Source organism: Brevibacterium sp. CFH 10365 (assembly GCF_009299785.1).
GTDB lineage: Bacteria > Actinomycetota > Actinomycetes > Actinomycetales > Brevibacteriaceae > Brevibacterium > Brevibacterium limosum.
In genome coordinates this window covers 339,597-433,114 of the sequence record NZ_VIGO01000005.1, presented here as the reverse complement: position 1 = coordinate 433,114, position 93,518 = coordinate 339,597, and the positions used below count along the sequence as shown (strand labels likewise).

Below are 93,518 nucleotides of genomic sequence, written 5' to 3'. Positions count from 1 at the left end.
CACTAATCATGAAATCCCGAGGCTAGGGCGTCGTTGAAGAAGATCATCACCATGCTGCGGCCGTTGCGGGCGTTCACTGGTCGTGTGGGTGGTCAGGAGGTCGCGTTCGATCCCGAGGTCACTGGGTCAGCGAGAGAGATCGCGAACGCGTTAATTCCCGGCCTGTTTGCGGGACACTAAAGTTGTGGAACTCAGGAGTTCTTGGCCCTGATGCTGGCTCCAGCACCGGGCGTAGCCGATGTGCATATCAGTCCTATTTCTCGTATGCGGGGCCGCGAGCGGGCTGATCTCTATACGTGTTTTACGAACAAGATTGGAAGGAGCAGTGTCGGCTGTACGGGTCTATTTGGTCTGCGTTCGTCCTACGAACCCATGGATAACGGGCGGCTCCTCGGACGCCTGGCCATATCCGATAGAGTTTTGACACAAGGTGCTGGATGCTTTCAAGGGGAACACGTGGGTCAGCTTCGAGCCAGAACAAGGCCGGATATTCTGCGGCACTACCGATGTGCTTCTGTGCCTTTGAGAACCAGTGGACGCCGTATGTCTATTGAGATCTCGTATAGGCCCGGCTCGCTATCCCTGAGCCAAGGCGGCGGGGTCACTTCACACCGACTAGAGCACAGAAAATCAGCAGGATACCCAAGTAGTCTCAACGCCACGAATGAGTGGGCTGTCGGCTGCAGACAACATGCTAGTACCGATTGCAGCTAACATCATCGCGAGATTGCACCCCGAGAGAGGTATCGCCGGTAGCAGTCTTAAAAACTGCTTCCCAAATTTCATTATGATCTTATTTATCGTAGATCTCGACCTGGACCACGGTGCGTTGGAAATGGCGGGCATTGAGGACGAATTTCGGTCTGTGAGGTCCGTTGTGAGAGGTCGTCCAAGGCGGAGTAGTCAGGGTCGTAGACTTGTCTACCCCATTCACTTGGGTCGACGTCAGTATCGACCGTAGGTCCTATCTGTTGATGATTAATCCCTACAGTCGTGGCAGTGATGAGTGTTTGCAATCGATTCCAATACGGGCGGAGGTAGTCATCCTTCGGCGGTTCTGCTCCCAGTGGTGTCTCGGAGTCGGTCTGCTCAGAGACTCCGCGCCACACGATCACCGCGTCGATCACATCGTCGTGACGAGGGTGATGAGCGTATTGCTCGCGGAGGGTCGAAAACCATCCGGGAGGATCCTTCGTCAGCACTGCTCGACGTGCGGCAACTTGGTCTCGGAGGTCGACCATCGATTGCGCCCATACACGCGCCTGTTCGTCGGTGGCCGTCGTGGCGTCGGCGATCATGTCACCGGACCCGGTGACCGGAGAGTCGGTGGGCTTGTGACAGCGGTCAATGATCGTTTCGACGGTGTCATTTGGTAGAAGCTCACCTCGCATGTTCTGAGCGGGGTCGACGCTGATGAGGCGTTGCCAGTCGCTATCGGTGCGGATCTGTTCGGCAAGCGTCGGGTCAGCGTGTGCGTCGAGCCATTCTTGAGTGCGGGTGACTTTCGCCGCCCAGCTGAGGTACGTGAGTTCGTGGCAGAGTCGCCCGACATCGCTGGCCCAACCAAGTTCTGCGTCCTGGACTTCGTGTGCGGACTTTTCCGCCGTGGAACGGGAGACGACGGACTTGATGTAGAAGGCAGGGTCGTTGATGACTTCGCCGTCCTTATCGACCGCGGCGGAGGTCATCTGCACGTTCCAGTCCTCAGGCGTGGGGTTCTCGGGGTCATCGATGTCAACGTAGGCGTGATTGCCGCGTTTGCCTCGCGTCATTGCAACGTAGAACAGTTCACGTGAGAGTTTCGGGGTCACGACGGCGTGACCGGTATCGACAGTGACTCCCTGTGATCGGTGTGCGGTGGTGGCATAGCCAAGTTCGACAGATGAGGCGAGATAGTCGGCGTCGAGCACGATGGTCGGGGGTGTGCCGTCCTCCCCTGTCTGCACGTCGGCCTCGACGCTGCCGTCAGGGCGGATCGCTGTGATGGTCAGGCGGGTGCCGTTGGCGACGAAAGCACCGTTGGAGTCGCGGATGCTGCGATCATTGCGCCTGGCCAGGAGCACGTCACCGATGCCGGCCTGAACCTCGGACCGCAGGGTGACCTGGTGCGTGATTTTCACGTCGCCCGATTCCACCAGGTCGGTGTGGGCACGCTGATTGAGTTCAGCAACGGTCTCATTGTCCGAGGCGATGAGAATTGACGATAGGCCCTCGTCGCGGTCAGCCTTCCATGCGGAGTAAGCCGTGTCGGCGGCTTCTTGGTCAGGGTCGCCGTGAATGCGATCGTGCTCGTCGTAGGTGTCGACGACCGCGTCGATGCCGTCCTTGTCGCTGACTGACCGGAGTTTGAGGGAGGCTGCGCGTTCCCATTCGTTCTTAAATCGCCAAACGGTTTCGAGCGTGGTGTGATCGAGGTTGCGTTCGACGTGACCGAGGAAGCCGCCCGCGTCGACGGCCTCCAGCTGTGCGGGGTCGCCGACGATGAGGAGTTTGGCTCCTGCGGCTTCGGCTTGTCGGGAGAGCTCGGCGAGGTTGGATGTTGAGACCATGGACGCTTCGTCGACGATGATGAGCTGGTTCGGGTGGAACTGGTACTGGGCTTGGGTGGCGTAGTCGGCTGCGAGCTTGGCTTGCATGGCCTCGCGTTGCTGGACGAGTCTGGCCCGGTCACGATGTGGCGTGTTGTCGATGGTGGTGTTGAGCGCGGCAAGCCGTGATTCGAGGTTGGCCACACGTTCGGCACGCCGTGCTGCCCCCTCCCCGACGGATTCGAAGAGCCATTTGGCAACGTTGTCGGTGTCGACTCCGATTTCATCGCCGAGGACACCTGCGGCCACAGCGGAGGGGGCAAGGCCGATGACGGATTGCTCGCCGTGGACCGAGTGCCAGGTGTCGGTGATCGCGCCCATGGTGGTGGATTTGCCGGTGCCGGCGGGACCGATGATCGCGGAGATTCCGGCGTCGGATGAGAGCACGTGTTTCGAGGCGAGCATTTGATCTGGACTGAGCGGGTGACCGTCGTCGGTGCGCCATTCTTCGAGGACGTCGGCATGCTCCGGGTGGCCGGCCAGCGTCGGTGCCCCGGTCGCGGTGACACGGGAGATGAGGTGGTCTTCGTCGGCCATGACTTGTTCGGTCGTGTAGACACCGGAGTGATGCTGGTGGTCAAAGACTGACCGGTCACGGAGGCTGATCGTGGTGTCCGGTCCCTCGGGTGCTCGTGACCGGTCAGGGGTCAGAGAGACGACCTTGTCGAGGGTGAGCTCGACGATGTTGTCCACGAGCACGTGCCGGTCATCGACGGTCGGACACCGGACAAGGCGTAGGACTCGTTCAGCCGAGGCACGCACGTTGGCACGGGCGAACGTGGTCCGGCGCTGTGAGGCGTCGGTCAGTGTCCACTGGCTGATCTGCTCGATGATGTCGCCGGTGAGCATGTCGGCGGTCACTTTCCGGACATGGTGACCGACCGCGCTCTTCACGAGAGTGTCCGGGTCGAGACCGGCCATACGGGTGCGTTGTCGCCACCAGTGCATCTTCGCCGGCAGAGTGGTGCGCTCGATGGTGTTTTTCTCGGGCCGGTTCTCGAGGGTGGCCTGTTGCCGAATGAGCAGCACCTCACGTGGGGTCGGTCGCGTGCCATAGGTGTCGGTGTATTCGGCGATGAGTTCATCGGTACGGGTCTCGATGCTGACTGACCGGCTGGAGAATTCCTCGATGAGCTCGTCGGGGATTCCGGCCAGCTCGACCCGATGCGCGGGTTCGTACTCCGAGTCGGTATCTGTGCCGGATTCGATGAACTGTTGGACGTCGAGGTCGACGTCGGTGCGCGATTCGGCGACAGTACCGATGTCGGCGGCGAGCCGGTCGAAGATCAGAGAGTTGTACATTTCCGAGATGGCCACGACGTGCCGGTGAAGTGTGTAGGAGTCGATGGTGACCCAGTGCCCGTCGGAGGCGCGCTGGACTCTGTTGGCGATGACCAGGTGGGTGTGCAGTTGCGGGTCACCGGCACGTGAGTCCCAGTGGTCGAATGCGGAGGCGATGACTCCGTTGACGGCAACGTGGGCGACTCCGCCGTGACCGGCACGGGATTGGATGACGTTGGCCTCGACCCAGGCCAGTGTTTCTTCGAGGGCCTGCCGGTGTGCGGCCTGGATGCGGCCCTGCAGTTCGGGACCGGCCAGTGCCCAGAGAGCGGATACGGACTTCGGTGGGGAGAAGGTCAGGTCGAAGCCAGCCACGCCTTCGCGTTCAGTCTTGGCCGGTCGACCGGCAGGTGTGACCGCACCGTTGGGTATGGCCTGTGGCTTCATCAGTGGGCGACCGAGTGGACGACCGGTCACGGGGTCCTCTTGGTCCTGGTAGAGCGACCGGGCATGAGATTCGGTCACTTGCTGACCGACGGACAGGCCGGTCAGCCCGTCGAGTCCCCTGCCGAGCCATGTGCCTGGAGGGGCTTTGGCCTCGGTGTAGTAGGCGGTCATGTCCCGGGTCTGACCGTCGCCGGTCGCGGCATGGTCGAGGTAGTAGTTGATGGACATCTTCGAGATGGACACGGTCATGGGCGGTCTCCTTCGGTCACGGTCAGGTGGTCGGTCAGGGACTGGTGTGGCCGGTCAACGGTCATAGTGGCGGCGGTCATTGTCCGGCCCGTCGGCGGCGGTCACGTCCGGTCTGCCAGGTCGCCCACATGCGGACAATCTCTCGGTCACCGGCGGACAGGGTGGTCGTCTTGGCCGACTTCGCGAGGCGACCGGCCAGGGTGTCCCACGCCTCGACGACCGGCCGGAAACGCTGTCGGTCACGGGCGAGGTCGTTGAGCCGGTCGGCGGCTTTGTTGTAGTCGGACACGAGCGCGGCATACCGGTCACGCAGTTGGGCGTGCTGTCCGGTCAGTGCCTGGTGGCGGTCGGTGACCGTGGCCAGCCGCTTCTGCAGGTCCACGATCTGCTGGGCGGCGAATTCGAGGTCTGTCCGGTCGTTTTGGTTCGAGGCCGCAACTTCGAGATCAGCGGTCACCGAGGACAGCCGGTCACGGGTGGCGACGAGCGTTTGGACCCGGTCGATGATCGCCCGCTGGGCATGGCGTTCTCGTTTGCGGTGTTTGACCGCTTGCCGCCGCATCTTCGTCCGTGTGGTCTCGATGCGTTCGCGCGCGGCCGCGAGCCGTGATTCGAGGCGGTCCTCACGGGCGGTGGCTTCGCTGAGTAGGCGTTTCAGCCGAGCGACTTCGGTCTCGTGCGCCGCTCGTCGCTCGCGGCGACGGCTGGCACGTCTGCGGCAGGTTATGCCGCAATACCGGCGACTCGGCGGGGCCTCGGCTGGCAGCGCCGTCTCGCATTCGATGCATGTACGGGGTCGATTGCTCATGCTCAAGGTTCGCTGGAGGCCGCGCAAAGCGTTTGTCACCGTCCCACGGAATCGTGGGACGTATGCACCTTGGTGCCAGAGGTGTGTAGCTTTTGAGGTTGGATTTGCTCATCGGAGAAGTGCTCTTCTGCTTGAGGTTGCGCGGCTTGGGGTTGCGTGTGAACTGTGCTGGTAAGCGCTGAAGTTCTCTTCGGCCGTGAGGATCTGTCTGCTGGTATCTACTTCGGGATGTGAGATATGTGCTGAAGGCGGTGGTGCGCTCTCCTGTCCGGGAGCACCCAGACGAGGGCCATGGACGCGACCACCCTAAAGACGCACGTTAACTCGTATGATCAAGTTCGATGGCCCAGGATGAACGATTGAGTGTGGGGACGTCAATGCGTGATGAATCCTTCGGGGCCCTCGTTCGGATAACGGCTAGTTGCACTCCCGAACGGCGATTACTGGCAAAATTGCCAGATCAGATCACAGGATGGCATTGCCAAAGCTAAGGACCTCAAAGGGCCCGGCGCACCTAAAGCTCCCGGACGGGTCTATGAGAATGCCTACGGGTGCCACACTGAGGATGGCTCGATGAGCGCGATGTGGCTGTCGACGCCATGTGACGAGAATGCGGTTGAGTCTATGTCCAGTGCTGTGTTTTTGCTCCCGATTCGTCCAGAAGCTCGAGCAGGGGCTTGATATTGCGTCGCGCGGCTTGCGGTCGAGTTGTTGTGAACACGAGTCTGTGGGCTGCACGCGACAGTCCGACGAAGAATGCCGAGTTCCCACCTATCGGATCCTTTCGGTAGGACCACCACTGATCATCGTCAAGGCCGAGAAAGACCACTGTGTGGTACTCAAGCCCTTTGCTTCGATGTACTGTCATGAGCGCGACTGAGTCCGCGGCTTCGATGGCATCGACGAGTTTCCGCCAGTTACTGGCATCGTGTTTCACGCTGTTGATTCGCGCGGTGAGCGACTCCAGGAGAAGCCCAAGATTGTCGCCGCTGTTTTGTCCCCGTACAAATCCCGCGAGTGCGGCAGAACCGATGAGGCCGGCGGTATAGTCGACGATATCCTTGGCATCGACGCCCAAGACATCGTTCTTGCCTAACCAAGCCCGCAGGTCGTCGGTCAATGCTGTCAATTGGTCGGATAGTCGTCGCTCGGCCTTTTCGGTGCCGTCGCTACCCGCAACACGTCTGAGGAGGCCAAGAGTTTCGCTCCAAAGGTCGGCATGTCCTGCAGGGTACGCCGCGAGTGTGAGGAGGCCAACGAGAAAACGAGTGACGTCGTGTTTGAGTAGATCTTGTAACTTGAGCTTCCCGCATTCGGCATCGTCGTTGCGGATGGAGAGCCCATGTCGTTTGAATGCCGAGGTCAGCGCGGGCTCGAGTTGTGCAACTAGCTGCCGCGCGATGAGTGCGAAGTCTGCACTGGTGCGACCAGATGATGCGATGTCGTTTGCGATCCACTGCGCGAGGTGCTCAGCTTCCTTTTCGGCGCTGGGGTAGGTCCAAATGACGAGGGGAACATGATCGGGCTCGCTCTTTGCCCGGGACTCAGTAGGCGCTGCCATTGGGTCGATGCTGGTTGCGACTCGATGTTGCACGGCGACGAGGTCGGCTGAGGATCTGAAGTTCCAGGTGAGTGCGAGATGCTTGGCTGAGAAGTCTGCTTCGTATCGGTCGAAGGCGTCCTCGAGTGCGCCAGCGAAGCTCATGATTCTCTGTTTGTCGTCCCCGACTGCGGTGGCGACGACACCTGGGTGGGCGAAGACTGCCCTGAGGAAGGTGATCTGTGCGGCCGTAGTATCTTGAAACTCATCGACGAACACGAACGGGTACGTCGCTCGTAGCCCTCGCAGAATCTGCGGGCGCGAGCGGACAAGTAGCTCAGCTAGACGGTTGATCATCGTGAAGTCGATCACGGGCGACTTTGCCGCTCCGAAGTTTTTCCACCACCAGCGCAGGGCAACGAACTCGTGGGTAGATGCAGATGGGCCAGTTGGGTCTTCGGGTAGCGCGAAAGTTCCCACAATGTCCGGAAGGAACCGTCCAGGCTGAATCGCCAAGATTTCAGACTGAAGCCCTCGGGGCTGACTTCCACCGAGATCATCCAGAAACATCTGTATCTCTGTCTTCTTAAACAAGCCCACATCCCAGCGGCGACCGTTAAGACGCCACGCAGACGGTAGCGCGTGCTCAAATCGATCAAGGAGGCCTTTGGTGAAGGCGTCGAAGGTCATCGATTCAAATCGATGTGCGGCTTCCGGGACGCGGTCGGCGACCCGCTTGGCAAGGTTGGCAGCGGACGAGCGTTTGTAGGAGATTGCGAGGATTCTTTGCGGGGGTGGGCAGAGGCCTGTCTGCAATAGATACGTTGCTCGCTGAGCCAGGAACTCTGTTTTGCCCGCACCCGGCCCTGCAGTCACAGCGGTGCTTCCGGGGTGCCGTAGAGCGGCCCAGGCGGCTGTTTCGAGGTCTGGGACCCCTACCGGTCGCCATGTCGCCGCTGATTTTTGGTGGAGATCCATGATGCTATCAGGGGGTGATTTCGGACCGGACGAACTCAATCAGTGCCCGAAGTATCTCGGGAATATTGGCCTCGATCTCTTCTGTTGCCATTCGGCTTAGCGCTGCAAGATGTGTTGCTGGTTTCGGCTGGTTGCTGAAGAGGTACCGGTACCACTGCAAGTCCTTCTGCCGGTCCCTTTTTGTTTCCTCGTCGGTCGGGTTCCAGAACTTCTTCCCCCGGGTTGTGCCGCCGGTTCCCAGGACCGTCTTTGTGGCATCGGTGGATTGGGGTCCGTTTTGACCAGCTTCTAACGTCGTGTAGGCGCTTCTGTAGTGCTGAAGCATGAGCATGTCGAGGTCAAGCGGGGAGGAGAAGAAGACGCCGTAGTCGCGTAGCCGGTTTCGTACCTCTGTGAGGTCCTGGAGCTTGGCTTCGTCGGAGATGTCATCGACTGTGGTGAAGTCGTCTACGTCGTCCAAAACGTCGATGCCGTTGGCCTTGAGGTTTCGTATCGCTGTTCTGTAGCGACCTGGACCGCCGTCGGCACGTCCATGGTCTAAATCAAGCAAGGTGGCGTGCGGAATTTTTAGGTCCGTCAGGAGGCGCCAGAAATGGTGTGTGTGGCGTCCGCCAAGAGGGACCATCGCGATGAACGATGGGTCGAGTTCTACGCCCAGGGCGCGTGCCAGCTTAGGGATGACGATGTGCTCCGAGTCGCCTTCACCGAGTATCACGAATCGTGCGAAGTAGAGCTCGGGATGGGCTCGTACTGCTTCGCGGATGTATGTTGCAGCCGCGGCATCGTCTTCGGGTAGCGTGATCGGGCGGATGGTGGATTCGCCGGTAGTGAATTCCTGCCGGAAATGGCGAACAGAGCGCGGATCTATGCGGCCAAGAGCACTGGCGGAATGGCTTGAAAGCAGGGTTTGGACCTGTAGGGTTTTGCCGAGGTCGTCCAATTGCTTGATGATCCGGGAGAGGTAGTACGGAGAAAGGCTGTTCTCTGGTTCCTCGATTGCCAGAATCGTCAGCGCTGGGATTCGGGTGGCGTCAGGGTCGAACCCGGAGTCAGGATCAGTAGACACCTTTCGTTCGAGGTCGAGGGTCGCGGTTGTAAGCGCCAAGTGCAGCAGCGATCGTTGTCCGTCGCTGAGGAGTCGTGCTGGTCGTGCGGCGCTGCTGGGGTCGGGTTCAAAGGTGAGCTCTGCGCCGCGGAGGAACTGGTCGATGTCCGGCTCGAGTGGCTGAAAGCGGGGCTGCGAGTGAGTGCCAGCACCCTGGAGTTCTCGCCAGCGATCCCCGAAAGCTTTTTCGACGGTCGTTGTCGCGGCTTCAGTGTGGAACTGACTACTCACGTCGTCCGCAACGTTACGCACGAGCTCCCTGAGGTCGTCGGACCATAGCGCAGCCTTCCACAAGCGGCTGCGGAGGAAGGTCGACACATGCTTGGAACCATCTCGAGTAGCCGGGACATAGACGAACTGGATGCGGGAACGCTCGGCTGGCGGTAACGTATAAACTTGGTCCCCGGTATACCCGTCATCGAGAGAGGCGACGCAGAAGAGACGCGTCTCGATAGATCCATCGAGCGTGCCGTCGTTTTCCCAGGTGGCCTCGAGAACGACGCGGCACTTCATGTTTCCATCTGCGTCCGCCGCCATGCGCCTGAAAAAGTCCGGAACGGACGAGACATCGCCGTCATGATCATTGAGCTCAGGGAAGGCCAGGATGACCTCTATATGCAGTGTTCGAGTAGTGGGCTCGGAGCCGGGTGCCTCAGTGGCAGGGACGTGGAAGTCATCAACTCGAATACTACGTTCTTCGGCAGAGATCCCGAAGATGCGCTGGAGAGCCTGGCACGCTGCGGTCTTGCCGGTCCCGTTGGTGCCTATCAACGCAGTGAGGGTAGATTCCAAGGTCGCCGGTGTGGCCTGGTTACCAAAGCATCGGAAATTCCGTAGCAACATCGACTCAATGTGCACTGAGTCCTCCTCGTCTCTAGCCAAGTTGATAGTGATCCTATCTGAGAAGGAGCCTGCGGTCGCTCTAGGCGGACGGAGGAGAACTCTAGGGGCATAAAGGTCGACCGGACAGGATCAGCTTGATTCAGCAGGTCTCAGCCTACGGTGAACAGTCTTGCAACTGCTAAAGAGAACGATTCGGCGACCCAGCCTCACGCAGGAGATTACATTCTGAGGGCACGAACTTCGGTCGCGAAGTACAGAACGCGACCACGCCGCCCGGTGCGGCAGGATTTCATCGTTAATGGCCGGCCACTCGCTGACTGTCGCGTCTGGCCTTACTCAACGACCGCACCAACCAGGGTGCCGGAGTCGGCAGCTAACCACTATTTCGGGGTCGGGCCGTCTGGTCCAGGATGTTGTACCGAGGGCGCGATCACTGTCGGATCCGTTGGTGAAGGATTCGTCCTGGCCGCAGGGTTAGTATCCCAACCGTTCTGCGGCATCCATTGGCGAACCTGCGGGTGCGCGGGGTCGATAGCCGGGGCCAGAAGTCTGCCGATCAGTCTCTCGGCAGCATGGACGTCCGCGAAGCCCCTGCAGGCAGGTACGTCTTTTGCCATACGCGAGTACGGTGCAGTCCACCCGTCAGGGACAGTGAACCGCGTCGGAATTGGTTCACGACGAGCCGCGAAACGAGCCACTATCGCCGATTTCATTTGGCCAACATCAACTGATTGTGTGCGCGCGATGACGACAAGATCCACGAGGTCTTTGGTCCGGGTGCTCGGTCGACCATTGAAGCGAAGCATGGTGGCACTGGCCTTATCTGCGATCTGATCGGCCAGTGGGTAAAGACGGTAGGGGGCTGTCGGCAGCCCCCTTGATGGCACGACTCTGGAGGCTGGATCAATCACTTCTGTCCTGCCGATAAGACCGTCCTCGACGACCAGGTCAACAGGAATCGTGTGGATGAGCTTCAACGTCTGAGCATCGCGCATCTCGAATGTGATTCGTCGCCCTGTGACATCGGGTTGCACGTCATGTTCGACGATGGGACGGCTGTCGCGGTGGCGGATCACTGCGTGGTCGCCGATGTCGTTGGATGCGGCTTCGATCAGCGCTCGTTCGGCATCGTCGATCGACATGGCTGAGGTAGTGAGATCGACGTCTTTGGTGGCTCTAGTGTCGGGGACTCGGGCGAGCATGCCAGACCCACCTTTGAGTACCCAGCGGTTTCCCTGCGATTCATCGAACACGCGAGAGAGGAACCGGTCGAAGTAGGCGCCGCGAATGAGAGAGTGAAAGTCTCGTCCTTGTTCTTTCGAGAGTGTTCTCGCCGCTGCTTTGATCGCCTTGTCGGTGGCCGTCCAGGTCGAATAGCCGGAATCTGTCATGCGGCGACTCTATCGGCGTTCGGCGCGATGTAGTCGAGCAGTCCCGCTCCGTCGCCTCGGGGGAAGCCATGAATGTGGGCATGTCGCCCAAGAAGAGCGACCAGACGCTCGGGCCTCACAATCCTCCCCAGGCGACGGGCATCCCTGTAGGCATCCCCAATCAGTGACAGATCTGCACCTTGATCCGGTCCCGCCAGGTCCGCCAGGGTGGCCTCGATAGTCAGAACAGGAATCGAGTCAACATAGTCGACATCAATCGGCTCGACCGTCCGTCTCCGAAGTCGCACGTCATCGATTCGGGTGAACCGGCGGGCAGTAACGATGAAGTCAAAGCCGCGAGGCCAGAAGTCACCGATGCCGTGGAGCTCAGCGGCATTCTCTCCCGCCACAATGACCGGTGGCGCACCGTCGCTTCCGTGACGGTCGCCCTGGCTGACCGCGAGCCAGCGCCAGAATGTCGGATCGGAGAGCTGCCCAGGGGCAGCTTCGAATCGGTAGATCCCATGTTCAACTCGCTCCAGGACTCCGGCGTCGGCCATCGACTTCAGCTGCGGATTCGATACCCCTACGTCGTGGGCCTGCCGGGAGGTCACGAACCCGTTGTAGTCGTAGGCCACGGGACTGAGTGCGGCAACCACTTGATAACTCATGGCATCAATAATACCAGCCAGAAGCATTAATGATGCTCCTGACTGTTAGAAGTGCGCCGCTGAAGAGTGCTGTAGTGCGATCAGGTCAGGCTGGGGCCTGTGCTGTGCGCCCGTGGGTCGGGCGGCTGTGCGGCTAGTGCGCTGAGGTGTGCGTCGGAGGCGACGGGGTTGCCTGGACCTTCGGGGTCGGTCGGGGCGTCCTCGAGTGGAGTGACGGGTCCGAAGAATCCGTGCGGAGTCTCGGGGGTGAATTGTTCGACTGAAATAGTTGAGCCGAGGACAGTTTCTTCTTCGAGACGGAGGCCGGGGGTCGCACAAGGGGCAGCCTCGCCAGGGTCGAGGATCTCGATCTTGTGTTCCAGGGGCGTGTCAGTATCAGCGTCGTTGACGTACTCTTGCGTTACTTCAGCGGCGTAGCCGCTCTTGACTGCGATCTGGGCAAGCTTTCGATGGGCGTCCCAGTCTCCGGTTTCGAGGTGGTGGCCGGCTGCGTCGAGTGTGCCACGGTTGTACGTGCGTTCGGATAGCGGAGACGCTGTGGGGGCAGGGGCAGGGGTTGAGTCGGTGGTGCGTCGGTCTTGATCCATAGCTTTGGCCTTTTCGATGATCTGTTCGTCTCGCATTCGAGCAGCTTGGCCTGCGTCGTTGTTCTGGTAGGACGCGGTATCTACTCCGTCTTCGGCGAGAGCGACGACGAACTGGGTTTCGTCGCCATCGAAGAGACGGTGGTCGAATTCCTCGTTATTGAGCAGTTTAGTGGCGATACGGTCGTGCATTGCTCTGTAGTCTTCGAGCGACATGTCGCTGTCAGCGATGTGGTCCATCATCCGAGGATCGTTGCGTACTTGGACTTCGAAGTCGCGGATCCCGTCGAGGACGAGGATACGCAAGGCGTGGTTCTCAGCTCCGACAAATGTGGTGAGCTCACTCATTGTTCTTCTCCTGGTCTCGGAAACGTGTGCACGGGTTTCGTTTCGCAGGCAGTCGTGTGTTGATCACTGCACATTCGGACAATTAGTCGTTGGACAGGCACTGGTCCGTTTCGGAGGCGACGAAGTTGTTGGGGTCTTCGAACTCGTAGCCGGTGACCAAAGGACGACCGTCGTCGTCTCCCATAGTGATGGAGTATTTGCGTGGTCCCTCGATGACAGGTTCGTGCGTTTCAGACACCCAAGCCCAACACACTTCGACTTCGAAGGAGTTGGACCCTGTGCCTTCGTAGATGTCGATGGGCCACGAGTACGATTCGGCATCGTTGTCAGCAGCTTCGAACCATTTGGGGGTATAGGTCGGGCGTTCTGGCTCAGTGATGGAGTCGGCGAGTGACTTCGACATCAGTTGGTGCGTGCGGTTGAACCCAGAATGCGGGGTGTCTTTGCTTGCGTGCCAGGTGGTCGTCGCGGTGGCGAATTGGAGTGCGGCGGCGTCTGATTCGAGGTTGTCGCTCTTGATTGTTTCCGGGTCGGTGATGTCGTCACGAGACAGAGCTTCGACTTCATCGCGAGTTGGCAGCGGTGGAACGACAGTCTTCTTCGGTCCGTGGTCCATCTCTTCGACGATTTCGTAGTCGTGTGGATCTTCGTTGATGGACTTGAGCCACCGGTTGAAGTCGTCGCGGCCTTGATCGGCGTTACCGGGGTAGAGGAAGAGGTGGATGCCGAAGTCGTGGTCGCCGTCCTCGGATTCTCCCTGGTAGGCGCGGTAGGTCATGGTCTCGCGTGGCAGCTCGTCGAGGATCGGCCAGTCAGCGCGAAGCTTTTCCGATTCGCGGAGGTACTTCTCGGTGGCGTCCTCCTGCTGGTCGAGGTCTCCTTCTTCTCGGAGTGTCTTCTCGGCTTCATCGGTTTGAGGTACGAGGCCGATGAACGAGCTGACCTGCTTTCCATTGATCGGTTCGACGATGGTGTCATCAGCGAATCCGTCGGCGGATGCGGTGATGCTCAGAGAGTCTTCCTTGGTTTCGACGGGAAAGGTCTTGCCTGATTTGCGTGTGCCGAACGATTCACCGTTGATGGTGATCTCCACGGTGTGCGGCTGTGAGGTGATAGTGACGAGGACCTTGGTGGGTTTGGACATGAAGTACCAGACCGCACCACCAGCGGCGAGAACGACGACGGCGAAGATAGTAATGATGGTGGTGAGTGAATGCTTGTAGTTCATGATTATCCTTTGACCAGTCGAGCGGCGGTATAGGATCCGAAGCCGTAGGTGTCCTGCCCGCTGGGAGGGCGAGTGTAGAGGCTTGCGGCAAGTGAGGTGTTGGCTGGTCCGCTGCGTCGTTTGCTGCTGTAGATGTAAATGTGGCCAGGGGTGATCATGATGTCACCCGGCTTGAGGTCGCCCTCGGACTTCGGCTTAAACGTCTTGTACTTGTCCGACTGTTTCAGGTAGGGAAGCTGGACGTCGGTGGTGCCGCGCAGAGGGAACTTCTTATCTGCTCCAGACATGCGCATGACTGTGGCGACGTAGACTCCGCAGTCCGTGAAGAAGGCTGTGGTGACTGTCTTGTTGTATTTTTGTGAGGCTTTAACGTATTCCGGTTTGGCCGCGTCCTCACCGTGGCGAGCGGACGTGCTGCGGGGCAGCTCGACTCGCTTATCCCAGGCGAGGTGTTTCGCGGTCTTGAGGATGTCTCCGTCGCCTCCGGCTCCACCATCGCCGGGATCTTCACAGTCGGTGGTGTAATCACCCTTAGCCGCCTTGGTGATGTTCTCGACGTAATTGCGGGTTTCTTCGATTTTGTTGATCTTGCTCATGTCATAGCCGAGTTCCTTCACCTTGCCGGGGCCAGCGTTGTACGCAGCCAGGGTGAGCTCCACCAGGTTCTTGTCGCCCTTGGCGTGGTCTTTAACGAGGTTCCTCAAGTGCTTCATGTATCGCCCCTGGGCGGCAATGGCGTCCTTGGGGTTGAATGGGTCGCCACCGTCGCCGAACTCTTTCCACGTTGCGGGCATGAACTGCGCAAGTCCTTTTGCTCCGACTGGGCTGACGGCTTTCGGGTCCCAGTTCGATTCGGCTTTGAGCTGTGCGGCAATGATGCCAACGGAGAGGCCCGATTCCTTGGCGGCGGACTCTACGTAGTCTTGGTACTCGTCGGGGACGACGACAGCCGACGAATTGCCACCGCCGGGTGTGCAAGTCGGTTCCTCGGCTGCTGAAGCGTCCTCGCTCGGGGCTGTGAGCAGTCCGAGCACGAGGACGATGAGCAGGATGATCGCCATAGTGAAGACAACAGCGGCCCCAAGGAGTGTGGGGATCAACTTACGAACGATCATGCTGGTGAAACCTCCGTTTCAGTGGCAGGTGAGGCTACGGACTACTTCTTGGTCCGACGGCTAAAGGCGATCACGCCGAGGCCAGCTGCAGTGAGAATGACCAGTCCGCCGATAACGAGACCGATGACCAGTCCATTGGGTGAGCTGGTCGCTGACGAGTCAGGCTGTGAGCCGGAGTCGGTGATGACGGTTCGGTCATCGTCTGATGACGGAGTCGGGGCAGGTTCGCTGCTGTCTGTTTCGGACGGTTCGTCGTTGGGTTCGTCTTCGTTGGTCAGTCCGAGGTCATCCCCTGGTTGCTGTGGCGTTTCGGTGTCATCGCCGGGTCCGGTTGGCAGCTCGGGTACGTTGACCGGGTCATTCGGTGCAGACTTGTCGAGGTTGGAATCGTCGGCATTGCCCTCGGCTTTGCCTTTGGAGTCAGCGGAGTCTTTGCCTTCATCCGCTTTGTTCTTCCCCTCGTCACCATCTCTGGCATCGTCGTCGGCACGTCCGCTGTCAGCGTTATCGTTCGGCCCGTCTGCACCTGTGTCTGCGTCGGCTCCGGTGCCTCCAGCGTCGGTTGCCGCGTTGGTGCTGTCGCCGGGGTCGTCGGGTGCTGAGTCTGAGTCAGCCGAGTCATTGCCGGGACCGTCTGCAGACGAGGAAGCGTCCTGATCGCTACCGTCGTCATCGGATCCATTCGAGTCAGCCTGCGAAGAGCCACCAGTCGCGGATCCTTCTGACGTTCCGTCGTCCGTTCCGTCGTCGCCCGAATCATCATCGGCGCCGTTTGAGCGCGAGGACCCGTCACGTCCGGCGTTAGAGTTCGCTGTAGCGGCAGCAGTGGAATCCGATGCCCCGTTGTCGTCGGTGGTTGCGTTCGAATCGGCAGGGTTGTCGCTGGTTGCTCCCCCTGTGATGGTGACCCGGCCCGTGACCCAATTGCCGTCATTGTCGAGGACTGTGTACTTGATCGTCACCGACCCGTCGAAGGGCGCATAGGGGGTGAAGTTGATCTGACCATCACCACGAATGGTGAACGTGCCGACGTCGAGAACGATGAGACGAGTGGGGGTGCCGGTCGTGGGATCGATCAGGGCCAACGATGACTGGTCGTAGTGGTCTTCGGGGATCGCGGGCTTGAGGTCTACCGCATCCGAGTTGTCCTTGGGGTACTTGTGGCCGGTCTCTTTCGGGTGCTCCGGATCGCCGGGTTCGGTCGGTGGTTCCTCGCCAGGATCTGCCGGGTCGTAGCCGTCTTGGTCGGGCGGATCTGTTGGGTCTGGCTCTTCCCCGTCTGCATTCGCATCGGACTCGGCAGTTTCATCGGCATTCGCAGTCGCATCATTGTCACCGGTGCCGTCGGTAGCCGTACCAGAGTCGGAATCAGATCCGTCCGTGCCATCGGCATCGGCTTCTGATGCCGCGTCGGCTTGCGCGTCTTCTGCCGGGGCGGTTGGGACAGTGGCATCGACAGGGGAATCAGGAGTCGTCGACGGGGCAGGTGCTTTTGGGACTGTCGGGTCGACGGTTGGGGCCTCGGCGGGCTGCGTCGTTGCGGTTGGGCGACTATCAGGGGACGCATCCACAGTGGGCGATACAGGGCGTGTCGTCGCTGGCGGCTGAATAGGAGCTTCGTCGGCGAGGGCCGGTGCAACTCCTGTAGCGGGGATCGCGAGGCCGAGGATCACGGCTGCGGCCGTGGCGCGGTGCTTGGGGGTGTGCATTTATTTTCCTTCCGTGTTGGTGAGAGCTGTGATAGACCCGTCGGGGTTGCGAACAATCGCAGGCCCCTTGTCGGTGTAGCCGAGCAACCGGGCCTGATCGGGTTCGGGGTAAGTGGATGTTGCGTCGAAGTAGGTGCGTTGTCCTTTGGCTTCGGCGACGGCGAGGGGACCGAGCGCGGTCGTGAACGGTGTTCCGTTACCGTCTGCGTTGAGGCTTCCATCCGCGAGGTTGACCGCTTTATCACCGATGATGCCGGTACCCATGGCGCGACCTACTTGCCAGGAATCTGCGTCAGCGTCATCTGACAGCGGGAAGGCCGCGGTGATCGCGGCATCGTCGTCGAGATCGTGCACGGTCACGGTGGGCTGACCCTCAACGGTCCATTCGGCGACCGTGACCCCGTGTCCCGATGAGATGTGCCGTGAGAATGTCGCGGAGTCCGTGGGGGCTGGGAGGTCGAGGGTCTTCGCATCGGTCTTGTCGTCAAGGGGATCGATGACCACTTGGGGACGGGCCGAATCTGCTTGAATCAGCGTCTTGCCGTCGATGGCAGTCGGAATGAAGGATGTATCACGGGTGACCGCGACGGGCTTGTCCTTACCAACGATCAGTGCCGAGACCTTGCCGTCCTTGGACACGACCATGGGGGTTGTTCCTGTGATGCGGACCGTATCGTCTTTGGCAATCTTCCATGCCTGCGTATCGCCTTTAACAGTGATGGCAGTGAGAGACTTCTCCGTGCGAGCAGCTACTGCCGGGACATCACCGGCCATGAATTCCGATGTGTAGCTGATGGACGAATCCAGGCCCGTCTTGCCGAGTTCCTTACCGGAACTGGTGTCAAGGAGCACGAGTTCGCGGGGGTCAGATGCCACGTAGGCGACACCTGCGGCGAATGCTGATGCGGCATCGGCTTTGCCTGCGGGAAGGCTCCATGCTTCGTTGTCGTATCCGTCGAGTAGTGGCGTCGAGTTCGGAGTCGCGGGAGCGATGGTCGTAGCCCAGACGGGAGCGGAGACTGGCTCTGCTTCGTTGCCACTGTTGCGGACGAGCAGTGGGATCAGCACGATGATCACTGCGACGAGGGCGAGGGCAATGACAATGGGGATCCATTTGCGGTCGAGTGTGAATCCGGGCCGAGTGGAGGTCTGCCTTGTCGTCTCTTTGGGTGCCTTTGGCTTCGGCTTGGACTTGGACGGGCGTCGAGCTGCTATCGCCGTAGTGATGGAGTTGAGGCGATTGGTCACCGGCTCGAACTTTCTGGGCCGGAGGCGTTCACGCCGAGGTGGCGCGCTTGGAGGTTCCGGCGCGGACTCGACGGCGGCGTCTTCAAAGTGTTGAGGTTCGAGTGTTCGGGCTTTCAGACCGGGGAGGTGACTCGTCAGCTCGATTTCGCTCAGTTCGCGGTTTGAGAGTGCCTGAGCGGCGGCGACGACTCCTTCGAGTGTGGTGCGGTGGGTTCGGAATGATCCTTCGCCAGGGACGATGACGCTGTAGTCGACGTACTTGAAGCGGTAGGTCGCTCGGACCGTTTCGGCTTCGTCGTTATCGAGTTCACGGAACTCGGTTGGGGTAATGACCCATTTGCGAGGGTCGAAGCAGTCGGTGTCATTGGTGTGCACACGTGCGAGTTCAACGACGGGTGGGGTGGGATGGTAGCGGCGGCGGATGAGACGGATCGCGTCGTCGAAGCTCTTGGCTTCGACTTCGGTGTTGGATCTGTCGATGATGGTCACGGCCGCTGTGACCATGAATGAGCGTCCGTGCTCGGTCGGGAGGATGTCGTCTCGCTGTGCCAGCGTGCTCTCCGCCTTATCGTTGCGCATGAATCTCGGCCTCCGCCGTGAGGGGGTTCAATGGTCGTCTCTGGGGTTTCTCAGCCTCAGTGGGCAAATGTTTGTCAAGAATTGGTCACGAACGTGACTGTGGCCGTCTTCGCGTGTGGAAGACGGCCACGAACCTGGAAATTGCGGGCAGTAGTCAATGGAGACCAGGGCCGGTCATCGACATTGCCGGTGATGGCGTGCTGGTTCGCATCTGGGTTGCCGCGGTTTTGATCTTGTCCGGGTTGAATCCGCTCCAGGTGTCTTGCGGGGTCTGCACGATCGGTGCTTGCATGAGTCCGCGTTCTTTGAAGTTCTGGAGCTGAGCTGCGTTGTCCGGGTGGGTGAGGTCCTTTACTGTGAGAGCAGCCTTGGGGATGCCCTGAGTCTCGAAGAACTTGAAGGTGCCGGTGCACTGGGTGCAGTCGGGCTTGGTCCAGACGGTGATTCCAGTCATGGTGTTGTCCTCCTTATGAGTATTAGTCGTCGGGGTGTTCTTGATCGGGGTTCCAGTCATGGGGGTTCTCCGTGGCATAGGCATCGGTTTGGGGACGGTTGGCCTCCTGCTCTGCTCCGTCGCGAATGAGTTCTACGACGTCTTCGCTGGTGGTGTCGTTGGCCTTGCGGACCTTGTAGGAGAAGTTGTTGACCCACCATCCGGCCCAGGTCAGCGATTGGGTATCGGTGATGATTCCGGCCCAGTCATCGGTGTAGTTCTCGTCGTCGGCGACCATGGCGAGAGCTGTGAAGCGGTCTCGTCTGGCCGAGTCGATGAGTCCGGAAGAAACCATCTTCTCGGTGCCGGTCAGCTCCGGCAGGCCGTGATCGTCTTCGAATGCAATGGTGTCGAGCATGAGCTGTTTGAGGAACTGTTCTTTGTCGGCTGCGCTATTCTTCTGGAAACAGCGAGGGCAGTCCATGCCCCTACCGTCTCGTGCGCGGCTGACGTAGAAATCTGACTGTGCAGCGGCGGCACGCTTCGAGGCGGGAATCTTGGAGAGGTCGGTCTTGACTGTGTGCCCGCATTTGTACTTCATCGGGTAGTGGGTTGGGATTGCCATGGCGTCTTCCTCAGGGTTGGTTGCGTTCCTGGTGAAGGTTCGGTGCCAGCGACAGATTGTGCTTGTCGAGATCTATTGGTGCCTAGCGTTTGTTCCAGCGTCGATTTCTGTGAGGGTGGACATTCGGTCAGGTTTCGTGGGTAACGCGAAGACCATCTTCTGCAGACGTTGTGCAGAGGCGCGGGCATAGATCTGAGTGGTCTCGACTGATTCGTGTCCGAGTAAATCGCGGAGAGCTAAGAGATCAGGGTTGAGCTCGAGGGTTTCGCATCCGAACTTGTGCCGGAGGCTGTGAGCATTGAGTTTGGGGACGTGGCCAAGGAGATGCCGCACACGACGTCCGAGTGAGCGTCCTAAAATATGACCGGTCGGGTTTCGGTCTGACGGGAAAAGGAAGCCTGGATTGAAATGGGCGAGGGCTTCTTTCACGATCGGATGCAGAGGGAGGATTCTCGTTTTGTTGCCTTTGCCAGTCACACGGAGCTGATCGTGAACTGGGTCGAAGTCGCTTGTGTGGAGCTGGGCTGTCTCAGATGCTCTGAGTCCTTGGTATTCGCCGAGCAAGAGCATCATGACATCTTGGATTCGGGTGCACCGCCTCAGCGCCGCAGTTACTGCGGACTCTGGGCAGGGATTCGGTATTCCTTTTGGTGCGCTGATGGTTGGGAAGTCGTCGGCGAGGTTGTGCTCGGTGTATCTGTGGCGGCGTGCCCACTTATAGAAGACCGAGGCTGACGACTTAGCGCTTCGTTTTGTCCACGGTGATGGGCCTATAGATTTCGACAACCAGGTAAGGATGTCTTTGAGTTCCAGAGAGAGGATGTGGTTGTCGTGGGCGGATGCCCACTGTGCAAGTCGCCGAACATAGTAGGTTCGGGTCTCAACCGTGCCTGGAGAGAGGTAAGCGGCGATAGTGGTTTCGAACTGTTCGATCAGATCGGTGTGATCGGGAAGCATGTGACCTCACTTTCATAGGAAGTGAAGATGGTTTTACATGCTTTTGGCCACGGCAACACGAATTGTCTCAATAGGACAGACCCCTACGGCAGTTGAAGCTGATCACTACGAGTCAACGGGCACGACTGTTATCCCCCGACGAGGCAATCATCCCTATCGTCACAAGGGGGCCAAAGATTGCCATTCCCCAGACGATGGCAGTGGCGTCGCCGCCAGAGAGGATCACGTACCAGCCCCAGACTGCAGCGCCTGCGCCGACCAGGATTAGCAGCTCAGCAGCGATGCCGAGGGCGACGAGGGCGAGAAACCCGACGATGATGAGGGCCACGATGTCTGAGAAGTTCATGGCTTCCTCCTCCTTCGTTGTTCGTTCTGGTGTTCTAAGTCACTGTAGCTTGAGGCTCTGACACGAGTGGCGGATCACTGTGGGAAGTCGCCCCGTGAGAAGAAGTCTCGGTCCGGGTAGGGAGTGCATTCGACGCCGCGGTCGAATAGTGCTGTCCTGGCAGGTCCACGTGCAGATTTTGGTCCAGAGACTTCGATGTCTACTTTCTCGACGTACCTGCCCTGATGCATTCCTGCGTCATGGTGCCCGGATCGGTCGTGTCGTGTGAATGTGAGTTGGTGAGTGTCGATACCGGCTTGGCTGAGCATCATTTTGACGCCGCGCACGCTGAGATGCTTGCTCATCGGTCGACACCTCCGGAAGCCATCTCGACGAGGCTCAGTACCGAGGCCAGTGCGAGAACTTGCCCTCCGGCGATGGTCACTCGATCAAGCACGAGTGAATCGCTTAACCCGGAGGTCGGAGGTTCAAATCCTCCCCCCGCCACGATAGCGGCAGAACCCCCAGTCAGATTCTCTGGCTGGGGGTTCTTCTCATTCACCCACCGTTCCCATCGCCTGTGGACCGAAACCTCGCCGACCGTTCGCCTCGGCGTCGGCCGCTCGACTCATGACGTGGCACAGCGAGGCTGAGTCTGCCAGTCGGCGTTTCGAGCAGCCGTGCACTGCCTGCCAGATGCGCTCGGAGTGCGCTGTCTGCTCAACCGGTCACCATGTGTTGCCTGCTCGGCCGCGCACAACCTGACGCAGACCCCAGACGAATGCCGAGCCTCGGACAAACGCCGGGTCTCAGGCAATGAGGGAACGACGAAGGTGCGAAGGGCGACTGCTGCATCTCGGGGATTGCAGTGGGAACGACGAACGCCCCCGGGGTGTCCCCAGGGGCGTTCGTCTCAGACAGTCCGAACTCGGTCAGCGCGGCCCCGTTCAGTGAAGCCTCGGCGCGCCGGACCCGTTCAGTGAAGCCTCGGCGCGCCGGACCCGTTCGCCTCAGGCTCAGTTGCCCGAGTCGCCGCCTTCGTCGGCCGGCTCCGAGGCGGGAGCGGAGGATCCCTCGCCCGCCGCATCCTCGGCCAGTGACGGATCGGCGGCAACTGCATCCTCAAGCGCGTTCTTCAGACGATCCTGAGCCTTGCCGTACTCTGCGAAGTCGCCGTCCTTCAGTGCGGCATCGGAATCCTCCATGGCCTTCTTCGCCTCCTGCAGAGCATCGTTGAGAGCCTTGTCCGGCGAGCCGGAGTTCGAGTCCTCGTCCCCGCTGCCCGAAGCCCCGGACTGGCCCTCCTCACTCTCCTCGGTGCCCGCGTCACCGGCAGTCGCGCCGGAGTCGCCGCCGAACACCTGGTCGAGCGCCTCGTCGAGGGTCGGAGCGAATCCGATGTCCTCGCCGAAGGCCACGAGCACGTGCTGCAGCAGCGGATATGAGGTCTCACCGGCGGACCGGACGTAGACCGGCTGGACGTAGAGCAGACCGCCGCCGATCGGCAGCGTCAGCAGGTTGCCGTTCTCGACTTCGGACTCACCCTGACGCAGCAGGTTGAGGCTGCGCTGGACATCGGGCGCGGTGTTGAAGTTGTTCTGCGCCTGTCCCGGTCCGGGCACTGTCGTGTTGCGCGGCAGCTGCAGCAGTCTCAGCTTGCCGTAGCCTTCGGCAGTCTCGCCCTTCCTGTTCCCGGCATCGGCATCGGCCGAGAGGAAGCCGGTGAGGTTGTTTCGCGACTGCCCCTCAGACGATCGAGCCGGAATATACGAGCTCGTCAGCGAGAACGACGGCGACTGCTGCCCCGGCATCTGCAGGGTCATGTAGAACGGCGGCTGAGTCAGTCCGCTGCTGGCCTTCGTCGTCGGATCCGTCGGCAGCGTCCAGAAGTCCTGACCGGAGTAGAACTCACTGGCGGAGGTGACATGGTACTTCGCGAGCAGGTCGCGCTGGACCTTGAACATGTCCTCCGGGTAGCGGACGTGACTCATCAGATCCCCGGACATCTCCGAGGAGGACTTGATGAGTCCGGGGAACACCTTCATCCAGGTCTTGAGAACCGGATCTTCCTTGTCCCACTGGTACATGTCGACAGAACCGTCGTAGGCGTCGACGGTGATCTTCACAGAGTTCCGGATGTAGTTGACTTCGTCATCCGGCAGAGTCGCCACCGAATTCGGAGCTGACGCCGTGGTCGAATCCTCGGTCGCCTGCTGGAGCGGCTGCGGAGTCGAATACGGGTAGTCCTCGGCAGTGGTGTAGCCATCGAGGATCCACTTGATCTTCCCATCCACGACGGCCGGGTACGGATCGCCGTCGACCTTGAGGAAGGGAGCGAGCTTCTCCACACGCTCACGCGGGTGACGTTCGTAGAGGATCTGGGATTCCTCGTTGAGTGCGTCCGAGAGCAGAATCTGCTCGTCCTGGAACTTCAGTGCGTAGGCGAGACGGTTAAACACGTTGCCCACCGACGGTCCGCCGTCTCCGGCGAAGGTGTTGTTGACCTGACCGGAACCGCTCTTCTCATCGGAGGGATAGTCGAGCTCACGCGGAGTCGCGCCCTTCGGCGCACCGACGATCGAATAGTCCGGCGATGACTCACCGAAGTACACGCGCGGCTCGTATTCGGGGAAGTCGCCCTTCGGAGGAATATCCGACTCCATGAACAGCGGTTCGCCGTCCGGATTGCGCTGGTTTCCGTTGGCCGCGACCACGCCGAATCCGTGGGTGTAGACGATCGCTCGGTTGAACCAGCTCTGGTTGTTCACCGAGCTCGGAGCGAGTTCGCGCACGGAGATGACGGTGTCTCGCATGTCCCCGTCGATGTTGTAGCGGTCGACATCGAGCTTCTGCGGGAACGAGTAGTACGGACGCACCTGCTGCAGCTGACGGAAGGTGTCGGAGACGAGGTTCGGATCCAGCAGACGGATCGAGGCCGCGGTCTCGGCGTCCTTGCGCAGGTCGCCCTTCTTGCCGCTGGTGCTCGGCTCGTACGGTGTCACCTCGATGTCATCGAAGTCGAACGCATCGCGAGTGGCGTCGATGTTGTGCTGGATGTAATCCGACTCCTTGCTCTGCTGTGAGGGGTTGACCTGGAACTGCTGGATCAGCGCCGGGTAGGCGATGATCGAGACGCCGCCGAGCACGATGAGAGTGAGAGTGGCGATGATCGAGATCCGCCAATTGCCCTTCCACGCGGTGTAGACGAAGAGCAGAGCGACCAGAACTGCGGCGATCGCGACGATGGCCATCGCCGGCAGGGCCGCATGATCGTCGACATAGGTGACGCCGGGGACGATGCCGCCGGCGGCGGTCAGACGGTCGTAGCGGGAGAGCCACAGCCGACCTGCCTGGACGATGACGAGAACCGCCACGGTGATGCCCAGCTGCCACTGAGCCGCCTTCGTCAGGATGACGCCCTTCTGCTCCCCCGGACGGATTCCGCCGAAGAGGTAGTGGGCGACGAGGGCGGCGATGAGCGCCATGAGCAGGGCCATGCCCAGATGATTGCCGATGAGACGCAGTCCGGGCAGGACGAAGACGAAGAACGACTTGTCGAGACCGAACTGAGGATCCTTCGACCCGAAGGACGTCGAGTTGATCCACTCGAGGATCGTGTTCCAATTCGCCGAGGCGGTGATGCCGGCGAGGACACCCATGACGGCGGGAATCGCGAACGTCGCGACCCGACGCAGCGGTTCGATGGCCTCACGGTAGCGGTCGAGGTTCTCCTGCCGCGGCGTCGTCGGCGCATAGACGGGACGATGGCGGTAGGCCAGGTGCAGGCTGAGCCAGACCGGGACAGCCATGAGGACGAATCCGCCGAGGAACGTCAGTCCGCGGGTGAGCCACAAGGTGCGGAAGACCTGTTCGGCCTCGATCTGACGGAACCACAGCACCTCGGTGTAGACCTGGGTGAAGGCGATGAAGGCGACCAGCAGGATCGCCACAGACACGAGGGTGAGCAGCAGCGGCGAACGTCTTGGCCGATTCGCCGGCATGCGTGCGGAGGTGGGTGAGGACGAAGTGCTCACTACTGCCCTTTCTCATTGTTGTCGGCACCGTCGGCGGGACACGTCGGCAGATCCGAGGTGTTGCCGGCGGCGTACTGCTCCACGGTGGTCTGCGCGTCATCGAGCGTGTCGATGCGTGCCACCGTGATCTTGGATTGGTCTGCGGCGGCCATGACCTCCGCACAGTTGTCGGCGGGTGAGAGGAAGAGCGTTGCTCCCTTCTCGGTGGCTGCGGCCACCTTCTGGCGGGCGCCGCCGATCGGCCCGACCGTTCCGTCGGGTGTGATCTCCCCAGTGCCGGCTACATGCTTGCCGCCGGTCATCGCACCGGGAGTGAGCTCATCGACGATGGCCAGAGCGAACATCGTCCCCGCCGAGGGCCCTCCGACACCGTCGACATTGAACTTCACGTCGACGGGGAATTCGAAGTCCTGCTTCATCGTGATGCCGATGGCCCTGCGGTCGTCGACCTTCGCGGGAGTCAGGCTGATCGTCTCGGTCTTCCCGTCGCGTTCGATGCCGAGCTCGACGGAGTCCGACTCCTGTACGGTCCTGCTCATGATCTGCGCGGCCTGAGGATCGGAATCCAGCTTCCTTCCGTTGACCGACATGAGTCGGTCACCCTTGCGCAGCTTGCCCTGCGCAGGCGCATCGGCGACGACCTCGTCGACCGACAGATGCACGGAATACGCCTTGTCCAGCTGACCCATGGCAGCGGCGATGGCGACGTCCTGGCTCGAGGACATCTCGACCGCATTCGACTCGGTCACGTCTTCACGAGTGGTGTCCAACGGGTAGTACGCCTCCGTGGGGACCACGGTCTGGTCACCGTTGATGAGCGCGCCCAGTGCCTGGGACGCAAAGATGTCACGACCGGGACCGCCGCTGACTGCGACGGTGAGCATGTCGATGCGACCGTCGGTGGGATAGGTCTTGGCTCCGGAGACGCTGATCATCGAGTCGCCCTGGTAGTCACCGAGGGTGTTGAAAACCGGTCCCGGCAGCTGGAGCATATACGGAACCGGCAAGAGCACTGCCAGTGCGATGAAGACGTAGGTGAGGATGCCCGAGGTCGTGGCCAGTCGTGGACTCCGTCGTCGTTTGGTGCCGCGTGTCGGTGCCGGTGACGCCGGCACGGCCCGAGGGGCGTTCTCTGTCATGTAATCCTTTCGCTGCACCGCCCCACCAGTCTAGTTGAAACCTCAGCGTCCGTTTCACAGACTCCTTTCGCCCGGTGCGAACATCCTGCGAAACCTCCCGGAATTGGGAAGCTTCGCACATTCGGAACCGTTAACGTTGATGTCAAACCGATTCTTGGGGGCTGTAGAACAATGACCGATGACAACAACAACGAGCAGAATCCGTTCGAGCAGATCTTCGGAATGCTCTTCGGCGCCAATGGTCCCGGATCCGGTCAGGGAGACGACAAAAGCGGTTCGGGCATGCCGCAGGGCTTCCCGATCGATCCGGCGATGATGTCCACGATCATGAGCCAGATGCAGGGGCTCTTCGGACAGGGTGCCGATCCGCAGGCCCAGGCTGTGTCGATCGCCGAGAAGGCCGTGCCGACTCCCGATCCCTCCGTGTCCGAGGACGCCGAGCGGGCGACGACCGATGCGTTCCGTCTTGCCGAGCTCTGGCTCGCCGAGGCGACCGACTTCTCCGTCGCCAACCGCACCGCCCGTCCGCTGCGCCGCACCGACTGGGTCAAGGAGACGATGCCCGGCTGGCAGAAGTTCGTGCTGCCCATCAAGGAGAACATGTCCTCGGCCCTGACCGATACGCTCGAATCCCAGGTCCCGGCGGAGATGAAGAGCATCCTCGCAGGGGCTTCGTCGATGTTCGGATCGATGAGCGATTCGATGTTCGCCATGCAGATCGGTCAAGCGGTCGGCGCGCTGTCCGAAAGCGTCCTCACCGGCACCGAGGTGGGACTTCCCCTTCTCCCCCATGACACGGCCGTAGTCATCGAGACGAATGTCGAGTCGTTCGCCGCTGAAATCGATGTCGACGCCTCTGAGGTCCGTATCTACCTCGCGGCTCAGGAACTCGCCCACCTCGCACTGTTCGAGCGTGCCCCGTGGCTGAGCGCCCAGGTCGAGACGGTCCTGACTCGATATGCGCAGGGTCTGAAGGTCGACACCTCGCAGATCGAGGACATGGCGTCGAATATCGATCCTTCGAACATCTCCGATCTCAGCGACAATATCCGTCAGGGGCTGTTCAATCCGCCGACGACCGAGGACCAGAAGAAGGCACTGACGTCGTTGGAGAACCTCCTCGCTGTCATCGCCGGCTGGGTCGACGTCGTCGTCTACGAGGCCTGCAAGCATCTGCCCGGTCGCGATCAGATCCGCGAGGCTCTGCGCCGTCGCCGAGCGACTGCGGGCCCTGCGGAGAAGACCTTCTCCACTCTCGTCGGTCTCCAGTTCAACCCCCGCCGCCTCCGCGACGCGGCCGCACTGTTCGCCTACCTCGAAACCCAGGGCGGTGCTGAGGCCCGCGACCGGGTGTTCTCTCACCCGGATCTGCTGCCGACCACGCAGGACCTCGATGACCCCTTGGGCTATTCCGAGCGTCGTCAGGCGGAGTGGACCAATGAGTCGAGCATCGACGAGGCGCTCTCCCGCATCCTCGCCGAAGGCCTCGAGGGAGCCGGCGGCAGCGTCGAGCAGTCGAACGCCGACTCCGAGAATCCGGACTCCGATGATTCCGAATCGACCGACGGCGATGACTCCGATCAGCCCGATGATCGCTGAATGATCGATCTCGCTGCCGCCCGGCAGGAAGTCTGGCAGGGGCCGCAGACCCGCTTTTCAGCTGCGTTCGCCGAGCTCTTCGATCGGCAGGGTGCCGACTCCCTGCACCGCGCCGGCGGCGAGCACCATATCACCGCCAGCTGTCTGGTGATCGATCCTCTCGCCGAGGCGGTCCTGCTCAACCACCACAGGAAGGCCGGGCTGTGGGGCCAATTCGGCGGGCATCTCGAACCGGACGATGCCTCACTGCGCGGTGCCGCATGCAGAGAAGCCGAAGAGGAAAGCGGTCTGCGGCCGCTCACCCGAGTGACAGCGGCCCCCATCGATCTGCATGTGCACGATCTGTCGGCAGCCTTCGGGGCCTGCACCCGGCACTTCGACGTCGTCTACGCGGCCCAGGCATCGACAGACGATTCACCACGTGTCTCCGACGAGTCGTTCGACGTCGCATGGTTCCCGTTGGACCAGCTGCCCGGCGATCTCATGCCCGATCTGCCGGACCGGCTCCCGGGTCTCTTCCGCTCCGCTGCGGCAGCGCTCAGCTCCCGCGACTGAAACGCTCCCCGTCGCTGAAGCCGTCGAGGTAGAGCTTTGCGTCCGACTGCCTCGGATGGCGATCGGCCAAGGCGTGGAATTCCTTCGAATGCGGGCCGATCTGGAGGTGGACCAGCTCATGGACCACCACAGTCTCCAACACCCAGCGCGGCACGGTCTGCAGGCGATGGGAGATGCGGATGTCGCCCGTCGACGTCGTCGTCGACGCCCACCTGCTGACATTCTGATTCGTCACCCAGCGGATCGACGCGGGCCGCAGCCGACCGCCGAAATACCGTCCGCTCATCTCATCAGCCAGGTCGACGAGATCGGCATCCGACGAATGGTCCCGGGCGGAGAGACGGTTGAACAGGTCCGTCAGCGACCGGATGTTGGTCTCCACGCTGTAGCGCACTGGAGTGCGCAGCACGTAGGTCTCGATCTCCTTCGAGACGGCAACGGTCTTCTTCCGCCGTGCCGATCGGCGCACTTCGATCTCGCCCCGGGCGATCGCCCGCAGCACCTCTTCTTCACTCCACCGCTGTGCTCTGCTCACCGGACCATCATAGGAAACGCCAATGACGTGACAGCATCACCGGGACGGCGATGAACACGGACGCGGTTTCGGATCCCCGAGTTTGTGAGTTTCCTGAGTCTGACGAAGATCCAGTGACGAAACTTCCGTCCACAGCCGCCTCGGCTCGCGCCTTCCCCGCGCAGCAGGAACTGGCCCGATCCGACGCCCCGTTTATCAACAGCCCGATCGGCACTCAAGGCACCTTTCCTCCACAGACTCCACGGCGATTCCCACAGGTTATCCACAGGCTGTTGACGTGTCTGTGCATGAGGGCGCATTGACGCGACGGCAATTGCGGAATAAGTTCTATGCTTGACCCCGGAAAACCCGAGGATGCGTGCGGAAGGGGAAGCCGCACGAGTCCTCGCGAGCGCCTGGGGCACTATGCGGCTGAGGGCATGTCGGGACAGAGTTCCGACCTGTCCTCAGTCGTTTTTCCACAAGCTTATCCACAGATCCTCGCCGACCGTGGCGAATCGGCCGTGTGTTCACTACCGTGGAAGTCTCCACGATGCTGAGACGAAGGGGCCGAGATGTTCAGGATCTTTCCGAGTGTTCCCATCACATGGCGATCGTCTTCTTGCATTCAGTTCGGTGCCGATGATCCTGTGCTCATCGATGGGATGCTGCCCGGCGATGCCAGCCTCATCGAAGATCTGCGCCTCGGCACTGGCTCGGCACAGTACTATGCTCGAGCTCAGGAGCTCGGGGTCGACCTCAGCAGGGCGAGCTCCCTCATCACCCTCCTCGGTGAGGCCGGGGTGCTCGTCCCCGGCGATGCCGATGCCGGCACAGTGCCGAAAGGATCACCGGTCTTCGCCGCTGCGCGCGCCTTCGCTCTGTCCCCGGATCGCGTGTCACAGATCCTGGGATCTCGGCCGGTATTGGTCACCGGTCCGTTGCGCTCCCAGGCCGAGGGACAGCTGGCCGCCCTCGGTTTCGCCGTCTCCGCGGCCCGCCGTGTCGAGGAGCTCGACCTCATGACGGCGCCGGTCGTGGTCACGAGTTCGCACCTGGTTCCGGATCTGCATTCGGGCATGTGGCTCAACGATCGCGAGGTCGACCACTGCCAAGTCGTCCTCGGAGAGCAGTCGGTGGAGATCACGGGACTCATTCGTCCTGGTCGGACGCCGTGCTCTGTCTGCTCCTGCCTGCACCGGAAGGACAGTGACTCCGGGTGGCTCGATCAGCATCCGCGTCTGCGTGCTCTGCCCGAACGGGAGAGCCTGTGCGACCCCGCCGCGCGGATCCTCGGTTCGGCCCATGTCGTCCAGATGCTTCGTCAGGCGCTGCTGCGGCCCGAGATGGCACCGGTCCGTCGCGTGGTCACCTTGGATGCGGGAGAGGTCATGGACACCGGCGTGGTCTTCCACGACCGCTGCCAGTGTCGTTCGCCTGTGCCCGATTTCGGGTCAGTCGCCGAGCAGGCCCAATAGGTTCGTTCCGTAGAGCTCGAGCTTCGTCGCACCGATCCCGGGCACCCGAGCGATCTCATCGAGGCTGCGGGGTCGGACTTCTGCGATGACGGACAGCGAGGTGTCGGTGAGCACGAGGTAGGGCGGCAGCCCCTGCTCCATTCCGACCCGAACTCTCCACCGGCGCAGTCTGTCCAGCAGCTCGAGGTCGATGTCGGCGGGACAGTCGGAGCATCGCCCGACGGCACGGTCGATCTGCGAGACCAACGCCCTGCCGCAGCCACGACAGCGGTTGAGAACCGCCGAGTCCGACGCCGTACGGCCCTCTCCCATGGTCGGTCCGGTCTGGCCGAGTTCGGCGAGGAACCGAGAGGATCTCCGAGGCTTCTGTTTGGAATCGAACCTGGCCAGGGACCAGCTCATCCGCAGGTCTGTGCCGGCTCGGGTCAGTGCCACATAGAACAGACGCCGTTCCTCGGCGATGGCTCTCGGCGTCTGAGCGTAGCTGATGGGCAGCAGACCTTCGCTGAGTCCGACCAGATGGACGCTGTCCCACTCCAGGCCCTTCGCAGCATGGAAGGAGGCCAGAGTGACCCCTTCGATGTCCGGGGCGAACTGATGTTCGGCACGATCCGACAGGTCGTTCAAGAAGACTTCCATCGGCACGGGCAGCTCCTGCCCGTGCTGGTGTTCCTCGGCGAGGTCGACGAGGGCTTTGAGCGACTCCCAGCGCTGCCGGCCGGCCCCGGCCGGAGGCGGTTCCCGAGTGAAACCGAGCGACCCGAGAACTTCCATCACGGCTTCGGGCAGTCTCTGCCCACTCGATGTTGCCCGTGCTGCCTTGAGCATGAGCACGGCTTCCTTGACCTCTTTGCGTGCGAAGAATCGTTCGCCGCCGCGCAGCACATAGGGAATCCCGGCTGCGGCCAGCGCCTGCTCATAGGCCGGGCTCTGTCCGTTCGTGCGGAAGAGGACTGCGATATTGCGAGGACGCCGCCCTGCCTGGATTTCGGCGGTGATGGCCTGGACGACTCCAGCGGCTTCGGCCTCATCGGTCGGATATTCGACCATGCGCGGCTGCCGACCCACCGGGTTGTCGGTCCGCAGAGTCAGTGCGGTCCGAGATGTGTGCCGCAACAGACTGTTCGCCGTGGACACGATCGCCTGGGACGACCGGTAGTTGCGCACCAAGCGGATCGTTCTGGCTTCGGGCATCGACGTGCTGAGTGAGCCGAGCAGGCTCGCATCGGCTCCGGCGAAAGTGTAGATGGTCTGGGCGGGATCACCGACGACACAGAGATTGTCGCGGGGGCCCAACCAGCGGGAGAGCACATCGAACTGCAGCGGTGAGACGTCTTGGAACTCATCGACGACGAAGTGCCTGTACTGTTCGCGGATCTCAGCCGCGATCGCCGGGTGCTCGGCCAGGACTCCCGACAGCACGAGGAGCACATCGTCGAAGTCGAGCAGCCGCCCTCGCGTCTTCGCCTCCCCGTAGGCCTCGAAGATCCGAACCATGTCCTCGACACTCAGCCGGCCGGGGAGTTCGCGGGCCGCGGCTTTGGTCGCATAGTCTTCGACGCCCAGCAGGGAAGCAGCCGCGAATTCGATCTCCGAGGCGACGTCTCGGGTCAGTTCTCGGCTGGTCTCCATTCCGAGACTCTGCATGACCGAGCCGATGATGCCGGCCTTGTTCTCGATGATGCGCGGAAAGTCTCCTTCGGCGAAGCGGTCCCAGAAGAAGCGCAGCTGACGCAGCGCCGCAGAGTGGAATGTGCGGGCCTGAACTGCGGGCACTCCGAGTCCGCGCAGGCGTGAACGCATCTCCCCGGCCGCTTTCGCGGTGAAGGTCAGGGCGAGGACATGATTGGCCGGAAACACCTCGGTCGCGATTCCATAGGCGATCCTGTGTGTCATGGCGCGGGTCTTGCCTGTGCCGGCACCGGCGAGGACGATCACCGGTGAGTCGAAGTGGGTGGCGACTGCACGCTGTTCCTCGTCCAGGGCCTCGAGCAGGGCCGTGGCCGAAGCATTCATTCGTTGTCCAACCAGCTGTACAGGAGCTGACCGGCAATCGAGATCGTCGACGGAGCCCGCACTTCTCCGTTCGCCAAAGCGCTCCGCAGCTCTGCCCGGGTGAACCAGCGCAGGGAGGCGATCTCCGCCTCGTCTGCGGCGAAGTCGAGACTGGGAGCGACTGCTGCGAAGCCGAGCATGAGTGAGCACGGAAACGGCCACGGCTGGGAGCCCAGATACTGCGGATCGGTGACTTCGAGATGAGCTTCTTCCCAGATCTCGCGGATCACGGCGTGTTCGAGGGTCTCACCCGGTTCGACGAATCCGGCCAGGAGTGAGTAACGGTCGGATTCCCATGCGGCGTTGTTGCCCAACAGGACACGTTCGACACCGTCCGGGTCAGTGTTGACGATGACGACGATGACGGCAGGATCGGTGCGAGGGAAGTGTTCGCTGCCGGTCTCCGGGTCCCGGCGGACCCATCCGCCCATGACCGGGGTGGTCGGGGTGCCCGTGCGCGGGGAGAACCGGTGCGCGCGATGCCAGTTACCGAGGCCGACGATCTCACAGGCCAGGGACACCTGCACATCATCGAGGGATTCGGCGAGGTGACGCAGGGGCAGCCAGACCGGTTCGGAGCTGTCGATGCCCTCCCCCGGTGCGGTCAGCCGGTCAGTGGCGTCCCGGGCACGCGACGCGTCCAGTCGGGCGTCGATGTGGCTGCGTCCCTCGTCGTCCAAGGACACTCCGATATAGCGGACGCCCTGCGGGTCACGGCCGAGGTAGACCTCTGTCTGACCCTCCGGCACCGATTCGCGGTCAGTCAGGAAGAGCCCGCCGCCGCCGACGAGCAGAGTCCCGCGGTGTTCGAAGACGGCCCGGGCTCCAGAGACCCAGATCTCGCTGAGATCCCCGTCTTGGCCCCGAGTCAGATGGTCACGATCGATTCCATGTCGGGCGAGGCTGATCGGCCGCACTGGAGGCAATGGCTTCATGTCCTCCACGATAGCCCAGCGTCCTGACACGGCGATCGTGGCCGACGTCTCCCCGACCGGAGCCGAAAGCCGGCTCGGCAGACACGCTCGACGGCGAGTCCCGTGTCTCAGCGGAACCCAGACGGTAGATTGGGGAAGGTGGATAACAAGGCGCTCAAGTTGACTGCGATCGCGGCGACGATGCTCGACGGCTTCGTCCCGACGAAATGGACTCCCCTGCCGTCCCTGGACGCCGGAGTCCGGGTCCTGCTCGGCAATGACGACCAGCAGCTCGTCGCAACGGCTCAGACCCAGCTCGATCGGACCGCAGACATCGGCTCCGCCGCCGAAGCGGGGCGCATCTACGAGACCATGTACCCGCACGCGGACTTCACGTGGCCCCGCCTGCGGGCCATCACCGAGGTGGACGGCGACTACTTCGATACTGAATCCCCGACGACCGTAACCCTGTCCGATCCTCTTCCGGGCGCGCCCCTGGGAGACGTCCCCATCGCCGACACCGCGCGGGCCAGCTCGTTGGCACAGGCTCTGGCGACTCTGCATTCGGCGGCACCCGAGCCCGTCTCCGATGCGGGTTTCCCGGTGGAGGATCCCTCTCGGTCACAGTTCCTCATCCTCGAGCGCCTCGATCAGGCAGCGAGCACCGGACGGGTGCCGTCGTCCCTGCTGCAGCATTGGGAAGAGGAGTTCGAGAAGGTCGCGCTCTGGCATTTCCTCGCCACACCCATCCACGGCTCCCTCGATGAGACGAGCGTCTATACCGATCAGGAGCGGGTGCTCGCTCTGGCCGAGATCGGTCGTCTTCGCGTCGCCGATCCGGCCATCGACCTGGCAGCGGCTTCGGCGCTGATCGATCCCGCTGCCTTGCCGACCTTCTACGAGGAATATCGCAACTCCCGGCCCCGTGCCGATGAGCACGTCATCGCCCGTGCCGAGCTGTTGGCAGAATTCGCAGTGCTCGACTGGCTGCTCGAAGCTGTCGACTCCGGGGACGAGACGGCCGTCGAGGATGCCGCCGAGCTCCTCAGCTCATTCGATGAGGTCCTGTTCGGCAGCACTGCCGCCGGAGCCTCCGCTCCCAGCTCGGCCGCGGAATCTGCTGTCGACCGTGGAGACGAAGCACAGGGCCCTCCCGCTTCGAGCGAAGCCTCTCGCGATCCGGCATCGGCGACTGCGGCGACGGGAACCGATTCTCCCGATGTCGAAGCCGCCATCACGGAGACCGAAGCGCCCGATGTGTTCATTCCCCGGGCTCAGCCGTCTGATGCTCCCCCGGACGACAGTTCGGAATCCGACTCCGAACCGGGATCGCATGTGTCGACCGAGCCGACTCGCGACTCCGACGCTTCCGATGGCGGGGAAGAGACCGGCCGCATCCGCTGATCTCAGCCGACGTCGTTGGCTTCCAACCACTCGATGACCTCGGCTTCGTCGGGCAGATCGGTGAACTGCACGACCTCATCGCTGCCGACGAAGTAGAACGTTCCCGTCACCTTCGTGATCTCCGGATGCACCCGCAGGATGGCGAACCGGTAGAGCGCCAGCTGCCATTTCATCACCTCGAGCGCCGCGGCATCGGGTTTCTTCGAGGTCTTCCAATCCACGACCTCGGCATGGTCGCCGGTGATGAAGACGGCATCGATCTTCCCCGGCACCCGGAATCTGCCGAGGACGAGTTCGAAGGACATCTCCACATGGTCTGCTCGCCGAGTCGCGAACTCGGAGGCGGAGAATGTCGCCTGCAGCCGTTCGATCGTGGCGGCGTCCAGGGGTCGCACCGATTGGTCTTCACCGATGTCGATGCTCGACTGACCGAAATGCTGTTCGACCCAGGAGTGGAAGGTCGTGCCGATCTCGGCCGCCCGGCTCGGCGGCGTCGGAATCGGGCGCAGGGTCTGCGTGCGGAAGCTCTGTGGGTCACGCCGCCATGAGACCAGGGCCGTCGCCGAGAGGCGGTCGGGCATCGCCGCTGCGGTCACGGTCTCGGGCCGGTCGCCGATGCGCAGGGCCTGCGCTGCGTAGCGTCCGATCACTCCCGGCACCTCGGCCAGAGACGCCAAGCCGACTTCCGGGCTCGCCTCGACCCAGTCTGCGGCGCGCTGTGCGGCAGCGACCTGCCTGGTGCGCGGCACCGGCCATGGAGTGATCTCGACGCGGTCCTCTGCCGATTCGTCGGCAGGCTCCGGGATCTCGACTTCCATGCCCAAGGCTTCGATCGCTTCGGTGAGGAAGGGCGACGGGTCGTCGGGGACGGTGCGCGATCCCATCAGTTCCGCCCCGAGCCACAGATGCCTCTTGGCGCGTGTGAACGCCACATAGGCCAGACGCCGCTCCTCGCCCACATGCGCGTCGGCGATCTGTGGGCGGATGAAGTCACCGATCCACTCGTCCAGGGCCTTCTTCGTCTCGAATTCGGCTTCCCGCAGGTCGAAGTCGACAAGATGTGCGCGGTCACCGCGCAGCGGGTACGGCAGCGCCGTGCGGTCCATCCACCCCTCTTTGTCCCGCGGTTCGGTCGGGAAGTCCTTGACCACCAGGGAGGGAACGGCGACGGCATCGAACTCCAGCCCCTTCGAGGCGTGGACGGTCATGATATTGATCGCGTCGGCAGCCGTCGTCGGTTCTGCGACGCTCAGCGCATCACGGGCTTCCATGAGCCTGAGCCAGGACAGGAACCCGGTGATCGAGGGTTTGTCGTCGGTGGTCGAGTACTGGCTGGCCGCGGACAGGAATGCATCGACGGAAGCCCTGTGCAGATTGCGCAGCGAATCGCTGAGTCCCCAGATGTCCGAGTCGATACCGGTCTCGGACATCGCAGTGCGGATGATCGACGAGATGGTGCCCGTGCCCGACCGGGTGGCGCGCAGCGCACGAGCCAGCCGGGCCAGTCGGTGCAGCGCCTCTGAGCTCAGCCCGGACTGCCGATAGTCGGCGACAAGGCTCCTGCCCGCAGCTGTCCGCGCACCCTGGTCGAGGGTTCGCTGCACCTCGATGAGCTCATCGAGGCCTTCGACGATCGTCGCCTGGTCGATGGCTTCGGCGATGACCTCCTCGGTGGCGGGTTCGGACCTCTCGGAGGCTCGCCGCTCGGTCTGACGGCGGGTGAAGGACTGCAGTCCGGCGATGTCGCCGGCACCGAGGCCGAGCATCCGTCCGCTGACGAGCCGCATGACCTCGTCGCCGGCCATCGGGTCGACCGCGGCAGTGAGCACCGCGCGCAGATCGGCGACGAAGGGGTCGGTGAGCAGCCCGGAGGAACCATGCACATGCACGGCGAACCCGGCGGCTTCCAGAGCTGCCGCGACCGGTGCGAAATGGGCACGTTTGCGGCACAGCACCGCTTTCGACGAGCCTGCGGGAATGGTGTGGAACCATTCCGTGAGGGCGCGCAGTCCGGTCGTGAGGAAATCCGGGTCGTAGGCTCCCGAACTGATCTCGACGCTGACCTCGCCGTCGCCGGCAGCATCGCGAGCCGACAGCGGGGACTCGCTGCTGTCGTCGAGTCCAGCGGCGATGCGGTTGGCCACCTGCAGAATCGAACGGTCGTTTCGCCAACTCGTGCTCAGCGACAGGGATGCGACATCGCGGAAGTCGGAGGAGAACCGGATCATGTTGTCGGCGCTGGCACCGCGCCATCCGTAGATGGCCTGCCGGGGATCGCCGACCGCGGTGACAGCGGTGGAGTGGAAGAGGTCGCGCAGGAGCTTGAGCTGAGCCACCGAGGTGTCCTGGAACTCGTCGAGGAGGACGATCTTCCATCGGGCCCTCTCGGCTTCGGCTGCGGCCGGCACCTCGTCGAGGATGCGTTGGGCGAATCGCACCTGGTCCGAGAAGTCCATGGCCAGGTTGCGTCGTTTGGCCCGCATATAGGCATCAGCCAGTCGGGCCGTTCTGATCTTCGCTTCGAGCTTCGCCCGTCGTCCGTTGGGATCGACGGGTTTGCCTCTGCTGGAGACCAGGGCGGCCAGACACTGCTCGAGATAGACGGTGACTTCGTCGACATCTCGACCGTGGTCGTTCATCTGCCCGGCCAAGGCGATGACGTCGGCGATCATCGTCTCGCGGGAGAAGTCTCCGGGGATCTCCTCGGGCGGTGTGGAGTCGATGAGCTCCCCGGCGATGGTGTGTGCCGCGGCGTCATCGAGGAGGACCGTTTCGGGTTCGATGCCGATGCTCACACCGTGTTCGCTGACAATCGAGGCGGCATAGGAGTTGTACGTCGACACGGTGGGGTTGTCGAGACCGGGCAGGGAGAGGTCCTGGCTGTGTCCGAGCTTGTGCCGCAGCCGGGACAGAAGCACGCGGATGCGTCCGCCGAGTTCACCGACGGCTTTGCGGGTGAAGGTCAGCCCGAGGATCTCCTCGGGAGACACGAACCCGTTCGCCACCAACCACACCACACGCTGCGAGATGACGGTGGTCTTTCCGGAGCCGGCCCCGGCGGTGACCTTCATCGCCTGTGCGGGGTCGGCCTCGATGATCACCCGCTGCTCCGGGCTGGGCGGAAACGCCTGGGCGGGATCGGCGGCCGTGAGTTCGGCCAGCTGCTCGGCAGTGAAGCGCATTAGTTCTCCTCCAACATCTTCGGACCGATCGCCGGGCACGAGGACCGGACGGGGCAGGACTGACATTTCTGCGGTTCCACCCGGGCGGGGAAGCTCGCGGCACGCATCCTGCCGGACACGTCGTCGATGAGTTCTCGCGCCCATCCGGGATTCTCATCGACGTCCAGCGCCGGCTGTTCCCGAACTGTCCGGGCAGACTTGCGCAGAAACACGAGTTCGGCGCCGAAGGCGTGAGCGTCGAGGTCCTGGTTTTCCCCGATTCTGATGGTGCCGGAATTGATCGCTTCCTGGTACACGCCCAGCTGGGCGTGCCGGTCCATCTCCTTGCCGGCGACGACGTTCCTCCCGGTCTTGAAGTCGACGATGCGCAGCCCGCCCTCGACCTCCTCGACCCGGTCGAGTCGGCCGGTGACCTTCCACTCGCGTCCGTCTGCGTCGACGCCGACGGCATAGACCTGCGCTTCGACGCCGACGAGGCGGCCCGGGGTCGTCTTGATGTAGTCACCGAGGCGGTCGGCCATGCTCATCGCCACCTCGAATTCGCGTTCGCGCTCCCATTCGGCGTCGAATTCCAGGGACGCGAACTCCCCCTCCACGAAGCTGCGGATCGCGGAGGTGGGGCCTTCGGGATAGTTCTCGGCGGCCGCGTGGATGATGGTTCCGAGACTCTGTGCCGTCGACATCGGACGGTCACCGCCGTTGCGGGTGAGGAACCACCGCAGAGAGCAGTCGGTGAATGCTTCGACCTGGGAGGGTGAGACACGGACCGTATCGGAATCCGTGAAGAGCGGCTCGTGTGTGGTGATGTCCTCTGCCTCGCGCCACTGCCTCGGTGGTTCGACAGTCGGGCCGGCGTCCGCCAGAGCCCTCATCAGCGCCGCCCACGACTGTGTCTCCGGGTCCGGAGTCGCAGGCCTCTCCGAATCCTCAGTTAGGGTGTGCCCTGCCGCGGCTCCCTCGGGGTCGACATCTGCGGCCGCAGCTGTCAGCAGCAGACGGGCGCGGGCGTGAGCGGCCATCTCCGGCAGGGTCAGCGGAGGCAGTTCGTCCTCATGTGTGATCGCATACCCGTCGGCCGCCTCGGTGCCCTTGGCAGTTCCGGCTGCGAGCACGTCGAAGAACGGGGACGGTTCGGTATCCGCATCGGTGACGGCGGTGACGATCACCCGTTCCTGGGCCCGGCTGAGCGCGGTGAAGAACAGCTCACCCTCTTCGCGCAGGTTCGTCCGTTTCGCGTGTGCGTGGTAACCGGGGTCGCCGGTGATCGAATCACCCGTGTCGAGCACCGCGGTGAGGTCGGTGAGGCCGAGGATGCTTCCGCGCAGCTTCGGGTTCGGCCAGACGCCTTCGTCGACCTCGGCGATGATCACCAGCGGCACACGCACGTGGGCCAGCGAGGACGGGGTGCCCACACGGACATGGTCGGCGATTCCGGCAGTATCGGCCAGGGAGTCCTGGGCGATGTCCTGCTCGGCGACGATTCCGGCGAAGGAGCGGGCGGTGAATCCGCCGCGATCGGAGATCTTCTCCGCCAGTGCGAACAGTCGCAGCACCGAATCGAGGTAGCCGTTGGTCACCGATTCGGGGTCGCGCAGGGCCTCAGCCTGCCACTTCTCGGCGACCCCTGCCGCGTCCCAGATGCTCCACAATGCCTGGTGTGGGTCGGTGGTGCCGGCCTCGGCCGCGGCGTGGAGCATCCGTGAGATCGTGGCTAGTCCCTGTGGCGCGGAGTCGTCGATGGGGCTGCGCAGCGCCTGTGCCAGCGAGGCCGTGCTGCTGGGCGCCGGGAACCGTTTGCGCACTGTGCGTCGGAAGCGACGGATCTGCACGGGGTCGAGGCGGACGTAGATGCTGCCTGCCAGAGACAGGGCGAGTTCCGCGATCGCCTCGTCATCGTCGAAATCCGGAGTGACCGAGAGCAGGTCCAACAGAGGTGCGGTCGCAGGGTCGACGTTGAGTGGCTGCATCAGAGTGGCGATGGAGACGCCGGAGGCTCGCAGCTCGTTGGCGATCGTGCGTGCGCTCGACGAGTTGCGGCAGATGAGAGCGACGTCGGACCAGGAATGGCCCTGTTCGACGAAGTTCGTGATGCGACGGGCCAGATATCGGTGTCCGGAGGCTCTGCCTTCGAACACATGCGTCTCCACGGGAGCCTCGACCGAGGCGGCCGACGGAGTCTCGGGTGATGCCGCCGCTGAGGTCTCGACCGAGGTCGCAGGCGGAGCCTCTGCCGTGGCCGGACGAGGACGGGGTATGTGTCCGAGCGACCAACGTGTGGTGATTCGGGCGCCGAATCCGTCGATGACCTCGGCCAATGCCGGATCGACATCCCACAGGCGGTCGAGGACGACTGTGTCGAAATCGGCATCGGCGATCGCCCGGTCGATGATCGAGGCGTCGGCTCCGTGGAAGCGCCCGATCACCGTTTCGGGGGATCCGAACAGAGCGATCGCACTCCCCCGGGCACGCAGCTGCTCGAGGATTCCCCAACTGGCTGCGGGGAAGTCCTGCACGCCGTCGGCAAGGACCACGGCGGGGACCCGGTCGGGAGCGAAGGTCCACGATCTGCCCGCAGTCACCTCGGCGGGTTCACGGAAGATCTCGAAGGCGGCGAGGGCGAGCACCGTCGCGGAGTCGACGCCCCCATAGCCGGGCATGGACATGATGCCCAGATATTCGTCGAGGACCTCGGCCACGGCCTGCCACCGCGGATCGGGATCGTCGGCCAGGACACGGTCGAGGGCGCTGCGGCCGAAATCGAAGACGTGCTCGCCCGAAGAGTCGGGCGATGGGCCGGGCGTGCGCATTCCGAAGTCGAATTCCATCACCCGGTTGAGCGCGTCGCGGACCTCGGTGCGGAACGCCGAGGTCGAGCGCACCTCTGCGGTGATCTCCGACGGCCACGCCGGGCCATGGGAGCGGCCGAGTTCGTGACCTGCGAGGAGATCCGCGAGGAAGACATCCTGATCGGCCCCGGAGATGAATTCGAGGTCCTCCCCGGTCCGCGTCGTGTGTGCGGCGCGGGCGATCCCATACGCGAAGGACGCGAGGCTGCGGGCCGGAGCGGACGAGAGGACCGCATCAGCGGGCAGCCGGAGACGATTGCGCAGCACATCGGCGTGGTCGCGATCGGGAGTGAGCACGAGGACGGACGCCGGGTCGATCGTCGACACCAGCTGGGCATAGAGCGACTCGAGCAGAGTCGTCTTCCCGGTTCCCGGCCGGCCGATGATATTCAGGCAGTCACCGGAGAGCAGGGTGCTGCCCATTCGCTGCGTCGTCTCATCCATACTCGTATTCCATCACGGCCCGCTGACATGGCCTGTTCGAGATCGGAACCGGCGCGTCGCCGGTGCACGCGGCGGGATGCCCGGTGCGAGGCCAGTCTTCGCGTAGCATTGAAGAATGTCGAGTCCACAACAGAGATTGCCCCGTGACCAGCGCCGCGACCAACTGGTGGGAGTCGCACGCTCCGTTTTCGCCACCCGTGGATATCGGACGACCTCGATGGACATGATCGCCGAGGCAGCCGGTGTGTCCAAACCCGTGCTCTATCAGCACTTCGATTCCAAGCAGGACCTCTACTTGGCGCTCATCGATTCATCGGCGGCGCTTCTGGACTCACGCTTGGCCGAGGCCCTGGGGTCGACCACCGATCCGCATGAGCAGATCCACGCGACCTACCGCGCCTATTTCGACTTCGTGGTCTCACACCGCGAAGAGTTCGTCATCATCTTCAATTCGGACGTCTACGAGCCGAAGGCCGAACAGAAGCTGCGCGCACTGCGCGAGAGTTCGGCAACACGTGTCGTCTCCGCTCTGCAGAACTTCGCCCGTCTCACCGACGATGAGGCGCAGCTGCTGTGTCGGGCCCTCATCGGCACCGCTGAAGTCGTCGTCAAGCAGATCGACTCACAGCGCGGAATCGACGTCGACACGGCCGTCGAACTGCTCACCCAGATGAGCTGGGGCGGCCTGCGGTCGTTCTCCGAACGCTGACGTCTCACGAGGGCATCAGCCCACAGCGGAATCTGCAGGGAAGAATCCCGTGCCTGCGGACGTTAAGCTGAACACAGTCCAATCCGTCATCGGTCACCGAGCATCGGCACAAGGAGCACCATGGAAATCAAGATCGGCGTCAAGCAGACTCAGCGCGAGATCGTCCTCGAAACGGACGAAGAGGCGAAGGCACTCGCCACTCGTGTCGAAGAGACGATCCAGTCCGAGGGACTGCTGACCTTCACTGATACGAAGGGCCGTCAGGTCTTCGTCCCCTCGGCTTCGCTCGGCTACCTCGAAATCGGTGCCGAGTCAGCACGGCGTGTGGGCTTCAGCGCCTGAGCAGCGCCGCTGAGCTGATGAGGGCCCCGGTCATCGTGACCGGGGCCCTTCTGCATCGACCGTGGACAGACCAGCCCCGAGGCGGCCGGCCCGACAGACTGCCCATGCAGTCGGAGAGGCTCTGACTCAGGCGACGAGACCGAGCGCCGACATCCGCTTCGAGTGATTCGACGTCACCGCCGGGATCAGCTCGACGACGAGGTCTTCGTCGAGGCCGAGGAACGGGTCGGTGAGCAGACTGCGTGCCCGTCCCAGGGTCTCGGCGACGAGCTTGCGACCCCACAGCGCCAGCCGCGAAGCCAGCTGTGTGTCGACGGCCACTTCGGATGTCAGACGATTGCGCGCATATTCGCTGGCCCGTGTATCATCGAGAATTGCAATAGCCAGGCTGTATCCGGGCTCCGCGAGTTCGTCCACCGCCGTGCGGTAGAAATCATTCATGATTCCGTCGAAGACGAATCCCTTCATGAGGCTTTCGTACCAGTCGCGAGGACGAGTCCTTTCAGCCAGAGTGCTGAAGGTCGGTTCGAAATGCTGACAGAGCTCGATCACATCCTGGCCCATCTGATCAATGTGCTGTGAGAGCTGTTCGAAGTTCGCGAATGACTGAGAGGCCAGCCGCGCCAGGATGACCTTGTCATCCAGATCCGCTGCGGTCGTCGCGTTTGTGGCCATACGTTCGAAACCGGTCAGCTCGCCGAACGCCAGAAGTGCGAGCGTCGCAGCATCAGTACCGGCCAATGGGACAGAATCGGGCATAGTTCAAGACTACCGGTTCGCACCATGACAAGCGCATACGCGCTAAAAGGAGTTTGGAATATGGCGGAGACAGAAGCGGATTTCGCGGAGCTGGGAGTCGCCGGACCGATCGTGGCCTCGCTGGCCTCGGCAGGAATCACCCATCCCTTCCCCATTCAGTCGCTGACGCTGCCCGTGGCACTGTCGGGCGCCGACATCATCGGGCAGGCGAAGACGGGCACCGGCAAGACCTTGGGCTTCGGAATCCCCCTGCTCCAACGCGTCGTCGGCAAGACCGAGGACTCTTCGGTCACCTCCGACCCCGAGTCGACCCCCGACAGCTGGGGAGACTCGAAGGAGCCGCGGCTGCCGCAGGCGCTTGTCGTCGTGCCCACCCGTGAACTGGCCAAGCAGGTCGCAGCCGATCTCGTCACCGCCTCGGTGCAGCGCGATATCGACATCATGACGATCTACGGCGGCATGGACTTCGATCCGCAGATCAACCGCCTCAAGTCCGGCGTCGACGTCGTCGTCGGCACACCGGGTCGCCTCCTCGACCTCTACGGACGCAAGATCCTCAAGCTCCACCGGGTCCGTACCGTCGTCCTCGACGAAGCCGATGAGATGCTCGATCTCGGCTTCCTGCCCGATGTGGAGAAGATCATCAACGCGGTGCCCGCTCACCGCCAGACGATGCTGTTCTCTGCCACCATGCCCGGCGCGGTCATCACCCTGGCCCGCCGCTACATGAATCAGCCCACTCATATCCGTGCTCAGGATCATGAGGATCTGACGCTGACGGGGAAGAACACGACGCAGTTCGTCTACCGAGCCCATTCGATGGACAAATCCGAGCTCGTCGCGCGCATGCTGCAGGCCGAGGGCCGCGGACGTACGATCATCTTCACCCGCACCAAGCGCACCGCCGACAAGCTCGCAGCTGAACTCGAAGACCGTGGATTCGCGGTCAAGGCCCTGCACGGCGATCTCGGCCAGTCGCAGCGTGAGAAGGCTCTGAAGTCCTTCCGCGACGGCAAGGTCGACGTCCTCGTGGCCACGGATGTCGCCGCCCGAGGTATCGACATCGACGATGTCACCCATGTCGTCAACTACCAGTGCCCCGAGGATGAGAAGACCTACGTCCACCGCATCGGACGCACCGGTCGTGCCGGCAACTCCGGTGTCGCCGTGACCCTGGTCGACTGGGATGATATGCCGCGCTGGCGTCTCATCAACAAGGCCCTCGGCCTCGACTTCGACGAACCCGCCGAAACCTATTCGACGTCACCGCACTTCTTCTCCGACCTGGGCATCCCGAAGGGCACCAAGGGTCGCCTGCCGCGCCAGCACGCCGAAGGCGAAGGCGAGAAGAGCACCGGTGAGCGGAAGGGCCGCGGATCCGACCGTGGTTCCGGACGCGGCCGTTCCGATTCACGCCGAGGCGGCTCATCCGAACGTCGAGACTCCTCTTCCGACTCCGGTGAAGAAGGCCGCAAACCACGTCGCCAGCGCACGCGTCGCCGCACCCGCGGCGGCAATCCGGTCAACCGCGCACAGGGCGGTCGGGCCGGCCGTACCGCCTCCGACTCCAGCGAGGACTGAGGCGCAGGATTCCGCACACAGCATGAACGCAGGGCTCCGACCGACCGGTCGGAGCCCTGCGTTCGTCCATTGCCGGATTCGACGGGCCCCCGAAGTTCCCGCCCAGAGTGCCGCGGCTGACCTCAGCCCTGGATGTAGTCGACCCCGCGCGGCCGTGAGGCGGCCCGGTCGAGCAGCTTCGCGAGCATATGGTCTGAAGTCACGTGTTCGCCGAGGCGGTTGGGCTTGCCCGTGCCGTGGTAGTCACTGGACCCGGTGACGATGAGATCGTGCTCATGAGCCAGACGCCGCATCGCCTCACGCTCCTGCGGCGGGTTGTCCCGATGGTCGACTTCGAGTCCGTCGAGGCCGGCGGCGATGAATTCGGTCATCGCCGAATCGGGCACGACCCGACCGCGCATGGCCGCACGCGGATGGGCGAAGACCGAGACTCCCCCGGCCTCCCGGATGAGCCCGATCGCGGTGATCGGGTCGATCGTCGGCAGGGATACATGGTATTTGCCCTGGCTCGACAGAATCGACGAGAACGCTTCGGTGCGGTTGTCGACGACACCGGCTGCCACAAGCGCATCGGCGATATGCGGACGGCCGATCGTGGCGTCCTCGCCGGAGACCGAGAGCACCGCATCCATGTCGATCGGATAGTCCTCGGCCAGTCGTTCGATGATGAGGTGAGTGCGGTCGAGACGGGCCCGCCTCGTCTCCTGCACGACCTCGGCCAGTCCAGTATCGTACGGGTCGTGGAGGTAGGAGAGCAGGTGCACGCTGATCCCCTCGTAGCGGCAGGAGATCTCCATTCCCCGGACCAGCCCGAGCCCGTAGACGCGGGCGGCGTCTTCGGCAAGCGTCCAGCCGGCGGTGGTGTCGTGGTCTGTGATGCCGACGACGTCGATGCCCTCCATCGAGGCTTCTGAGATGAGTTCGGAAGGGGTCTGGGTCCCGTCCGAGAATGCGGTGTGCACATGGAGATCGATGACCATGGTCACAGTCTATCTGCATCTGTCGTTCCGACCTCCACATGAACGCACCATGTCACTCCGCCCGTCTAGACTGGCGGCATGACAGAGCAGAATTCAGAGACCCCAGACTCGACTCAGGACCTCGCAGACCGCGTCAACAATCGCTCACATCGACCGAATTCCACTGCCTTCCGCGATTTCGTCGCATCCGGTTGGGACCGCACACCGCTCAACGCCGAGGCTCTCGCCGCCGCCGGTTTCACGCCGGCACGCCGGGCCGCAGTCTCCGCGGCGTTCCCCGGCGAACGTCTCGTCGTTCCCGCCGGCGGGCTCAAGGTCCGCTCGAACGACACCGACTACCGCTTCCGTGCTCATTCCGCGTTCGTCCACCTCACGGGTCTGGAAGCCGATTCCGAGCCCGATGCCGTTCTCGTCTTCGAACCAGACGACGACGGCCACGACGTGACCCTGTACTTCCGTCCCCGCGCCGGTGCCGACACCGAAGAGTTCTTCTCCGATTCCCGCTACGGCGAGTATTGGGTCGGACCGCGCGCCGACCTCGAGGCCATGTCCACGATGACCGGCATCGCCACGGAGAACTCCGGCACCGTCGACGACGCGATCACGAAGGATCTCGGGGCCATCTCCGTGCGGCTCGTGCGCCAGGCCGACACCCGCATCGACGGAGTCATCGACCTCGCTCGCAGCCAGGTCCAGGCCGATCTCGAGACCTCCGAGGCAGGAGACGCGGAGCTCGCCCAGATGCTCTCCGAGCTGCGCCTGATCAAGGACGACCACGAGATCGCGCAGCTGCGCGAGGCCGTCTCCATCACCCGTGCCGGTTTCGACAACGTCGTGGCATCGCTGCCGAAGGCGCTGGGCCACCGTCGCGGTGAGCGTGTCGTCGAAACCGCGTTCGAGACCGCTGCCCGCTCCGACGGCAACGGAGTCGGCTACGACACGATCGCCGCTTCGGGCAACAATGCCTGCACCCTGCACTGGATCCGCAACGACGGCCGGATCCGGGAGGGCGACCTCATCCTCGTCGACGCCGGTGCCGAAGCCGATTCGCTCTACACCGCCGACATCACCCGCACCCTGCCCGTCTCGGGCACCTTCACCGAGGTGCAGGCGAAGATCTACGATGCCGTGCTCGAAGCCTCCGATGCCGCGTTCGCCGTGGCCGCCGAGCACTCCGAGCGTCCTGTGAAGTTCCGTGAGGTCCACGAGGCGGCCATGGAAGTCATCGCGAAACGTCTCGAAGAGTTCGGGGTGCTGCCGGTCTCCGCGTCCGAATCGCTGTCGCCTGAAGGTCAGCAGCACCGCCGGTGGATGGTGCACGGGACCAGCCACCACCTCGGTCTCGACGTCCATGACTGCGCTCAGGCGCGGGCGGAGATGTACCTGGACGCCACCATCGAGCCGGGAATGGTCTTCACCATCGAACCCGGTCTGTACTTCAAGTCCGATGACCTGCTGCTGCCCGAAGAATTCCGGGGCAACGGTGTGCGCATCGAGGACGATGTCCTCGTCACCGCCGACGGAGTGGAGAACCTCTCCGCCGACTTCCCCCGCACCCGCGCCGAGATCGAGGCCTGGGTGCAGGGTCGGCCCCAGGACCGCTGATGACCTCGGATACCGCCCGCGGCTCGGGTTCGACCGCACGGTCCGGCCCGCTCCGCGGGCGCGGAATCCTCGAGGTGCCCGGCATCCGCCTCGGCCATGCCGGTGAACTCACCGACTCCCGTCTGACCGGGATCACCGCTGTGCTGCCCCCGCCCGGTTCGGCCGTCGGTGTCGATGTCCGCGGCGGTGGTCCTGCCACCCGTGAGACCGATGTCATCGCCCCCGGCACTCATTCCTACGGTGCCGATGCGATCGTCCTCACCGGCGGCTCCGCCTTCGGCCTGGGCGCCGTATCCGGGGTCGTCGACACTCTCGCCGAGGCCGGCCTCGGCTTCCCCGCCCCCGGGCTCGCCGATGCGGTCATTCCGCTCGTCCCCGCGGCTGCGATCTTCGACCTCGGTCGCGGAGACGGCTCCGTGGCCCCGCCGACCCCGGCCGAAGGCTCTCAGGCGGCGCGAGCGGCGCTGTCCGGTGAGACGGTCGAGGTCCGAGGCAGCATAGGTGCCGGAACCGGTGCCCGGTCAGGGTTCCAGAGTCTGCGCGGCGGTCTCGGGTCCTGCGCCGTCCGTCTGCCCGGCGGAATCACGGTCGCAGCTCTTGTGGTCGCGAATTCGCTGGGCACGATCGGCACCCCGTCAGGCGGTCTGTGGTTGGACCCGCTGCTGCGCTCGTTTGGTCTCGATCTGCCGAAGGTGCAGGGACTTCCCGCCACACCGCCAGCCGACTCCGGGACCGGGGCGAAGAACACAACGATCGCGATCGTCGCCACCGACGCACGGCTCGATCCGGCACAGACCACTCGGATGGCCTCGGGGGCGCATGCCGGCATCTCCCGAGCCGTGCAGCCTTCGCACACCCTTTTCGACGGCGACACGGTCTTCGGCCTCGCCACCGGAGCGAACGAGCTGCCCTCGGGCCACGGCGCCGCCACCCGAGAACTCGTGATGATCACCGCGGCGGCGGCGGATGCGCTCAGTCTGGCGATTCTCGACGCCCATGCTTCGGCGACACCGGTCGCCGAGGCATGGGGGCAGCCGCCGACGCTGAGCGAGATCGCACCGGACTTCGCGTCCGCGTTCACCGCTCTCTGACGGCACTGAGCTCACCTCATTCAGATGAGACTGCGTTCATCGCACTCTGGATGCAGAGGCGGGGCCCGCCGTTCGGCGGGCCCCGCTGCTCTCGGTTCTCAGCCGCTCTCAAACGGCCCGATCCGACGGCCGCGCTGAGGTTCTGCTCCCTTCAGGAGCGTCAGTCGTTGCGAGCCGACTGCGCCTCTTCGGAGTCGAGACCCTTCGGATCCCGGATCTCCTTCTTCTGCTGGGTGTCGAAGCCGTCCTGACGCAGCAGCTTCAGCGATTCGGTCTTCGCCGCGGCGTCGTCCTCGACCACGGTGAATCGGACCGTCTGGGTGAAGTCACGACCGTAGCGGTCGGTTCCGGTCACCTCGGCAGTGTGGGTGCCCAGGTCGAGATCCGAGGGGATCTCGGTCCGCCACAGGTGCGAACTCGACTGGCCGACGTTGCCGGAGGTGCGCAGATTCTGCGACGCCGTATACGGATCGGTGTACTCCCAGCCCTTGGCCAGAGCCTCGCCCCTGCCCGGCTGAGTATGCTCGGACTGCTTGGGTGCCTTGCCGTCGAAGCTGACCTCCACGCGAGCATCGGAGGTGCCGGCGAGGAAGCTCGAAGTCAGCCAGGTCTCACCCTGTTCGAGGTCATCGCGGGTGACCACGCGCTCGGACACCGGCTTCGGGGCATCGCCCTCCTGATCAGCGTCCTGCCATTCCTGTGCCTTCTGCGCCCAGTCACGCCACTGCGGGGAGTTCACTCCGAGCAGCAGCTGGTGGTCGTCGGACTCGTTGCGCACGGTGTAGCGTTCGCTGCGCGAACCACCGTCGTACTCGAGGGTGAGCACACCCGGCTCCGAAGCGTCCTGGGTGAATGAGTACGGCAGCCCGTCGGCATTGAGGCCGCCGGAGTACCAGTCGCCGGAGACGGCGCCGGCGACGATCTGGGTGTTCGGCAGCTTCTCGATCCCGGCCTCGGCCCATTCCTTCCGCGTCTCCCCTGCGACGAGGTTCTCCTGAGTGTGCGTGTGTCCGCCGACGGTCACGGCGTTCGGGTAGTCGGCGATGACGTCGTAGAAGTCCTTCGCGTTGTCGACGACGACCTCTTTGTGCGTGAGGATGGGTGCGTGGGTGGCGATGACGACCTGAGCGTTCTTCGGCACATTCTTCAGATCGTTCTCCAGCCAGGTCAGCTGTTCCTCGGAGATCTTCTCCTTGTACTTCTTCCCGTTCGCCTTGCCCTCGTACTCGATGCTGTCGAGGACGACGAAGTGAGTCTTGCCGACGTCGTAGGAGAAGTACGAGGGTCCGAACTGGTCGCGGAAGGTGTCGAGGGCGTGGGAGTCATCGACTGCGTCATAGTCCTGGTCGTGGTTGCCCGGTGCCGCTCGGACGGGCCCATTCGTCTGCGAGTAGATGTCACGCAGTTCGTCATTGAGGCTGAGGTCGTCACCGACGTTGTCACCGAGCAGGAGCACTCCGCAGCCCCCGTAGTCGTTGCGGTCGGCGAGGTCGCCGACGGCTCCGTCGCGGGCGTAGCCCATCTCGGTCTTGTCATAGGCCTGGGTGTCGGCGGCGATCGGGCAGTTCTGGTCGTCTTTCGCCGTGGCCTTCGACTCGATCATCGGAAAGTTCACGGCCTTCGGCGTCTCGCCCGTCGGTTCGATGCCCCCGAATTCGAGGTCGCCGGAACCGTCGGGCAGATGGTTGTAGCTGAACTGCGCGACCTTGTCCTCATCGACGGGCACCTGCCACCCGGAGGGCTGAGTGATCGACACGGTCATGTTCTCACGCACCGGCAGCTCATAGCGGCCGTCTCCGTCGGTCTGGACGACGTCGACTCCGTTCGACACCGCCACGCCGGACACTCCCTTCTCATCACCGTCGAGCTTCGAGTTCTCGTTGACGTCGTCGAAGACCTGACCGGTGAACCTCTCCGGGTCGTCGGCCTTGCCGCGGTCGACCTGGACGTGGCCTTCGTAGAGTTCGGGCGGTGCGTCCGCGGCCATCGCCGAGGAGGACGAGAGAAGCGGGGCGAAGAGCGAGAGCGCGGCGCAGGCTCCCAGGCCTGCGGCAGCGGTGCGCGGGCGGATTCGTCGTGTCTGCATGGATTTCTCCTGTATTCGACTGTGGCGGGTTCTGCCGAGAGATGACCCTAGGGAGACGGGGCGACAACGAGATGAAGAGGACAGGACTGCTTGATGAATAGGAGAAGAGTCCGAGTGGAACCCGACGCCCACAGCACTCACCGCCGGGGAATGTGATCTGGGTTCAATTCGCCGAGGCGGCCGCGAAGAAGTCCACGCACCACGTAGTCTGAGACCATGAGTGGTCCACCGAAAAGAGTCTTCGTCGCCCGACTCGTCTCCGCCCCCGTGTTCGACCCTCTCGGAGATCAGGTCGGCCGGGTCCGAGACGCCGTCGTCGTCTACCGGGCGACTATGCGGCAGTTCCCCCGGGTCATCGGCCTCGTCGTGGAGGTACCGGGTCGGCGGCGCGTGTTCGTGCCGATGGGCCGGGTCACCGCGATCGACTCCGGGCAGGTCATCACCACGGGGCTGGTGAATATGCGCCGCTTCGAACAGCGTGAGTCGGAGACACTGGTGATGAACGATCTGCTCGACCGGCGTCTGCGTCTGCGGGACGACGATTCGCCGGTGCTCATCGAGGACGTCGGCATCGAACAGCAGGTGAACAAGGACTGGGAGGTCACCCGGCTGTTCGTGCGGCGTGTGCCCGAACGCAGCGCCTTCGCCGCCTTCCGCCGCCGTGGTGAGACCAAGCAGATCGACTGGACGGATGCCGACCATCCGGTGGATTCCGAGGTCGACCAGGAAGCCACCCAGCTCATCGCCGCCTATCAGGACACGAAGCCGGCCGACCTCGCCGATGTGCTCTTCGAGATGAACTCAGCCCGCCGTCTTCAGGTGGCCCGGGCGCTGGATGACGAACGTCTCGCCGATGTCGTGGAAGAGCTGCCGGCCGAAACCCAGATCGAAATCCTCACCGGCCTCGAAACCGAACGAGCCGTCACCGTGCTCGAGGAGATGGCCCCCGACGATGCGGCCGACCTCCTCGGTGAGCTCAGCGATGATCAGGCCGAACGGTTCCTGACCCTCATGGAGCCCGATGAGGCCGAAGATGTGCGCACACTTCTGGCCTACGACGACGACACCGCCGGTGGTCTGATGACGACCGAACCGGTCATCCTGACCCCGGAAGCCACTGTCGCCGAAGCCCTGGCCCATGTCCGTCGGGAGGACCTGCCGGCGGCCCTGGCCGCTGCCGTCTTCGTCTGCCGTCAGCCGGTGGAGACCCCGACGGGCAAATATCTGGGTCTCGTCCATATCCAGGAGATGCTGCGGCATCCGCCGCATGAGGCGGTGGGCATCATGTTGGACACGGAGGTCGAACCGCTGTCGCCGGAGACTCCACTCGGCGAGGTGGCGAAGCTGCTGGCCGCGTACAATCTGGTGTCGGTGCCGATCACCGACGAAAACGATCGCCTCGTCGGTGTGGTCACCGTCGACGACGTCCTCGACGAGCTTCTGCCCGAGGACTGGAGAACCACCGGTCGTGACGATCGCAACAGGGGGTAGATATGGCCGTCGATGACTTCGAGATCCCTCGGTCGAGCAGACGCCGCCTGCCGAACTTCACCGTCTCCCCCGAGACATTCGGACGCGGGGCCGAAGCCTTCGCCCGGTTCATGGGCACTCCGGCGTTCCTCGTCGGGATGACCGTGTTCTGTGCCGTGTGGCTGCTGTGGAACACTCTGCTGCCCGAATCGTGGCAGTTCGACCCGCGGTCGCTGAACTTCACACTGCTGACCCTCATCCTGTCTCTGCAGGCCTCCTATGCGGCCCCGCTGATCCTGCTCGCGGAGAACCGCAGCACCGACCGCGACCGGGTCGAGTTCGAACACGACCGGCAGCGCGCCGAACGCAACCTCGCCGACACCGAGTACCTGGCACGGGAGGTGGCGGCGCTGCGCATCGCCATGCGCGAAGTCGCCACCCGAGACTTCATCCGCTCCGAACTCAAGGATCTGCTCAAGGAGCTGGAGGAGGAGAACAGACAGGACGGGAACCAGACCGAAGAGGTCGACTCCGGCCCTGCAGAACAGCGCCGAGGCGGCCCCAGGGGCAGATGACGAGACAACGGCCGAAGCGGTAGGGTTGAAGCCTCGGAAGCACTGATCCGGGAAGGAAAGGACGTGGGCATGACTGGTCCCTCTGAGGACGCCGTGAGAGAGGCACTGACCGGCGTCATCGACCCGGAGATCCGCCGCAACATCGTCGAACTCGATATGGTCGAATCGATCAGCATCGACGGCGGCAAGGTCACCGTAACGGTTCTCCTCACGATCGCCGGGTGCCCCCTCAAGGACACGATCACCAGAGACACGGAAGCCGCAGTGGCCCGTGTCGACGGAGTCACCGAGATGGCCGTCGTCCTGGGCACGATGAGTCCCGACCAGCGCAAGGCGATGAAGGAGAAGCTGCAGGGCAGCGGCACCCGAGACATCCCGTTCAATCGCCCCGAGTCCCTGACCAAGGTCTATGCCGTTGCGTCCGGAAAGGGCGGCGTCGGCAAATCGTCGGTGACCGCGAACCTCGCCGTGTCCCTGGCAGACAAGGGGCTGCGCGTCGGAATCGTCGATGCCGATATCTACGGCTTCTCCATCCCGGGCATGCTCGGTCTCTCCGGAAAGCCGACCCGAGTCGATGAGATGATCCTGCCGCAGATCGCCCACAACGTGAAGGTGATGAGCATCGGGATGTTCGTCCCGCCGAGCCAGGCCGTCGTCTGGCGCGGTCCGATGCTCCACCGCGCCCTGCAGCAGTTCCTCACGGATGTCTTCTGGGGCGACCTCGACGTGCTGCTGCTCGATCTGCCTCCCGGCACCGGCGATATCGCGATCTCCGTGGCACAGCTGCTGCCGGGTTCGGAGCTCCTCGTCGTCACCACACCGCAGTCAGCGGCCGCCCAGGTCGCCGAACGCGCCGGATCGATCGCAACTCAGACGAAGCAGAAGCTGGCCGGGGTCATCGAGAACATGTCCTGGATGGAGATGCCCGACGGCACTCGAATGGAAGTGTTCGGGTCCGGCGGCGGCACCAGTGTCGCCGAGAACCTCTCCGCCACCCTCGAGCACGAGGTTCCGCTGCTCGCCCAGATCCCACTGGACACTCGACTGCGCGAAGGTTCGGACGCCGGCACCCCGGTCGTGCTCGCCGACTCCGAGTCGCCTGCCGCTCAGGCTTTCGAGACCCTCGCCGAGTCGCTGCGGCGACGCAGCAGGGGCCTGTCGGGCAGATCCTTGGGACTGAGCCCGGTCTGAGTCGGTGTCTCCCCTCTCCCCTCGTGACACCCTGGTCTACTCTGTCTTCGCCGCTCTCAGCACCCTGACCGTTCTCGTCCTCCTGGCCGGAGCCGTCGTCACGGCCTTCCGGGACGACCCCGCCCCCAAGCAGTCGGCAAAAGCTGCACAGAGGGTGACCGCTGCCGAGAACCGGGAGGCCCTGTCCGCCGCGATGCGCAGCTATGCTGTGGTGTCTGAGAAGCGCACACCCCGCTTGGACATCCACACCTTCGGCCTGCCCGGGGCCGACTCGCTCAACTCGGCGATCGAAGCGAGTGTGCTGTCCGCGCTCGAGCAGTCCGGTGCCTTCGCCGCACGCGCCGCCTTCGACCCTGTGCAGACAGCGCCGGTCCATCGGTGGCCGACGACGGCGTTCGCACCCGCTCGGGCGACCCCCGAGGCGGACCGCGCATACCGATCCGACCCGCGCACCGTCGACATCCGCACCCGCATGCTGGCCGCCGGCGGGGACTTCGTCATCACCGCTGTCATGACTGACTCACCGCGCCCACAGACGCGACTGCTGCTCACCGACCTCGCCCACGACCGCACCATCGATGCCCGCCGGCTCTTCGCCGCACCCGTCGACCCCGCAACCGTCGGCGCCGATGACACCGGCACACTGACGATCGATGACGCCCCAGTCTCCGACGCCGATCTCTCCTCCATCGGCCACCGAGTCCAGACGGCGCTGCACAGCGGTCTCGAGCTGCCGCAGCCCGGCGATCAGCGGTCCCCGGACTTCTCCTGTGCGCTGCTGCCCTGTGTGGCCCTGACCTATGACGATGGTCCCGGAGAGGCGGAGACCGAGCAGGCGATCCTCGATGCCGCCGATGAGGCGAACATCCGGCTCACCTACTTCTTCCTCGGGACCAACACCAAGGCTGTCCCCGAGGTTGCCGAACGGATCATCGCAGCCGGACACGAGGTCGACAATCACACCTTCTCGCATGTGCGCATGGACACGACCTCCTCGGCGACGAACCGAAAAGAGATCGACCGGACCGGACGGTCACTGCGGTCGGTCGGGGTGAAGGAGCATCCGCTCGTCCGCCCGCCCTATGGCGCCCTCGACAGACGCGCCGCACACGCTCTGGGCGACCCCGCGATCATCTGGGACGTCGACACCGGAGATTGGCAGCACAGGAATGCCGAGAAGACGGTCAGCCGCGTGCAGTCGCAGGCACGCCCCGGTTCGATCGTGCTCATGCACTCCATCCATCCCACGACCGCAGAGGCGGCACCGGCGGTCTTCTCGACCATGGCGGACGAGGGGCTCTACGCAGTGACGGTGCGTGAGCTCTTCTCCGGAATCGAGTTGAAGAAGGGCGGATCGTACTTCTGCCGCGGCTACGCCGATGAGCTGTGCTCGAATCCCGAGCATCCGGCAGTGATGAAGAACTGAGCGGGATCCCTCACCGCCCTCGGGGTGCATCCGATGCGGTGCCGACGCTGTCGGCGGCGATCTCAGGTGGCTTCGGGGTCGAAAGGCGCCGCACCCGACCGGTCACGCAGATCCACCTGGGCCTGGAACCGTTCGATGGGCGATCTCTCCCGGGCGGGGGCCGCCTCGGTGCCGGTCTGAGTGGAGACGGCGGCATCCGCGGAATCAGCGGGGAGCGACTCCGGGGAGGTGCGTTCGTGACGTTTGGACTCGCGGATGGCTGCGTCCTCTTCGACGAGTGCCTCGCGAACGATCCGCCGCGGATCGTACTGACGCGGGTCGAGCTTCTGCCAATCCACGTCCTTGAAGTCGTCGCCGAAATCGCGCTGGACGCTGTCCTTCGCGCCTTCGGCCATCCGACGCATCTGCCGAACGAGATCCCGCAGCTTCTGAGCGTATTCGGGCAGGCGTCTTGGTCCGATCACGACCAAGGCCACAACGACCAGGATCACCATTTCGGTGCCGTTGATACCCAACATGGTCTCAAGTCTACCGTGGACGGCGGTAGCATCGACTCATGGTCAGCACAGGTTCGACACCCCGATCCTGCCGGGAGGCGCAGTGGACGAGATAGCCGTCGAGCGGGTGCTGCGCATCGTCGAGCTCGTCCCCGCCTCGCGCGTCGTCGCCTATGGGACGATCGGTGCCGTCGCCGACTGTTCACCGCGCTACGTCGGTCGGGTGATGCGGGAATTCGGGTCGAACGTCACCTGGTGGCGAGTCGTCAACGCAGCCGGGATTCTGCCGCCGGAGATCTTCGCTCGAGCCCGCACCCATTGGGCTGACGAGGGCACTCCGCACTCGCACGAGCGTGTCGATCGCACGGCGTTCCTCGATGTCGATGAGCTCGATCAGCTGTGGCGCACCCACGGAATCGAACCCGAATGCGGTTAGACTTGGGACAACTCAGCAGCAGAAGGGAGGGGCCGGTTGGCACGCGAAAATGCAGGTGATCTCACCTTCTCGGAACAGTACAACGGTCCCGATCCGCTGCTCGACGCCGCTCGCACCCACTCTCATGAGTTCGGGATCGCACCGGTCTCCCAGACCACGGCGAAGACGCTGACGCTGCTGGCCCGACTGCTCACTCCCGTGGCTGCAGTCGAGGTCGGCACCGGAGTGGGAACATCGACGCTGTCGCTGCTGCGGGGAATGCCCACCGCCGGGATACTGACGTCGATCGACACGAACTCGACGACCCAGAGTGCCGCGCGAGACCTCGTCGATATGGCCGGGATCAGGCCGGGTCGACTGCGGCTGATGAGCGGCCGTGCCGAAGAGGTGCTCAAACGGCTCGCCCCTTCGGCCTATGACATGGTCTTCATCGACGTGGAACCGGGCAGCTTGGAGAGGATGATCCAGCCCTCGCTGCGACTGCTCGACTCTCAGGGCCTGCTCGTCATCCACAAGACACTGCTCAAGGGCGCCGTCGCCGATCCCGTCGACCGCAGCCCGCGCACCCAGGCGGCCCGCAGCATGCTCAACCGCATCGCCGAACAGGAACACCTCGAGAGAGTGCTGCTGCCCATCGGAGAGGGCCTGCTGCTCCTGCAGAAGACACAGTGAATGCGACAACAGCAGAGACTTACATGTAAGTCTCTGCTGTTCGTGCGGTTCCGATCGGCCGTGCGCTGCGGCCGTCGGCTCAGAGCCCCAGTGTCTGGGCGAGAGTGTCGTGGAGTCCGGTGGCTTCATCTCTGCTGAGCTCGATCACCAGGCGACCTCCGCCTTCGACTGGAAGCCGCATCACCATGCTTCGGCCTTCTTCGGTCACTTCCAGAGGTCCGTCGCCGGTGCGGGGTTTCTGGGCTGCCATATGGGCTCTTCCTTCCGTTGTCATGCAAAGACGGTTCACACCCGGTGGACCGACTGTTGTACTTGAGATTATTCCATGATCCGCGCGTTCCCGGTAACTCTCTCACCCGACGGAGGGTCACGGGGGCAGATCGGCGGGCGGAGTGAAGTGCCACAGGTAGGCGACCCAGACGATCTGAAGCAGGATATACGCCACCAGCATCGCGGCCCGATAGCCGCGGGAACGCACCAGCGCCAAGGTCAGCGCCATGGGAAACAGAGGCAGCAGCAGACGCAGGGTGGACGTCTGGGGGTTGAAGAAGATGAGCAGGTAGATGCCGTAGCCGAGGCAGAACAGCTGCAGGGTCCGTCCCATCTGCGCTCCGGCCGGAGAGAAGATCAGGGCGAGCATTCCGGCGATGACGATGACGAGCAGCACCGGGCCGAGCGGACCGATGAGGCTGATCGACTGGGCCACCCACTGCACGACGAACGTGGTCTCACCGGTGTGCCAGGCCGCCTCGGTGTCGGTATAGGCCGTCAGCGATCCCGTCGCCCACCACGCGTGGACGGGGTGGATGAGGGCCGCTGCACAGGACAGCACACCCAGGGTCCACGATCGGGCCGCTTCGCCGATCGGATACGGATCGCTGCGGCGGCGAAGGAAGCGGTCGATGAGGTGGAAGAGCATGAAGAACGAGAACGCCACACCGATCGGCCGGGACAGATCCATGAAGACGACGACCGGGAGAGCGGTGAGATAGCGTCGTTCGACGATGAGGAACAGCGCCGTCGCCTGGAGCAGAAGGGTCAGGGATTCGGCGTATCCGGTGGAGAAGATCGCAGCCGGTGGGAAGAACATCACCAGCGCCAGCCCCATCAGCGCCTGACCGGCATCGACGTACTTCCGGAAGAGGTGGAGGATGACGATCGAGGCCAGACCGGCGGCAATCGTGGACACGATCGGCGAGATGACCTCGTAGCTCAGCCCCGTGAAGTCGGCCAGAGTGGACACGATCGACGGGTGCAGCGGATAGAACGCCCACTGATTCTCCGCGACCGCTCCCGACTCGTCGACGGGCAGGACGCGGGGATAGCCTTCGTCGGCGACGCGACCGTACCAGCCTCCGTCCCAGAAGTTGAGGAAGTCGTTCAGGGTCGTCGTCACCGGGGAGGATGACCAGTTCGCCGGGTCCTGGCGTTTGAGGACTGCGGCGAAGATCGACAGGCTCACGACGCGGGAGGCGAAGTACACGGCCACGGCCTGAAGCCACACCGGCAGAGCCATGAACAGAGCGCCGAGGCGGCTGAAGCGGGAGGAGTCGAAGGCTTCGGGGGCGAGAGTGATTCCGGGCAGGTCTGCGGGGCGGCTCATCGTGGTCCGGCAGCCGCTTCCGGCCCCTCAGAAGATGCGGTCGGGGTGGTGGGGGCGGTTGCGGGTGCCGCCTCGGTCCCGACCGCAGATTCGAGTTCACCCAGGCGTGCGCGCAGCACTGCCATGGCCTCATCGACGTCTTCCATCCGATAACCGCGCAGTGCGGGGCGGAATCGCACGGAGTCGAGGTCGTCGCTGGTGAATTCCTCAGGCAGGCCGGTCCAGCGTTCCTCAGCCTCATCGACCGTTTCGGAGGAGAAGACGTTGAAGGTCGCCGCGACGACGAACACGAGGACGAAGACCGCAGCCGCGACACCGATCACAATCCACAAAGGCATGGCACCATTTTCGCATAGGCGCGTGCCCGGACCGCTCAGCGCAGTCCGCGTACGGTGTGTTTCGGCGCCGCCTCACCGGTGATCGCCAAGGTCACGTCGATCGCGTCCGCGGTGGCTCGCACATCGTGGGTGCGGATCAGCGCCGTCCCCTTCTCGATGGCCAGTGCGGTCGCGGCGATCGTGCCGTACAGCCGGTCCGCTGGACCGACGGCGCCGATGGCCTCTCCGACGAAATCCTTGCGTGAGATCGCCAGCAGCACCGGATAGCCCGTGGCGGTGAACCGGTCGAGTTCTCGCAGCAGCCGCAGCGAGTGGTAGGTGTTCTTCCCGAAGTCAGGAGTGGGATCGATGATGATCCGTTCCTCGGGCACGCCCGCTGCGCGGGCCGCCTCGGCGAGTTCGATGACGCCTGCCAGGGTGGAGCCGACGACGTCCCCGGCCCGCAGGCCATAGCGGCTGCGGTGGGCGTCGGTGCGCGGGCTCAGGCCCCCGGTATGGGAGCAGACGATGCCGACATCATGTCGGGCGGCCACCTCGGCGAGCTCCGGGTCGACCCCGGCCCACGTGTCGTTGAGCAGTCCGGCACCGGCCCTGCAGGCGGCCTCGGCCACCTCATGGCGCCAGGTGTCGACGCTGATGAGCACGTGCGGGTGAGCCCGGGCCACGGTTTCGATAGTCGGGCACACGCGGTCGATCTCCTCGTCCACGGAGATCTCCCGCCCGCGGCCGGCACGCACTCCCCCGATATCGACGATCTGGGCACCCGCGCAGGCGGCGCCCTCCACGGCGGCGATCGCCTGATCGAGGGTGGCGGCCGATTCGTAGAACGAATCGGTGGTGCGGTTGATCACGGCCATGATCGCCGGGGTTCCGGGCTGGGCCCGGGCCAGGTCGAACCGCTCGGCCTCCGGCTGTGCTGAGGTGTCGCCTCTCACGATCGGCCGTTCGCAGGATTGTCCGCGGTGGAGACCTCGCCGTTCGGATTCGAGCCGGGTCCGATCGCGGCGACGACTTCGTCGATGTCGTCGGTGAGGGTGAACATGCGCAGGTCTGCTTCGGTGATCGTTCCCGAGGCGAGGAGGGTATCGCGCATCCAATCGACGAGGCCCTGCCAATAGCCGGTGCCGAAGAGCACGATCGGGAATGAGGTGACCTTGCCGGTCTGGACCATGGTGAAGGCCTCGAACAGCTCGTCCAGCGTGCCGAAGCCGCCGGGCATGACGACGAAACCGCGCGAGTACTTGAGGAACATGGTCTTGCGGACGAAGAAGTAGCGGAAGTTCACGCCGAGTTCGACATGCTCGTTGAGACCGGTTTCGAAGGGCAGCTCGATGCCCAGACCGATGGACACTGCACCGCCCTCGCACGCACCGTGGTTGCCGGCCTCCATGATTCCGGGTCCTCCGCCGGTGATGATCGAATTGCCGTTGTCAGCGAGCCGGCGGGCGATCTCCCGGGTGTCCGCATAGGCCTGAGTGCCGGCCCTCAGTCGGGCGGAGCCGAAGATCGACACGGCCGGTCCGATCTCGGCCAGAGAGCTGAAGCCTTCGACGAATTCGGCTTGGATCCGCATGACTCGCCACGGATCCTCGTGCACCCAGTCGGTGTCCGACTTCGATTCGAGGAGGCGTTGGTCCGTCGTCGTCGCCGGCACCTGGTCACCGCTCAGTCGCAGCGGCCCCTTGCTGTAGAAACCAGGGTCGACCGCCGGGTCGCCGGTCGAATCGTCTGTCGATCTGGCCATTTCGTTCACCGGCCCTGGAGGTAGCTGCGCAGAGCTGCGGTGGCCTGTTCCACCTCGGTGACTCTCACATGCTCATCCGACTTGTGGGCATACAGCGGATTGCCGGGACCGAAATTCACCGCCGGAACGCCGAGCGCGCTGAACCGGGACACGTCGGTCCAGCCGAGCTTCGGAGCCGGGGACAGTCCGAGAGTGTCGATGAAGTCTTGGGCGATCGCCCTGTCGAGCCCGGGACGTGCGCCCTCGGCGGCATCGGTGACGACGACGTCGAATCCGTGGAAGAGCTCGCGCAGGAATCCTTCAGCCTCGGCCGCCGACTTGCTCGGGGCGAAGCGATAGTTCACGGACACGACGCATTCGTCGGGCACGACGTTGCCGGCGACGCCCCCGCGGATGTTCACAGCGGAGAGGGATTCGCGGTAGTCGAGGCCGTCGACCGTGACGGTGCCCGTCTCGAACTCGGCGAGCCGGGTGAGCACCTCGGCGGCTGAGTGGATCGCGTTGACGCCCATGAAGGCGCGTGCCGAGTGGGCGCGCACACCGGTGGTGGTGACGTCGACGCGGATGGTCCCGTTGCAGCCGCCTTCGACGGAGGCGTTCGAGGGTTCGCCGAGGATCGCGAAGTCACCGGCCAGCCAGTCCGGGTGGCTGCGGGAGACGCGGCCGAGCCCATTGAGCGAGGCATCGACTTCCTCGTGGTCGTAGAAGACCCAGCTGACATCGCGGTTCAGGGCGGTCAGCGCGGCCGCCGTGGACAGCTGCATCGCCACTCCGGCCTTCATATCGCAGGCACCGCGGCCCCAGATGACCTCATCGTCGGGGTAATCCGCCCCGGTCAGGTGAGTGCGCACGGGCGGGAGATTGTCTTCGACGGGGACGGTGTCGAGGTGGCCGGCGACGACGATGCGTTCGGCCAGGCCCAGATGCGTGCGAGCGATGATGGTGTCGCCGTCGCGGAGGATCTCCAGGTCCGGTCCCGGGCCCGCGCTGATCCTCTCGAGCACGTCGACGACGGCATCGGCCAGTGCTGTCTCGTTCCCGGACACGGATTCGACGGCGCACAGGCGACCGGTGAGTTCGCCCGGGTCGCCCAGTGCGGCGAACAGGTACTCACCGAGGTCGCCGGTGGGTGCGAATATGGCATCAGTCTCAGCAGATGGATCGACAGTCATGTCTCTTAGCCTAGTACGGCGCCACCGTCTAGGCTTGAGGCATGACAGAACGCATTGTTTCCGCACGTGGACTCGCCACGATTCATTCCGACACCGTCCTCTCTGTTTGGTACCCCGCCCTGAGCACCGGTGATACCCATGACACCGCCGAGGAGGCCGCCACCGCCCGCGCCGTCGACGATGGCCTCAACGCTCTGGTGGGCACCGATGAGGCTCGCGGCACTCACTCCGAGGTCGTCACCACCACGATCGATCTGGACGCCGGCCCCGCCTCGGCGGCCGATGCCTACCTGCGTCTGCACGCCCTGTCCCACCGCGTCGTGGCCCCGAACGATGTCAACCTCGACGGCATCTTCGGTCATATCGCCAATGTCGTGTGGACGTCTTTCGGCGCCTGTTCGCCCGAGGACTTCGAGGCCACCCGCGCGAAGCTTCTCGGTCGTGGACCCGTCGCCGTCTACGGACTCGACAAGTTCCCGCGGATGACGGACTTCGTCATCCCCTCCGGCGTGCGCATCGCCGATGCCGACCGTGTCCGCCTCGGCGCTCACCTGGCACCAGGCACCACGGTCATGCACGAAGGCTTCGTGAACTTCAACGCCGGCACGCTCGGCTCGGCCATGGTCGAAGGACGCGTCTCGCAGGGCGTCGTCGTCGGTGACGGATCGGATATCGGCGGCGGAGCCTCGATCATGGGCACGCTCTCCGGCGGCGGCACGCACCGCATCTCCATCGGCGCGGGCAGCCTGCTCGGCGCGAATGCCGGAGTCGGCATCTCCATCGGCGACGACTGCATCGTCGAGGCCGGCCTCTACATCACTGCCGGCACCCGTGTGACGGTCCCCGGCGAAGACGATGTCGTGGTCAAGGCCGCCGAGCTCAGCGGGAAGAACAACATCCTCTTCCGCCGCAATTCGGTGACCGGCACCGTCGAGGCGATCGCCCGCGACTCCAAGGGCATCGCGCTCAACCCCGACCTGCACTGACCCGCAGGCCAGCCGTGCGCTGCGCGATCGCAGATCGGCGATGACGGCTGGGCCCGAGCGGAAACACCTGTGCCGAATCACTGAGGGCGCGTTCACATCACGTGGACGCGCCCTCAGCGCATTCACCTCCATGCCGGCACCCTCAGCGCATTCACCTCCCCGCCGGCACGCTCAGCGCATTCACCTCCCCGCCGCGCCCTCAGCTCATTCACCTCCCCGCCGCGCCGGCGCCCGCATCCGACATGCTTCGCGACACGACACCTTTCTAGCAGCAATACACCTCGTGACTCCCACAACGCTCCGCTCCTGCCGGAGGTTATGGGACGAAAGGTGAGGGGTGCTCAGGCAGTCGTATGAAAAGCCGCCAGCGGTGAGGGATGCCGGCACACGACACAAGTCGCTCGCACGCAGCGTTTCGGCGGCCCCAACCTGCACCCCTCACCCGCAGCGGCTGAACATACTGGTCCTGCAGGAGGATCTGCCGCTGAAGGTGAAGGATGCGCAGGCGCCTGTAGGAGAAGCCGCCAGCAGTGCAGACAACCGGGAACGGCAGGAAGCGTCTGAAGCGGTGAGGGATGCTGCGGGACGGACGCGGACGGTGAGGGATGCCGCGGGGGCGGACGCACACGGGGAGGGAGGCTGCAAGAGGAGGGTGGGACGCGATGAGTGAATGCGCAACGGCGCCGGACAGACGATTCTGCTCCGACGCCGTTGCGTCTGCCGCGGCAACCCTTGTGCCGTGGCGGGACTCAGCCGCCTGCGGTGACGCGGACTTCTGAGTGCCGGGACTCAGCGTTCGCTGATGTCCTTGTAGTCGCGGTTGTAGGCGCCGGTGTAGATCTGGCGCGGACGACCGATCTTGGTCTCGGGGTCCTTGATCATTTCACGCCACTGAGCGATCCAGCCGGGCAGACGGCCGACCGAGAACAGCACGGTGAACATGTTCGTCGGGAATCCGAGAGCCTTGTAGATGAGTCCCGTGTAGAAGTCGACGTTCGGGTAGAGCTTGCGCTCGACGAAGTAGTCGTCGGCCAGCGCGATCTCTTCGAGCTGCTGAGCCAGTTCGAGCAGCGGGTCGCCGCCGGAACGGGCGAGGACCTCATCGGCGGTCTTCTTGATGATCTTCGCGCGCGGATCGTAGTTCTTGTACACGCGGTGACCGAAGCCCATCAGACGGACGCCGTCTTCCTTGTTCTTCACGCGCTCCATGAACTTCTTCGGTCCGTCGTCAGATGCCGAGATCTGCTCGAGCATCTCGAGGACGGCGGAGTTCGCGCCGCCGTGCAGGGGTCCGGCCAGGGCGTTGACGCCGGCCGAGATCGACTGGAACACATTGGCCTGCGAGGAGCCGACGAGACGAACCGTCGAAGTCGAGCAGTTCTGCTCGTGATCGGCATGGAGGATGAACAGCTGATCCATGGCCTTGACCGCCAGCGGATCCGGCTCGTATTCCTCAGCGGGAACGCCGAAGTTCACACGCAGAAAGTTCTCCACGAGGCTGAGCGAGTTATCCGGGTGGATGACCGGCAGCCCCATGTTCTTCCGGTGCGCGAGGGCGGCGATGGTCGGCATCTTCGCGAGCAGGCGGAACGACGAAGTGTCGATCTGCCCTTCGTCAAAGACATCGAGGTCATCTTGGTAGAACGTCGACAAAGCCGCGACGGCAGCTGCAACCATGGGCATCGGATGAGCGTCGTACGGGAACGCGCGGAAGAAGCGTCGCAGGTCCTCGTGGACGATGGTGTGTCCGCGCAGGCGGGCGTCGAACGCGTCGAACTGTTCCTGAGTCGGCAGCTCACCGTAGATGAGGAGGTAGCAGACTTCAACGAAGTTCGACTGTTCGGCGAGCTGTTCGATCGGGTATCCGCGGTACTGCAGAACGCCCTCGTCACCATCGATGTAAGTGATGGACGACGAGGTGGTCGCGGTGTTGGCAAACCCTGGATCGTATGTGACCGCGCCGGTCTCTTTCAGCAGAGAACCGATACGGTATCCGTTGTTGCCCGCTGTCGCTGACACCTCGGGCAGTGTCAGCTCCGTATCAGCGATCCTGAGGTTCGCCTCCGAAGTCATTCGATCTCCTCACCGTTGATCGACCTCAAGAACTTCCTGAGGTGTCTTGCACAGTTCTTTCAAAGACTACCGACAACTGCGGGAATCAGAAAATCACTGCACCCTTCATTTACCGGTCGGTAATGCCTCTGATCTGGGAAGATACCGACTTTTTTGCCCTGCATGAAGTCTTAGCGGGAGCTTAGCGGACGCTCGGAAACCATTGGAATCCTCGTGCGAAGTTCCATCGACTCCCGGGCGAAGGTCCGTCTACGCGCCGGCTCGCAGACGTTCGGCCGCGGCCTGAATGCGTTCGTCGGCCGCGGTCAGCGCAATCCGCACATGATCGGCAGCCGCCGCTCCGTAGAACTCGCCGGGACCTGCGACGATGCCGAGTTCGGCGAGGTCGGCCAGGGAGTCCCAGCAGTTCTTGTCGGCGGTCGACCACAGGTAGAGACCGGCGGTCGAATGGTCGATGCGGAATCCGAAGTCTTCGAGTCCGGCTCGCAGCCGGACACGCCGTGACCGGTAGGTCTCCTTCTGTGCTGCCACATGCTCGGTGTCGCGCAGGCCCGCGACCATGGCCTCCTGGATCGGGAAGGGCACGATCATACCCGCGTGCTTACGAGTTCGGATGAGATCGGAGATGAGCTCGGCATCACCGGTGACGAACGCCGCCCGATAGCCGGCGAGGTTTGACTGCTTCGACATCGAATACACACTGAGCACGCCCGCATAGGACTCCCCCGCGGCCGAGAGCACACTCGGCGCCGGTTCATCGGACTCCCAGTTGAGCAGTCCGTAGCATTCGTCCGAGGCGACGACGACTCCGGCGGCACGAGCACGGCGGACCACCTCGGCGAGGGTGTCGACACCGAGGACCTCGCCCGTCGGGTTGCTCGGAGTGTTGATCCACAGCAGCCCCACGCCCTCCAACGAGGCTCCGTCGACGATCTGCTCGGCGTCGATGCGACGGCATTCGACTCCGGCGATCGTCGCACCCATCTCATAGGTCGGGTAGGCGGCTGACGGACAGGCGACGACCAGACCGCGCTCACGCAGGCCCAGCAGCGTCGGCAGCCACGCCACGAGCTCCTTCGAGCCCACGGTCGGCAGAACCTCGGTCGCGGGATCGAGCTGCACCGAATGCCAGTTCTCGTACCACCACGCAATTGCTTCGCGCAGCTGCAGGGTCCCGGCAGTCGTCGGATACCCGTGGGCGTCTCCGGCCTCGGCCAGTGCACGACGGATCACCTCGGGGGTGGGGTCGACGGGAGTGCCGATGGAGAGGTCACACACTCCGTCAGGATGCTCGGCGGCCCGGCGACGGAATTCGGTGAGCCGGTCCCACGGGTAGTCCGGCAGGTTGAGTCCGAAAGAGTTCGTCATCGTTCAGTCGTCGTGGTTCTGCGGCGGCAGGGCGGCGATGATCGGATGGTCCTTGCCGGTGTTGCCGAGCTTCGCCGCGCCTCCGGGCGAACCGAGGTCGTCGAAGAATTCGACATTGGCCTTGTAGTACTCTTCCCATTCGTCGGGCACATCGTCTTCATAGAAGATGGCCTCGACGGGGCACACGGGTTCGCACGCACCGCAGTCGACGCATTCGTCGGGATGGATGTAGAGGCTGCGTTCGCCCTCGTAGATGCAGTCGACGGGGCATTCGTCGATGCAGGCCTTGTCCTTGAGGTCGACACAGGGCTGGGCAATGATGTACGTCACTGGACTGACTCCTCGAAAGACTCACAGATGGTGCGCATATAGACTCCACAATACGCCTTCGCCCGATTCCCGTGACCACCGGTGTCAGGTGATTCACATTGCATCTGACATCCCCGCTCACGCCTGCGCCCCGGAGGGACCGCTGTGTCATAGGGTGGGAGGGCATCATTTTCGCGGAGGAAGGCCAGAAGTGGACGATCTGCAGCCCGGCAGACGAGTGGTCGTGCGGTATTCGCTCAACCCCGGTGACACCCATTCGACGTCCGATGCCCTCGGCGTCGTCACAGCCGTCGACGAGGCGGGGCTCGAGATCGATGCGAAGCGCGGGCCCTTGCGCATCGCTCGCGACCAGATCCTCCTCGTCCACGAGGTGCCGCCGGCTCCGACGAAGGCCGGACGCACCCACGAGATCGTCTCCGTCGTGGATCTGCGACGCATCTCCGCGGCCGCCTGGCTTCCCCACGATGTGTCCTGGCTGCACGTGGAGAACCTGCGCAACGAAGGCACCGAGGCGGCCGCCGAGGTCAGCCTGCTGCAGAAGGGCTGGCTGCTGCGCAGTTCGGAATCCGCGACCCGCCGGGCCAATTCCTGTCTGCCGGTGACCGATTCGGGTCTGGGCTGGGAACAGGGACTCGACGCCGTCGAGGAATGGTATCGGACTCGAGGCAGGCCCAGCCGCATCCAGATCTACTCCGCCGACGATTCCTCAGCGCTGGCACCCGAATGCGAGGGGCTCGCTCCCCTCCTCTCGGCTCGTGGCTACACACCCTCCGAGGCGGTCCTCCTGCTCACCGGTGCCACCGCTGAGGCGGCCGGTGGTGCGTCCTCCCCCGCCGAGGCGGCCGCGCCCGGCCTGATCATCGACGTCTCCGATGCGCCGACCGAGGAGCATTTCGCCGCGTGGACGTCCCAGCGCAGCCCCGGTGACGAACCGGGAGCGGAAGAGGCGTTCCGTACGCTCATCGAAGCCGATCAGCCGTGTGAGTTCGTCACCGCCTATGCTCAGCATCCCGATGGGTCTCGGTCGATGGTGGCGGCCTGCCGAGTGGTCGAGCGCAGCAAATGGGGTGTCATCACCAACCTCATCACCCGCCCTGATCTCCGCCGACGAGGCGCCGGACGGTCGGTGGCCGGTGCCGCGGCAACGCTGCTCGCACAACGCGGAGTCCGGTCCTACCTCGTCGACATCGAGTCGAGCAATGAAGCGTCGGTGAACCTCTTCGCCTCTCTCGGGGCGACCGTGCGTCACCGGTCCTGGTACGCCGAAGCAGACTGAGCGGACGGGACGGGCCGCGGGCTGCGGGCTGCGGCGAAACGGCTCAGAGTGAGGCAGACTCGTGCGGGCTCAGCCCTTGCACTCGACCTCGTTCACCGGCCGGTACACCGTGGTGAAGCCGTCTTCCGTGGTCCTGCCCGAAGCAATGTCCTTCATCGTCCGGGTGATCCGGATCGACCAGCCGCCCTTCGGCGACTGCGGGGTGCACGAGGCTCCGCTTTCGGTGACCGACCCCGGTGAGGTGTGGTTGAACCGGTCCGAAGCGTCGGCCGAGACCTCGTACTTCTTAGTGCCGAAGACCTTCGCGTGGACTTCACCGTCCTTGAGGTACATGTCGAGGACGACGGGGGTCTTCGAATTGTTCGTGAACTTCATGTCGATCGAAGACCAGTCGAGGGTCGACTCCCGACCTTCGGGGTACCGGGAGATATAGCGCGAATGCGCCTGGTGCTCATCGAGGTCGAAACCGGCGAAGAATGCGGCATTGAACAGTGTCGTCGACACCTGCGAGACTCCTCCGCCGTAGTCTTCCTTCATCTGCCCGTCGGAGATCACGCCGGCAGGTTTGTAGCCGTTCGCGGCGGTGCGCTGGCCCAATGCTTCGTTGAGGGAGAACTGCTCACCGGGCTGGAGCACGGTGCCGGAGACCTTCTTCGCGGCCACCCGCAGGTTGGTGTCGCGGTTGGGTTCGGAGCTGTACCCGGTGGAGAAGTGCGACACCGTGTCGGAGACGTCCGCCTTCTTCGCGTCCTTCGTCGTGAACTCGGGTCTGACGGAGGCCAGGGTGACGCTGGGCTTGTCGTCCTCGCCGTTGATGGCGTCGTTGACCGCAGTGGTCAGCTCTTTGGCCTTGATCCCGATTCCATCGCGGGAGGGCACGACCTCGGGCTTGCCGTCCTTGATCTCGAACCCGGCGTCTTCGGCCGGTCGCCCGATGTCCTTGTTCGCAGCCAGCACCGACTTCTGCAGCTCGTCCCGATCGAAGACCGGTTTGAGTTTCGAGTCCTCGGCCTTGAAGGTCAGAGTCTTCGCAACGATCTTCGGAGACACGGTGAGATCACCGCCCTTGACCTCGGAGTCCGCATCCTTGCCCGGCTTCGCAGTGATCGTGAGGTCCTTGCTCACGGCGTCTTTCGCGAAACCGTCGGCCATGTCTTCGGCTTCGGCCGTGGTGATATCGGGATCGATGCTCGTCGGGCTGACCGGCAGAGCTTCCTCGGTGCGCAGCCAATGCTCGTCGACGGCGGTGCGCACGTCTGCGGAGTCGACGGTCTGGCCCTTCTTGCCGTCCTTGACCTTCGGTGTGGTCTTCTCATACTCGAGTTCCGCGTCTGTGGGTTCGACGGCGAGGGATTCGGTGACCTTCGAGGTCTCCTTGTCGAACTTCTTCTCGTCGACGTCGATGACGGGATCGACGTCGTCTTCGCCGAACAGGCGCTGCCAGATGACGGTGGGGTCGAGGCTGAAGCCGGTGACGCGGTCGACCGTGGCTTCGGCGTCGAAGGTGATTCCGGCCTTGTTCGGGTCGAGCTTCGCGGTCGGCTCCCCTGCCTTCAGGACGATGACCTTCTCTGCCTCGTCCCGCAGTTCACTGCGCAGGGTGGTCTCGGCATTCGTCGCGGACTTGCCGCCGATGTCGATTCCGGCCACGGTCGTCCCCGGTGCCAGCACTCGTCCGCTGAAGAAGCCGATGATGACGTAGACGGCGGCCAGCACGAGGACTGCCAGGAGGATGAAGGGCCAGATCCTCCTCTTCCGGGCATCGCTGCCGGACGGGTCGGGCCCGCCGGGGTTCGAGGTTCCATCGGACAAGGTCGTGGTCGGCATCATTCTCCCGAGGGTGTCGATATCGACTGATTCGGTGCGGTTCGCACGAGTCTAGCGAGTGCGATCGTGCCCGCGCACGTTGATGAAGGAGAAGACAGCGGCCAGGACCATCGGTCCGAGCAGCCACACAACGGAACGCAGCAGGCCGGTCACGATCATATCGGAGCCGGGCAGCCACTTCGGCTGGCCGAAGGCGAAGGACAGTACGGCGATGATGACGGCTGCGACCAGCATCGGGGCGCTGCTGCGGTACATCGTCTTCAGATGCCACAGTCCCGCCGCGGCCAGTGCCAGGGCCAGCACGAGTCCCCACGGCAGGATGATCGGGGTCCCACCGAGGCTGATCACCGTGACGTTGAGGTGCTGCATGGTGCCGAGGAAGGCGATGAGCAGTCCGAGTACGACGGAGTGGAGGTAGGCGAAGATTCCGGGTTTCCGCGGTTCGCGACGACGTCGCAGAGGCGCAGCGGCTGCCGCGTTCTCCTGAGCTTCCACCGCTGCGATGTCGAGCCCGGTGAGGACGTGCGGAGCCGGTCCCCCGTTGAGGGTTTCGGCTGGGATCGGGGCCCCTGCGCCGATGGAGAAGTATTCGTGGTCGCCGATCTTCTGACCGACGCTGTTCGACAGAGCGAAGAATCCGCCGGACACGCTCACCTGAGTGCGGTGCGCTTCCAGGGCAGCGCGTTTGGCCGGCAGCACCGAGGTGACGTCCTGGTCGATGACGATCTCACCGATCGGGGGTTTGGCCGGGATCGTCTCGGCCGCGGAGAATCCGGTGGCGGCGAATCCGTCTTGGTTCGAGTCGAACGACCGGCGGGCCGCCTCGGCGGGGGTGTCGACGCAGAGGAGCCGACCGGTCCGCCATTCGGCGAGGTCGAAAGCCAGGGTCGTGGCCTCGTGCACCCGCACGTGATCGGGGTGTCCGTATCCGCCGTTGGCGGCATAGGTGATGATCGCATGCGGTTCGAAGGCATCGATGACGGCGGCGATATGCCGGCCCACGGTCGTGACATCGGCCGCGCACAGGGCGTTGTCGGGCATCGTCGACGCGGGGCGGGCGTGTCCGTCCGGCCCCCACTCCATTCCCGAATCCTCGAAGGTCCGGGTGGTCCCGCCGAGGAAGGTGTGCATGCTCACACCGAGGGCACGCATCGCCTCGGCGATCTCCTGTTCCCGGACGCGGGCGAGACCGGCACGGTCGCCTTCGAGGTGTCTCAGTTCGGCGGGGATGACCTCGCCGCCCTCACCACGGGTGGCGGTGAGCACCATGACCTCGGCACCTTCGGAGACCAATGCGGCGATCGTGCCGCCCGTCGTGATCGTCTCATCGTCGGGATGAGCGTGCACGAGGAGGACGCGTGGCGTAACAGTCATTGGTTCCTGGGTGTTCGAGGTCATTCGGTGCTGCCGGCTCTGGGAATCCGGTTCAGGCGTTCTGGCGGCGCATCTTCGCGTAGAGCTTTGCGCGTTCCTTCTGGTCGAGTTCGACCTTGCGGATGCGGATGGCACCCGGGGTGACCTCGACGCATTCGTCCTCACGGGCGAATTCGAGGCTCTCCTCGAGGGTCAGCTTGCGCGGCGGGGTGAGGTTCTCGAAGCTGTCAGCCGATGCCGAACGCATGTTCGTCAGCTTCTTCTCCTTCGTGATGTTGACGTCCATATCGTCGGCGCGCGAGTTCTCGCCGACGATCTGGCCCTCGTAGACCTCGGAGGTCGGTTCGACGAAGAAGGTGCCGCGGTCCTGCAGGTTGATCATCGCGTACGGGGTGACGGCTCCGGGGCGGTCGGCCACGAGCGATCCGTTGATGCGGAACTCGATGTTGCCGGCCCATGGACCGTATCCGGCCGAGATCGTGTTTGCGATTCCGGTGCCGCGGGTCTCGGTGAGGAACCGGGTGCGGAAGCCGATGAGACCGCGAGCCGGAACCTTGAACTCCATCCGCACCCAGCCGGTGCCGTGGTTCGTCATGGTCGACATGATGCCCTTGCGTGCGGCGAGCAGCTGGGTCACGGCGCCGAGGTAGTCCTCCGGAACGTCGATCGTGAGCTCTTCGAAGGGCTCATGGAGCTTGCCGTCGACCTGCTTGGTCACGACCTGAGGTTTGCCGACGGTGAGCTCGAAGCCTTCGCGACGCATCTGCTCGACGAGGATGGCCAGGGCCAGCTCTCCGCGCCCCTGCACCTCCCAGGCGTCGGGACGTTCGGTCGGGACGACCTTGAGGGAGACGTTGCCGACGAGCTCCTGGTCGAGGCGGTCCTTGACCATGCGAGCGGTGACCTTCGTGCCCTTCTCACGGCCTGCCAGCGGCGAGGTGTTGATGCCCACGGTCATCGAGATCGCCGGATCGTCGATGATGATCGCCGGCATCGGCTTCGGGTTGTTGATGTCGGTGAGCGTGTCACCGATCATGATGTCCGGGATGCCGGCCACGGCGACGATGTCGCCGGCCGAAGCCTCCGTGGCGGGCACTCGGTCGAGACCCTGGGTCTCGAGCAGTTCGGTGATCTTCACCGAGCTGATCTCGTCACCGCGGGCCCAGGCGACCTGCTGCCCCTTCTTCAGCGTGCCGCCGAAGATGCGCAGCAGTGCCAGACGGCCGAGGAACGGTGAGGCGTCGAGGTTCGTGACATGAGCTTGGAGTATGCCGTCGGAGTTGATCTCCGGTGCCGGGATCGTCTCGAGGATGGTCTTGAACAGCGGCTCGAGGTCGGGGTTGTCCGGGACCGCTCCATCGGCGGGCTGTTCGAGGGAGGCGGCACCTGCCTTCGCGGCGGCGAAGACGACGGGCACGTCGAGGACGGAGTCGACGTCGAGATCGGGCACTTCGTCGGCGAGGTCGGAGGCCAGTCCCAGGAGCAGGTCCTGGGCTTCCTCGACGACTCCGTCGATGCGCGCATCGGCGCGGTCGGTCTTGTTGATCACGAGGATGACGGGCAGCTTCGCGGCCAGCGCCTTGCGCAGGACGAAGCGGGTCTGCGGCAGCGGACCTTCGGAGGCGTCGACGAGGAGGACGACGCCGTCGACCATGGACAGTCCGCGTTCGACCTCTCCGCCGAAGTCGGCGTGGCCGGGAGTGTCGATGACGTTGATGACGATGGGGTCGTCACCGGCCGAGGGGCCGTTGTAGAGGACCGAGGTGTTCTTCGCGAGAATGGTGATGCCCTTCTCGCGTTCGAGGTCGCCTGAATCCATGACGCGTTCGGCGAAGTCGCCGTGTTCGCTGAACACACCGGTCTGCCGGAGCATGGCATCGACCAGAGTGGTCTTGCCGTGGTCGACGTGTGCGACGATTGCTACGTTTCGGCGGTTATCCCGTCGTGTGATGGCTTCAGTCATCAAGAACCTTTTTGAGATAGAGAGATCGGTCCAGCCCGGACCCAACAGACAATTATACGGCCACTGAGGCATTCGCAACGACAGCCGGGGTGCGCGACTGCGCACAGCGATGAGTGGGGTCAGTCGGTGCGGTGAATGCGAAATGTGGTCACAGCGCCGAGGAGAATCGACCGTTGGGGCCGATCTGGCTCGGTGCTGTGACCACATTCGACGGCGGGCGAGGCCATCGCCTCCTGCCCGGCGGAGGGCTCAGGCGTTCATCGTGGCCTCCAGGACCGCGTCCCTGGCCTCCCGACGCTTGCGCTGCTCCTTCGGATCCGGAACCGGAACCGCCGACAGCAGCCGCTGTGTGTACGGGTGGACGGGGTTCGACACGACCTGCGAGGACTTTCCGATCTCGACGAGGTAACCGTGGCGCATCACCGCGATGCGCTCAGCGATGCGTTCGACCACAGCCAGATCGTGGCTGATGAACAGACACGCGAAACCGTATTCCTGCTGCAGGCCCTCGAACAGGTCGAGGACCTTCGCCTGCACGGACACGTCGAGCGCCGAGGTCGGCTCATCGGCGATGAGCAGCTTCGGTCGCAGAGTCAGTGCACGGGCGATGCCGATGCGCTGACGCTGACCGCCGGAGAGTTCGTGCGGATAGCGGTTGCGCATCGAAGTCGGCAGTTCGACCGCGGTCAGCAGCTCCTCGACCCGCCTGCTCAGCTCCGGCCCCTTCATCGCCTCATGGAGGTAGAGCGGCTCACCGATCGACTCCCCGACCGGCAGTCGCGGGTTGAGCGAGGAGCCGGGATCCTGGAACACGATTCCGACTTCCTTGCGCAGCGGTCGCATCTGCTTGTTGCTCAGGCCCTTGATGCTCGTGCCGTTGACGACCATATCGCCTTCGACAGTGGGCAGCAGGCCCAGAGCGGCGCGCCCGATCGTGGTCTTGCCCGACCCGGATTCGCCGACCAGACCCACGACTTCGCCGGGGGCGATCATGAGGTTGATGTGGTGAGCGGCGCGGAACGCCTTCTTCCGTCCGATCGCGGGATATTCGATCGCGGCATCGCGCAGCTGCAGGGCCGAGGGCTTCGAGAAGTCCGCCTGCGAGCCAGGATGGTAGTACGTCTCCGTGGAATCCATCTCGATGTCTCGGCGATCCTGCTCGCTCGCCTGAGCACGCGCCTCGGCCATGGCCATATCGGCAGCTCCGGCCTCGGAGAGACCATCGCCGCCGGCGCCGGTGTCGGGCTGCCCGACCGGGTCCGCAGCGTGCGAGGACTGATCGGAGCTGATGTCACTCAGGGAGGCCTCGACGTCGCCGATGCTGCCGCCGAACACTTCGTCTTCGGTTCCCGCACCGAGGTGGGGCACAGCCTCGAGGAGCTGCTTCGTGTACGGATGCTGCGGGTTGTAGAAGATCCCCTCCGCTGTGCCCGATTCGACCACCTGGCCGGCGCGCATGACGATGATGCGGTCGGCCATGTCCGCCACCACGCCCATATCGTGCGTGATGAGGATGATTCCGGCGTCGAGCTTCGACTTCAGCTCACGCATGAGCTTCAGTATCTCGGCCTGCACCGTCACGTCGAGGGCCGTGGTCGGTTCGTCGGCGATGAGCAGCTTCGGCTGGCAGGCCAGAGCCTGCGCGATCATGATGCGCTGACGCTGGCCGCCGGAGAGCTGGTGCGGGAACGAATGGAACCGGTCCTCCGGATCGGGGATCTCGACGAGGCGCATGAGCTCGAGCGCTCGTTCCTTGGCCTCGCTGGGGCCGATGTCGAGGTGGACGCGCAGCGTCTCCACGATCTGATACCCGGCGGTGTAGACCGGGTTGAGCGCGGTCATCGGCTCCTGGAAGATCACGGAGATGTCGTTGCCGCGCAGGGCCTGCATCTTCTCCGGCGGCATTCCGATGAGCTCACGGCCGTTGAGCTTCGCCGAACCGGCGGCCCGGCCGTTGCTCGGCAGCAGCCCGAGCAGAGACATGCTCGACTGCGACTTGCCGGAACCGGACTCGCCGACGATGGCCAGGACTTCACCGGCATTGACCGTGTAGTCGAGGTGTTCGGCGGCCATCCACCATTCGTCGCTGACCCAGAACTGGACTCCGAGGTCGTTGACCTCGAGGATCGGGGAACCCTTCTTCGGCTGGGTGTCTGCTTTCTTCTCAGCCATCACTTCGCCCCTTTCTGTGCCATGCGTTCGGCCTTCTTCATCTTCCTCCAGCTCGGGATGGTCTTCATCCGCGGGTCGAACGCATCGCGCAGTCCGTCGCCGATGAAGTTCACGCACAGAGCGATGACGATGATGAACAGACCGGGCCACCAGAACAGCCACGGACGCGTGGCGAAGGAGGTCTGGTATTCGCTGATGAGCTGGCCCAGCGAGATGCCGGGCGGCTTGATGCCGAAGCCGAGGTAGCTCAGCGAGGCTTCGAGCACGATCGCCTGGCTCATGATCAGCGTCGTGTTGACGATGATGACTCCCATGGCGTTGGGCAGCATGTGCTTGAACATGATCCGGAAGTCGCTCGCACCCGCCACGCGGGCCGAATCGACGAATTCGCGTTCGCGCAGAGACATGAAGTCACCGCGGACGAGTCGTGCGAGCCCGACCCAGAGGATACAGCCCAGTGCCACACCGAGCAGAGGTCCGTTCGCGCCGCCGACGAGGACGCCGAGGATCGAACCCACGACGATGACCGGCAGGATGACGAAACCGTCGGTGATGCGCATGAGGACCGAATCGACCCAACCGCGGTAGTATCCGGCGACTGCGCCGACGATCGTGCCGATGATCAGGCAGACGATGCCGATGATGAACATGACGACGAGAGAGATCTGCGTCCCCTTCATCACTCGGGCGAAGTTGTCCCGGCCGATCTCGTCCTGCCCGAAGGGGTGGTCACCCGGCGAGAAGAAGTTCGAGAACGACCAGGTCGGTGCTCCCCCGGGGTTCACCACGGGACCCGAAGCGGTGTGGCTGAACTTCCACCAGCCGGGAATGCCCGCGAAGCCCTGTGCGCTGAAGGCGAAGATCGCCACGAGCACGAGGACGACGATGCTGATCATCGCACCCTTGTGGCGGAGGAACTTGCGCAGGACGATCTTGCCCTGCGACAGGCCTTCGGTTTCCTTCGACTCGATCGCATTGTCCCCGACTTCGTCGAGAGCGAGAGCGTTCTGATTGTCGTTGTTGGTACTCATGCGTTCACTCGGATTCTCGGGTCGAGGACGGCGTAGAGGAAGTCCGCGACCAGGTTGGCGATGATGGCGAGCAGACCCGTGATCAGGATGTAGGCCATGACCGGGTCGAGCTCTGACTGTCGCATCGAGTCGATGAAGAGCTTGCCCATGCCGTTCCAGCCGAAGATCGTCTCCGTGATGACGGCGCCGCCGATCATCGTGATGATGTCGACGGGGATGACCGAGGCCAACGGCAGCAGCGCATTGCGCAGAGCGTGGCGCATGATCACCGTGCGCTCGTTGAGGCCCTTGGCTCGTGCAGTGCGGATGTAGTCCTGTCCCATGACCTCGAGCATCGAACCGCGTGTGTAGCGGGTGTAGGAGGCGAAGGAGATGAGGACCAGCGCGATCGACGGCAGCAGCAGGTGGGTGAACGAGTCGAGGTTCGTGATCCAGAAGTCACCGTCGATGTTCGGTGCCGATGCGCCGATCGTCGCGATCGGGCGGTTGTTGATGGCCGGATCGTCCGAATACTCCTGCCAGCCCTGCAGCACGCGGTCGGCGAAGATGAGCACGGCCACGATGATGGCGGTGAAGCTCGTCGTCCGTGCGGTGTCCCAGGGGTCGGGGCCCCGGAACGCCAGGCCGACGCCGACGGCGATCGCGATAGTCACGATGAGGAGGCCGAACATCCACAGCCAGTTCATTCCGACGTAGTAGAAGAGGTTCATCAGGGGCCAGTAGAGCAGCGCGCCGATGACGACTGTGGTCAGCGAGGCATAGAGCACGCGACGGTTCTTCAGCCCCGTCGACAGATACGTCATGACGATGGCCGCGCCGGCACCGATGACGACGACACCGAGGAGGCCGATCGTCGGGTGCTGCATCCAGCCGCTGGCGAGGATGTAGTAGATGGTGCCGAAGGTGATGAGTGCGGCGGCTGCGAAGGTGATGGCTCGCCGTCTGGCGCTGCCGCCGAGCGCACCCATCCAGAACAGCCCCATGGCCACACAGCCGATGATGATCGGCCACCAGGATTCCAGGGTCGGATCGTTGATGAAGTTGTTGATGTCGATCGCGCCGTACTGCTTAAGCAGCACCGCCACCCAGAAGACGGGCAGCGAGTAGAGGAGGAACGAGACGAAGGTGATGAAGTAGTCGAAGCCCGAGTACTGGCGGATGGCCGAGATCATGCCGACGGCGATGCCGAGGATGATGGCCACGATCGTCGAGGCAGTGATGAGCTTGATCGTGTTGACGATCGCGCCCTGCAGCTGGTCGGTGACCTCTTGGCCGGACTTCCAGGCGATGCCGAAGTCACATTGGCCGATGGCGCAGCCGCCGACGCCTGCCAGCCACTTGAAGTAGCGGACGACTGCGGGGGTATCGAGGTCGAGGAGCCGTCGACGCGACTCGTAGAGGGCCTCGATGTTCGGTGAGGTGCTCGCACGCAGGTCCCAGAAGAAGTCCAGGGCGACGTTGAGGAGCAGGTAGAGGACGAAGGTGACGACGAGAAGCACGAGCGCCGTCGACAGCAATCGTCGGAGGATGAATCTGATCATGATGGGGGTTCCGTTTCAAACTTCCGAAAACGCCGCTGTGGGGACCACACAGTGATCCCCACAGAAGGCTTGGGTGGAGAAGAACCGATCGCGTCAGCCGCGGATCAGTTGACTTCCCACTCCCAGTAGTTCCAGAACATCGTCGGCGACACAGCGGTCGACTTCACGTTCTTGACGCTGTCGCGATAGATCGTCAGTTCGGGGAACTGGAAGATCGGCGCGCCGAAGGCATCTTCGGTCAGCTGCTTCTCCATGTCGATGAGCAGATCCTGCTGCTGGTCCTCCTTGGACACGAGCAGCTTGTCGAGGATCTTGTTCATCTTCTCGCTCGAGTAGCCGCCGTAGTTGTTCTGAGCACCGGTGCGGAAGTTCGCATCGTTTTCCGTGACACCAGTACCCTCGGACTGCCAACCGAACAGCGAGACATCGTAGGTGCCGTCGCCGAGGCGGGTACCCCAGTTGACGTCGCCGACGTCCTTGATCTTGAAGCCGGCCTTCTCGGCCGATTCTTTGATCAGCTGGAACTCCTGCTGACGACGCGAGTTCGTATTGTCGTACATGACACGCACAGTCGGGGAGTCCACTCCGGCTTCCTCGAGCAGCTTCTTGGCGGCCTCGACGTCCCCGTCGGCGGCGTCGGCGACGCCGTTGACCTTCGTGATCGCGTCGTACATCGGCGATCCGGGCACCTGCGAGTACGAATCACGGGTGACCGCTTTGTCGTTGAGGGGCTTGATGATCTTCTCGACGATGTCCTCACGCGGCAGAGCCTTGAGGAACGCCTGGCGGACCTTCTTCGCCTTCTCCTCGTCACCGCCGTTTGCCTCTGGGTCGAAGGGGCCCTTGTTGTCGAAGGTGAAGTCGACGTGCTCATAGGTCGCACCGTCCGCGGCATCGACGTTGACTCCGTCGAGCTTCTCGGCGGCAGAGAGGACGTCCGCGGTCGCCTGCGGCTGGGTCATGTCGACCTCGCCGTTCTCGACCGCTTGGATCATGGCCATCGGATCGCCGTTGTAGCGGACCGTGACTGTCTTGACCTTCGGCTTGATCGGACCGGTGTACTTGTCGTCGAGTTCGAGGGTGACGTACTGGCCCTCTTCGAACTTCGTCATCTTGTACGGGCCGTTGTGGACCAGCAGGTCCTCGTCCTCCGGCATCGAGGTGAAGTCGAACCCGGTGTTCCACGTGTTCGAGATCTTCGACAGGGCTTCGGTGTCCTTGTCCTTGATGGCCTTGAGGATCGCATCCTTGCCCTCCTGGGCATCGTCGACGCCGAGAGCCTTCTTCGCCACGATGTGAGCGGGCAAGCCGACGCCGTCGGCACCGGTGCCGAATTCGGTCTGCCAGTCAGCGTAGGGCTTGGAGTATTCGAGGGTGATCTCCTTGCCGTCGTCGGAGATCTCCGGGAACTTCTTCACCAGAGCCGAACCCGCGGTGGAGGAGTCGAAGTAGACGGTCTTCGCGTCGTTCTTCTTCACCGATCCGTCGTCTTTGTTGTTCGATTCGACGGTGTTGAAGTTCGCCGAGGTGCCGGCCCAGGTCAGCGCCAGGTCAGCGGCATCGACAGGGGTTCCGTCCGACCACTTGGCATCATCGTTGAATGTGTACTTGACCTTGAGCGGATCTTCGGAGACCTGCTCGACCTTTCCGAGGGCACCGTCCTGGATTTCGAGGTCGCCGTCGTAGTACCCGAAGTTGTCATTCATCATGTAAGTGAGAATGGCGTTCGAGGTCGCATTGCCGTTGGCAGTCAGTGTGTTCATCGACCGGAAGGATTCGTTCCAACCGATGTTGACGGCGGTGTCCTTCGATGCTTCGTCGTCATCGCCTCCGCCAGGGGGTGTGCAGGCGGTGAGCACCATTGCAGCGGCAGCCACAGAGGCACCAGCCGCGAGGAAGCGCTTGTTCACGTTCTCTCCTTGTTGTTCTAGGGCGAGTCACCCTCGTACGTGCACCCCAAAGCCGGAGTGCATTCCGGTCACAGGATCGGCAGAGGCCGAGGCGCATGTGACCGCGTTCATGTTTTTCACATGGAATGCATCAAAGTTAATTCACCGGAGACTGTGACCGAGTCCACATAATGAGCAAAATTCCGAATCGTTACCGTTTCGAAACCAAGGGAACGGACAAGTTTTGCTCAGTCTCAATGGATAGGATGAACAGGTGGCTGACAGTGAGATAGATCGCAATGAGACCGAGCCCACCGTCGTGCGGACGACGAGTTCGACGGCTCTGTTCTTCATCATCGGAGGGCTCTGTGCCTTCGGTGTGCTCTCGATCGTGTTCGGCGATTTCACGCTGCGCGGACTCGCCGCAGCAGGCATCCCGCTGGCCGTCGGCACCTTGGTCTTCGTCTTCTACCGATATCCCCGTGTCGAGCTGCACCGACGGCAGATCGTCTTGGTCAATCCCCTGCAGACCGTGACGATCCCGTGGAACCTCGTCGACGGCTTCGAGACCCACTTCGGTCTCAGTGTGCGCACTCATGCGAAGAAGTTCGCCTCATGGCCGCTGGCCGGCAAGGGCAAGAAGTGGGAGAAGGACGAGCACGGCATCCGCCGGCTCGTCGAGAATCCGACCCCGGCCGTCGATACCGTGCTCGAACGCTATTCGGCTCTCAGTGACGAAGAGCTGGCCAATCCAGGCGGGCAGCGCATCGTCGAGACGAGATGGAACATCGGCATCATCGCCGTGGGGCTCCTCGCCATCGCGTGGGCGCTCATCGGCTTCGCCGCACTGCCGAGCTGAGGAGCTCGCTGAACGTCCCCGACTTCGCCCAGAGCCGGGGCAGGGTCGCGGTCACCAGCCGCGGTCGCGCCACTCCCCCAGTTTCGGGCGCTCGTCACCCAGAGTCGTCGAATCCCCGTGCCCGGGCAGCACGAGAGTCTCGTCCGGAAGCTCACCGAAGACCCGGTCCTCGAGGTCGTCCATGAGAGATGTGAAGTCCTCGGTCGACCAGGTCTTGCCCGGTCCACCCGGGAACAGCGAATCGCCGGAGAACAGGACCGTCTTGCCTCCGTCACGCAGAAGCAGCGCGATCGAACCGGGAGTGTGTCCGCGCAGCTCAATGGCCTGGAGGACGAATCCGCCGAAGTCCCCGACGTCGAGGTGATCGACGGAATGCGCGATCTCGACGCCTTCCGCCTCGGTGATGGCGGCCGCGTCCGCGGCTCCGGCGATGGTCATCGCCTCCGGATAGTTCGCCGAGGTGGCCGGCAGCGCCCGAATATGATCCCAGTGCCGGTGGGTGGTGATGATTGCCCGCAGCGTCGGTTCGGCTTCGGTGTCCTGGGCACCTGAGCCGATGAGCTCGGCGATCGCATCGGCGTCATCGGCGGCGTCGATGAGCACCTGGGAGCCGGTCTCCCTGCCCGTCAGCAGGTAGACGTTGTTCGCCATCTCGGAGACCGCGATAGAGCGGATGACGACATGCTCAGTTTCGATCGTGTTCATTTCCGTACTCCTCAATCTGTTCTGACTCTGCTCAATCTGTTCGAGGCCGGGTCACCAGGCGCCGCGCGTGTACTGCGGTGGGTAGGGTCCGGGTTCGACGCCGAGCACGTGGGCGGCACGCTGCGGCCATGAGGGTTCGCGCAGAGCGGCTCTGGCCATGAAGATCGCATCGGCCTGCCCCGTACTGAGGATGGTCTCGGCCTGCTTCGGGTCGGTGATGAGTCCGACGGCACCGGTCGGGACCCCTTCTGCCCGAATCGCTGCTGCCAGGGACACCTGGTAGCCGGGACCGACGGGGACTCGCACCGGACAGTTGCCGCCCGAGGAGACGTCGATGAGGTCGACTCCGGCTTCGGACAGGGCACGGCCGACCTCCGCGGCCTCGGCGATGTCGAAGCCGCCGTCGGTCCATTCGCTGGCCGAGATGCGCACGAACACCGGCACGTCGTCTCCGACTTCGGCGCGCACGGCGGCATAGACCTCGCGCAGCAGCCGGGACCGTCCGGCGAGGTCGCCGCCGTATTCGTCGCTGCGCTGATTCGACAGCGGCGACAGGAACGAATGGAGCAGGTAGCCGTGAGCGGAGTGGAGTTCGACGAGGTCGAACCCGGCGTCGATCGAACGACGGGCCGCAGCGGCGAAGGCGGCGACCACCTCGGCGATGTCGTCCTTCGTCATCTCCCCGGGGTCGGCCAGCTTCGGATAGGCGATGGGGCTGGCCCCGAGTGTCGGCCACCCGCCCTCGGACTCGGGCACGCTGCCCTTCGGCTCACCAATGAAGGGACGATAGGTGCTGGCCTTGCGGCCGGCGTGAGCGAGCTGGATGCCGATGACGCTGCCCTGGGAGTGGACGAAGTCGACGACCGCCGACCACGACTCGGCCTGATCGTCGTTCCAGATCCCGGCGTCCTGCGGGGAGATGCGCCCTTCGGGGACGACGGCTGAGGCTTCGGTGAGGATGAGTCCGAATCCGCCCTGCGCCCGGGCACCGAGGTGGACGAGGTGCCAGGGTCCCGGCATTCCGTCTTCGGCTTCGCAGGAGTACTGGCACATCGGGGCGAGCCAGATGCGGTTGGGAATCTCGGTTCCACGCAGGGTCAGCGGTTCGAACAGCTCAGTCATGTAATCAGTCTGCCAGTTCCGCTCGACCTCACACAGCGATCCCGAATACCGGAACGGCGAGCAGATACACCGTGGCGGTGACGAGCACGATGCCGATGACGTTGAGCCACAGCCCGCCCTTGACCATCTGAGCCACGGTGACGTAGCCCGAGCCGAAGGCGACCGCGTTCGGCGGGGTGGCGACCGGCAGCATGAACGCGCAGGTCGCGGCCAAGGCGACGGGAATCGTCAGCAGCAGGGGGTCGAGGTCGAGGCCCATCGCCACTCCCCCGACGACGGGAACGAACGTCGCCGCTGTCGCGGTGTTCGAGGTCAGCTCGGTGAGGAAGAGGATGATGGCCGCGAAGATCGCCACGACGAGCACTGTGGGCAGAACCCCGAGACCGCTGGTGGTCTTGCCGATCCATTCGGTCAGTCCCGAGTCCGAGAACTGTGCGGACAGAGCGAGTCCGCCGCCGAAGAGCAGGAGGACTCCCCAGGGCAGCTTCTCCGCCGTCTCCCAGTCGAGGAGCCGAACTCCCCGGTTTGCTCCACCGGGGATGAGGAAGAGGAGGAGACCCACGGCCATGGCGATGCCTTCGTCGCTGATCGGCGGTTCCTCGAAGATCAGCGGCAGAGAGATCCAGCTGACGGCGGCGAGGACGAACATCGCGAGCACGAGCTTCTCACCAGTGGACATAGGACCGAGTTTGGCCAGTTCATCGCGGATGAGCTCACGTCCGCCGGGGATCCTGTTGATCTCCGGTTTGAACAGCACCTTGACCAGGAGGAACCAGGCGATGGCCATCATCACCACCGACAGCGGCACACCGACGATCATCCACTGGCCGAAGCCGATGGAGATGTCGTAGCTGTCTTTGAGATAGCCGATGAGGAAGAGGTTGGGAGGAGTGCCGATGATGGTGCCCAGCGACCCGATCGACGCGGAGTAGGCGATGCCGAGCATGAGCGCGGTGCCGAAATTCGATTTCACAACCGCGCCGATGCCGGTGTCATCGCCGCCGTCGCTCGGGCTGTCGGCAGCACCGTCGCCGTCGCTCGGCCTGTCGGCAGCACCGCCGGCGTCTTCGGTTCCTGCCCCGTCCGGATCCGCAGCTTCGTTGAGGGCCGTGCCCACGACCTTCGACACGATCATGAGCACCGACATGCCGATCGGCAGCATCATCACTGCGGTCGCCGTGTTCGACACCCACATCGAGATGAATCCGGTGGCGATCATGAAGCCGGCGATCATCGGTCCGGGCCGGTCGCCCATGATGCTCAGAGTCACAAGTGCGATGCGTCGGTGCAGATTCCACCGCTGCATCGCCAGGGCGATGAGGAAGCCGCCGAGGAAGAGGAAGATGATCGGGTTCCCGTAGGAGGCGCCGACGGTCTCCATCTCGACGTCCGTGCCGAGCACGGGAAATGCCACGAGCGGGACGAGGGAGGTCGCAGCGATCGGCAGCGCTTCCGTCATCCACCAGGCCGCCATGAGCACAGCGACCGCGGCAGTCAATTTGGCGGCATGCCCGACGTCGGCGGGCATGATCGCGTAGATCAGGGAGGAGAAGATGAGGCCGAGCAGGAACCCGGTCCACCGGATTCTCAGCGTGGTGCGGCTGACGCCGGGTTCTCGTTCCCCCGGAGAGCGCAGATCGATCTCGGTGGATGTGAACTCAGTGGAATTCGGGCGCGGGGACATTCTCACTCCTCATCGAGCAGGTTTGTCTGTGCTTTCGCCCAGCCTACTCCAGAAGTGGTCTCCCGAGAGTGGGAACCGGCCCCTGCGCGTGGGTCCGACCGTTCCTACAGCTGGCCGCAGAACTCCAGGATGTGGTCGACGACGATCTCGGGGTGTTCGACCATCAGCAGGTGTGCGGAGTCCGGGATCGTGACGAAGTGCGCACCCTCGATCTGCTGGGCCATCTCCGCCATCGCCTCCGGAGTGCAGCCGGGGTCCTGGGCGCCGGCCATGACCAGCGTCGGGGTGCTGATCGAACCGAGCTTCCCGCTCAAGTCGTAGGTCTTCAGCGCCGAGGCGGCCGCGATATAGGCCTCATCCTCGATCAGGGCGAGGTCGGTCAGGATGAGGTGGCCGGTGGCGATGTCCTCGCCGAGGAATCCGGCGGCGAACCACCGATCGGCGGTGTCATCGACGACGCTCCGGGTGCCGTCGGCGCGGATTTCGGCGATGCGTTCGTCCCAGGACTCCGGGGTGCCGAACTTCTCGGCTGTCGCGCAGGCGACGAGGCCGGTCAGCACGTCGGGATGATTGAGCGCCAGGGTCAGGCCGACGGCGCCCGAGATCGAGACTCCGCAGTACGCGAAGGACTCCACCCCGAGCTCGGCGAGGGATTCGACGAGGCCGGAGGCCAGCTGTTCGATCGTCAGCGGTGCGGCCGCCTCAGCGAGGGATCCACCGGTGGAGACGGTGTGTCCGGGAAGGTCGGTGAGGTAGATCTGATAGTCGTCGGCCAAGCGTGCGGCCACGGACGTCCACAAGGGCATCCGGGTGCCCAGAGCGTTGCCGAAGACGAGGACGGGAGAACCGGGATTGTCATTGAAGGCACGGACGGCGATGCGCATTGAGGCTCCTTGAGAACTTGAGGTGCGACGGAAATTCGACTGGATGCGACGGGAGTCGACGAGCTGGATTCGACGGGGAAGCTGTGTCCGGATCGGTCAGGAGTCTGTCGTTGAAAGCCTACCGCCGGAGAACTCGAGATAACAGCTCGGGCACAGTGATTCGTAGGTCACGGAATTGCCGTCGATGGCGACCTGATCACCGGCGAAGATGAACTGTCCGTCGACGAGGCGGCCGTTGAACATGGCCTTGCGACCGCAGCGGCAGATCGTCTTGAGCTCTTCGAGGGTGTGCGCGATCTCGAGCAGCCGGGCCGATCCGGGGAATGCCTTCGTCTGGAAGTCCGTGCGGATTCCGTAGCACATCACCGGCACCGAGGTTGCGGTGGCGATGCGCATGAGCGAATCCACTTGGACGGGGCTGAGGAACTGCGCTTCGTCGATGAGCAGGCACGCGACCGGGATCTTCGGGGTGTCGATGGACTCGATGAGGGCATCGTGGTCGACGTAGTCCGCATGTTCGGCGTAGATCGTCTCGACGTCGCCGTCGGCTGGGATGACGAAGTCGACCTCGCGGGTGACTCCCAACCGGGACACGATCAGCGATGCGCCCTTGGTGTCGATGAGGGGTTTGGCCAGCAGAACCCGCTGACCGCGCTCCTCATAGTTGAAGGCCGCCTGCAGCAGAGCGGTCGACTTGCCGGAATTCATCGCTCCGTACCGGAAGTAGAGTTTGGCCACTGTCGTCCTCTTTCTGTTGTCCGTGCCGACACAGAAGACTACCGGGTGCGAACGACAGGTGTGAGCACCGTCATCGGCCTGAACCGACTGCTGAAATGGCCCAGAAGGTAGGATGGAGGGCGATAAACCCCAAGAAGATGCGGAGTGGTCCTTAACTATGGCTAAAATCATTTACACGCGCACGGATGAAGCGCCGCTTCTGGCGACGTATTCGCTCAAACCCATCATCGAAGCCTTCGCCACGTCGGCCGGTGTCGAGGTTGAGACTCGAGACATCTCTCTCGCCGCACGCGTGCTGGCCCAGTTCAGCGATCGCCTGCCCGAAGGCCAGCAGGTCGGCGACGCCCTGGCCGAGCTGGGCGCACTCGCCCAGACTCCTGATGCCAACATCATCAAGCTGCCCAACATCTCCGCCTCCGTCCCGCAGCTGAAGGCGACGATCGCCGAGCTCCAGTCCCAGGGCTACGATCTGCCCGACTACCCGGAAGAGCCCTCCACCGATGAGGAGAAGGATGTCAGGGCCCGATATGACAAGGTCAAGGGTTCGGCCGTCAACCCGGTGCTGCGTGAGGGCAACTCCGACCGTCGCGCTCCGCAGGCGGTGAAGAACTTCGCCAAAGCCCACCCTCATTCGATGGGCGAATGGACCGAGGACTCGAAGACCCGCGTCGCCACCATGGGTTCGGGCGATTTCCGCGACAACGAGAAGTCCGTGATCATCGACGCCGATGACACCCTGACCATCCGCCTGCGCACCGAAGCCGGCGAGACGGCCGTGCTCAAGGAGTCCCTGCCCGTCCTCGCCGGCGAGATCGTCGATTCGACGAAGATGAACGCCGCCGCCCTCGACGAGTTCGTCAAGGATCAGATCGCCGCGGCCAAGGCCGATGGTGTCCTCTTCTCCGTCCATCTCAAGGCCACGATGATGAAGGTCTCCGACCCCATCCTCTTCGGCAAGGTCATCGAGGCCTTCTTCCCCGACGTCTTCGCCGAATACGGTGATGTCCTCGCCGAGGCGGGACTGACCTCCGACAACGGGCTGGCCGCCATCCTCGCCGGACTCGACACCCTGCCCGCCGATGCGGCCACCGGGATCAAGGCCGGAATCGAGAAGGGCCTGGCCGAGGGGCCCGACCTGGCCATGGTCAACTCGCACAAGGGCATCACGAACCTCCACGTGCCCTCCGACGTCATCGTCGACGCCTCCATGCCCGCGATGATCCGCGTCGGCGGCAAGATGTGGAACAAGGACGACCAGACCCAGGACACCCTGGCCGTCATCCCCGATTCCTCCTACGCCGGCGTCTACCAGACCGTCATCGAGGACTGCCAGGCCAAGGGCGCCTTCGACCCGCGGACCATGGGCACCGTGCCCAACGTCGGACTCATGGCGCAGAAGGCCGAAGAGTACGGCAGCCACGACAAGACCTTCGAGATCCCGGAAGCCGGAACCGTCGAGGTCGTCGACTCCGCAGGCGATGTGCTCATGAGCCACGACGTCGCCGCCGGTGACATCTGGCGTGCCTGCCAGACCAAGGACATCCCCGTCCGCGACTGGGTCAAGCTCGCTGTCACCCGCGCCCGCCTGTCGGAGACCCCGGCCGTCTTCTGGCTCGATGAGACCCGCGCCCACGACCGCAACATCAAGGCGAAGGTCGAGGAGTACCTCAAGGACCACGACACCGAGGGCCTGGACATCCGCATCATGAACCCGGTCGAGGCCACTCAGTTCTCCATCGACCGCATCCGTGAGGGCAAGGACACCATCTCGGTGACCGGCAACGTGCTCCGTGACTACAACACGGACCTGTTCCCGATCCTCGAACTCGGCACCTCGGCGAAGATGCTCTCCGTGGTTCCTCTCATCGCAGGCGGCGGACTGTTCGAGACAGGTGCCGGCGGTTCGGCTCCGAAGCACGTCCAGCAGCTCGTCGAAGAGAACCACCTGCGGTGGGACTCCCTCGGAGAGTTCCTCGCCCTGGCCGAATCCTTCCGCCACGAATTCAACGTCCACGGAAACGAGCGGGCAGGCGTCCTCGCCGACACCCTCGACGCCGCAACGGGCAGATTCCTCGAAGAGAACAAGTCGCCGTCGCGCAAGGTCGGCGAGATCGACAACCGCGGCAGCCACTTCTACCTCACCACCTACTGGGCACAGCAGCTGGCCGAGCAGACCTCCGACGAGGCACTGGCCGAGGCCATCGCCCCCGTGGCGAAGGCGCTGGCCGAGAAGGGGGACGCCATCGTGGCCGAGCTCCTCGAGGTCCAGGGCAGCCCGGTCGACCTGGGTGGCTACTACTACCCGAACGACGCGAAGACCGAAGCCGCCATGCGCCCTTCGGCCACGCTCAACGAGATCATCTCCTCGCTGAGCAAGACTGTCTGATCGACTGATCGACACCATCTGAGAAAGAGTCCCGGCAGACCCCGCCGGGACTCTTTCTCTACCCTCATGCGCCCCATCAGCAGTTATGATGGGGCGCATGAGTACTCAAGACCCGCGTGGCGATTCGCAGACGCCCGAAGAGCTCCTGGCCGAAACCGATTCAGTGCTCGGCAGCGATACTCCCGCGACGGGCGAGACCGCCGCTGTGGACAAGACCCGGGAGATGTCCCCCCAAGAAACTCATGAGCAGACTCAGCCTCCGGCAGGACACACCGGTGAGCTGCCGTCGACGAAGACCGGTTCCGGAATGTCGGCGGGCATGTGGGTCTCCCTCATCCTCGGCGCCGTCATCGTCGTCCTCCTGCTCATCTTCATTCTGCAGAACAATGTCCCGGCCGAGTTCAAGTACTTCGGCTGGCAGTTCGAACTGCCCCTGGGCGTGGCGATGCTCTTCGCTGCGATCGGCGGCATCCTAATCGCCGGAATCATCGGTTCGGTGCGGATCTTCGTTCTGGGACGCAAGCTGAAGAAGATCAACAAGGCCCTGGGCCGCTGATCGATGGCGCACCACCCCAGCTTCACCGAAGTGCCCACCGAGCTGCCTGTCACTCTCATCCTCGCCGATACCTCGGCTGAAGCGGCGTGGGCGCGCGACGACGATTCCGCGCTCACCGAGCAGGAACGCAATTATGCTGAGGAATTCGACGCCGAGGCGGCTCTCACCTGGTCGGCCGGTCGTGTCGTTCTTCGCCATGTGCTCGGAGCGCGTCTCGACCAGGATCCCGCTGCGATCGAGATCCGCCTCGATTCGGCAGGCAAACCACGCCACGACGAGTGCGAGTTCTCGGTGTCCCGGTCTCGTCGCCTCGTCCTCGTCGCCGTCGCCGATGATCCGGTCGGCCTCGACATCGAAGCGGTCCCCGAACGAGATGTCGCCTTCGAGGCGATGCAGCTGCTCCACGAACGAGAGCGGGCCGAGCTCGAAGTGCTTCCCGACGGCGACTTCGCGGCCGGATTCGTCCGCGTGTGGGCGCGCACCGAAGCCTTCCTCAAGGCATTGAGCACCGGCCTGGCCCGCGATCCCGGTCTCGACTACATCGGCGCCGGGCCGCAGCCGAACTCTCCGCATCCGGATGTCGACATCCACGATCTCGAGGCCGGCATTCCGGACGGTCATATCGCTGCGATCGCGTTCAATCGCTGACTGCCTCTCTGCAGAGTTCCCGCCGATCAAGCGCTGCCACGCCTGTCCGCCCGAAGCGCACCGATCCGGCAGGAATTCGCGCCGATCAAGCCCTACAGCGGATATGTGCCCGTAGACGACCACAAATGTGCGCGGGCGCTTGATCGGCCGAAAGGGTCGCGCGGGAACGCTTGATCCTCGGAGGGTGTGCGGGCGCGGTCAGGGGTTCTGTGAGTCTTCTTCGCTGAAGGAGGGGCCGTTCTCGCCGGTCGTGAAGATCACGGCGATGCCCAGAGAGCCCACGCCCACCAAGCCGAAGAGTATCCAGGCACCGGCGGGGTTGCTCGCGGCGGCGAGGATGAGCCCGATGACGACGGCGACGACGATGAGCGCGTCGAAGACCATCGGGTACTTCAGATAGCCTTTCTCGCCCTTGCTCACGCCATAGGAGATCTGAGTGGCGGCGCTGAGGAAGAGCAGCACCAGAGCGGTGATGACCAGCCAGCGTGGGGCGAGGAAGAAATCCTCGAGCCCGCCGACGACGATGAAGCCGGCGACGGCCAGCAGCAGCTTGATGATGCCGTCGACTGCGAATCCGGAATTCCTCATGACTGCATCCTACTCAACAGGGTCTTCACTTCTCCCAAGGCCTCCTGCAGCACAGTGGCCTCGACGTTCGAATGGGCGATGACCAGACCGTGCCTGACCTCGTCCCCGCCGGTCCAGCCGCGGGCCAATGAGGCGACGAGGATGCCGCGGTCGGCCAACTGCCGCAGCAGTCTCTCGGCCTGCTCCTGAGTCGTTTCGATGACGAGAGTGCGTCCGTCATGGACCAGACCGGGGATCGGACCGATCTCGGCCACGACCTCCTCGGCGGCCCGCAGTCGACGTCGACCGCGGGAGATGCGACGACGCAGCCCACCGGAGCCGAGGTAGGAGGCGATGGCCATCTGCAGAATCGGTGAGAACGCGGGGCCGAGCGCCGTGCGCATGCTCATCAGCCTCTCCGAGGTCTCCCCGCGGGCGATGACGTACCCGGTCGATACGGCCGAGGTCAGCAGAGTGGAGAAGGTGCCGATATGGACGACCCGGGCTGCGCTGCCGGTCGATGATGCGAGGTCGAAGAGTGTCGGGAGCACGGTGCGGGTGAAGCGGGCCTCACTGTCGTAGTCGTCTTCGACGAGGAGGGCATCGCCTCGAGCCGCCCAGTCCAACAGCCGGGCACGCTGGTCGACCGGCATCGGCGTTCCGTGTGGAAACTGATGGTTCGGGGTCACCACGGCGGCGCCCACTTCGGTCGGAGCCGACGACGAGGAGGCGGTGTCCAGGGGAACGAGATGCTGGTCGGTCATTGCCTGCCGCAGGCCCGGGAACCCGGGATTCTCCACGGCGATGGAGCCGGAGATGCCGGTGCTCAGCAGCAGTCGCAGTCCGTCGCGAGACCCACTGGTGAGGATGATCTCATCGGGGTCGACCGCCATACCACGCGCCAGTCGCAGATAGTCGGCGATCGCCCAGCGGGCACGGGGTTGGCCCAAGGGATCGATCGGGCCCGGGTCGACGTCGAGTGACTCCCTCCAGGCCCGGCGGAAGGCCGGTTCGCGCAGAGGGTCGTCACCGCCGAATCCCGGGCGCAGGTCGACGTAGTTGCGCAGGCGCCGCCTCGGCGAATCGGGAATCCGGTGCCGCGGATGCGGTGTTCGCGACGCGGCGGGCAGGTCGGGGTTGATCAGCGTGGCCGAGCGTTCGGCGGCGATGAGGAATCCCTCGACGGCGAGCTGGGCGTAGGCGGTCTCCACACTGCCGCGCGAGATCCCGAGGTGCTTGGCCAGCCGACGACTCGAGGGCACCGCATCTCCGGGACGCAGAGTCCCCTCCGAGATGAGACGACGCAGCTCCTGAGTGAGCTGATCGGGCAGGGGAGTCGGCAGACCCTTGTCGACGTTCATCGGCAGTGCAATGCCCTCGGCCTGCTTGCGATCCTGTGACGTCGAATCCATCAGTCGATCATAGTGCGACCACAGTCTTCTGGCCTAAAATATTTGCACATTTCTGGCTCTCTGATTGAGCCACCGTTCGGTTTAGGCTGGTCGGGAACGGCCGTTCACCCCGAAGAACCACGATCCTTCCGACCATGGCAGCAGACCGAGATCGCTCGGTTCTGTTCACCTGGTCGACCCGGATCGACTCCGCGACAGTGAATGGACTGGCATCACAATGACCGAAACACAGACCCTGCTCAACACCGGACTGGCCCAGATGCTCAAGGGCGGCGTCATCATGGACGTCGTCAACGAAGAGCAGGCACGAATCGCCGAGGCGGCAGGAGCCTCAGCCGTGATGGCCCTCGAACGGGTCCCCGCAGACATCCGCGCCCAGGGCGGCGTCGCCCGGATGAGCGATCCCGATCTCATCGATTCGATCATCAGAGCCGTGTCCATCCCGGTCATGGCCAAAGCCCGCATCGGGCATTTCGTCGAAGCACAGATCCTCGAGACCCTCGGCGTCGACTACATCGACGAATCAGAGGTCCTCTCCCCCGCCGACTACGTCAACCACATCGACAAGTCCGTCTTCAAGGTGCCGTTCGTCTGTGGTGCGACCAACCTCGGTGAGGCACTGCGCCGCATCACCGAAGGCGCATCGATGATCCGGTCGAAGGGTGAAGCCGGCACTGGCGACGTCTCCGAGGCGATGCGCCATCTGCGCACCATCAACTCCGAGATCCGTGCGCTGGGCGCGAAGAGCGAAGATGAGCTCTACGTCGCGGCCAAGGAGATCGCGGCCCCGTACCACCTGGTCAAGCAGGTCGCCAGCCTCGGCCGCCTGCCCGTCGTGACGTTCGTCGCCGGCGGCATCGCCACCCCGGCGGATGCGGCGATGATGATGCAGCTCGGTGCCGATGGTGTCTTCGTCGGCTCCGGAATCTTCAAGTCCGGCAACCCTGAGGCCCGTGCGAAGGCCATCGTCGAAGCGACCACTCACTTCGACGATTCGCAGGCTGTGGCCAAGGCCTCCCGCGGACTCGGCGATGCGATGGTCGGCATCAATGTCGCCGATGTCCCCGCACCGCACCGTCTGGCCGAACGCGGCTGGTGAGAGTCGGCGTCCTCGCCCTCCAGGGAGCCTTCCGTGAGCACCTGCTCATGCTCGGCTCCCTGGGGGTCGACACCCTCAAGGTCACGGGGCCCGACCACCTCACCGACATCGATGCGCTCATCCTGCCCGGCGGCGAGTCCACGGCCATGGTGCGCATCGCCGCCGGCACGGATCTCTTCGCGACTCTGCGCGAACGCATGACCGGTGGTCTGCCGGTCTTCGGCACGTGCGCGGGGCTCATTCTCCTGGCGGATCGGCTCAGCGACGATTCGCTGGGCGGGTACGACCGCCTCGGCGGGCTCGATATCACCGTGGCGCGCAACGCCTATGGTCGGCAGCGCGAGTCCTTCACCGCCCCGCTGACCGTCCGCGGTCTGGACGAACCGGTCGAAGGCACATTCATCCGGGCTCCGCAGATCCTCGATTTCGGGCCCGACACCGAGGTGCTCGCCCGTCACGGTGACGTGCCCGTCCTCGTCCGGCAGGGTTCGGTGTGGGGCGCCAGCTTCCACCCGGAGCTGGGGACGGACAGTCGAATCCATGCAGAATTCCTCCACCGCGGCACGTGAGATCGCACGCGGGGGCCTTCGGCACCTCACCTCGTCGGCGCTGATACCCGCAGCTTCTTCTCACCAGCGCTGATCCGCAGTTCCAGGCAGTCCCCGATGAGGTCGCCGTCGAGTTGTGCCGGCACGGGTGATTCGAGCACGACTGCCGTTTCCGTGGTTCGGCGATAGTTCATGAGCGGATGTGCCTGCGGTCTGCCCTGCAGGCATGCTGCGGCGATTCCCGCCCACGCTCGGCAACGTGCCGTGAACTGGTGCGGGAGCGGGCCGACTGTGAGTACGGAGAAGGCCTCCGCGTCGATTCGTGCCTCCGGGAACACGGCGATGGGCCCTGCCGGACGAGTCGCCTTCGATGCCATCACCGACCACACCGGCCCCGGGCCGACTTCCCCTGTGCGCAATGTGAAGTCGGCGGCGAAGAGGGCACGGGCGGCTCCCCACGCGTAGCCGGCCAGCCCAGGGGCGGCATGGTGGTGGGCGACGGCGCGGGCGTCTCCCCCGATGCCTGCGAGGCTGATGAACCCGCTGCGATGTCGGCTGCCGTCTGCTTGCCGAAGCTCCGCAGTATTGATCGGAACGTTCAGACTGTTCGTGGTCCCGCCTCGGATGACCGACGCCACCGTGCCCACACAATGGTCGATTGCGTGCCGGGACGAACCGAGGCCGATATGGCGGCAGAGGACGTTCGCGGTCCCGGTTGGGACGAGGAATGTGAGGATCTCCGCCTCGGCGAGCACCGGGGCCGCCGCACGGATGGTGCCGTCCCCGCCGAGGATGATGACGATGTCGGCTCCCCATTGGATGAGCTGTTCGGCTTGCCAATGACCGGAGCGTTCGACGCTGGTCGTCACGCTTCGGTAGTGTGCGGAAGCCGAACGCAGGCCCTGCACGAGAGCGGCATACGCTCGCAGGGTCGCCGCATGTTTGGGATTGAGGATGATCCCGATGTCGGTTCTTCGCTGCGACCATGCCGACCGGTCTTCTGCGGCG

General features: G+C 63.8%; 73 protein-coding genes (1 of these 73 only partly in view). 23 read left to right on the top strand and 50 right to left on the bottom strand.

The features are described 5' to 3' along the window. Window positions 1-797: 797 nt before the first annotated feature. From mobF to FHG09_RS12680, 17 genes are all read right to left on the bottom strand, one after another. The gene (mobF, locus tag FHG09_RS12760) at window positions 798-4,565 is read right to left on the bottom strand and encodes a MobF family relaxase (protein ID WP_152348021.1); all 3,768 of its coding nucleotides are present in this window, start codon (window positions 4,563-4,565) and stop codon (window positions 798-800) included. A gap of 76 nt (window positions 4,566-4,641) precedes the next feature. Beyond that, window positions 4,642-5,373, bottom strand: a complete 732-nt coding sequence (locus FHG09_RS12755) for a hypothetical protein (RefSeq protein ID WP_152348020.1) — start codon at window positions 5,371-5,373, stop codon at window positions 4,642-4,644. 622 nt (window positions 5,374-5,995) lie between these two features. After that, window positions 5,996-7,891 (bottom strand): UvrD-helicase domain-containing protein, encoded by a 1,896-nt coding sequence (locus tag FHG09_RS12750; protein ID WP_152348019.1) that lies wholly within the window; start codon window positions 7,889-7,891, stop codon window positions 5,996-5,998. A gap of 7 nt (window positions 7,892-7,898) precedes the next feature. Further along, the gene (locus FHG09_RS12745; RefSeq protein ID WP_152348018.1) at window positions 7,899-9,854 is read right to left on the bottom strand and encodes an ATP-dependent nuclease; all 1,956 of its coding nucleotides are present in this window, start codon (window positions 9,852-9,854) and stop codon (window positions 7,899-7,901) included. 365 nt (window positions 9,855-10,219) lie between these two features. Next, window positions 10,220-11,230 carry a nucleotidyl transferase AbiEii/AbiGii toxin family protein gene (locus tag FHG09_RS12740; RefSeq protein ID WP_152348017.1) on the bottom strand — a complete coding sequence of 337 codons (1,011 nt, stop codon included), beginning with the start codon at window positions 11,228-11,230 and terminating at the stop codon, window positions 10,220-10,222. Beyond that, window positions 11,227-11,907: a type IV toxin-antitoxin system AbiEi family antitoxin domain-containing protein gene (locus FHG09_RS12735; RefSeq protein ID WP_152348016.1), complete on the bottom strand. Its 681-nt coding sequence runs from the start codon at window positions 11,905-11,907 to the stop codon at window positions 11,227-11,229. The genes FHG09_RS12740 and FHG09_RS12735 overlap by 4 nt, the downstream gene beginning before the upstream one ends. A 53-nt stretch (window positions 11,908-11,960) precedes the next feature. Then, window positions 11,961-12,812, bottom strand: a complete 852-nt coding sequence (locus tag FHG09_RS12730; protein WP_152348015.1) for a hypothetical protein — start codon at window positions 12,810-12,812, stop codon at window positions 11,961-11,963. 82 nt (window positions 12,813-12,894) lie between these two features. Continuing rightward, a complete protein-coding gene (locus tag FHG09_RS12725) occupies window positions 12,895-14,040 on the bottom strand; it encodes a hypothetical protein (protein ID WP_152348014.1) in 1,146 nt (381 codons plus the stop codon). Window positions 14,041-14,042: 2 nt separating this feature from the next. Next, on the bottom strand, window positions 14,043-15,155 hold the full coding sequence (locus tag FHG09_RS12720; RefSeq protein WP_152348013.1) for a lytic transglycosylase domain-containing protein: 1,113 nt from the start codon (window positions 15,153-15,155) through the stop codon (window positions 14,043-14,045). Between the two features lie 41 nt (window positions 15,156-15,196). Further along, on the bottom strand, window positions 15,197-16,864 hold the full coding sequence (locus FHG09_RS12715; RefSeq protein ID WP_152348012.1) for a hypothetical protein: 1,668 nt from the start codon (window positions 16,862-16,864) through the stop codon (window positions 15,197-15,199). Beyond that, the gene (locus tag FHG09_RS12710; protein ID WP_152348011.1) at window positions 16,865-18,691 is read right to left on the bottom strand and encodes a hypothetical protein; all 1,827 of its coding nucleotides are present in this window, start codon (window positions 18,689-18,691) and stop codon (window positions 16,865-16,867) included. Window positions 18,692-18,845: 154 nt separating this feature from the next. Then, window positions 18,846-19,145: an NrdH-redoxin gene (locus FHG09_RS12705; RefSeq protein WP_193627377.1), complete on the bottom strand. Its 300-nt coding sequence runs from the start codon at window positions 19,143-19,145 to the stop codon at window positions 18,846-18,848. A 22-nt stretch (window positions 19,146-19,167) separates the two neighbouring features. After that, window positions 19,168-19,749 (bottom strand): hypothetical protein, encoded by a 582-nt coding sequence (locus tag FHG09_RS12700; RefSeq protein WP_152348010.1) that lies wholly within the window; start codon window positions 19,747-19,749, stop codon window positions 19,168-19,170. A gap of 72 nt (window positions 19,750-19,821) precedes the next feature. Then, window positions 19,822-20,706: a tyrosine-type recombinase/integrase gene (locus tag FHG09_RS12695; protein ID WP_152348009.1), complete on the bottom strand. Its 885-nt coding sequence runs from the start codon at window positions 20,704-20,706 to the stop codon at window positions 19,822-19,824. 112 nt (window positions 20,707-20,818) lie between these two features. Beyond that, on the bottom strand, window positions 20,819-21,052 hold the full coding sequence (locus FHG09_RS12690) for a hypothetical protein (RefSeq protein ID WP_152348008.1): 234 nt from the start codon (window positions 21,050-21,052) through the stop codon (window positions 20,819-20,821). Between the two features lie 995 nt (window positions 21,053-22,047). Next, a complete protein-coding gene (locus FHG09_RS12685; protein ID WP_152348007.1) occupies window positions 22,048-25,065 on the bottom strand; it encodes a UPF0182 family protein in 3,018 nt (1,005 codons plus the stop codon). Continuing rightward, window positions 25,065-26,204, bottom strand: coding sequence for a PDZ domain-containing protein (locus FHG09_RS12680; protein ID WP_152348006.1), 1,140 nt, complete (start codon window positions 26,202-26,204; stop codon window positions 25,065-25,067). The genes FHG09_RS12685 and FHG09_RS12680 overlap by 1 nt, the downstream gene beginning before the upstream one ends. 171 nt (window positions 26,205-26,375) lie before the next feature. Between FHG09_RS12680 and FHG09_RS12675 the strand changes: the two genes are divergently transcribed. Together FHG09_RS12675 and FHG09_RS12670 are read left to right on the top strand one after the other, a co-directional pair. Next, window positions 26,376-27,803: a zinc-dependent metalloprotease gene (locus FHG09_RS12675; RefSeq protein WP_152348005.1), complete on the top strand. Its 1,428-nt coding sequence runs from the start codon at window positions 26,376-26,378 to the stop codon at window positions 27,801-27,803. Continuing rightward, window positions 27,804-28,358 carry an NUDIX hydrolase gene (locus FHG09_RS12670; protein WP_152348004.1) on the top strand — a complete coding sequence of 185 codons (555 nt, stop codon included), beginning with the start codon at window positions 27,804-27,806 and terminating at the stop codon, window positions 28,356-28,358. Here the strand turns inward: FHG09_RS12670 and FHG09_RS12665 are convergent. After that, window positions 28,342-28,893, bottom strand: coding sequence for a M48 family metallopeptidase (locus FHG09_RS12665; protein ID WP_227492746.1), 552 nt, complete (start codon window positions 28,891-28,893; stop codon window positions 28,342-28,344). The genes FHG09_RS12670 and FHG09_RS12665 overlap by 17 nt on opposite strands. Window positions 28,894-29,447: 554 nt before the next feature. Here FHG09_RS12665 and FHG09_RS12660 point away from each other — a divergent pair. Further along, on the top strand, window positions 29,448-30,350 hold the full coding sequence (locus FHG09_RS12660; RefSeq protein ID WP_152348003.1) for a hypothetical protein: 903 nt from the start codon (window positions 29,448-29,450) through the stop codon (window positions 30,348-30,350). On the opposite strand, the gene FHG09_RS12655 is transcribed toward FHG09_RS12660, so the two are convergent. Then, the gene (locus FHG09_RS12655; RefSeq protein WP_152348002.1) at window positions 30,327-32,366 is read right to left on the bottom strand and encodes an ATP-dependent DNA helicase UvrD2; all 2,040 of its coding nucleotides are present in this window, start codon (window positions 32,364-32,366) and stop codon (window positions 30,327-30,329) included. The two genes, FHG09_RS12660 and FHG09_RS12655, sit on opposite strands and share 24 nt — an antisense overlap. After that, the gene (gene nudC, locus FHG09_RS12650) at window positions 32,363-33,340 is read right to left on the bottom strand and encodes an NAD(+) diphosphatase (protein ID WP_152348001.1); all 978 of its coding nucleotides are present in this window, start codon (window positions 33,338-33,340) and stop codon (window positions 32,363-32,365) included. Before nudC ends, FHG09_RS12655 begins: the two co-directional genes overlap by 4 nt. 138 nt (window positions 33,341-33,478) lie before the next feature. Here nudC and FHG09_RS12645 point away from each other — a divergent pair, with 138 nt between their 5' ends. Next, window positions 33,479-34,723 carry an aminoglycoside phosphotransferase gene (locus FHG09_RS12645; protein WP_227492745.1) on the top strand — a complete coding sequence of 415 codons (1,245 nt, stop codon included), beginning with the start codon at window positions 33,479-33,481 and terminating at the stop codon, window positions 34,721-34,723. Window positions 34,724-34,725: 2 nt separating this feature from the next. Here the strand turns inward: FHG09_RS12645 and FHG09_RS12640 are convergent, their stop codons facing one another. Beyond that, the gene (locus FHG09_RS12640) at window positions 34,726-37,905 is read right to left on the bottom strand and encodes an ATP-dependent helicase (protein ID WP_152348000.1); all 3,180 of its coding nucleotides are present in this window, start codon (window positions 37,903-37,905) and stop codon (window positions 34,726-34,728) included. Next, window positions 37,905-41,195 (bottom strand): PD-(D/E)XK nuclease family protein, encoded by a 3,291-nt coding sequence (locus FHG09_RS12635; protein ID WP_152347999.1) that lies wholly within the window; start codon window positions 41,193-41,195, stop codon window positions 37,905-37,907. Before FHG09_RS12635 ends, FHG09_RS12640 begins: the two co-directional genes overlap by 1 nt. A 115-nt stretch (window positions 41,196-41,310) precedes the next feature. Here FHG09_RS12635 and FHG09_RS12630 point away from each other — a divergent pair, with 115 nt between their 5' ends. Beyond that, the gene (locus tag FHG09_RS12630; RefSeq protein WP_227492744.1) at window positions 41,311-41,904 is read left to right on the top strand and encodes a TetR/AcrR family transcriptional regulator; all 594 of its coding nucleotides are present in this window, start codon (window positions 41,311-41,313) and stop codon (window positions 41,902-41,904) included. A gap of 120 nt (window positions 41,905-42,024) precedes the next feature. Further along, the gene (locus FHG09_RS12625; RefSeq protein WP_152347998.1) at window positions 42,025-42,246 is read left to right on the top strand and encodes a DUF3107 domain-containing protein; all 222 of its coding nucleotides are present in this window, start codon (window positions 42,025-42,027) and stop codon (window positions 42,244-42,246) included. 126 nt (window positions 42,247-42,372) lie between these two features. Here the strand turns inward: FHG09_RS12625 and FHG09_RS12620 are convergent, their stop codons facing one another. Then, entirely contained in the window at window positions 42,373-43,005 is a 633-nt protein-coding gene (locus FHG09_RS12620) for a ferritin-like fold-containing protein (protein WP_152347997.1), read from the bottom strand. 60 nt (window positions 43,006-43,065) lie between these two features. Here FHG09_RS12620 and FHG09_RS12615 point away from each other — a divergent pair, with 60 nt between their 5' ends. Next, complete coding sequence (locus FHG09_RS12615; RefSeq protein WP_152347996.1) at window positions 43,066-44,586, top strand: DEAD/DEAH box helicase; 1,521 nt, start codon at window positions 43,066-43,068, stop codon at window positions 44,584-44,586. A 122-nt stretch (window positions 44,587-44,708) separates the two neighbouring features. On the opposite strand, the gene FHG09_RS12610 is transcribed toward FHG09_RS12615, so the two are convergent. After that, entirely contained in the window at window positions 44,709-45,566 is an 858-nt protein-coding gene (locus FHG09_RS12610) for a PHP domain-containing protein (RefSeq protein WP_152347995.1), read from the bottom strand. 78 nt (window positions 45,567-45,644) lie between these two features. On the opposite strand from FHG09_RS12610, the gene FHG09_RS12605 reads away from it, so the two are divergent. Beyond that, window positions 45,645-47,171: an aminopeptidase P family protein gene (locus FHG09_RS12605; RefSeq protein ID WP_152347994.1), complete on the top strand. Its 1,527-nt coding sequence runs from the start codon at window positions 45,645-45,647 to the stop codon at window positions 47,169-47,171. Then, window positions 47,171-48,262, top strand: coding sequence for a P1 family peptidase (locus FHG09_RS12600; protein ID WP_152347993.1), 1,092 nt, complete (start codon window positions 47,171-47,173; stop codon window positions 48,260-48,262). Before FHG09_RS12605 ends, FHG09_RS12600 begins: the two co-directional genes overlap by 1 nt. Before the next feature lie 160 nt (window positions 48,263-48,422). Here FHG09_RS12600 and FHG09_RS12595 read toward each other — a convergent pair whose 3' ends face one another. Further along, on the bottom strand, window positions 48,423-50,348 hold the full coding sequence (locus FHG09_RS12595; protein WP_152347992.1) for a calcineurin-like phosphoesterase C-terminal domain-containing protein: 1,926 nt from the start codon (window positions 50,346-50,348) through the stop codon (window positions 48,423-48,425). A 216-nt stretch (window positions 50,349-50,564) separates the two neighbouring features. Here FHG09_RS12595 and FHG09_RS12590 point away from each other — a divergent pair, with 216 nt between their 5' ends. The 4 genes from FHG09_RS12590 to FHG09_RS12575 all read left to right on the top strand — a co-directional run bounded on the left by FHG09_RS12590 (window position 50,565) and on the right by FHG09_RS12575 (window position 55,010). Beyond that, window positions 50,565-51,839 carry a magnesium transporter MgtE N-terminal domain-containing protein gene (locus tag FHG09_RS12590; protein WP_152347991.1) on the top strand — a complete coding sequence of 425 codons (1,275 nt, stop codon included), beginning with the start codon at window positions 50,565-50,567 and terminating at the stop codon, window positions 51,837-51,839. A 2-nt stretch (window positions 51,840-51,841) separates the two neighbouring features. Beyond that, window positions 51,842-52,393 (top strand): DUF1003 domain-containing protein, encoded by a 552-nt coding sequence (locus tag FHG09_RS12585; RefSeq protein ID WP_152347990.1) that lies wholly within the window; start codon window positions 51,842-51,844, stop codon window positions 52,391-52,393. Window positions 52,394-52,462: 69 nt separating this feature from the next. Continuing rightward, the gene (locus tag FHG09_RS12580; RefSeq protein WP_152347989.1) at window positions 52,463-53,584 is read left to right on the top strand and encodes an Mrp/NBP35 family ATP-binding protein; all 1,122 of its coding nucleotides are present in this window, start codon (window positions 52,463-52,465) and stop codon (window positions 53,582-53,584) included. Between the two features lie 4 nt (window positions 53,585-53,588). Then, window positions 53,589-55,010, top strand: coding sequence for a polysaccharide deacetylase family protein (locus FHG09_RS12575; RefSeq protein ID WP_152347988.1), 1,422 nt, complete (start codon window positions 53,589-53,591; stop codon window positions 55,008-55,010). A gap of 62 nt (window positions 55,011-55,072) precedes the next feature. On the opposite strand, the gene FHG09_RS12570 is transcribed toward FHG09_RS12575, so the two are convergent. After that, a complete protein-coding gene (locus tag FHG09_RS12570; RefSeq protein WP_152347987.1) occupies window positions 55,073-55,528 on the bottom strand; it encodes a twin-arginine translocase TatA/TatE family subunit in 456 nt (151 codons plus the stop codon). 82 nt (window positions 55,529-55,610) lie between these two features. Here FHG09_RS12570 and FHG09_RS12565 point away from each other — a divergent pair, with 82 nt between their 5' ends. Together FHG09_RS12565 and FHG09_RS12560 are read left to right on the top strand one after the other, a co-directional pair. Then, a complete protein-coding gene (locus tag FHG09_RS12565; RefSeq protein WP_152347986.1) occupies window positions 55,611-55,943 on the top strand; it encodes an MGMT family protein in 333 nt (110 codons plus the stop codon). A gap of 36 nt (window positions 55,944-55,979) precedes the next feature. After that, the gene (locus FHG09_RS12560) at window positions 55,980-56,615 is read left to right on the top strand and encodes an O-methyltransferase (protein WP_152347985.1); all 636 of its coding nucleotides are present in this window, start codon (window positions 55,980-55,982) and stop codon (window positions 56,613-56,615) included. Window positions 56,616-56,694: 79 nt separating this feature from the next. Here FHG09_RS12560 and FHG09_RS12555 read toward each other — a convergent pair whose 3' ends face one another. The 6 genes from FHG09_RS12555 to dapE form a co-directional block, all read right to left on the bottom strand. Continuing rightward, on the bottom strand, window positions 56,695-56,865 hold the full coding sequence (locus tag FHG09_RS12555) for a DUF3117 domain-containing protein (protein WP_064485784.1): 171 nt from the start codon (window positions 56,863-56,865) through the stop codon (window positions 56,695-56,697). A gap of 117 nt (window positions 56,866-56,982) precedes the next feature. Beyond that, the gene (locus tag FHG09_RS12550; protein WP_152347984.1) at window positions 56,983-58,218 is read right to left on the bottom strand and encodes a hypothetical protein; all 1,236 of its coding nucleotides are present in this window, start codon (window positions 58,216-58,218) and stop codon (window positions 56,983-56,985) included. After that, window positions 58,215-58,556: a DivIVA domain-containing protein gene (locus FHG09_RS12545; protein WP_152347983.1), complete on the bottom strand. Its 342-nt coding sequence runs from the start codon at window positions 58,554-58,556 to the stop codon at window positions 58,215-58,217. The genes FHG09_RS12550 and FHG09_RS12545 overlap by 4 nt, the downstream gene beginning before the upstream one ends. A 35-nt stretch (window positions 58,557-58,591) precedes the next feature. Continuing rightward, a complete protein-coding gene (folP, locus tag FHG09_RS12540) occupies window positions 58,592-59,491 on the bottom strand; it encodes a dihydropteroate synthase (protein WP_227492743.1) in 900 nt (299 codons plus the stop codon). Then, entirely contained in the window at window positions 59,488-60,300 is an 813-nt protein-coding gene (locus tag FHG09_RS12535; RefSeq protein WP_152347982.1) for a TIGR00730 family Rossman fold protein, read from the bottom strand. Before FHG09_RS12535 ends, folP begins: the two co-directional genes overlap by 4 nt. A 5-nt stretch (window positions 60,301-60,305) precedes the next feature. After that, a complete protein-coding gene (gene dapE, locus FHG09_RS12530) occupies window positions 60,306-61,472 on the bottom strand; it encodes a succinyl-diaminopimelate desuccinylase (protein WP_152347981.1) in 1,167 nt (388 codons plus the stop codon). Window positions 61,473-61,513: 41 nt separating this feature from the next. On the opposite strand from dapE, the gene dapD reads away from it, so the two are divergent. Next, window positions 61,514-62,458: a 2,3,4,5-tetrahydropyridine-2,6-dicarboxylate N-succinyltransferase gene (dapD, locus tag FHG09_RS12525; RefSeq protein ID WP_152347980.1), complete on the top strand. Its 945-nt coding sequence runs from the start codon at window positions 61,514-61,516 to the stop codon at window positions 62,456-62,458. A gap of 789 nt (window positions 62,459-63,247) precedes the next feature. Here dapD and FHG09_RS12520 read toward each other — a convergent pair. The 3 genes from FHG09_RS12520 to fdxA form a co-directional block, all read right to left on the bottom strand. After that, the gene (locus FHG09_RS12520; protein WP_152347979.1) at window positions 63,248-64,531 is read right to left on the bottom strand and encodes a citrate synthase; all 1,284 of its coding nucleotides are present in this window, start codon (window positions 64,529-64,531) and stop codon (window positions 63,248-63,250) included. Window positions 64,532-64,780: 249 nt separating this feature from the next. Continuing rightward, window positions 64,781-65,899, bottom strand: a complete 1,119-nt coding sequence (dapC, locus tag FHG09_RS12515; protein ID WP_152347978.1) for a succinyldiaminopimelate transaminase — start codon at window positions 65,897-65,899, stop codon at window positions 64,781-64,783. A gap of 3 nt (window positions 65,900-65,902) precedes the next feature. Beyond that, the gene (fdxA, locus tag FHG09_RS12510) at window positions 65,903-66,229 is read right to left on the bottom strand and encodes a ferredoxin (RefSeq protein ID WP_039210571.1); all 327 of its coding nucleotides are present in this window, start codon (window positions 66,227-66,229) and stop codon (window positions 65,903-65,905) included. 190 nt (window positions 66,230-66,419) lie between these two features. Here fdxA and FHG09_RS12505 point away from each other — a divergent pair, with 190 nt between their 5' ends. Next, the gene (locus FHG09_RS12505) at window positions 66,420-67,505 is read left to right on the top strand and encodes a GNAT family N-acetyltransferase (protein WP_152347977.1); all 1,086 of its coding nucleotides are present in this window, start codon (window positions 66,420-66,422) and stop codon (window positions 67,503-67,505) included. Window positions 67,506-67,574: 69 nt separating this feature from the next. Here FHG09_RS12505 and FHG09_RS12500 read toward each other — a convergent pair whose 3' ends face one another. The 7 genes from FHG09_RS12500 to FHG09_RS12470 form a co-directional block, all read right to left on the bottom strand. Continuing rightward, window positions 67,575-69,335, bottom strand: a complete 1,761-nt coding sequence (locus tag FHG09_RS12500) for a VanW family protein (RefSeq protein WP_227492742.1) — start codon at window positions 69,333-69,335, stop codon at window positions 67,575-67,577. Window positions 69,336-69,383: 48 nt separating this feature from the next. Beyond that, window positions 69,384-70,706, bottom strand: coding sequence for a PIG-L family deacetylase (locus tag FHG09_RS12495; RefSeq protein WP_152347976.1), 1,323 nt, complete (start codon window positions 70,704-70,706; stop codon window positions 69,384-69,386). 52 nt (window positions 70,707-70,758) lie between these two features. After that, entirely contained in the window at window positions 70,759-72,669 is a 1,911-nt protein-coding gene (gene typA, locus FHG09_RS12490; RefSeq protein ID WP_152347975.1) for a translational GTPase TypA, read from the bottom strand. Window positions 72,670-72,918: 249 nt separating this feature from the next. Beyond that, complete coding sequence (locus tag FHG09_RS12485) at window positions 72,919-74,841, bottom strand: ABC transporter ATP-binding protein (RefSeq protein WP_152347974.1); 1,923 nt, start codon at window positions 74,839-74,841, stop codon at window positions 72,919-72,921. Next, window positions 74,841-75,872 carry an ABC transporter permease gene (locus FHG09_RS12480; protein ID WP_152347973.1) on the bottom strand — a complete coding sequence of 344 codons (1,032 nt, stop codon included), beginning with the start codon at window positions 75,870-75,872 and terminating at the stop codon, window positions 74,841-74,843. Before FHG09_RS12480 ends, FHG09_RS12485 begins: the two co-directional genes overlap by 1 nt. Next, window positions 75,869-77,413: an ABC transporter permease gene (locus FHG09_RS12475; protein ID WP_152347972.1), complete on the bottom strand. Its 1,545-nt coding sequence runs from the start codon at window positions 77,411-77,413 to the stop codon at window positions 75,869-75,871. Before FHG09_RS12475 ends, FHG09_RS12480 begins: the two co-directional genes overlap by 4 nt. A 104-nt stretch (window positions 77,414-77,517) precedes the next feature. Continuing rightward, on the bottom strand, window positions 77,518-79,323 hold the full coding sequence (locus FHG09_RS12470; RefSeq protein ID WP_152347971.1) for an ABC transporter family substrate-binding protein: 1,806 nt from the start codon (window positions 79,321-79,323) through the stop codon (window positions 77,518-77,520). Window positions 79,324-79,576: 253 nt separating this feature from the next. Here FHG09_RS12470 and FHG09_RS12465 point away from each other — a divergent pair, with 253 nt between their 5' ends. After that, a complete protein-coding gene (locus FHG09_RS12465) occupies window positions 79,577-80,161 on the top strand; it encodes a hypothetical protein (RefSeq protein ID WP_227492741.1) in 585 nt (194 codons plus the stop codon). Window positions 80,162-80,212: 51 nt separating this feature from the next. On the opposite strand, the gene FHG09_RS12460 is transcribed toward FHG09_RS12465, so the two are convergent. From FHG09_RS12460 to FHG09_RS12440, 5 genes are all read right to left on the bottom strand, one after another. Next, window positions 80,213-80,866, bottom strand: a complete 654-nt coding sequence (locus tag FHG09_RS12460; protein ID WP_152347970.1) for an MBL fold metallo-hydrolase — start codon at window positions 80,864-80,866, stop codon at window positions 80,213-80,215. A gap of 51 nt (window positions 80,867-80,917) precedes the next feature. Beyond that, window positions 80,918-81,988, bottom strand: a complete 1,071-nt coding sequence (locus tag FHG09_RS12455) for an NADH:flavin oxidoreductase/NADH oxidase (protein ID WP_152347969.1) — start codon at window positions 81,986-81,988, stop codon at window positions 80,918-80,920. A gap of 28 nt (window positions 81,989-82,016) precedes the next feature. Beyond that, window positions 82,017-83,672: an SLC13 family permease gene (locus tag FHG09_RS12450; RefSeq protein ID WP_152347968.1), complete on the bottom strand. Its 1,656-nt coding sequence runs from the start codon at window positions 83,670-83,672 to the stop codon at window positions 82,017-82,019. Between the two features lie 104 nt (window positions 83,673-83,776). Beyond that, window positions 83,777-84,556, bottom strand: coding sequence for an alpha/beta fold hydrolase (locus tag FHG09_RS12445; RefSeq protein WP_152347967.1), 780 nt, complete (start codon window positions 84,554-84,556; stop codon window positions 83,777-83,779). A gap of 96 nt (window positions 84,557-84,652) precedes the next feature. Further along, a complete protein-coding gene (locus FHG09_RS12440) occupies window positions 84,653-85,294 on the bottom strand; it encodes a thymidine kinase (RefSeq protein ID WP_152347966.1) in 642 nt (213 codons plus the stop codon). Window positions 85,295-85,451: 157 nt separating this feature from the next. Between FHG09_RS12440 and FHG09_RS12435 the strand changes: the two genes are divergently transcribed. From FHG09_RS12435 to FHG09_RS12425, 3 genes are all read left to right on the top strand, one after another. Beyond that, entirely contained in the window at window positions 85,452-87,680 is a 2,229-nt protein-coding gene (locus FHG09_RS12435; RefSeq protein ID WP_152347965.1) for an NADP-dependent isocitrate dehydrogenase, read from the top strand. 97 nt (window positions 87,681-87,777) lie between these two features. Next, window positions 87,778-88,236 carry a lipopolysaccharide assembly LapA domain-containing protein gene (locus FHG09_RS12430; RefSeq protein WP_152347964.1) on the top strand — a complete coding sequence of 153 codons (459 nt, stop codon included), beginning with the start codon at window positions 87,778-87,780 and terminating at the stop codon, window positions 88,234-88,236. Window positions 88,237-88,239: 3 nt separating this feature from the next. Next, window positions 88,240-88,884, top strand: a complete 645-nt coding sequence (locus tag FHG09_RS12425; RefSeq protein ID WP_152347963.1) for a 4'-phosphopantetheinyl transferase family protein — start codon at window positions 88,240-88,242, stop codon at window positions 88,882-88,884. A gap of 198 nt (window positions 88,885-89,082) precedes the next feature. Here the strand turns inward: FHG09_RS12425 and FHG09_RS12420 are convergent, their stop codons facing one another. Both FHG09_RS12420 and FHG09_RS12415 read right to left on the bottom strand, forming a co-directional pair. Then, window positions 89,083-89,472, bottom strand: a complete 390-nt coding sequence (locus FHG09_RS12420; RefSeq protein WP_152347962.1) for a hypothetical protein — start codon at window positions 89,470-89,472, stop codon at window positions 89,083-89,085. Continuing rightward, on the bottom strand, window positions 89,469-90,863 hold the full coding sequence (locus FHG09_RS12415; RefSeq protein WP_152347961.1) for a PLP-dependent aminotransferase family protein: 1,395 nt from the start codon (window positions 90,861-90,863) through the stop codon (window positions 89,469-89,471). Before FHG09_RS12415 ends, FHG09_RS12420 begins: the two co-directional genes overlap by 4 nt. A gap of 217 nt (window positions 90,864-91,080) precedes the next feature. Between FHG09_RS12415 and pdxS the strand changes: the two genes are divergently transcribed. Both pdxS and pdxT read left to right on the top strand, forming a co-directional pair. After that, complete coding sequence (pdxS, locus tag FHG09_RS12410) at window positions 91,081-91,962, top strand: pyridoxal 5'-phosphate synthase lyase subunit PdxS (protein ID WP_152347960.1); 882 nt, start codon at window positions 91,081-91,083, stop codon at window positions 91,960-91,962. Then, a complete protein-coding gene (gene pdxT / locus FHG09_RS12405; RefSeq protein ID WP_319803261.1) occupies window positions 91,959-92,531 on the top strand; it encodes a pyridoxal 5'-phosphate synthase glutaminase subunit PdxT in 573 nt (190 codons plus the stop codon). Before pdxS ends, pdxT begins: the two co-directional genes overlap by 4 nt. A 26-nt stretch (window positions 92,532-92,557) precedes the next feature. Here the strand turns inward: pdxT and FHG09_RS12400 are convergent, their stop codons facing one another. Continuing rightward, window positions 92,558-93,518, bottom strand: partial view of a diacylglycerol/lipid kinase family protein gene (locus FHG09_RS12400; protein ID WP_152347958.1) — the 3' portion only. 44 nt of this gene lie beyond the right edge of the window; 961 of the gene's 1,005 nt are visible here — the last part of the coding sequence; the start codon falls outside the window, past its right edge — the gene reads right to left on this strand; the stop codon is at window positions 92,558-92,560.

Bases quoted from the DNA above. Each gene is read 5' to 3' on its own strand.
- mobF (WP_152348021.1), bottom strand. From the start codon at position 4,565: ATGACCGTGTCCATCTCGAAGATGTCCATCAACTACTACCTCGACCAT.
- FHG09_RS12755 (WP_152348020.1), bottom strand. From the start codon at position 5,373: ATGAGCAATCGACCCCGTACATGCATCGAATGCGAGACGGCGCTGCCA.
- FHG09_RS12750 (WP_152348019.1), bottom strand. From the start codon at position 7,891: ATGGATCTCCACCAAAAATCAGCGGCGACATGGCGACCGGTAGGGGTC.
- FHG09_RS12740 (WP_152348017.1), bottom strand. From the start codon at position 11,230: ATGACAGATTCCGGCTATTCGACCTGGACGGCCACCGACAAGGCGATC.
- FHG09_RS12735 (WP_152348016.1), bottom strand. From the start codon at position 11,907: ATGCTTCTGGCTGGTATTATTGATGCCATGAGTTATCAAGTGGTTGCC.
- FHG09_RS12730 (WP_152348015.1), bottom strand. From the start codon at position 12,812: ATGAGTGAGCTCACCACATTTGTCGGAGCTGAGAACCACGCCTTGCGT.
- FHG09_RS12725 (WP_152348014.1), bottom strand. From the start codon at position 14,040: ATGAACTACAAGCATTCACTCACCACCATCATTACTATCTTCGCCGTC.
- FHG09_RS12720 (WP_152348013.1), bottom strand. From the start codon at position 15,155: ATGATCGTTCGTAAGTTGATCCCCACACTCCTTGGGGCCGCTGTTGTC.
- FHG09_RS12715 (WP_152348012.1), bottom strand. From the start codon at position 16,864: ATGCACACCCCCAAGCACCGCGCCACGGCCGCAGCCGTGATCCTCGGC.
- FHG09_RS12710 (WP_152348011.1), bottom strand. From the start codon at position 18,691: ATGCGCAACGATAAGGCGGAGAGCACGCTGGCACAGCGAGACGACATC.
- FHG09_RS12705 (WP_193627377.1), bottom strand. From the start codon at position 19,145: ATGACTGGAATCACCGTCTGGACCAAGCCCGACTGCACCCAGTGCACC.
- FHG09_RS12700 (WP_152348010.1), bottom strand. From the start codon at position 19,749: ATGGCAATCCCAACCCACTACCCGATGAAGTACAAATGCGGGCACACA.
- FHG09_RS12695 (WP_152348009.1), bottom strand. From the start codon at position 20,706: ATGCTTCCCGATCACACCGATCTGATCGAACAGTTCGAAACCACTATC.
- FHG09_RS12690 (WP_152348008.1), bottom strand. From the start codon at position 21,052: ATGAACTTCTCAGACATCGTGGCCCTCATCATCGTCGGGTTTCTCGCC.
- FHG09_RS12680 (WP_152348006.1), bottom strand. From the start codon at position 26,204: ATGACAGAGAACGCCCCTCGGGCCGTGCCGGCGTCACCGGCACCGACA.
- FHG09_RS12675 (WP_152348005.1), top strand. From the start codon at position 26,376: ATGACCGATGACAACAACAACGAGCAGAATCCGTTCGAGCAGATCTTC.
- FHG09_RS12670 (WP_152348004.1), top strand. From the start codon at position 27,804: ATGATCGATCTCGCTGCCGCCCGGCAGGAAGTCTGGCAGGGGCCGCAG.
- FHG09_RS12660 (WP_152348003.1), top strand. From the start codon at position 29,448: ATGTTCAGGATCTTTCCGAGTGTTCCCATCACATGGCGATCGTCTTCT.
- FHG09_RS12655 (WP_152348002.1), bottom strand. From the start codon at position 32,366: ATGAATGCTTCGGCCACGGCCCTGCTCGAGGCCCTGGACGAGGAACAG.
- nudC (WP_152348001.1), bottom strand. From the start codon at position 33,340: ATGAAGCCATTGCCTCCAGTGCGGCCGATCAGCCTCGCCCGACATGGA.
- FHG09_RS12640 (WP_152348000.1), bottom strand. From the start codon at position 37,905: ATGCGCTTCACTGCCGAGCAGCTGGCCGAACTCACGGCCGCCGATCCC.
- FHG09_RS12635 (WP_152347999.1), bottom strand. From the start codon at position 41,195: ATGGATGAGACGACGCAGCGAATGGGCAGCACCCTGCTCTCCGGTGAC.
- FHG09_RS12630 (WP_227492744.1), top strand. From the start codon at position 41,311: ATGTCGAGTCCACAACAGAGATTGCCCCGTGACCAGCGCCGCGACCAA.
- FHG09_RS12625 (WP_152347998.1), top strand. From the start codon at position 42,025: ATGGAAATCAAGATCGGCGTCAAGCAGACTCAGCGCGAGATCGTCCTC.
- FHG09_RS12620 (WP_152347997.1), bottom strand. From the start codon at position 43,005: ATGCCCGATTCTGTCCCATTGGCCGGTACTGATGCTGCGACGCTCGCA.
- FHG09_RS12615 (WP_152347996.1), top strand. From the start codon at position 43,066: ATGGCGGAGACAGAAGCGGATTTCGCGGAGCTGGGAGTCGCCGGACCG.
- FHG09_RS12610 (WP_152347995.1), bottom strand. From the start codon at position 45,566: ATGGTCATCGATCTCCATGTGCACACCGCATTCTCGGACGGGACCCAG.
- FHG09_RS12605 (WP_152347994.1), top strand. From the start codon at position 45,645: ATGACAGAGCAGAATTCAGAGACCCCAGACTCGACTCAGGACCTCGCA.
- FHG09_RS12600 (WP_152347993.1), top strand. From the start codon at position 47,171: ATGACCTCGGATACCGCCCGCGGCTCGGGTTCGACCGCACGGTCCGGC.
- FHG09_RS12595 (WP_152347992.1), bottom strand. From the start codon at position 50,348: ATGCAGACACGACGAATCCGCCCGCGCACCGCTGCCGCAGGCCTGGGA.
- FHG09_RS12590 (WP_152347991.1), top strand. From the start codon at position 50,565: ATGAGTGGTCCACCGAAAAGAGTCTTCGTCGCCCGACTCGTCTCCGCC.
- FHG09_RS12585 (WP_152347990.1), top strand. From the start codon at position 51,842: ATGGCCGTCGATGACTTCGAGATCCCTCGGTCGAGCAGACGCCGCCTG.
- FHG09_RS12580 (WP_152347989.1), top strand. From the start codon at position 52,463: ATGACTGGTCCCTCTGAGGACGCCGTGAGAGAGGCACTGACCGGCGTC.
- FHG09_RS12570 (WP_152347987.1), bottom strand. From the start codon at position 55,528: ATGTTGGGTATCAACGGCACCGAAATGGTGATCCTGGTCGTTGTGGCC.
- FHG09_RS12555 (WP_064485784.1), bottom strand. From the start codon at position 56,865: ATGGCAGCCCAGAAACCCCGCACCGGCGACGGACCTCTGGAAGTGACC.
- FHG09_RS12550 (WP_152347984.1), bottom strand. From the start codon at position 58,218: ATGAGCCGCCCCGCAGACCTGCCCGGAATCACTCTCGCCCCCGAAGCC.
- FHG09_RS12545 (WP_152347983.1), bottom strand. From the start codon at position 58,556: ATGCCTTTGTGGATTGTGATCGGTGTCGCGGCTGCGGTCTTCGTCCTC.
- FHG09_RS12535 (WP_152347982.1), bottom strand. From the start codon at position 60,300: ATGGCCAGATCGACAGACGATTCGACCGGCGACCCGGCGGTCGACCCT.
- dapE (WP_152347981.1), bottom strand. From the start codon at position 61,472: ATGACTGTCGATCCATCTGCTGAGACTGATGCCATATTCGCACCCACC.
- dapD (WP_152347980.1), top strand. From the start codon at position 61,514: ATGACAGAACGCATTGTTTCCGCACGTGGACTCGCCACGATTCATTCC.
- FHG09_RS12520 (WP_152347979.1), bottom strand. From the start codon at position 64,531: ATGACTTCGGAGGCGAACCTCAGGATCGCTGATACGGAGCTGACACTG.
- dapC (WP_152347978.1), bottom strand. From the start codon at position 65,899: ATGACGAACTCTTTCGGACTCAACCTGCCGGACTACCCGTGGGACCGG.
- FHG09_RS12500 (WP_227492742.1), bottom strand. From the start codon at position 69,335: ATGATGCCGACCACGACCTTGTCCGATGGAACCTCGAACCCCGGCGGG.
- FHG09_RS12495 (WP_152347976.1), bottom strand. From the start codon at position 70,706: ATGACTGTTACGCCACGCGTCCTCCTCGTGCACGCTCATCCCGACGAT.
- typA (WP_152347975.1), bottom strand. From the start codon at position 72,669: ATGACTGAAGCCATCACACGACGGGATAACCGCCGAAACGTAGCAATC.
- FHG09_RS12485 (WP_152347974.1), bottom strand. From the start codon at position 74,841: ATGGCTGAGAAGAAAGCAGACACCCAGCCGAAGAAGGGTTCCCCGATC.
- FHG09_RS12480 (WP_152347973.1), bottom strand. From the start codon at position 75,872: ATGAGTACCAACAACGACAATCAGAACGCTCTCGCTCTCGACGAAGTC.
- FHG09_RS12475 (WP_152347972.1), bottom strand. From the start codon at position 77,413: ATGATCAGATTCATCCTCCGACGATTGCTGTCGACGGCGCTCGTGCTT.
- FHG09_RS12460 (WP_152347970.1), bottom strand. From the start codon at position 80,866: ATGAACACGATCGAAACTGAGCATGTCGTCATCCGCTCTATCGCGGTC.
- FHG09_RS12455 (WP_152347969.1), bottom strand. From the start codon at position 81,988: ATGACTGAGCTGTTCGAACCGCTGACCCTGCGTGGAACCGAGATTCCC.
- FHG09_RS12450 (WP_152347968.1), bottom strand. From the start codon at position 83,672: ATGTCCCCGCGCCCGAATTCCACTGAGTTCACATCCACCGAGATCGAT.
- FHG09_RS12445 (WP_152347967.1), bottom strand. From the start codon at position 84,556: ATGCGCATCGCCGTCCGTGCCTTCAATGACAATCCCGGTTCTCCCGTC.
- FHG09_RS12435 (WP_152347965.1), top strand. From the start codon at position 85,452: ATGGCTAAAATCATTTACACGCGCACGGATGAAGCGCCGCTTCTGGCG.
- FHG09_RS12430 (WP_152347964.1), top strand. From the start codon at position 87,778: ATGAGTACTCAAGACCCGCGTGGCGATTCGCAGACGCCCGAAGAGCTC.
- FHG09_RS12425 (WP_152347963.1), top strand. From the start codon at position 88,240: ATGGCGCACCACCCCAGCTTCACCGAAGTGCCCACCGAGCTGCCTGTC.
- FHG09_RS12420 (WP_152347962.1), bottom strand. From the start codon at position 89,472: ATGAGGAATTCCGGATTCGCAGTCGACGGCATCATCAAGCTGCTGCTG.
- FHG09_RS12415 (WP_152347961.1), bottom strand. From the start codon at position 90,863: ATGGATTCGACGTCACAGGATCGCAAGCAGGCCGAGGGCATTGCACTG.
- pdxS (WP_152347960.1), top strand. From the start codon at position 91,081: ATGACCGAAACACAGACCCTGCTCAACACCGGACTGGCCCAGATGCTC.